Genomic DNA, 115,343 nt, shown 5'->3' with positions numbered 1-115,343 from the left:
TGCCAATGCAGAAACTACACAAGATTTAGAGACTGCTATCCGTTTTGGCGCAGCGGGGATTGGTTTAGCGCGAACAGAGCATATGTTTTTCGGTGAAGAGCGTGTCTTGGAAATGCGTCGCCTGATTTTAGCAGAGTCTGAAAAGGAAGCAACCTATGCGTTGGAGCAACTTCTTCATTTTCAACAGGAAGACTTTTATCAAATGCTGAAAGTAGTTCAAGACAAGCCCATGGTGGTCCGCTTGTTAGATCCGCCGATGCATGAGTTTTTGCCTCATGAAAAGAATGATATTCAATTATTGGCGAAGCAACTACAACGGTTCCCAGTGACCATCGCCAAACAAATTGAACGGTTACAAGAAACCAATCCAATGTTGGGCCATCGTGGTTGTCGCTTAGGTGTGACCCAACCACAAATATACAAAATGCAAGTTACAGCCTTATTTACTAGTGCCATTCGATTAGTCAAAGAAGGAATTACTGTTTATCCAGAAGTGATGATTCCTCTAATCGCCGAAAAAGAAGAACTTCTCTATCTCAAACGCATTTTAAAAGAAACGATTGACGGTCTCTTTGAAGAACATAAAATGACTCCTTTCCCTTACGAAATCGGGACAATGATTGAACTACCTAGAGCTTGTCTGATTGCGGATCAGTTAGCAGAAGAAGCAGACTTTTTCAGCTTTGGAACAAATGATTTAACACAAATGACCTATGGTTTTTCTCGTGATGATATCGGTAAATTCATTAATACGTATCGGGAAAAGAAAATCATTACCCAAGATCCGTTTCAATCACTAGATCAAACAGGTGTTGGTCAACTGATTCAATTAGCTGTAGAGAAAGCGCGTCGCACTAAACCAAACATGAGTATTGGCGTATGTGGAGAAGTCGGTGGTGATCCGCAATCCATCACGTTTTTCCAAACACTTGGCCTAAACTACATCTCTTGCTCACCTTATCGGGTACCTATTGCGAAACTCGCAGCTGCCCAAGCCAAAATTTTAACCGAACCGGCTGTGACTGAAGAACAAATGGTCCTTCTTTAATTTAACGTGTGTAACAAATGATTCATCCTTACAAGATAAAAAGTGCTAGGAACATCAGTCGAAACGGCTGATGTTCCTAGCACTAAATTTTAAGATCAATGATTGCACTCTGGTTATTTTCTTATAAACGCGGCATCTTTTGTCAAGGGGTCTGTTACATCTGATACATATCTTTCTACTTTCATATGCAAATCATATTTTTCTCTAAGTTCCGTAATACGGGTCATCATTGGAGAAGCGTGGTGTTTGTCTAATGCTTCCTGATCTGTCCAACTATCAATCAGCAGAACTGTTTCTTCATCGTCCATTGGAAAAAAGTATTCATAGCGACTATTCCCTTTTTCTGCACGAATCGCCTCTACAATTCCGCTAGCAATCATTTCTTTGGCAAATTCTCTTGCACCTCCATTTGTCCCACTATAATAAATATTTATAGTAATCGCCATCTGTCTTCCCCCCTAAATTTACTTGCCTTTTTACGTTCCCGACTGGAATTGAACCAGCGACCTACCGCTTAGGAGGCGGTTGCTCTATCCTACTGAGCTACGAGAACAATCTGTTTTAATTTTAGAAGTCTTCACTACATCTGTCAATAGACAAAAAGAAAGTATCACGCATAAACAATTATGCGTGATACTTTCTTTCAGTGAAACACGTCGTTCTTTTATCTATTATTTTTTTTGCCGCCGATCAAGAATCATTTTTCCTAAATAATAAAGTCCTGTCGCAATAGCTATATATTGCCCAATTTTATTATTGCGTGCAACTTTTTCTTGTTTCGTTTTCGCCATTGTCCCCATCACCTTTCTAAAATAATTCTTTTTACATTTTTATTATAGTAGGTTCTGTCATTTTTTGCGAATAAACACACTTTTAAAAATAATCTTCTAAAATTGGCATGCCTTTGACTAAACGTTGGCCTAAACGTTGAACTGTCGTTGCGTCTCCTTGCAAGCGTTCATAAAAAGATAACGTTTCTGCTGAACGATAGCCCAAGAATAGTTGTGTCCACGTTTGGATATCTGCTTTCAAAGCAGCAGTCCCTTCTTTTTCCACAGCACCTTTAGTCACTGTCGCTTTTCCTTGTTCGTCAATTGTGATTGTCCAAATACCTTCATTCCATGGCCCATAGGAATCTTCAATCTCTAAAGAATACGTTTCTTTTTCTCCTGATTGAAATGGATACTTTTCCAGAAATGTTTGTAACTCAACGATTCGTGCCATCATGTAAGGTAAAATTTTTACAGAAGCTGCTGGCGTTGGCATTAAATCATTTAAATCTTTTCCAGCAAAACCATTAATCCAATGGAACGATTGAACGGAACCACTATGTGAGCCAATAAACCCAGCTAAAGCTTTAAAAGCTGTATTAGTTAAATAGTTCCATTCTACGATTTCAAAGGTGCCAGCAGCTATCCGATAAATCACATAGCCTTCTGCTTTCCCTTCTGACGAATAATATATCGCTTGATTATTTGGTTTACTGGCACGATTCAGCGTATAATCCAGCCACCAAGTTTCACGGATCACACCACCAGAGTGCGCTCTTTGATTTTCAAGGTATACGTCTTTAATGACCTCTTTACCGTCAGCCCAAGAAACTCGTTTAATGGTACCTGGAACTCGTTTAACACGTGGCCAATCTTCCGTTTTAATTGTATACTCCGCTTGTTCAAATGTTTGTTCATAACCATATTGACGATAAAATGGATATGAAAACGGTGCTAAGTAAGAAAGGGCAACCTTTTGTTTCGCTAAATCAGCCAACATTTCTTTCATAATAGCAGAGATGCCGCCTTCACCACGATATTCTGGATAAGAAGCCACATAGCCAATTCCAGCCATGGGATAGCGGACACCATGGAAATTCACTTGAAAAGGTGTCGCCATCACTTGACTTGTTAATTGCTCATCAATTAGGAAGCCATAGCTTTGCGTATGTGACAACAATTTTTCAAAACGTTCTTGGCGTTCCGCCGTGGGTTCCTGATTAAAAGCATAGATGACAAGATCAAACATCTCTTTCATTTCTTCTTTGCCCATTTTTTTGACTCTTTTAGTTGTCATTTTCTTTCCTCCTCGCACATTGTATCAATTCATTTTATCACAGAAACGATTCTCTTTCTAAAAGCCGTTATTTGCTGTCATTTCTTTGAACCAACGACCGCTTTTCTTAATGGTCCGTTTCGCATCATCATCTAAATCCACAGCGATGAAGCCATAACGATTTTTATAGGCATTGAGCCAAGACCAGTTATCCATACACGTCCACATATGATATCCTTGAACATTACTACCTTCTTGAATCGCTTGGTGCACCCATTTCAAGTGATCCTGCACGAATTCAATCCGATAATCATCTTCAATGACTCCTAGTTCATTGACAAAGCGTTCTTCTCCTTCTACGCCCATGCCATTTTCTGAAATGTAGCAGCGAATGTTGCCATAATTTTCTTTTAAATTCATTAATGTATCATAAATGCCTTTTTCGTAGATTTCCCAGCCACGGTAAGGATTCATTTTTTTGCCAGGCATATCGTAGACATCATAAAAATCTTCTGGAAGTAAGCCTTCTGGTCGTGTTTCAACAGGTGTTTCTTTTGCTTTGGCACGACGTGGTTGATAGTAGTTTACTCCTAATAAGTCCACAGTATTTTCAGCAATTATTGCTAAATCTTCTGGTGTTGTTTCTGGCAACAAGTCATTTGCTTTCACCCAAGCAACCATATCTTCTGGAAAATGACCTTTAACAGCCGGGTCTAAAAACGAACGGTTAAAGAAACCATCGACAAATTTAGCCGCATTTACATCGGCTTCGTTGTGCTCATCACGAGGATAAGTCGGCGTTAAGTTTAAAATAATGCCAATTTCACCTGATAAGTTCATAGAATGATAGACGGCAATCGCTTTGGCACTAGCTAAAGCTTCATGATAGAGTACTTGAATCCCTTCTTTTAGATTCACTTTATCAGGATAATGCCAGCCATAGAGATAACCACCTTCAACTGGTACAATTGGTTCATTGTGCGTAAACCATTTTTTCACGCGATCGCCAAACAATTCAAAACAGGTTTTGGCAAAGTCAACATACAAATCAACCACTTCACGGCTTTCCCAACCACCTTTTTCTTGAAGTACCATCGGCATATCAAAATGATACAAGTTCATAAAGGGCTCAATCCCTTGTTCTAATAAATCATCAATCACTTGATTATAAAAATCAACTGCTGTTTGATTGACTTTTCCTGTTGTAGGATCTGGAATTAAACGGCTCCATTGAATGGATGTTCGAAAAGAGTTATGTCCCGTTTCTTTCATTAACTGAATATCTTCTTGGTATTTTTTATAAAATTGTGAGGTCTTATCTGGACCGACTTGTTGAAAAAATTTTTCTGGCGCTTCTTGATACCAAAAATCCCAAATATTTTGACCTTTACCATCACCTTCAAAAACGCCTTCTGTTTGAGGACCGCTGGCTGCAGAACCCCACCAAAAATTTTCTGGAAATTGATATTTCATGTTATTTGCTCCTTTACGATTTAATCATTAAAAAAAAGGATTGAACCCTCCGTAAGAGTCCGGACGATTCAATCCTTCGATTTTTTACTCAGCTGCTTCTGCGGCTGCTTCTTGTTTCAAGTATTGATCTGTTGCTACTTTTACGAAAGGCATGTAGATCAAAATAGAAATCAATAAGTTAACAGCTGCTAAAACTCCGCCGGCGATACTCTTCGTTGCTAAAAATCCGCCAATAATTGGTGGTGTTACCCAAGGTGGCATAAAGGTTGCAGCTGGTACTAAACCAGTTGCTGTCGCCACATACGCAACAGTTACAAGAACCATTGGGACTAAAATGAATGGGATAAACATAATTGGGTTTAAAACAATTGGTAAACCGAACATGACTGGTTCATTAATATTAAATAGTCCTGGTGCTAAACTTAAGTTTGTAATGACTTTGTATGGTTTGTTACGACGACCAACGATAAAGATAGCAATTAACAGACCTAATGTTGCTCCTGTTCCACCTAAGTTTACAAATGAATCAAAGAAAGGTTTGTTTACAATATAAGGAATTGCTTTACCTGCTTCTAAAGCTTTAATGTTCGCATCAATCGCTGGTACGTTGATTGTTTGCATTAATGGGTCAACCATGTTGGCACCATGTAAACCAAAGAACCATAAGAATGGTGTAATGAAAGCTAACAATAATGCTGATGGGTAGCTGTTTGCAAGTCCCATAAATGGTTGTTGAACTGCTTCATAGAATGAAATAACGATATTGTCAATTCCTAAAGCAAATAGAATTGATGTAATTAAACTAAATAAACTGATTGTAATCATTGCTGGTAATAATGCCGCAAATGATTTTGCTACTGCTGGTGGTACACCATCAGGCATTTTGATAACTAATTTAGGATTGCCAGATAAACGTTGGAATAGTTCTCCTGAAATAAGTGCAATAATCAAAGCAATAAATAATCCAGTTGCGCCCATGCCTTCTAAGCCGCCAACTGCGAAGAATGAAGCTACAGAAACTGTACCGGCTGCAATGCCGTCTTTTCCATAAGATTTAACTAAATTGTGTGCTACTAAAAAGGCTACTAAAACGGCAAAGATTGCGAATGTACCGTTCCAAATGTTGCCACCAAAGCTTTTCCAAATTGGTGCATCGTTATACATCATTGGGAAAATTTTGTTTAAAAAGTCCTCATATCCTGGAATTGGAATATTATTAATTAATACCGCCAAAGCCCCTAAAATCATTAATGGCATCGTTACGACAAACGCGTCACGAATTGCTACCAAGTGCCGTTGCGCTGCGATAACTGACGCTTTCGGCATAAAGTGTTTCTCCATCCATTGAACAAATCCGTCCATTGTTATTCCTCCTAATTAACGCTTTCTCAAGCGCGTTTTTCTTATAAGACGCATTGACAACGAGATTACTCGTTATCAATACGGCGATAAAGATCGATAATTTCTTTTGCTAAATCTGTAAATGCAATCGCAGTCATTAAATGATCTTGACTGTGCACTGTTAACAATGTTACTTGCATGTTATTGCCTTTTGCTTCTTCTGTTAACATTCCTGTTTGCGAATGATGTGCATGTACAAGTGATTCTTCTGCATCTGCAATTTTTTTGTCTGCTAATTCAAAATCCCCCGATTTTGCTGCGGCAATCGCTTCCATTGCATCGCTTTTAGCATTTCCGCCATACATGATTAAACCCATGATTGCTTCTAAGTTCTGTTGTCCGTCCATTACCTCTACCCCATTTTCTGCTCTAGTTTGATGATCCCATTAATGAAATTGCTTGATCTAAAACTTTTTCGCCATTCATCATGCCATAGTCCGCCATGTTAATTACATCTAAAGGAATCCCTTTTGGTTGTAATTTTTGTTCAAATTGCCCTTTCATGAAACGAACTTGTGGGCCTAATAATAAAACATTTACCTCTTTATTTTCCAAGTTTGTATCTGCTTCAGAAGCCGATACTGCAAAGATGTCTGCTTCCATGCCACGATCTTCTGCTGCTTTTTGCATTTTTGTTACTAATAAACTTGTGCTCATTCCTGCGGAACAAACTAACATAATTGTTTTTTTTGCCATTTTCCTTCATCTCCTAAATTCTCTTTGTTTTGCTTTACACCTTTATATAAGCAAGAAGCGTGCCAAGTTTTAACACATTAGAAACCTTGATATGACAACGTTTTTCAACATGGAAAGCGTGTACACACTAAAAATAAAACGATTACACACAGCTTTTTTGTGTGCGTTTCCAAAATAATAGGGCAACAAAAAAAAGTGAGCGATAAGTCGAAACGACTCATCGCTCACTTTCTAAAGCTGAAGAGAATCAACTGGACAAAAGCTACTTTTTCCCTTTAAGCAGTTTCCATCATTTTAAGCATTTTATAAAACTGTTTCTTTTTAAAATAACTTAAAAAGATACCTAATACTGCATCATTCAGTTTTTGTAACGCCCCATAAGAAACCATTGTTTCTGTATAACGCAGTTCACAGCTTTTTTCATCAATTGGCTGGAGCTCATACCGCACCGAGAAATCATTTTTAGTTGTGGATGTTCGAAATTGATAGGTCTTATTTTCTACAGCTTCTTCAATAACTATTTTCGCGCGACTATTTTTACTATATTCTTTGATATATTCAAACTTACGTAACTGCTTTCTTGTAAGAGTTTTGCCTGTTTGCTTACGGATATCAAAAATAACAGAATTCATTAATTGCGTGTAAAATTCATCTGCTGAAATAGTTAATGTTTTCGTAATTTCCATTACCGTTTCACCTCATCCTTTGTCGCCTCTTCTTCAGCAACTTTTTTTCCTTTAAAAAACAGGTAACCACCAAGTCCAATGAAAAAAATCCCGGTTGTCAGACTTAATAAATCATAGTTTAAGGAGCTCGGATTCAACGAATACAAAACAATCAAGAAGCCAATACTACATAAAAATAATCCATTTCTAATCATTTTCATCCATCCTATCTTTTTAGACTACCGTTGCTTGGAAATATAAAACGCCACCCCAAGGTTGTTCCTTAATCAGCTGTTTTGCAACTTGTGCAGCAGTTTCAGGGTCTCCTTCAACTTCAAAAAATAACTTAATACCATTCTTTTCTTTAAAAGTAAATGTTTCATTTTCCCCTTGATATGCCTCTAGTAAAGTAATAATTTCCTCTTGCTTCATTGCACTTGCAATCGAAATCATGCCGCTCGCTCCTTTCTATACAAGTAATTGCTGTTTTTATTGCCTATTGCTCACTTTCGCCTAATGCAGGATCCATTTTGTTAGCAGCGATAACAAACGGTGTCCAAATCAAGAAAGTGACTACCATACATACCAACGCTACGATTGGTGCGCGCCAGTCAGCACCTGTCGCCAAGAAAGATAATAGCAACGGCGGTGTCACCCATGCGACTTGTTGAGAAACTGGGGCGACTAGCCCAAGATACGTTGCAACCCAGCCAATTGTAGTAGCAACTAATGGCGCAATTACAAATGGAATAAACATAATTGGATTAAGAACAACTGGTAAACCAAACATAATCGGTTCATTGATATTAAAGATCCCAGGTCCTAATGATAATTTACCGACTGTTAAATAATCTGCTCGTTTGGAGAATAACAAGATTGCAATAATTAGGACAATTGTACCGCCTGAACCACCAAACCAAGCAAAAGCATCAAACGAACCACGGACCCACATGTAGGCTTTACCGTCGTCAATAGCGGCTAAAACCGCAGCTGTTCCTGTTTTTCCTTCATAACCTTTTTGGAAAATATCAATATTGATTAATTGTGCTTGTCCCCAAATTCCTTCAAGAACTGGTGCCAAAACGTTTGGCCCATGAATACCAAAGAACCAGAAAATTTGAACAAAAACTGTTACGATTAACACAGCGCCTAGTCCTTGTGATAACCCAAGGAACGGTTCCGCGATATATTTTTGAATTAAGTCAATTAATAATTGACCGCCTGAAAGTTTTGACACCGTAAAGTTAATAATTGCTACGACATACAATGCGATTGTTGCTGGTAAAATTGCCGCAAACGCTTTTGAAACTGCTGGTGGTACAGAATCAGGCATTTTTATTGTTAAATCCGCTTGCATTAATTTACAAAAAATAATGGTTGATAAAGCCCCCATAATCATCACTGTAAAGAAAGCGTTACCATTTAAATGATTGAGATTTAACCAACCCCATGGATTGACAGTCAATTGATTATTAGCAATTGACGCACCAATTTCTGCCCCATTAATTGCGTTGGCAATCTTTTCTGGCACTTTTACAGCTAATTCAGCTGTGTTATTTGGTGCAAAAGCAACACCTGAAATTAAGGTAGCTAAACTGACAATCCCACCAGCTAGCTCATTCACATTGTATGCTTTCGCTAAGTTATAGCCCCAAGAAAAAGCGAAAATCAAACCAGCGATAGCCAATGTACCATTCCAAACAAAACCATTAATCCCAATGATGACATTCAATACTGCAAAAATACCTTTGTCTGCTTCCAAACTTGCCGCATAAGTTGAGACAAACTCTTGGGGAAGATCTCGAATAATTGCGTTAATCATTACGGCGACTGATCCAGCCATTGTCGCAGGTAATGTACCAATAAAAGCATCCCTTAGTGCCACCAGATGTTTCTGTGCACCAATTTTTGCGGCAGTTGGTAAGATATATTTTTCCATCCATGCCATTAATCCGTTCATTTTTATTCCTCCTGTATCCATTTATATTTATTAAAAAGGCAGTACATTAAACGAATGAATCGAGCGTACAAAACAAAACCTTTGGTAACATGCACTATCCTTGTTTGCTATTCACTTTTCCTAAACGTTTTAATTCCTTATCCCATTAATGAGATTGCTTGATCTAAAACTTTTTCGCCATTCATCATGCCATAATCTGCCATGTTAATTACATCTAAAGGAATCCCTTTTGGTTGTAATTTTTGTTCAAATTGCCCTTTCATGAAACGAACTTGTGGACCTAAAAGTAAAACATTCACCTCTTTATTTTCCAAGTTTGTATCTGCTTCAGAAGCCGATACTGCAAAGATGTCTGCTTCCATGCCACGATCTTCTGCTGCTTTTTGCATTTTTGTTACTAATAAACTTGTGCTCATTCCTGCGGAACAAACTAACATAATTGTTTTTTTTGCCATTTTTTCTTCATCTCCTTAAAAGTTATGACGTTATACACTTTATTTATAGCAATAATTGTGCCAAGTTTTTTCCTCATTAAAATACTGATATAACAGCTTTTGTCATCGAAAAAAGCGTGCACACACTAGAAGAAAACGCTTACACACATGAAATTGTGTGTAACTTACAAAAAGAAAACATCAAGAAAAAAGAGAGCGTTTTCTCATTTCTTGATGTTTTTTTTATTTATTATTGTTTACTTTTAATTTCATTTTCTAAAAACATTTGGGTAACATGCGCAACTTCTGCTTCCGGGATCGTCACACGATACGCCCGTTCAATTAACATAAAATTCGTGCGTACGACATCGATTTCTAAACGATGTGTTTTAACATATTCCGCTAAGTTTGGAAAAGTTCTTGCTTCTTCTCCTTTAATTAAAGCATCTACCAGAAAAGCCAAATGAATCATGATTCCGGCATCCACCCCTGGTTCAACAATAATATGCATGTCTGTTTGTATTTGATGAACTGTTTTTTGTAACATGAGAATTAATTTTTGTAAGGAGTCCACAGAAGTAATGACGCCACTTAGTGAATGAACAATTGTATCAATTGCCACTTCATCACTAGCAATCCGTTTCAATACATTTAATTTTTCATCATCAAAAATATCATAGACGGAAAAGAAGGGAATATTTTGATATTCAACATCCACAGTTCCCGCAATGGCCTTAATTTCATATTCTTCCATCAAGTTGTCGATATGCTTTTTAAACGTTTCTCGTTCAATAAATTGCATTTGAATCAGTTCCACTTTTGTTTCATCAATAACGGGTAAGATTCGTTGGTATAGTTTTGCGGCAACCCCTTCTCCAGTAAAGCACGTCACGATTACTGCTTTTTTAACATTTTGACGTTTTTGCAGACTAGAGCGAAATTGTTCTCTCACAACGCTTTCAAAAGAAAGTTGAATATTTTGGTAAATGTCCTCTAAACTTCGTCCCACGCTTGCCATTCGAATAGCTTCTAAGACAATCATTGTGCTCGTCATTGTAATCGCCTTTGTTCGGATACCTGTTTCTTCAAACAACATATTTCCAAACGAATTTAATGAACCCATATCCGTCAGTAATAAAATCCCATTATTTAACGATTCTTTTTGCGTAATTACTTGGTTTCGTAATTGTTCATACATTGTTTGAACTTCCATCGTTAACGGCATATTCATCGCTGTTCCGATTGACGTTCCTAAAAGTTCTTGGGCGGTTTTCAACATACTTGAGGCAGTAGAATCCCCATGCATTAAGACGAACACACCAACATTATTTTCTGGAGTTCTTTCTTCTTTACCGACATTAATAGATAAAAACATACTAATAAAGCCAATTTCATCGAAAGGAATCTCTATGTTGTTCTCTTCTTCAATAATAGAAGATAAATCTAAGGCTACTTGAAATTCTTTTTTCATGTTTTTACGGACATTATTTAAATCAGGATGGACAATCACGTGACCTTCTTTGACACGTTCAATCGTACTTTGTAAATGAAGCGCAAAGGCAAAGCGTGCTGTTTCGTTGTACGTGTGTTCCAAACGCTCTTCTGCGATATCATAAAGACGATTCGTTAAGTCCCAAATAGCTTCTGGTAATAACTCCTTATGTAAAGAATGTTGGGTTAATTCTTCGACATAATTTTTAAAATACGCATTCATATCTTTGGAAATCAATTCTTCTAAATCAACATTTTCTAAGTCAGCTTCGGACAAGTCAGCGACTTTTTCTTCGATTTCATTGTAAACTTGCATGTCTCTAGCTGGATCTTGTGACCAAACAATTTTGTTGGTGCCTGGCTGGAAAGATAAATAATTACTTTTACTATCGACAAATTGATCCAAGCGCTCAGGTACTTCTTTAATTTTTAATAATCCTTTTTGGACAGGTAACGACAAATCCCGTTTACGGATAACCAAATGTTCTAAATTGTGCGTCCGATAATAAAGAAATGACTTAGCACAAACTAATTTTAAGTCCCGCTTCACCTGACCAATATTTCCTTCTGCATCGTATAACATGAACGCCAAAACTGCTTCGCGTTCGATATCAATTTGTTGGCCCAAACGTGTTGCCTCTTGCTGAATAAATAACGAAATGATGGCATAACGCTCATCTAGCGTCCGTGCATCTAAAGATGGTAATGTAATCGACATCGGAATCCGCCGATTAAAAGTGGTTAAAAAGTTTTCTGAGGATTCCGTTGTCGCACCAATAATTTGAACAGAGGCTTCATAGGTTTGACCACTTTCTCCTAATGGACGGTACACGCCTTTATCAATAAACGTAAAGAGCATTTCTTGACCTTCTGGCGGTAAGCGATGAATTTCATCTAAAAAGAGAATCCCGCCATCTGCTTTTGCCATTAAGCCTGGACTATCTTCATTCGCACCAGTATAGGCACCTTTTTTTACGCCAAAGATATGACCAAATAATAATTGTGGGTTTTGTGCATAATCAGCACAATTAAAAGAGACAAAAGGAGCATCTTCATCTAAGGTTTTTGAATCAATGGCAAAACGGTACATACATTCAGCAAAAAGAGATTTCCCTGTTCCTGTTTTCCCAAAAATAATCGTATGCAAACCTCTTGGTGGATATAAAATAGCCGCCTTGGCCTGCTGAATACTCACTTTTAAAGAATCATTGGCACCTACTAATGTGTCAAAACTAACAGAGGTGGACTCATCTACATGGACTTGTTCTCCTTCATTGATTGTTGGCACTGAATAGATAACAGGACGTCCAGTACTTCTAGTAATTTTCTTTTCTTTGAATAATTCATTTAAATAACGGCTGGCATTACTGCGATCAATCATTAACTGTTCTGCTACCGCTCCTGCCGTTAAGCCAGTTTCATTTTTTTGAAGTAACGCTAAGATTTCTTCCTTCCGAGATTTCATGGAATCCTCCTCGATACAACGTTCTGCTTGAAGCTCGTAAAGCGTTATTTCTTCGCTTTACGAGCTCCTTTGTTTTTCGTGTTTTTCTTTTTGTTTTTCTTCTTTTTGCGTGTTTCTTGTGGTTCTTTGACAACAGAATTTACTGTTTCTGGTTTTCTTTCTTTCGTACTCTTTTTTTCTGAATACGTATCTTTGGCTACATTCTTTTTTTCTAGTTCATCTTTGGCTTTTGGCTGCTCATGAAGTGCACCATCATATAAAAAGATTTCCTGATAAGGAATGGCCAATTGTTTCATCAAACGTTGATAATCTCTTTTGGTGCCGTCGTTGATAAACGTAATCACTGCCCCTTGTGCACCCATCCGGCCAACGCGACCAGAACGATGAATATAGCTCTCTTCGGTTAAAGGAACATCTACGTTTACGACGTAAGGGACCCCTGTGAAATCTAAGCCCCGTGCCGCAATATCCGTGGTTAATAACAACTTCACTCGTTCTGCTTTAAATTGATCGATCGCCAATTTACGCAACTGTTTACTTTGATCTGAAGCCAGACCAATAGCTGGCACATTCTCATAAACTAATTTTTCTTCTGCTGCACCTAAATCAGCAACTTGATTGAAAAAGACCATGCTTCTGAATGCTTCTGTATGGGCCAAACGACGTAAGTAATCAGCTTTTTTTCTTGGTGCTAACCGAATAAAGTAGTGGGCGACTTGACCTGCTGAAGTATCTTCTTCCGTCACATCAATCACCTGTAATTTTTGGCTTAAAGATTGCGCTTGATTCACGACACGATCAGCAGTCGCTGAATAAAAAACAAGTTGGTATTCGGTTGGTGTGTGTGTCAAAATTTGCTTGGTTAAACTTAGCTCTTCCTCTTGGAAAAGTTGATCAACTTCATCCATTACAATTGTTTTTACCAACTGAGCTTTGACTTTTTTATTCTTCATTAACTCTAAAATTCGACCTGGTGTTCCGATTAACACTTCGGGACGTTTTTTTAACTTGTCAATCTGGCGTGAAACATTTGCCCCGCCGATTAACGTTTGAACCGTTAATTGAAGTGGCTTAGCCCAAGTCCGAGCAACTTCAGCAATTTGCATAGCTAATTCTTGAGACGGAGCAATAATCAACAATTGATTTCCCTGTCCTTTTTCAACAGTTAAGAGTAAAGGCAGCATGTAAGCAAGTGTTTTTCCAGTTCCTGTCGGCGAAATTCCTAAAACATTTTCTCCTTCGCGAAGGGGCGTAAAACTTTTTTCTTGAATTGTTGATGGTTCGTTAAAGCCAGAAGCTTGCCACTGTTCTTGCCAAGCCTCTGGAAGTTGTTCTAAAAATCTCATATTGTTCCTTTCCTATCGCTTAATTCTTATTTATCAGCATCAAAAATAATGCCGGCACTATGACGTAAATCAGTGACTACTTTATTGACATTTCGAGCAAGCTCAACCCATTCTTCATACTTGGTGCCCCAATACTTATCTGTTGGGTTATTTAAAACTGCTGCAAAATCACGAGCTTCTTCAATCATTGGATTATCGGCTACTTGAATATCTAAGACATCACGTTCTTCATGTGCGCGATCATGGTACTCAGCCGAAGAAATAGCATTGACACTGTCTAAAATCAAGGTCCCGTTTTCAAAGTAAATTTCGGATGGCGCAAAAGAATCACTAATTTTCCCAGTATTTAACGTCACGTCAAACTGATCATAACGTAAAATAATTGTTCCTAAGCCATCGACACCTGTCGCAATTTTATTAGCAAAATAATGGCTTTCCTTTGGTACGCCAAACCAACCTAAGGCTGCATAAACTAAATAAACGCCTAAATCCGCTAAGGCTCCCCCAGAAAAATGAGGAGAAAAAATATTTGGCTCTTTGCCTTCTAATACTTGATCATAGCGAGAAGAATATTTCATATACGTAAAATTCGCACCTAAAATTTGGTTTTTTAATGGCAATAATTCAGCAATTTTTTGGAAACTTTGCTCATGAATATTACGGGCCGCTTCAAAGAAATACACACGATTTTTATTCGCTAATTCAATAATTTCTGCCATCTCATCAGGTGTTGAAAAAGCTGGTTTTTCAACAATTACATTTTTTTTCGCTAAAATTGCTTGTTTCGCTTGTTCAAAATGTAATGAATTTGGTGAGGCAATATAAACCGTATCCATATGTGCAATACCAAAAAACGTCTCTAAATCAATTGCATATTCCACATCCCCATAGCGAGAACCAAATTCTTGTGCCGTTGCTAGTTTCCGAGAATAAACAGCCGTTAAATCGTACGCACCCGTTTCTAAAGCTGCTGCAACAAATTGATGACTAATCCAATTGGTACCAATTACGCCTAAATGTATCATAATCAAAAACCTCCATTTTTTGTTTATTTACTCTCTTTATAATAGTAATCTCTCGTACAAAAGTCACGTAATTACCCTGCCTTAAAGCGCTAGGAGTTCTTCAAGTTATTTATTAGGATCATCAAATGCCTGTAATAAATCAAAGGTTACCTGTGACTTAAGTTCAATCGTTGCTGGTGTTACGTGGCAATTGTAAGCAAGGACTTGCACACCTTGATCAATTGCAGCACCCAGATTTTCAGCAAAGGCAGGTTGCATCTCTTGGTGAATCGTTGCTTGCTTAATTTCTTCAAATTGGACCACAAACAAAATGTAACAGCGGTAACCCGCTTTAGTTGCAGCCATTAGTTCAGTGACATGCTTCAAGCCACGAAGTGTTGGCGCGTCAGGAAAAGCACCGATGCCTTTATTTTCTAAAGTCATGCCTTTCACTTCGACAAAAGCTTGTTCGTCCGCATCCGTTTCCACTAGAAAATCAAATTTTGAATGTGCAAATCGTTGCTCACGTTTAACAGTTTGGATCGTACCAACTAAACCAGGAAGCACAATTTGACCATTTTTTAACGCTTCATTGACTAATGTATTCGGTACTTGGCTATCAATATTAATCCAAAAAGAACCTTTTTTTACTGCAATCAAATCGTAATCTGTTTTTCTTTTAGGCGATGGTTGATAACTAAGCGCCACAATAGCACCTGGTAAAAAAACTTCTTTCCCTCTGCCAGTATTTTTGACATGTGTGACCACTTCTTCATTCGTTTCCATTAAACGACAGTGTACAATAAACCGATTGGGTCGTTCGATAAAATAAGCAAGTTGGACATTCGGGTACTTCATACACAGACTTCCTTTCTTACACACTATACCATAAAAAAACAAGGAAAAGTATAGACCAAAACCAACAATTTTACTATCTTGTGTCAATCATTAAATATTTGTCAATTCTCAGCGATTTAATCGAATATTTTAGACAAGTTCTATATAATAAAGGTAACGAAGACGAATAAATGAAAATGAAGGTTAGGAGGAATTTCTTTGAAAAAACATTGGACTTTCTTGGTTGGTGCATCTTTACTTACTGGATTAGCAGGCTCTATCCTCTGGAAAAAAAATAAACAGCTCCCTTCCCCACAGGAGCTTCAACACAACTATACTGGGCATTGGTGGTTTGTGGACGTGAAGAAAGCCACGCAACACACCTTAGAAATCACCTCATCTTTCAATGTTTTCATTGATGGCAAACAAACGCATGCCTTGCTTGTTGAATTAACCCCTAAACGCTTAGTTATCTTAGACAAGTTAGGTTACCATTTAATCATTCAATGTGAAAATGGTGTCCCTGCGACGCTTTACGATGAAGCCGACGACGAAACCTACACACTAGAACGGGCCATTTACAATTAATAAATCACCCACGACACATAAAATGAAGTATGTGCGGTGGGTGATTTATTTTTTTACATCCCTTGCAAAAGCATTCAGAAAGTTTTCTTACAACTTGAATATTATTAAATAGTCAAATGCGCCTTTTTCTGATAAACTTAGGATGATGTTTTTTTGAAAGGATGAGCCCCTATGACACCAAATCGCGAAGACTATTTAAAATTAATTTTTGAATTAGGTGGCGACGAAGTTAAAGTGAATAATAAACAAATTGTTTCTGGACTCGATGTTTCGGCAGCTTCGGTTAGTGAGATGATTTCAAAGTTAGTAAAAGAAGATTTGGTTGAGCATTCTCCTTATCAAGGGGTACAATTAACTGAAAAAGGCTTAAAAAAAGCGAGTACGTTAATTCGCAAACACCGAATCTGGGAAGTCTTTTTAGTAGAGCACTTAAATTACACTTGGAATGATGTGCACGAAGAGGCAGAAGTTTTAGAACATGTTACTTCACAGACGCTTGTGAACCGTTTAGCGGATTATTTAAATCATCCAGAATTTTGTCCACACGGTGGTGTTATTCCCGAAGATAATCAACCCATTCATGAGGAGAAACGCCAAACGTTAACAGACTACCCTGTTGGCACAAAAATTCGGATTGCACGTGTCTTAGACGAAAAAGAATTACTGGATTATTTAGTTTCCATTGATTTAAATATTCAAGAAGAATATACGATTAAAGAAATTGCTGCATATGAAGGACCGATCACCATTTATAATGAAAACAAAGAATTATCCGTCAGCTTTAAAGCAGCAAACACAATTTTTGTTGAGCCGTTGATTAGAGAAAGTGAGGAAAACTAATGAATGAAAAAGTAGCATTATTTACTATTTTCGGGGGGACAGGTGATCTTGCCAAACGCAAATTGTATCCTTCCCTGTTCCGCTTATATAAAAAAGGATTATTAGCTGAGCGTTTTGCGGTGATTGGTACCGCACGTCGGGAATGGACAGACGAATACTATCGTGAAATCGTTCGTGAAACCATTCAAGACTTAAATCCCACGGCCGAAGAGGCGACTGAATTTTCTAGTCATTTCTATTACCAATCACATAATGTGAATGATACGGAACATTATAATACCTTAAAAGAATTATCTGATCGCCTAAATGAACAATACCACTTAGAAGGCAATCACGTTTACTATTTAGCTATGGCCCCTCAATTCTTTGGAACCATTGTTAATCACTTGAAATCACAACATATTATTTCGGAAGAAGGCTTTGATCGTCTAATTATCGAAAAGCCATTTGGTTCTGATTATGAATCTGCCTACGAATTAAATGAAGAAATTCGTGCTGCATTTCCTGAACAAGATATTTTCCGAATTGACCATTACTTAGGCAAAGAAATGATCCAAAATATTTCAGCCATTCGTTTTGCCAATAATATTTTTGAATCACAATGGAACAATCGTTACATTGATAATGTCCAAATCACCTTCGCTGAAAGCTTAGGTGTCGAGGATCGTGGCGGCTATTATGACCACAGTGGCGCACTAAAAGATATGGTTCAAAATCATATTTTACAAGTCGTTGCATTGCTTTCTATGGAGCCTCCTGTTGCCTTTTCTGAAAAAGAAATTCGGACTGAAAAAGTAAAAGCTTTACGTGCCATCCGCCTTTATTCTGAAGAAGAAGCCCTTCAAAATTTCGTGCGTGGACAATACGGCGAAGGTCAGCTAGCTGATCAAACATTTGCAGCCTATCGTGATGAACCGAATGTGGCAGAAACTTCATCCACTGAAACTTTTGTTGCTGGTAAATTTTTAATTGATAATTTCCGTTGGTCTGGCGTCCCTTTCTATGTTCGCACAGGTAAACGATTAACTGAAAAAGGTACACGCATTAACATCGTCTTTAAACAAGTACCTATTAATGTCTTCAAAGATGATACGTGTGAAGAATGCGATAAAACCGATTTACCACCGAATGTTTTAACTATCTATATCCAACCAACTGAAGGATTTTCATTAACCTTAAATGGAAAAGAAATCGGTCAAGGGTTTAATACAACTCCAGTGAAACTTGATTTCCGTCAAAGTGCTGAAATGACTGAAAATAGTCCAGAAGCATATGAAAAACTTCTATTAGACTGCCTAAATGGCGATAGTACAAACTTCTCTCATTGGGACGAAGTTGCCCAATCTTGGCGCATTGTTGACATTATTCGACATGCTTGGGATAAAACAGACGTTTCTTTCCCTAATTATGCCGCTGGCACAATGGGCCCGCAAGCTGCCTTCGACTTATTAGAAAAAGATGGCTTTACTTGGGAATGGCAACCAGATAACTGGTACCGTGACCGCGGGCAACTTGAGCAATAAATAAGCCAAAAAAGATCCGCTAGTTAACGACTAGCGGATCTTTTTTCTTGTTTATTCGAATCCTTCAGCAACCGCTTCTGGATAATTTTCTTCAACAATGTGTGCGCAACGGCCACAAAGTGTTGGTAATTTTTCATCTGAGCCGACATCTTGACGAACGGAACGACAACGGTCACACGTTTCGCCTTCTGCTTTTTCAACTAAAATAGCCATGTCTTCAAATTGAACAGCTTCACTAGGTGCTACTTCTTTTGATACTTCAAAGTCGGAAACAATTAGTAATTGAGCAATATCTGCATCAACAGCTGTCATTAATTGACGAATTTGTTCATTTGGATAAACGGTCACTTTAGCTTCTAACGATTTACCGATTAATTTAGAATGACGAGCTTCTTCCAACGCTTTTAAGACATTGTCACGGAAATCCATAAAGGCTGCCCATGTATCCATCAATTCTTCTTCATTAGTAAACGTTTCGTAACCTGGGAATTCAGCTAATTGCACATACTCTTCTTCTTCTTGTAAGAAACTCCAAATTTCTTCCGCTGTATGTGGAATAATTGGTGTCAATAATTTTGTTAATGAAACCAATGTTTGATAGAAAACAGTCTGCATACAACGACGTTGATAATCGTTTTCAGCTTCAATATAAACGACATCTTTCGCAAAGTCTAAATAGAAAGAAGATAAATCTACCGTTAAGAAGTTCATAACTGTCCGATAAATATGCATAAAATTATATTTTTCATAACCATTTTCACGGATTTCTTGAATGACTTGATTTAAACGAACCGTCATGTATTTATCTACAGAACGTAAATCAGCATAAGCTACAGTATGCTCAGCTGGATTAAAATCACTCGTATTCGCTAACAAGAAACGCATAGTATTACGGATTTTCCGGTACACTTCAGATACTTGGTTTAAGATATCCATTGAGACACGCACATCAGCTTCCGCGTCAACACTACTTACCCACAAGCGTAAGATATCTGCCCCCATTTGGTTAATAACTTTTTCAGGTAAGATGGTATTGCCTAACGATTTACTCATCTTACGTCCTTCGCCATCGAGAACCATCCCTTGAGAAATAATTGATTTATAAGGCGCTACTCCATTGATAGCGACACTTGTTGTAATACTTGAGTTAAACCAACCACGATATTGGTCAGAACCTTCTAAATACATATCTGCTGGGAAAGTTAACTCTTCTCTTTCTCGTAAAACTCCTTCATGTGAAGAACCTGAGTCAAACCAAACGTCCATGATATCTGTTTCTTTGGTAAACTCGCCATTTGGTGAACCTGGATGTGTAAAGCCTGCTGGTAGTAACTCTTTTGCTTCACGCATAAACCAGATATTTGATCCATGTTCTGCAAATAAATTCGCTACATGTTCAATTGTTTCTGGCGTAATGATGGCTTCCCCATTTTCAGCATAGAAGATCGGTAATGGTACACCCCACGCTCTTTGGCGAGAAATTACCCAATCACCACGGTCACGAATCATATTATACAAACGTGTTTTTCCCCAAGGAATTAGCCAGTCAACTTTCTCAACTTCATCTAAAATATCTTGACGGAATTTAGAGATTGAAGCAAACCATTGTGGCGTTGCACGGTAGATAACTGGTTTTTTGGTACGCCAGTCATGTGGATAACTATGCGTAAAGAAATCTAATTTTAATAACGCGCCTTTTTCTTCTAATAACTCAGTAATCATTGGATTCGCTTTGTCATAGAAAATTCCTTCAAAACCAGGTGCTTCATCTGTAAAGACCCCACGGCTGTCAACAGGAGAAATAACAGGTAAATCATATTTACGGCTAACAATATAGTCATCTTCCCCATGTCCTGGTGCGGTATGAACTAAGCCAGTCCCGGCATCTAGCGTCACGTGGTCGCCTAGCATAACAAGTGATGTTCGATCATAGAATGGATGTTGAGCTGTCATACGATCTAATTTTTCACCAGAAAATTCTCGCAAGACTTCTACTTCTTCCCAACCAATCGCTTCTTTAACTGTTGCTAATAAATCTTTAGCAATTACAAATTTACGACCGTCTGCCTTCACTTCAACATACGTAAAATCAGGATTAACTGAAATACCTAAGTTGGCTGGTAATGTCCAAGGAGTTGTCGTCCAGATTACAAAGGCTGTCTCGTTATCTAAAAGACCTTTACCATCGACCACATTAAAAGCTACGTAAATAGAAGGTGATTTTACATCTTTGTATTCAATTTCTGCTTCTGCTAAAGAAGATTCACTTGAAGGAGACCAATAAATTGGTTTTAAGCCTTTATAAATATAGCCTTTTTCTGCCATCTTACCAAAAACACGAATTTCTGCTGCTTCATACTCTGGATCTAACGTAATGTATGGATGTTCCCAATCGCCTGACACACCTAAACGTTTAAAATCGTTACGTTGTTTATCGACTTGTGATAAGGCATACTCTTTACATTTTTCGCGATACTCAGCGACAGTCATTTCTTTACGTTTAACCCCTTTATTGGTTAACACTTGCTCAATTGGTAAACCATGGGTATCCCAACCAGGCACATAAGGAGAACGGAAACCAGACATTGATTTTGAACGAATAATAATATCTTTACTGATTTTATTCAAAGAATGTCCTAAATGAATATTTCCGTTTGCATACGGAGGGCCATCATGTAAAACAAAGGTTGGTTTTCCTTCGTTTAATTTTTGACGTTGTTCATATAAGCCTTTTTCTTCCCAGTCTTTTTGCCATTCTGCTTCACGGTTTGGCAAGTTCCCACGCATTGGAAAAGCTGTTTTTCCTAATTGCAATGTTTCTTTCATTTTCATATGCATTTGCCTCGCTTTCATTTTATCGATTTAATTGTGTTAGTTCATACTAAAGATGAACGATAGCTGATAAAAGTAGATAAAAAAAGAGTACTCCATCCCAAGGGACGAAGTACTCGTGTTACCACCCAAATTCAAAGTAGAGTTGCCCCTACTTTCTCTGAAATTGATAACGGTAATTATCCGGCAGTTCCTACTCAAGTGTTCAGAACTGCATCTAGGATAGAGGATCTGTTTAATGCCAGTGTCTGTCAAACTTTCACTATCATTGACTCGCTGCTAAGAATAAACATTAAACGTTCTGTTCTATCTATTTTGATTCTTCTTCAATTGTTTCTTCAGTGACTTCAATTACAGGCTTTTTTTCTACTACAGCATCTGTGTTCTCTTCAGAGTTTACAACAGTTTCATTTTCGTTGTCAAGGTCTTGTTCATCAAGAATTTCCTTAACTGCTGTATGTTTGTCTCCGACATAACTAGAAAAAGGCTTTAAAATCTCTTCCCACTCTTCACTCTTTACTTGCTCTAATTGAGTTTCAAGCATTAAGCTTAAGCGTTGATGGAAGACACGTGTTTTCTTCTTCAAGTCTTCTGTTTCCCCAGCTAATTGACGGGCACGTTCAATTGCTTCTGCTAAGATTTGTGTTGATTTCGCTTCAGCATCTGCAATCATTGCATTTGATTTACGTTCAGCTTCTACCAAGGTTTCTTTGGCTTGGTTATCTGCCGAAGTGATAATCATTTCTGATTCTTTATTGGCACTTGATTTCACTTTATCAGCGGTATCTTGTGCAACAATAATTGATTGGTTCAATGCATCTTTTAATTCATTGAAGTATTGTAATTTTTCTTCTGCGTGTTTTAATGATTTCTCAAGTTCACGATTTTTTTGTAATGCATCTTCATAATCACGTGTGACTTGATCTAAAAAGTCATCTACATCGTCTTGGTTATAGCCTCTCATTTTTGTTGAGAAGTCTTTGTTTTGAATATCTAATGGAGTTAATGCCATATTCCTTCACCTCTTTGGATTATTTTTGTAAAACCCCTTATGAACACATTCTCATACTAATCCTGAAATAGCAAATATCTTACTTTTTTTATTATACACAACTTCGTCTGAATGAACAGCCAAAATGGTTTTCTTAAACAAAAGTTCGAGATTATTTTCTCAATACCCCTAAGAGGACACGAAATTTTTCTTTCTTTGTTTTTCCTTCTAATTCTTGAATCTGAAGGCGCCCAAATCCCCGTATCGAAACAATATCTAATAAGTCTAAAGCAAAATCTGGTCGTGTCGTTTCTGTCCAATTGACTTTTACTTTACCAGATTCGATCAATTGTTTTGATCGCTGCCTTGAAATATTAAATACGGCGGAAATCACACTATCCAGCCGCAAAGAGCTCATAGTCGTTCGCTCTTCCTGCCAACCATCCTTCGGTATCAAAATTTGTGTATAATCACGCTCTTCTAAACGAACAGTAATTTTACCAATTTTGTCGACTTGGTTAACAACGAAGCCAGCTACTTCTTGTGCTATAAAAACCTGCCACTTATCACCATCGGAAATAATATCTCCAAAGGCTTCCCTACGAACCCCAACATTCATCAAGGTGCCTAAAATTTTCCCATGAGATAATGTCGCAAATTTAGATGGATAAATAATTTCAAATAATACAACACCAAAATCTGTCTCTTCTGGTATGTAATACGCTGGATAAATCAAGCAGCGTTTTCGTTCTGCTTGCTCATAACCACCATAAAAAGTAAACGATAAATCACTGTTTTGTCGAATCAACGTTTCCAAAATATACGCCTGTCTAGGATCAAGAAAGTCTGTCAAATAAGGCGCGTATTGCATCTCCACTTGCTCTAGCCAATCCCCGACAGTGTCAATAAAAGGATGTTCATCTTTGCGGAAATGTTGATACACATTTGCGTTCATAGATAAATCATCCTTTCTAAAAGTTATTAATAAACAATAGCTCGTAAAATGACTGCTAAGCCACCCGCTGCTAGGTTAAGGACAATAATCCCTACCATTACGTTAAATCCAACCATTCCAATCCTTAAATTCAAACGGTCAAACAAACTTAAGTATGGTTCACAAATTCTAGAGAGCAAACGCCCGAAAGCAGAATCATATGCTCCTGGAAACCATGAAAGTAGCGCGTAAATCACTAGTAATCCTGAATAGATTTGAACGCCTTTGTATAATAGAGTAATCAGTGTTGCGATAATAACACCTCCCTAAGGCTTAGAAATCAAAGAATTGTTTGTTGGCTAAAGATTGTGCTGTCGCACTATCAATTTCCATATTCGCTGGTGTGCATAAGAAGATTTCATTGCCAACGCGCTGAATATCTCCGTCTAAAGCATACACAGTACCAGTTAAGAAATCAACGATGCGTCGTGCTTGGTCTTCTTCTACTAATGTAAAATTAACTAGCACAGCTTCTTCAGCAAATAAATGTTTCGCAATGCTCATTGCTTCTGAATACACACGTGGTTCAATAATAGTAATTTTATGTGTTTTTGCATTGGCGGTGCTTTCTTGTGCTCGTCTTGTATTCGTAGTCGCTGATTGATTAGAACTACGCATAGAAACCACTTTTTTCTCTGTGTAAGCAGCTTGTTGTGTGTCTCTTTCTTGATGCGCTTCAGCAGAACGATAGCGTGCAGAAGTTTTTTCAACTACAGGCTCACTTTGTTGTGTATAAGCTGGCTGACTGTAACTTTCCTGTTGTTGAACAGGGCGTTGTGGTTTAGGCCGAGCTGCACGACGCGGTGGTTCATTAACTGCTTTGCGCTCTTCATATTCTTCGTAGTTATCATAATAATCATCTTCTTCGCCAGATAAGCCAAAAAAGCTCGATAACGCATCCTTGTTAAAAATTGACATAAATTCCTCTCCTTTACGCATCTCTGAATAACGCTGTTCCGATTCGTATAAAAGTTGCACCTTCTTCAACTGCGATTGGGAAATCGTTACTCATTCCCATGCTAAGTTCTGTACAAGGAGCAAAAGATAAATGTTTCTCATTTACGGTCATTTGCAGCTCTTTTAATTCTCTAAATGTTGCATGTAATACTTCTTCACTTGCCCCAAAAGGTGCCATAGTCATTAGACCGACGATTTGAATTTTGTCCAAATCAGCAAGTTCTTGAATGAAAGGTAAGACGTCTTCTTTACGAAAGCCGTGCTTGCTTTCTTCCCCAGTTATATTCACTTCAACAAAACAACGAATAACTTTCGTTGCTCTTTTTTGAATTTCTTTGGCTAGACTCAGACTATCTAATGCATGAAAATAATCTATCTCATTAATAATTAATTTTACCTTCCTACGTTGTAAATTACCAATTAAATGCCACTGAATATCATTAAATTTTTCCAATCCAGCTTTCTTTTCTAGTAACTTATCTACTCGGTTTTCAGCTAAATTCTGGACACCAAGCTGAACAAGCTCTGCTGCTTCCTCAATTCCTACTGATTTAGTGACGCCAATCATTGTCACATCAGCAACAGAGCGCTGTGAGCTTTTGCATGCTAGCTGAAGTTGATTATTAATATTTGTTAAGTTTTCAGCTATCATTTCTAATCGATGCTCCTTATCGTTTTCTGCGGAAAAATGGTGGCGTACTTAATTCGTCATCATTGTGATTTGGTTCTTCACGGTGGAATGTGTCAAATTCTTTTTTGTCTACTTGTTCTAATGAAGATTCATCAACTTTTGGACGTGTATTTTGTTCTCTGCGAATATCCCAATCGCCAAAAGCACTTGCTTCTTCTTGTGATTTTGGTTGATCCATTTCCACAGATTGAGTTGTTTGTTGCATTGGTTGAACCGCTTGTCTTGTTTGACGGTGCGGTTTTCTATCCTTTTTTGATTCATCAATACCTGTAGCGATTACTGTTACACGAATTTCGTCGCCTAAATCTTCATTGATTGATGTACCTAGGATGATGTTCACATCACCTGAAGCAGCATTTGTAACGATATCTGAAGCATCTTGCGCTTCAAACAAGGTCATATCTAAGCCACCAGTAATGTTTAATAAGACTTGTTCCGCACCATCGATTGATGTTTCTAACAATGGTGAAGAAATAGCTTTTTTCGTTGCTTCAATTACGCGTTCTTCGCCGCTCGCTACACCAATTCCCATTAAAGCTGTTCCTTGGTTTTCCATCACTGTTTTCACGTCAGCAAAGTCCAAGTTTACGTAACCTGGCGCAGTGATTAAATCTGAAATTCCTTGAACACCTTGACGTAATACATTATCAGCTTCTCTAAATGCTTCAAGCATTGGCGTTTTCTTGTCAACGACTTCTAATAAGCGGTTGTTTGAGATAATTAGTAGTGTATCAACGTTTTCTTTTAATAAGGCAATTCCTTCAGCGGCAAAACGACCACGTTTTGGACCTTCAAAACTAAATGGACGAGTTACTACACCAACTGTTAAAGCGCCTAATTCTTTAGCGATTTTTGCAACTACTGGGGCAGCACCTGTACCAGTTCCGCCACCCATACCAGCAGTAATGAAAATCATATCCGCGCCTTGTAATGATTCTGAAATCACTTGTTCACTTTCTTCTGCAGCTTTTTGGCCAACTTCAGGTTGTGAACCGGCACCTAAACCACGAGTGTATTTAGGGCCTAATTGAATCACTGTTTCTGCTTTTGAATGTTTTAATGCTTGAACGTCTGTATTGGCTGTGATAAATTCCACGCCTTTAACGTTTTCTTCGATCATACGGTTTACAGCGTTTCCGCCGCCGCCACCTACACCGATAACTTTAATGACTGCACCGTTGTTAATGTTATTGTCTAATGAAAATTCCATGATATCGTATCCTCCTGTTTGTGTGATTAGTCGAAAATGTTCGAGAAGAAGTCTTTGATTTTGCCTGTCACTTTTTCACCAGACTCACGTTCGTTGAATTCTTCGTATTCTTCTTGAGGCTGTTCAGCATATGTGTCATAGCGAACTTCTTGTTGGACAGCGACTGATTGTGCTGGTTTCGATTTTTCACCAGGGATTGCATATTTGGCAATGTGATAAATATCGTTTAGTTGCGCTGAATATTCCACAATGCTAATGACATTAGCAAAGACTGGGTTACGTAAGCCCATGTGATTTGGTACGTATAGTTTTACGTTGGCTTCAAAAATTTCTTGCGCCAAATCGACAATACCTGGCATACTAGCGGCGCCACCAGTTAACACAACGCCTCCAGGTAATTCAAACGCATCAATTTCATCCAGAACTTCTTTTGATTTTCTCAAAATTTGTTCCACACGCGCTTCAATAATTTCTGAAAGGTAACGTTCGTCCACTCTTACAGGCTCTGACTTACCGATAACATCAACAGGAAACTCTTCGTTTGCTGAAGTTCTTTCTGGATAAGCATCCCCATAATTAATTTTTAAGGCTTCGGCGTTGTTAAAAGAAGTATTCAATACGATTGAGATATCTTTCGTGATGAACTCGCCGCCTTCTTGGTTAACATGAGTAAATTTCAATTGTTTGTCGTGGATAACAGATGTCGTTGTTTGACCGCCACCCATATCAATGACAATTGTTCCAAAGTCTTTTTCGCCATCTGTTAAAATTGTTTCCGTTAAAGCAAGCGGTGTAATCACTAATTCGTTAATTCCTAAGCCAGCTTTTTCAACACATTTACGGATGTTATGGATGATTGTTTTTGGTCCAGTATAGACAACGCCAAACATCTCCATGCGAACGCCAAGCATTCCACGTGGGTCTTTGATGCCTTCAAAGCCGTCGACGGTAAAGTCTTGCGGTAAGATTGCAACAATTTGACGTTCAGGAGGAGTTGAACGAACCAAAGCTGCAGATGCGACGTTGCGCACATCCTCATCTGTAATTTCTTTTGATTCACTGCTAACAGCTATCATTCCTTGACAGCTTTCTACTTCTAATAAATTCGCTGGTAATCCAACATTTACGCTTTTAATTTGAATGCCGGCTTTTTCTTCGGCTTGTCGAACGGCCCGTTGGATTGCTTGAACTGTTTGATCAATATCGACGACAATCCCTCGATTCAAACCGTCTGATTTTGCATTTCCAACGCCGATGATGTTCATTTGACCTTCAATATATTCAGCGACAACTACTTTGACAGAAGTTGTACCAATATCGAGGCCTACATACATTCCTGTTTTTGCCATGAACGGAATTCCTCCTCCTATTAATTCCAATATCTAAGCGGACAAAGGCGTCCGTTTAACTATCTCTTTTTTAGTATTATTCACTTCTTCCAATTTTACCATAAAAATGGGGGTTTTAGAAAGCAGATTATACGAATTTGTTCGTTAATTTTTGAAACATTTTTGTAAAAAACTTATTCTGCTTGTTGCACTTCTTGATTTTCTCCATTTGTAGGCGTACCGTTATTCGCTTCATCCGTTGCTACGCCTGCATTTTGGTCCTCAACTTCTTGATTTTCAACCGCTGAATCTTCGGAAACTTCACTGCCCGTTTCTTCACTTTCTTTTTCATACGGATAAGAAAAAATGCCGACTTCCATATCAACGATTCCAGGTTTGTCCATTTGCTCGGCTACTTGTGAATAATAAGCCATTTTTTCACTTAAATCAGAAATATTAACAATCACTCGATTTCCATCATTCATATAGACATTAATCAAGTCTTTATTAGTTTTTGATGGTGCATATTTAATTTCTGAAATTCCTTGTTTAATTTCTTGAGGTAATTTGTTGTAAGAGGCCATTAATTCAGGGATTAATTTATCCTCTTTGAAATTCTCAAAAATTGGTTTGCCACTTTCAGCAGCCTTGGTGGTTTCCGCCAAAGTTTTACCATTCTCTAAAATCGGATGATAGCCGCCTTTAGTCGCAGCAAGAGCGACAATTTGATACTCTTGAATATCAATTTTAAATGAATTAATACCATTTAACTTAATGTTCGCCTTTTTTATAATTGGAAACTTTTTCTGAATATTTGCAGAAAAATAATTTCTATTTGAATACTGCTCCCATAAGCCACTGCCCGTTTCAAGTTTTGACTGCTGAATAATTGCTTGGCTCTCCACACTTTTGTTACCTGAAACTGTTACTTCACTCAATCGACTAAGAGGCGAAACAAAATACAATGCCACTAAAATGGCTGTCCCTAAACAAGTTAAAATAAAGGCTAAACGCCTGTATAAGCGCTTGTTCCGTGTTTTCTTAACGTTCGGTAAACGATCTGCAAAATGCTCCTCTTCTTCCACTGTTTCTTGTGGAAGATGTTGTTGAGGCTCTTCTTGACTTTGTTCTTGTAAAGTGATGGTGACTTCTGCTTGTTCGTTTTCACCTTTTAAAGCAGCTTCTTCCGCTTGCTTCTTCAAATATTCTTGGTTTTGTTTTTGCCAAGGTGTCAGTTCAGGTTGAGACTCTTCCGATTTTTTTGGAGGTAATGGTTTTCTTTTTTTGAATATATCGTTCTCGTTACTAATCTTCCACACCTCCTATCTCAGACTAACGTTTTCACAACTTGATACAAACGATCACTTGCATCTGGGATGCCTTCCCCTTTGGACGCCGTTGCCATCTGTTGTCTTTTTTCATTGTTTAATAAAATATCATCTATTGCCGCAACTAAACGAGCGCCGGTCAATTCTGCATCTGGAATCATTTCAACAGCACCAACTTTTACTAAGCTTTGCGCGTTTTTCGTTTGATGATCATTCGTGACGTAAGGACTCGGAATTAAAATTGCTGGTAATCCTAATGCGGTGAACTCCGCAATTGAGGTTGCTCCTGCACGTCCCACCATTAAATCGGTATTAGCCATCACTTCAACCATTTTATCAATATACGGTTGCACACTTATGTTTGTCAATTTCTTTTCAGAAAGCTTTAGACTTTCTTGAAGTTCCTGATAATATCTTTCTCCTGAAGCGTATAAAACTTGATACTCTCTCTCTTCAAACAAAGGAAAGGCCTGTTCAAACGCTTGATTGATTTTCAAGGCACCACGACTTCCGCCAAATAAAACCACCGTTTTCTTTGCTGGATCCAAGCCAAACTCTGATAAAATAGCTGACTTTTCCACCGTTACGACTTCTTGTCCCCGCGGGTTCCCTGTTAAAATTGTTTTTTCTTTCGGGAAAAAACTAGCGACATCCGGAAAACAAATCGCAATTTTATCCACATAACGACTTAAAAATTTATTTGTCATTCCAGGGATACTATTTTGTTCATGAATAATTGTCGGTATTTTTAATTGGTGGGCCGCATAAACTACTGCACCAGAAACATAACCGCCTGTACCAATGACCACATCTGGTTGAAATTCACGAATAATTTTTTTTGCTTTATTAATGCTTGTTAAAAATAAATAAATTGTTTTAAAATTTTGAGGACTTAGCGAACGCTTGAATCCTTGAATTTTAATCGTTTTAAATGGAATTTTCGCCTTTGGCACAATTTGACTTTCTAGACCATTTTCTGTTCCCACATACAAGAATTCTGTTGCAGGTGCTTCTTTTTTGACGTGTTCGACGAAGGATAACGCAGGATAGATATGCCCACCTGTGCCACCACCAGTTACTAGTATCTTCATTTTCTCACATTTCACTTTCTTTTAATTGTTGAACAGCTTGCATAAAGGCTTCCCCGCGTACTTCGAAATTCGGGTATTGATCCCAACTTGCGCAAGCAGGTGATAGTAAAATAGTATCATCTTTTTCCGAATAATCAAAGGCAATGGTAACCGCCGTTTGAACATTTTCAGCAAATAAAATTGTTTCAATGTTCGCTTTTTTAGCAGCTTCCGCCAATTTTTCTTTGGTTTCTCCAAACAAAACAATTGCTTTGAGTCCCAACAGGGCAGGAACCAATTCATCAAATGAGTTACCGCGATCCAAGCCACCCGCAAGTAAAAGTAGCTTTTGGTTGTCAAACCCACTTAACGCCATCTCTGTAGCTAAAATATTGGTTGCTTTTGAATCGTTATAAAAACGTCTTTGCTGAACTTCGCCAACAAATTGCGTTCGATGGGGAACGCCTGAAAAGTTTGTCAAAGTTTGTCTAATCTGAGCATTCGATACATTTTTTAATTTAGCTACACAAATCGCTGCGAGTGCATTTTCAATATTGTGACTGCCAGGAATCCCTAGCTCATCGGCGGGCATAATATATTCTTCATTGAAATATAATTTCCCATCTAAAAGATAAGCCCCTTCTACTGCTTCTTTCGTTGAAAAAGGCAATACGTTGGCAGCTGTGGTTTTGGCTAACGTTTGAAGCTCTACTTGATTCCAATTTAAAATCAAGGTGTCCTCTGCGGTCATGTTTTTTTGAATGGCCCATTTTGCAGCAACATATTCTTTCCGCGAACCATGATAATCCAAGTGTGCTTCAAAAATATTTGTAATTACTGCAATTTGTGGGTGAAACGTCTCAATTCCCATTAACTGAAAACTAGAAAGTTCCATCACAAGATCATCCTTGGCTGTTACTTCTTGAGCCACCGTACTCGCTGGAAAACCAATATTTCCCGCCAAACGTGCCTCACCAGCCGTTCTGTCAGCGTTTAGCAATAAACCAATCATCGTGGTCGTGGTTGTTTTGCCATTGGTGCCCGTAATGCCGACAATTGGACATTCGGCAATTTGACCTGCTAATTCCACCTCAGTTATGATAGGAATTTTCCGAGTTAGTGCTTCTGCCACAAGTGGATTTGTATAAGGAATACCAGGATTTTTAACGATTAGTTCAAATTCTTCATCCAACAATTCAATTGGATGCCCCCCTGTAACAACACGAATACCCAAGGTTAATAAATCTTGGGCGTCAGGGTTTTGATCAAATTGTTTTGCGTCATTAACGGTAACGAGCGCACCTAACTCATGTAAGAGTTTCGCTGCGCTGACACCACTTTTAGCTAGTCCTAAAACCAACACTTTTTTGTTTTGATAGGTTGTTATTTTTTTCATTGTCAATTTCCCCTTTGATAGATTAGAAAAGAATCCATAATGTGATTCCTGAACAGATTAAACCGACAGACCAAAAGACAAAATCAATTTTCCATTCAGACCAACCACACATTTCAAAATGGTGATGAATTGGTGACATTTTAAAAATCCGTCGACCAAATAATTTAAATGAAGCAACTTGTAAAATAACACTTGCTGTTTCACAAACGTAGACAAGTCCAATTAAAAGTAGCGTCCATTCTTGATGCAAAATAATTGAAATTGCTGCTAACAATCCACCTAATGCTAATGAACCAACATCACCCATGAAGATTTTTGCTGGTTTTCTATTATAAGGGAAAAAGCCAATCAGCCCACCAATCACACTTAGGCAGATAATCACAACATCAAATTGTTGTTGTTTCCAGGCAATAATTGCATAAGTACCAAATGAAATTGTTCCTAAACCAGCAACTAAGCCATCAATCCCATCTGTCAAATTCACGGCATTAGAAAAACCGACTAACCAAAAAATAATAAACACGCCATAAAAAATACCTAACGGAACTTCTGCTACTCCAAACAAATCTAAGGTGTCTGAAAATCCTTCACTTCGATAAACAAAGTAGAAAACCAACCCACCAAAAATTTGGCCAATTAATTTTTGACGAGAATTCAAGCCCATGTTCCGTTTTTTAAAGACTTTAATGAAATCATCTAAATAACCTAGCAAACCGTATAATACTAAAATAAATAGAATAATTAGTAGAGACGGCGTAAATTGGTGGAAAAACAACCCCATTGCTAATGAAGTAATCAAGCTGGCTACAAGGAAAACGACTCCCCCCATTGTAGGGGTACCTGTTTTCACGCTATGCCAAGTCGGGCCATCTTCACGAGTAACCTGCCCTTGTTTTTTCATTTGAAAATAGCCAATGAATAGTGGCATTACGCTCACTGTAATGGCAAAACTCACCACTATGGGAATAAAAATCTGTGTCCACTCCATGTTATCTCTCCTAATTATTCTACGTTATTATTCTGTGCCTTCTAAAGTCACGGTTAATTTTTTCTCCGTAATTTCAGTTTCAGCAGCGATACTTTGTTTCGTCACATAGCCTTCACCTTTAAACTCGACAGTCAAACCTAATAGATCGCCAAACTTGGTAACATCGCTCTTCGACCAGCCGGTTAAATCAGGCATATAGTTCGTTCCATTTGTGATCAAAATCAATTTCTGATTAGGCATTAATGTTTGACCAGACGGTGTTGATTGTTTCTTGATTTTTTCACCATCACCGATAATCACAGGATCCACCCCGTTCACTTTGGCATTGGCCAACGCTTCCACTGGTGTCATGTTTTTATAATCAGCAACTGTGACTTTATCAGAAGCTACTTTCGTTGTTTCCGGATCTGTCTCTTTAATGTCTAACGCTAATTTCATTAATGGGTTTGCAATTGCCGCCATTGCTTCTGAAGGCGAACCTGATTTTGCTTGTCTAAGTGTAATATACAAAACATATTCAGGATTATCCGCTGGGACCATTTCCACTACAGAAGACAAGACTTGACTTGCTCCATCAACGTACCCTTTACCATCTGAAATCTGGGCAGTTCCTGTTTTGGCAGCAACATGATAGCCTGGTACTTTATAAATATCATACGCAATCCCGTAAGTCGGGTCTTCAACAGTATCAATCATGTACGTACGAATCTGTTGAGCTGTTTGCGCTTTGATTGGGGTTCCTACGATTTGTGGTTCCGTAATCGTTTCTTTTCCTGTATTTTTGTCAACAATTTTGCTGATGTAATGAGGTTGCAACATTGAACCGTCATTTGCAATAGCTGAGAAACCTTTCATCATTTGGAAATTAGTAACTGTAATCCCTTGACCAAAAGCTGAATTGGCCCGATCAACAATATTATTATCTGGAAGTTTCCCGGTATGTTCTGACGTTAAACCTGAATGCGTGCTTGAACCAAACCCAAATTTTTTCAAATATTCGACCCACTTGTCGCCACCCATTCGTTGTTCCAAGTTCACCATTCCGATATTACTAGACCAAGAAATAGCTTGACGATAAGTTAAAGACGTTTTGTCTTTTAAATTGCCGACATCATGGTCGTTAATTGGGATACCTCCAATAGTGATACCACCTACGCGGTTAAATGATTCATTTGGATTAAAGACCCCTTGCTCGATGGCCGCCGCCGACGTAAATAATTTAAGCGTTGAGCCAGGTTCATACGGACTTTCAACTAATAGGTTCTGCCACGTGCCATTATTGTCTAATCCTTGTTTCGTTTCAGGATTAAATGTTGGCCGTTGAGACATGGCAACAATTTCGCCTGTTTTTGCTTCCATTAACATGGCAGTCATAGAAACTGGTTCATATTTTTCATTAACTTGCGTCATTAAATCTTCTAAGGTATTTTGCAAGCGACTATCTAGCGTTGTGTAAATATCTTGACCATCCACTGCTTTTTTCTCTTCCGCCACAGTTCCTGGTAAGGCATTACCGTAAATATCTTTTTCAAAATACACACGGCCATCGGTTCCACTTAAAATATCATTATAGGCCTGTTCTAGTCCCATCGCGCCTACTAAGCCTTCTTTATCATCATCTGGATTGGCTGCTTTTGTATAGCCAATAAAGTGAGAAGCAAACTGCCCATTGGGATATAATCTGGCTGGATGTTCATTGAAATAAACGCCTGAGATTTTTTTCTTTTTCAAATCTGCTTCAATTTTTTGGCGTGTTTCCAAGGTAATATTTTGACCACCCGTACCAAACTCCACTTGATATTGTGTTGACCCATCTTCATGAATCCCATTATTCAAGTATTTCAATGCTGTTTTTTTGTCTAGTTTGGTATATTTCGCTAAAATTTCAGCAATATCATCGAAGTCTTTTTTCTCCGCATATAGCTTTTCATTATTTTGTCCCGTATATTTTTTTGATAATACGACATATAACGAATAGGAAGTAGCATCTTCTGCGATTGGATTACCATATCGATCTAAAATTGATCCTCGCTTAGCTTTTACCACTTGGCTTCCTTCATATAGAGAAGCTGTTTTTTCCTTTAGTGATACACCGGCTACTTTGCCTGTTGCCACAATGTATGTCGTTCTAAAGGCAAATAAAAAGAACAATCCAATACTCGTAGCGAATAAAATGATGCCTACTTTTTTACGATTGTTCATCGGATTTAAGTTTTTCTTTTTCATGAATTGTTTAAATTTATGTCTTTTACTCATTATTTAACAGTCCTAACATTGTCGCCGTTATTTTCTAGTCCTTGTTTTTTAGCGACATCTTTGATTCGATCTGATTTAGAAAGTTCGCTTCTTTCTTGTTCCAATTTCAAAGCGTTATCTTCCTTTTCTTTAATGACTGCTTGTGTTTCTGTAATATCGTTCATGGTTTGGACAATTGTCGTTCTTACTTGAATTGTCGCAATTGCAATACCAATCGTTGCACAAACTAATACAACACCGATTAATTTTTCTAGTAAAGAGACATTTTTTAGTTTCTTTTTGGGTAATAGAGTGGGGACAGGTAGTGTTTCCTCTTGCATTTTTCTGTCTTGCTCTGTTGCCACAGTTGGCTGATCCATTTCTGGTGCTTCATAATGGAAATCATTTACTTTCTTCAATTCAGCCATGTGTCTACCCCTCTCTATCTAGATTTTATTTTTTCGGCAATGCGTAACTTCGCACTTCGTGAACGATTATTCTCAGATAACTCACTGTCACTTGGTAAAATTGGTTTTCTGGTAATTACTTTTAATTCTGGTTGAAATTCTTCTGGTACCACTGGAATGCCTGGTGGCAAATCTTGTACCGTACTGTATTCTTTAAACATTGTTTTAACGATACGATCTTCTAACGAATGGAACGTAATCACACTGATTCTGCCATTTTTCGCTAGCAAATCAATTGCTTGTTCTAGCGACTCTTCAACTGCCCCTAATTCATCATTAACGGCAATGCGAATTGCTTGGAAAATTCGTTTTGCAGGATGTCCACCTTTGCGTCTTGCTGGAGCTGGAATCGCCGTCTTAATAATCTCAACAAGTTCACCTGTTGTTTCAATTGGCTGCTTTTCACGAACACGTTCAATTTCTCGAGCAATCTGTTTCGAAAATTTCTCTTCCCCATAACGAAAGAAAATTTTTACTAACTCACTATAGCTATACGTATTCACCACTTCGCGAGCCGTCAAGGGTGCGTCTTGATCCATGCGCATATCTAAGGGTGCGTCTTGATGATAGCTAAAACCACGTTCCGCTTCATCTAATTGTGGTGAAGAAACACCTAGATCGTATAGAATCCCATCAACATGGAACACCCCGTGTTCTGCCAATTCTTCTTTAATATTTCTAAAATTTGATTTGATGAAGGTCACTTGACCTTTGTCTACATATTTCTGCAAACGAGTCTTAGCATGTGCCAACGCTTTTTGGTCTTGATCAAAGGCATATAAATGACCGTGCTCATTCAATTGTGTCAGTAAGTATTCACTATGTCCGGCACCACCGAGTGTGCAATCTACGTATACGCCATCCGGCTTCACTTGTAATCCATCCACTGTTTCTTTTAAAAGAACAGTGTAATGGCGAAATTCTTCAGTCATCATTTGCCTCATTCCTAAAATCCAAAATCAATCATTGTTTCTGCTAATTCATCAAAGTTCTCTTCAGCTTCATCAGAGAATGCATGCCAACGTTCGTCGCTCCAAATTTCAATTCGGTTAGAGACGCCGATAACAACACAGCCTTTTTCTAAACTGGCATGTGTTCGTAAATTCGCCGGAATATTGATACGACCTTGCTTATCAATCTCACATTCTGTTGCAGCGGAATAAAAGAATCGTACAAAGGTACGTGCATCTTTCTTAGCTAAGGGCATTTCTTGAAGTTTCGCTTCAAGTTGTGACCATTCATTTAAAGGATAACCAAATAAACAGCCATCCATCCCTCTCGTTACCACAAATTTTTCACCAAGTTCCTCACGAAACTTTGATGGAACGATTAGGCGGCCTTTGGCATCGATATTATGTTGGTATTCACCCATAAGCATAGCCAATACACCCGCTTTTCCACTTGATAGAACAAGTCTACCACATCCCACCACTTTCTACCACTATAAATCTAAAAACTTCTATTTTTTAACTGTTATTTAAAATTTCTGTAATATTTACAGGGTTTTATGTAACAAGCATCACCCAACAAAAAACATTATTATAACAAGGTTTTTACTATGTTTTTTATCAAATAACCCCACAAATAACAAAAAAACCCCACGGAGTGGGGAGTTGTGGGGGACATTTTCCCACAGCGTATTTCCCCTATTGTCTCCACGCTTTATTACAGTAGATAATGACTGATATTTAGCAAGATAAGCAACACATACAACACAAACGTTAGTAAAAACGTCAACCGCCAAAACATCTTGAAATATCGTCTATATAAAATCTCTCCATAATAATAAGCTTGAAACAGGGCAACAGCGACTCCTAATAACAAAATAGAAATCACAAAATACGGCATAATCGATTCATCATAACTATCTTTGGATAACTCATGGATCCCTATGAATAAAAACGGAATGGCCAAATCCGGTGCTTTTATTTTCCAACGTTCCGTTAGGGAAAAAGTGGACACGAGAAAATTGCACGCAAAGAGCACAATTACCGGAAAAATATACCAAAATAACATTATTGCCGAAAACGACACCATTCTCTCAACAAATCCTTTCATTCCACCTGCTATAACTATACTTCATCAACGTTACACAGATGTTTCATTTCGTTTAAATATATGTGCTAAAAGCCCTTTTTGCTTGCTTTTTCATATAAAAAACGGATTACTTATCAAACCATTTTCAAAACGAGGCCTCACCTATCGCGGCCACTTATTTTTGAATGTTTTTTATAAGCTTTTCTTCTCGTATTGTGTCATACTTCTATTATAATGGATTTAGAACAAAAAATGTTGATTCGGGGTGAATCTTTTGATTAATTATTTATTATTGAAAAATGACTATTTTGAACCTTGTTCACCAGACGATGAATCCCTAAGTTGGATTTCGGTAGAATCTCCTACAGAAGAAGAAATCGAGCGTCTCGTCAATCAATACCACTTACCAACAGATTATCTTACCGGCGTTTTAGATGATGAAGAAAATGCTCGAGTGGAAGGTTTCCGCCACGAAAAATTACAAACGCCTACGTTACTTTTATTTCGTTATCCCAAAGCTAGTATCAGTCCTAGTGGCTATCTGCAAGTAGAAACGGTGCCGATTGCTTTAATCGCAACCATCGATAACAAACTAATTACTGTTAGCAAGGGGCCTAACGACATCGTTCATGGGATTCAAAAAGAGGCGTTCACCCATCAAGATCTTTCTATTGAGAAGGCCTTAATTTTAGCCCTTTCATGGAAGATGGCCCTTTCCTTCAATAAAAACTTACAAGCACTTATCCAACAAACCAACAAACTTGAAGGAGAGCTCCAAGTAGCCACAGAAAATAGTCAATTGTATCAGATTATGGACATTCAAAAAAGTCTAGTCTATTTTGAAGCAGCTTTAACGGATAATTTAAAAGTATTAAAACGTTTATATAGCGCTGAAATTTTTAATCATCCAGAAAAACATTTGCCATTTTTAAGGGATATTCTGATTGAACTAGAACAAGGACTGAATACGACTAAAATACAACTAAAATTAGTTGATAACATTAGTAATACCTTTTCAGCAATCGTTTCAAATAACTTAAATAATGTCATGAAAATTTTAACATCCTTAACAATTGTCTTGACCATTCCGACCATCATCGGAGGAATTTACGGCATGAATGTGAAACTCCCTTTTGCAGAGCATGAATATTCCTTTTGGATTATTTTTGCCATCACTACCTTAATCTGCGTAATTAGTATTCGAATTTTAAAGAAAAAGAATCTCTTATAACTTTAGGTTGCTGTTTTCAGGAAAAGGTTGTACACTATTAGCAGAAATTAAAAAGGACGTGTCATTTATGAACGACAAAGAACAAAGTCGCTTTTCAAAAATCACGAAAGTCGTGGTTTGGCTAATGCTGATCGCAATTGTAGGTTCAACTGTTTTAACAGCAATTCTTAGTCTTTAAACTGGAGAACTTTTTCACACATTAAAAGTAAAAAAACAGCCCCTTCAATTGATAGAAGGGGCTGTTTTTTTTACTTGCTCAAATAGAGCGGCTATTTTTTCGCCATCGCCAACAGCTCTTGTGCATGTTCAATGGTTAATTTCGTAATTTCACTTCCTGCGAGCATACGCGCAATTTCGTTTACTCGCTCTTTTTCAGATAAAATTCGGACGCTTGTTTCTGTCCGACCCGCCACGATTTCTTTTTCAATAAAATAATGTTCATCAGCAACGGCCGCCACTTGTGGTAAGTGCGTGATACACAACACCTGCGAATTTTCTGAAATTTGATAAATTTTATCGGCAATCGCCTGTGCTACTCGACCACTGACTCCTGTGTCCACTTCATCAAAAACAATACTAGTAATCCCTTGCGTTTGAGAAAAGATTGTTTTCATAGCCAGCATCACTCGCGAAAGTTCTCCGCCAGAAGCCACCCGAACTAACGGTTTTAATGGTTCCCCTGGGTTAGTAGTAATATAAAATTCTACTCCGTCTAAGCCATTTTCTTGTAAATGCTCAAGTTCTGTAAAGCGGACTTCAAATTCAGTTCGCTCCAAATATAGTTCTTTTAATTCGGTTAAAATTTGTTGTTCAAGCTCTTTGGCTAGGCGCTTTCGTTCTTTTCGTAAAGCTAATGCTTGTTGATGAGCGGCTTGTTGTTTCTTTGCAAGCAACGCTTCTAAGTCGCCTGTACCACCTTCCAAAAAATCAGCCTCTGCTAACTCTTTGGTGATTTCTTCATAGTAAGATAAAATCGTTTCAATCGAATCGCCATATTTACGCTTCATTTGACGGATTAATTCCAAACGATTTTCTACTTCATTCAAGCGACCTTCATCTAGTTCTAAGCCATCAATCAACCTAGAAAGATCTCCACTAGCTTCTTGTAGTAAGTAGTAGGCATTTTGAACAGTATCTGACAATGTTTTATATTCTGGATCAAGGGATTCAATCGAAGCGAGTTCATTCATACTTGTTCCGATTTTATCCAAACTACTATCGTCTTCACCATTTAGCGCGGCATAACTAATCGTCAGTGCATCAGCAATCTTTTGAAAATTGTTCAGTTTATTGCGTTCTTCTAGCAATTGTTCTTCTTCGCCAGCGACTAACTGTGCACTAGCAATTTCATCACTTTGAAAATGAAGCATGTCCATTCTTTGGGCAAATTCTTTTTCATTTTTTTGTCGCTTTCTGACTTTGGCTTCGAGTGCGCGATACTCTTGATACGCCTGTGTATATTTTTCTTTGACTGCTAAAAGTTTTTTCCCACCAAATTCATCTAACATATCAATATGGCGTTCACTTTGCATCAATTCTTGATGTTCGTTTTGGCCATGAATATCTACTAAATATTCCCCAATTCTTTTTAAATTAGTAATATTGACAATCCGTCCGTTGACACGGCAAACATTTTTACCAGAAGCGGAAATATCTCGTTGAATCACTAAAGAATCTTCTTCTGTTTCAATACCTAATTCTTCTAATAATTGCTTTAATTCTTGACTTTTCGGCATTGAAAAAAGTCCTTCTAAGGTGCATTTATTTGCTCCTTGACGAATATAATCACTGGAGCCGCGTCCGCCTGTGAGTAATCCCATTGCATCAATAATGATGGATTTCCCCGCACCCGTTTCTCCCGTTAAAACGGTCATACCCATTTGAAACTCTAATTGTAACGAAGAGATAATCGCAAAATTTTTCACGGAAAGTTCTTGTAACATCTTGTTCACCTCATTCTTTATAGATAGCTTAACAGCTCTTTATGAAGTTTTTCTGCCGCCTCCTCAGTTCGTGCAATCATGAGGACACTATCATCATCGTTGATGACGGCAAAAAGTTTCTCTTGGTAATTCTTTTCGATTAAACTACCACACGCCGCCGCATTGCCAGGAATGGTTCGTAATACGACATATTTTTCCATTTGTTCTGCAGCTACAAAGGCATCTTTTAAAAGCTTTGCAAGTTTAGCACTCGTATTAGCTTGTGTTTCTAATGGAAGGCTATATCGATAACCCCCTTCTGCAGAAGGAACTTTAATCAGTTTCATATCTTTAATGTCGCGAGAAATTGTTGCTTGTGTAACAGCTACGCCCTTTTCTTGTAAATAGTGGACAAAATCTTCTTGCTTTTGAATATTTTTTTCAGTCAATAAACGTGTAATTAAACGGTGTCTATCTTGCTTTCTCATGGCGCCGCTCTCCTTTTCAGTTTACTCTTGCCCTCATCATAGCTTATTTTTATGCATTTTAAAAGATGAATTACTAGATTTATACAAAAAAGAAGCTTTCACCTATAGGCGTCCACTTCTTTCTTCTAACTTTTCTCATCATTCCGCTAATTTTTGATGCGCATGCGCGACAACTTCTTCGATAGATTCTGTTGCTTGATAGGATCCTTCTCCCTCAACAGAAACTAAATGTGCCAAAAATTCAATGTTTCCTTCGCCACCAGTGATTGGTGAAAAATCCAAGTTTTTCACATCATAACCATTATTCATGGCAAAGCGCGTGATTTCCTCCACAACCATTTGATGGGTTTCTGGATCACGCACGATTCCTTTTTTCCCAACAAACTCTTTGCCAGCTTCGAATTGTGGCTTAATTAACGCCACCACACTACCACCTTTTTTCAAAATATCATGGAGAGGTGGCAAAATTAAGCGTAATGAAATAAAGGAAACATCAATCGTTGCAATATCCGGCACCCCTTCAGTGAAATCTTCAGGTTTACTATAGCGAAAATTGGTACGTTCCATTACCACCACGCGTTCATCTTGCCGAATTTTCCATGCTAGTTGGTTATAGCCAACATCTAAAGCGTAACTCAAACGAGCCCCATTTTGTAAAGCGACATCGGTAAAACCACCTGTGGAGGAACCAATATCTAGCATTGTTTTGCCTTGAACGTTGATTGCAAAAACATTTAGTGCCTTCTCTAGTTTTAAGCCCCCACGAGAAACATAAGGCATTATTTGGCCCTTAGTATGTAAGGGTGTCTCCACAGAAATTTTTTCCCCTGGTTTATCTAAACGTTCATTTTTATCATTGTAAACCAAACCAGCCATCACGCTGCGTTTTGCTTTTTCTCGTGTTTCAAATAGTCCTTGATTAAACGCTAAGACATCGACGCGTTCTTTTTTCATAAGTGCCTTCTTTCTATCTCAATTGTAACTGAGTTAACAAGTTTGCTAAATGTTCTTCTGAAAAGTTGGGAACATTTGCTTTGATTTTTTCTAAAACAGCGCTGCCCTCTGCTAATTGATGTGTTAGCGCATCTTTCGCACCGGCAATCCCTAAAAGAGCTGGATACGTACTTTTATTCAACGCTTCATCTCGGCCTACTTTTTTACCTAAATCTGCTTCTGTACTTGTGGCATCTAATAAGTCATCACGAATTTGAAAAGCCAAGCCATAGTGATGCGCAAACTGTGTCAGTAAACCAATGACTTCTTCTGTTTGATTGGCTAATACGCCCCCAGCAATTAAGGCGAATTCAATTAGCGCTCCGGTTTTCTTTTCATGAACAGCCGCTAACTCTTCTAAAGTCAAGCTGACTTTTTCTCCTTCAATATCACCCATTTGGCCGGCAACCATGCCTTGATTCCCCGCTGCCTTTGCCAGTTGTTGCATCAGTAAAACTTTTTCACTTAAGCCTAATTGGCTCAAAGAAAGTAACTGAAATGCGCCTGTTAATAAGCCATCCCCTGCTAAAATGGCAGTCGCTTCACCAAACACTTTGTGATTGGTTGGTTTGCCACGACGTAAATCATCATCATCCATTGCTGGTAAATCATCATGAATTAATGAATACGTATGAATCATCTCTAAAGAGGCAGCCACTTGATAGTCTTGTGTTTCCATCTCTTTTTGAAAAGCGGCCACTGTTGTTAGCACTAATAGCGGGCGTAATCGTTTGCCACCTGCGTGTATTGAGTAGAGCATTGCTTCTTTCAAACGCTCATTTTCAGTATATTCTGCGATAAAATCGACCATGACTTTTTCAACCAACGGTAAATGCTGTTGACTAAAATTCGTCATTACGCTTCCTCGCTCTCTTCAAAAACAATTTCTTCATTGTTTTCTGTCATCATTTTCGTTAAAGTTTTTTCCGCTTTTTCCAATGTATCTTGACATTGTTTACTTAATGCCATGCCCTCTTGAAAGGCAACTAAGGCTTCTTCCAAAGGAACATCTCCTCGTTCTAAGCGCTGAACGATTTCTTCTAAGGCATTTAATGATTCTTCAAACGTTTTTTCTTTTGCTGGCATGTTAAAACTCCTCTTTTTTCGCTGTTATTGTTTCGACGTTTGCTTGAACTGTACCGTCAGCATAATGAATCGTTAATTGATCTGCTGGCTGTAACTCGGTAACAGTTTTAACGACACGGTCCTCTTTTGTAGTATAACTATATCCTCGACCCATAATTTTGAGTGGGCTGAGTAAGTCTAATTGTTGAACAGCAGACGTGAATTGCTTTTGTTTGTTTAGGAACAATTGTGTCATTTGTGTTTGCAAGTTTCGTTGTAAAAATGCCAATTGTTGCTGACTTTCTCTTAATTGTCCCTTTGGTGTCTGTTGTTGCAATTGAGCGATAATTCCTTGGGCTTGACGTTGTTTTTGGTGATGAATTGTTGTCATTGCTTGGAAAAGACGTTGCGTCATTCGATCTAATTTAATCGTTTGACCTTCATAAAGCCGCTCAGGTTGCTTAAACACATAAGAATTTTGTAGTCGTTGGAAACGTTCTGTTCGTTGTTGTAAGAGATATAAAAAGCTTTGTTCTAAACGACTACGCCGTTCACTAATTCTTAATAGTTCTTCATTTAAAACTGGTACCGCTAGTTCCGCTGCTGCCGTTGGCGTTGCTGCACGAACATCTGCTACCATATCGGCAATTGTCACATCTGTTTCGTGACCAACCGATGAAATAATCGGTGTGGTGGCAGCATGAATGGCCCGAGCCACTTTTTCTTCATTAAATGGCCATAAATCCTCGATTGAACCACCGCCACGGCCGATGATCATCGTATCAAAATCGCCTTGCGCATCGGCTCGCTGAATGTTCCGCACAATGTCATCCGCCGCCTGCTCGCCTTGGACCAAGGTTGGAAAAAGGACCAGTTGTGCAATCGGATACCGTCTTTTGACTGTCGTAATGATATCCCGAATAACAGCACCACTAGGACTTGTAACCACAGCGATTCGTTTGGGATAACGAGGCAACTGTTGTTTAGGCCCTTCAAAAAGTCCTTCTTTTCCTAGTTTTTCTCTTAATTCTGCCAATGCTTGATAAAGTGCACCTACACCATCTGGTTCCATATGTTCAATATAAATTTGATAGGAGCCGCTGTTTTCATAAAGCGAAATCCGCCCCACCACCATGACTTTCATGCCTTCTTTTGGTTGAAACTTCAATTTTTGAAAGGCTGATTTAAACATAATTGCAGAAATCTTCGCATGATCATCTTTTAAACTGAAGTACTGATGCGCGTTCGCTCGGAAGCGAAAGTTCGAAATTTCACCTGTTAAATAGACACGTCCTAAGTAAGGGTCTGCATCAAATTTACGTTTTAAATACTTCGTTAAGGCTGTTACTGTTAAATACTGTTGCGTCATTTTTTCACCTTACTTTTGTTTTTTTGCTGCCTCGACTGTTTGATACATTAACATGGTAATCGTCATTGGGCCAACACCTTTGGGTACTGGTGTGATATAGCTTGCAATTTCAGAAACTTCATCGAATGCTACATCACCAATCAATTTTCCTTCTTGATTGCGATTCATACCCACATCAATCACTACCGCACCTGGTTTCACGAACTCTTTGGTGACAAAATGCCCGCGTCCAATTGCTACAACTAAAATATCCGCTTCTTTTGCAACTTCTGCTAAATGTTCAGTTTTAGAATGGGCAATCGTCACGGTCGCATTTTTCATTAACAATAATTGTGCCATTGGCTTGCCAACAATATTACTTCGACCAATAACCACCGCACGTTTACCTGTTAAATCAATATCATAGGCTTCAAACATCTTCATAATTCCATACGGTGTACAAGGAATCATTTCAGGTTTGCCTACAAACAAACGGCCTAAATTCATTGGATGGAACCCATCTACATCTTTTTTGGGATCAATTGCTAATAAAATCTTTTCTTCATCAATATGTTTTGGCAAAGGTAATTGTACAAGAATGCCATGAAAGCGTGAATCTTGATTATATTTGTCAATCTCAGCCAATAATTCTTCTTCTGAAATAGTTTCTGGCAGTTTTTCGACCTTTGACAGAATGCCAATTTTGGCTGCTGCACGTTCTTTATTTCTCACATACGTTTGGCTGGCAGGATTTTCCCCAACTAATAAAACAACTAATCCTGGTTGGATGCCTTGTTGTGTCATCTTTTCTACATCTTTTTGAATCTCTGCTTGCATTTGATCTGCTAATTCACGACCGTTAATTATTGTACTCATTCCTTCGCTCCCTCTATTGTTTCTTTACTTCTTTAATAGTATTTATTTTAGCATATAACCCAGTATCTTAACACCAGTTAGATAGTAAAAAAAGATTCAGAGCTTACGCCTCTGAATCAATTTCTTTCATTACATTTGATAACACACCATTAACAAATTTACGTGAACGGTCGTCGCTGTATTTTTTACTTAACTCAACGGCTTCATTTAATGCCACAATGTTTGGCACATCTGAAACGTATAGCATTTCAAAAATAGCTAAGCGTAAAATAACAATATCTATTTTGGCTAAGCGTTGCATAGACCAGTTATTACCTAAATGGTTCGTAATCACTTCGTCTAGTTCTGCTTTGCGGCTACACACACCGCCAACAAGTAAATCTAAATACGTAGGGACTAGGTCTTCGCCATCTTCACTAACGATTTCCCGATTATCATAAGCCAATGCATAATCAATGGCATCTTGTTTGGTTAAATCAGCATTAAAATCTAAAGGAAAAAGGGCTTGGAGCGCTTTTTCACGAATCTCGTGACGGGTTAATTCTGTTTTACTCATTCTCTTCTCCATCTTCATCTTCTGGGAATAATTCATTTAAGTCTGGTTGAGGGATTTTTTCAGGTACTACCGCTACAACATGAATATTCACTTCAACTAAATCAATATCTGTCATAAATAAGACTTGTTGTTTCACACGGTCTTGCATTTCTAATGCAACTTTTGGCACAGAAACACCGTAGTTCAAGTAACAATAGATATCGACTTTTAAGCCTTCTTCTTCTGTTCGTAAATATACACCTTTGCCGTGTGCTGCACGGCCTAATAATTCATTCACATTATTGGCGAACGTGCCACGCATCCCATAAACGCCCTCTACTTTTGAAGCAGCGATTCCGATAATTACTTCAATGACTTCAGGAGCGATCACGATTTCTCCTAAAGAATCGTTTGCATTGATTACAAGATTTTTTTCTTCTGACATTTGGTTGTCCTCCTTATCTATTACGCACAAAATCGTTAAATAAACGATTTATTTGATGAATCACTAAGTCTCTTAAGGATTCTCTTTTAAGCAACGGATGATTCTTAAAAATTAAAACAACACTGGTTTCTTCAGTTAGTTGTGAAAGAACGTCCAAATTTTGCTTATCAATACTCGTTCTTAGTTTATCATTAATTAGCCTATTTCGCTACCAGAAAAGCTAAGTTCTGACTAAAAGAACAGATAATTTCTTGTCATAAATTTCTAATTCAAGCCTTTAGACGTAAAAATAAGAAAGACCAAGTAATTTTGGCTTTCTTATTTTTACGTCTTTATTCTTCAGGATAACGTTCCATTAGTTTCGTCCGATGCTTTTGCATAATCATTTCTAAAGAGATGTCATATTTATCCGCTAAAATAAATAAATTATCCAACACATCGCCTAACTCTTCCGTTAAGTTTTCCAGATTCTCTTCATCCGCCAAAACTGTTTCATCCGGTCGATCACGGCCAATTTCAATTGTCCGAATGGCTCGACACACTTCGCCGACTTCTTCTGTTAAAAAGTTGGAACGAATAAACGGATCATATTGATACCAGTTACGTTTTTTATAAAACGCGCTAATAAACCGCTGATACTCTTGGATATCCATGTTCTCCCAACCTTTATAAAATGATTAATTCTTTTGGCGCGTGTGTCAATACACGATTACCTTCAGCAGTAATCAATAAATCGTCCTCAATACGCACGCCACCAATTCCTGGCAAATAAATTCCAGGTTCGTCCGTAATCACATTCCCTGGTACAAACTGTTTATCTGCTCGGAATGAAACATTTGGTCCTTCATGAATTTCTAACCCAATGCCATGACCAGTGCTGTGACCAAACGCATCGCCATAGCCATAGGAAGCAATATGATCCCGTGCAATCGCATCTAATTGAATGCCCGTCAACCCAGGTTTAGCTTCTGCTAACACTTTTAATTGTGCTTCTAAAACAATATCATAAATTTCTTTTAGTTTTGGCTGAATACTACCAATGGCAAATGTCCGTGTCATATCAGAAACATAGCCTTCATAATAACAGCCAAAATCCAAAGTGATTAAATCACCTTTTTCGATGACTTTATGGCTAGCAACGCCATGTGGCATCGCCGAACGTAGACCGCTGGCCACAATTGTCTCAAAAGAAACACCACTGGCTCCTTTTGAACGCATGAAGAAATCTAATTGATTAGCCACTTCAATCTCTGTCATTCCAGGTTTAATCATCTCTAAGACAAAGGCAAATCCTTGATCCGCGATGGCACACGCTTTTTCAATAATCGCTACTTCTTCTTCATCTTTCACTTCTCTTAATTCTTCAATCAAACCCATTACAGGAACTAATTCACATGGTAAAATTTCTTCCAATAAGCTATAATCAGCGAAACTAACTTGCGTTTCTTCAAAAGCTAAATTATCTAATTGCAAACGTTCAGCTAAATCTGCTACTTCGTCAAAAATATGTCCTGTGTTTTTAACGATAGTAAAACCAGTTGCTTGTTCCGCAGCTTGTTCCGTATAACGAAAATCCGTTACAAAAAAAGCTTTATCTAATGTAATCATTGCCAAGCCTGTTGTCCCAGTAAAATTGGTTAAATAACGTAAATTATACGGACTTGTCACTAAAAATCCTTGTAAATTATTTTCTTTCATTAACTCCCGTAGCTTTTCGACTCTTGCCATCATTGGTTCGACCTTCTTTCTTTTTTCTCATTTTTCATTATAGCAAATTTGCTTCAGAAAAGCATGAATCACCAAAAAACTTCATCGAGAAAGTTTACTGAAAATTTTACCTTTCCTTATTTTTTGCTTAACACTTTTGTAGTAAACTAATTTAGCGATTTCAAGGAGGAAATTATGAACGTTTATTTATTTCTGGCACTATTTTTCATTATTATCGGCATTTTAAGCTATAGTTTTTTTATTGAACCTAACTGCTTAGTCATACACAAAAATCAAATTAAAGTAACAGAATCAGGGAAAACCTTACGGATTGTTCAACTCTCTGATATTCATTTAAAAAAGAATTATTCTGTGAAAGCCTTAAAACAGATTGTTGAAAAAACAAATACATTACAACCAGACATAGTCGTTTTTACAGGAGACTTGTTCGACGATTATGCCCGTTTCGGTATCGAAATTCAGGATGAAGTGAGTCAACTTTTCCGTAAAATTAACGCCCCATATGGCAAATTCGCTATTTATGGCAACCACGAGTATAGCGGGTTAGATACCAATTTTTACGAAACAATCTTAGAAGCTGCTGACTTTACCGTACTAAAAAACACGGGCAAATTATTGCCTCTCTCACACCGTATCTCCTTGTACGTCGCTGGTTTAGAAGATTCGTTATATGGACAAACCGACTTAGCTGCGGCTTTGGTCAACCGCCCTACTGGAACGCCCACACTGCTACTAACCCATGAGCCAGATGTCGCAGACTCAGCAGTCAACAAAAACATTGACCTTATTTTAGCAGGACATAGTCACGGCGGACAGATTCGCTTGCCTTTTTTCACTTACAAAAATCAGCTTGCTAAAAAATATACACATGGGCTTTATCATTTAGAAGATGAAACGCCGCTAATTGTTCACCCAGGAATCGGAACCACTAAAATCAGCGCACGCTTTGGTGTCTTACCAACAATTGAACTGATTGAGTTAACTATTTAACTATGCATTAAAAAGACCGCCCCACGTTAGAGAAAAATTCTCACGTTGGACGGTCTTTGATTATGTTCGATTAATGATGAAAATCTTGCTCGTGATCTTCTTCTACTTTCGCTTTTCCTAGCGTATAAAATTTGCTGCCATTTAACCCGAGAATAAATAGCACAACCACTAGTAAAAGAATTGATAAAGATAACAATAAAGTCTGCAAGCCATCGCCATGTGCAACCATTAATTGACGTAAAATTGCGGTTAAACAAATTAAAATCAAATAACGAATCGGAATATGGTGTCCTTCTTGAATATAGCGAAGAATCATCATAATAAACTCAAATAACATAAAGAATGAAATAATTTCTTGCATGATAACTGAAAAATTATCCGGCGTCATTGGCTTCATGAGATATGTAGCGAGGTCAACTAAATAACTAGCCATAAATACTAATAAGAAAACTCCTAAAATCCCTAATACAATATCCAAAATCAAATTCACGTACTTCTTTACTACACTAAAATTCTTCTGCATAATACCCTTCTTTCTTTTGACTCAATTATTTTATAACAAGCTTGTTATTACATTAAATATATCATCAATTAACCTTGTCAGACAAGCAGTTAAACCCAATGTGAGATTTTTTTTATTTTGAGATGTTTCTTTATTTTCCGGCTAACCCTTTATGCAAGACAAAAAAAGCTGAATCCGGAGATTCAGCTTTTTAATCGTATTAGTTAGCTACTGGATAAACTGATACTTGTTTTTTGTCGCGGCCTTTACGTTCGAAACGTACCACACCGTCAACTTTTGCAAATAACGTATCGTCGCCACCGATTCCAACGTTCACACCTGGATAAATTTTAGTTCCGCGTTGACGGTATAAAATTGAACCACCTGTAACTGTTTGGCCATCAGCACTTTTAGCGCCTAATCGTTTAGATTCAGAGTCACGGCCGTTTGATGTAGAACCGCCACCTTTTTTATGGGCAAATAATTGTAAATTCATAGTCAATAACATAGTCTGCACCTCCTATTTCTCAGTGATTGTTTTTATTTGAATAAATTCAGTATTTTCGTTCTCTATTGATTGTAAACCTAATAAAAGATTTTCTAATAGAATTTGGGCAATATTTTTTTGTTCCTGATTGACAGTTGTTAACATCTCGACATAAAGGTAGCCACCTTCTACATCGTCAACTTCCACAATCGGTTCAAAACCTGCTAAGGCATCAATCCCATTGACTGTGCTAATTGCTAAGGCAGAAACTGCCGCGCAAACCACATCGCTGCCATAAGGACCTGCTTCAGCATGCCCGGTTAATTCGAATGAAACGATTCGGCCGGAGCCTGTTCGTTTAAAAGAACCTTTAATCATTGATAGGCCTTCTTTCCTGTCAACAAGAGAGATTAAGCGTTGATTGCTTCGATCATAACTTTTGTATACGGTTGACGGTGACCTTGTTTACGGTGAGAGTGTTTTTTAGGTTTGTATTGGAAAGTCACGACTTTCTTTTGTTTGCCGTGTTTTTCAACAGTTCCTTCAACAGTTGCGCCTGCAACAGTTGGCGCACCAACTTTTGTAGATTCGCCACCTACTAAGATAACTTCGTCAAAAACAACTTTCTCGCCAGCCTCAACGTTTAATTTTTCAACGTAGATTGCTTGACCTACTTCAACTTTCACTTGTTTACCACCAGTTTTGATAATTGCGTACATGCTATACAGCACCTCCTTCTTCTAGACTTAGACTCGCCATCCCAAGTGATGATTGCTCATGCTTAAAAACTTGTTCTGTGCGGTTGTAGCTGTGGAGACCACAATTACAACACTAACTATAATAACAGAACCAGAAAACCTCGTCAATATAAACTCTATATTTTCTTCACTTTCTCTCTCCAAAAAAACTTCTTCTGTTATTTAAATTTCCGATTGACTTTCTAACACTACTTCCATTATAATTAGCTTTGTTGTGTTACAACTATTGTCATAGTAGCTCAGCAGGATAGAGCATCCGCCTTCTAAGCGGACGGTCGGGGGTTCGAATCCCTCCTGTGACGTAACGATAACAAAAGCGCCTCTTAGAAACAAGGGTTTCTAAGAGGCGCTTTTGTTATTCCAAGTTCATCCTAACCTAGTTTAACTTTCTACCAACTTGAAGTACCTCCACCTCCACCAAAACTACCACCTCCGAAACTGTCACTGGAGCCATCATCAGAAGAACCCTCGTTGCTTGTAACCCACCAATCATGACGATTCGCATACATACTAGTCTTTTTTAGTTGCCTGTCAGAACGTGAACTTGCTAGAAATTTAGCAATAGACACATTTCCATAAGCAAAACGCATATCATAGTATTCAGGATACGTAGTCTTAATAAATCTTATCGGGTAGAAGGATTTTGAAGCTTTTTTGTTGGTAATCTTTTTTTCTCTAATTTTTTTCCGCAATAATTTTTTTTCAATTTTATATTGCTGGTTGTCTAAATCGTTTGCTAATTGTTTTAATGATTTTGATTTTTCTGAACTTACTTGCTGGATATCTTTTAAAAACCTACGGATTATAGAATCCAGGTGCAATCTATTTTGTAAGCCAACACCTATTGATTTTATATAACCAAATAAGAAAAAGACCGGAATCAAAAAATAGACCAGACTAACCATGGGTACTAAAGAGTCTTCGTCTTCTAAAAATGTCAGAATCTCTGTGATTAGTGTGAAAACTGTCGAAGGAAACGACTGCTCTGATAAACTAACTTGAACATAAATAATCAGAGTCACGGATACCAAAAAAGGATGTTTTAATAAAATCGAAAGAGGAAACAAAATAATTTTTAGGTAAGCAGATATTAAGTTATCATTAATTCCACTAATCCGACACGCAGGCAGTTTCGTTTCTGGAACTTTTTCCCAATATACTTCACCTATCCAAAAACACGGTAAGTAGATCCATGGTTGATTCACCTTCCAAAAACAAGCACACATAGAAGAGCTTCTTAAATCTTTCCACTGTGCAACATAATTATAAATAAATTTCTTTGGTGTCACCTCGCCAAATGCAAAATCCATATCATAGTATGCGGGAATTATTATCTCTTTTTTCGAATTTTCAGGATATAAAATATTTTTCTCCAAACGCGCCTTGGCAGCTTTAAATTCAACTGATTGTTCTCCTAAAACAATTGCCTTAGAGGAAATACCGCCATTATAAAACATAGCTACATCTTCCTTATAGCGATTTGCCATGTCAACTAGAGCCAAGCGGGCACTAAGTTCTTTCCCCGCATTACGTAATTCCCATAAAAAATACAACATAACAATAATAAAAACTATAATTAGCCAAGGCTTTAACGACCTTCCTATTCCTAATAAATATAACCAAATTTTCTGCAAAAAACTAATCTTAGGTAGCGAGGTCGTTTTAGACATAGTATCAGTAGTAAGTAGTTCCTTAATTCGAGTGGTGACAATATGTATTCCTGCATTAAAATCCTTTAATTTATAAAAATCTTTCACGGTACTATCTGTTATTTCGTCGGTTAAACTATCTGGGATTATCTCTTCAAGCCCATAGCCTACTTCAAGTCTTGCTTGCCTGTCTTTCACAGATACTAAGTAAATCACTCCATTATTATAAAGTTTATTTCCGATACCTAATTTATTACCTATTTGATTAGTAAAACTTTCAATCGTTTCATTTTCAGGAACTTGCTCAACTGTGATAACCATTAGTTGTGGTTTCGTTTCCGTCTTACTAAGTTCTTGATTAATTTTTTGTACATTATTAATGACTTCTTCGTTCAAAATTTGTGCATTATCTGAAACAAAAAGATGATTTTGATTAATTTTTACTACGACATCGTCTGTTGGAGCTGAATAAGTCCTTTCAAATCGTTTTAAGAAACTCATACCCAAATAGATCCCTATTAAAAGAACAGCTAGATAAACTAAATTCTTCATTACAATACTTTTTACTTTTATTTTTCGATACTCCCCCACGCTAATTTGTAATTCTATCCCTACTTTATTTTTCCCATACACTGATTTTTTCTCCCTTCCACTCCTACCGAATGTTCTAGCTCTGATTTTCCACAGAGCTAAATAAATTTTTTTGTATTAAAAATTTATTTTCTTAATAGTTAGTATACCGAATATAGACGTTCAAATCTCTATCTTTTTAACTAATTTCTGCTAACACACATAAAAAGAACGTAACGCTTAGTTGATAAGCGTTACGTTCTTTTCAGATAATTAGTTAAACAAACACAAGAATATTGATTTTTACAGCTCGTTTTCTAAAATCTCAATCCGCTCATCAAAACTCAACTCTTGATAGATTTGGTGGAGCATCCACATGTACCCATACGGATCAATAAACAATGAATTTTTGAGCGCTCCTTCCATCATTTCAGTAATAGGCTGTACTTCTTGACAACCGTTTTCCATTGCCAGTTGATGTGTCTCTTCAATATTTTCTACTGTTATATTAAACCAGATAGTATTGGGATGTTCTTGGGTTGGTGATTTTAAACCATATTCTTCATTGGCATCTAACATGTGAAACCTCGTGCCATAAAGTTGAAAAACCGCTTCATTCATTCCGACAGGATACTCAGTTGCTTCTACTACCTCTATTTCAAACACCTTTTTATATAAGGCAAGCGCCTTAAGGCTATCACTAACAATAAAATCGATTTCTGTCCCTTTAATCATTTGTTTTTCCTCCTTCAAAGCTACTAACTGTTGATTAATTTTTTTAATCTTTTGCTCCTCCATTTGAATTAAATGTCGCGATTGATCTCGTTTTCTTAACAAAATAGTTTCCAAAAAAGAAGCATCCTTAAGTTTTCTCAAAGTTTCTGCCATCTCTTCAACTTTAAACCCTGAATCTCTTAACAGTAAAATTTGTTTCAATAAAGGAATTTGATGTGCGCTATAATAGCGATATCCTGTTTTTTTATCAATTTCATTTGGAACAAAAATTCCTGCTTTTTCATAATGACGCAGCATCCGTGGGGAAATATCCATTAACTTGGCAAATTGCCCAATTTGATACATAGAGTCTCCTTTTCATTCAATTGATATTCTTATCATAAACCTTGACACCATGTGAAAGTCAATGAAAAAGTTTCTATTCATACATTTCTATTTTATTTGGATATTACCGTGATCTTTCTCTTGTTATTTTCTAAAAATCTCCTTTACATTTACCAAAACAGTTGATACGATTAGTATACCTTCTTAAAATTAGAGTTTTATAATCTTTAATTTACTAAAAAGCAATCGAAATGAAATCATCTAACCATTAACTTTATTCAGGTCATCAATCTCTTATTTTTAAAAAATAAAATACTCGACAGTTCATTCATTTTTTTCATATGCGTTGTTATGGAATCTAGTTCCTGTGTTAAACTCTGATGGTTATAAAGTTTTAATCACGTTATTCAGTGTAGATGAATTAGAAAATAAAAGAAAAAATCACTTGATTGTAAAGCTAATACAAGCAATTAGTTTGTTATTGGTCATTGAAACAGTCATTAGTTGGTTTGTGTGAGGTGACTAAGTTGTTAGAACTAAATGATTACACATTGAAAATAAATAATAAATTACTTTTAGAACATACAAAAGTTTCATTTAGAAAAGGGGTGATTAATCATATCTTAGGGAAAAACGGTGTAGGGAAATCACAATTTGCTAAGGATTTATTGTTAAACCGAAGTGGTTTAATCCCTTCTGAAATAAGTAAAAATGTTACGATTATTTCAAGCTTTTCTAATGTCCCTAACGATTTAAAAGTCTGCGAATTATTTATTCTTCTAGAGAAAAGATTTGGTTTAGATTCAGTCGCACACTTGGCTCATTCTTTGCACGCTACAAATATTTCTAAAACTTCCTTAATTGGACAATTAAGTGATGGACAAAAACAAAAACTAAAATTACTTTCTTTTTTTCTGGAAGATAAATCAATTATTGTATTAGATGAAATTACCAACGCCTTAGATAAACAGACAATTAATGAAATCTATCTATTTCTACTTGCATATATAAAAAATCATCCTAAAAAAATTATTCTAAACATCACACACAATTTATCAGATTTAAAAAATTTAAAAGGCAACTATTACTTAATTGAAGATTTCAAAATGATTCGTTTTACTAATCAAACTGAAGTTATTCAGAAGTATATTGAGGGGTGAAATTTTGGAATTAAAAAAAACGATTTCCAACAAAATAATGATTATTTTAATTGCAATTATCGTTGCAATCTTTGCAATGGGATGGATTCTACCTATTGGCATCGATAAAGTAACTAGGTTAAGTTACCGAGAATACTTATTTAGTACATATACTGTATTTACACAATTTGGCTTTCTAATGTTTTCGTTTCTAGTCTCTTTCTTTATTAATAAAGAGTACTCAGGAAAAACAATTTTATTTTATCGTATGATGAATACCAATAGCCTTACTTTTTATATAAAAAAAGTTTTGACACTTACGGTAGAGACCCTAGGCAGTATTCTAGTTCTGTTATTTATCGTTTCCTTTATTTTTATGGATTTTTCTGTAATTCTGCAAATGTTTTTTTTATTATCGATGATTTCAATTCAGTATATTTTAATTGTTGCGTTGATCAGTTTTTTATCTGCTAACGTTCTTTTATCTATCGGTTTTAGCATACTCTATTGGATTACAACAGTACTTTTTGTTGCAATTGGTGGATTTTTACGTTTTTTTGCAATATTTGATGCTTCAAACGAATTATATCTAAACGTCCAGAATTTTTTAGAAGGCTCAGAAAACTCAATTAGTTTTGACCACAATTTATTGATTATCTTGTATATTATAGTTCTAACAGTCATCGCGCTGGCTATTGCAAGGGTAAATAATAAACGTTGGCTAAGACTAGGAGTATAAACGACACCCACTTCGCAGATAGGATTCATCTACTTATTCGAGACAATAGATTAAATCAAATACAACTAGTTGAAACTAAAAAAGTATCAATTTTGATACGCCCCAAACTGATATTTTTCTAAACTTTGGGGCGTGTAATCAAAATACAAGCTTCTTAGTGTGGCACTGGATATTTCACCGCATTTTTCTTCAACTTTTCTTCGATAATTTCGTCCAAATCAAACCCTAAATTATCAGCCATCATGTAGGAGTAAATGAGAACATCAGCCAATTCTTCTTTGATTCGTTCTTCTTGTTTGATGCCTTCTTCTGCTGTTTTCCATTGAAAAAGTTCTAACAATTCTGCTGCTTCTAAACAAATTGAGAGCGCCAAATCTTTTTCATTATGGTGGGGGCGCCAATTTCTTTCATCACGAAATTGATTAATTTTTGCCATTGTATCCATCTGTTCTCCTGCTTTCTTATTCATTTGATGGCAACTGAAACCCATCGAACGTTTCACCATCATAGTATTTTAATAACTGTTCTGTAGACAATAACGAGGAAGTTATTTCTTCCTCTTCAACAACTGCTTGATTCTCTTCTCTATATAACAAATAAGCCTGTAAAAGCTGTTGGTAGAGTTTTTTTCGTGAAGAGGCTTCCGCTGAAAGAAACGTTAATTCTTTTAAGTGTCCGCGATAGACAGGCAAATCATCAACAAATTCGATTGGTAATTCTACTACAGTTAACTGGAATTCTTCAAAGACTTCTTCATACATCTGCCATTCCCTCTTTCTGTCGATATTGTTTTGGGGTCATGCCCATTTCTTCTTTAAAACGTTTATAAAAAAAGGCTTTGTCTTGATAGCCGATTCGTTCAACAATCGTTTGAATCGATAAATCTGTTTGCTTCAAGTAGTTTTTCGCCAATTGGATTCGGTAGGCTAAGACAATTTCCGTAAACGTTTTGTTTGTTTTTTCTTTTAAAAAATTCGATAAGTAATTCGGATGAAAATGAAATTTAGCGGCGACTTCTGCTAAAGTGACATGTGCAATCTGTTGCTCAATATACGCTAAAATCACCTCAACACGTTGATGATTCGACAAATAATTATCTTGCATCTTTAAAGCTTCTCTAGGCAGTTGACCTAGTTCCACCATCAGCAAAACAAAGGCCGCTTTGGTCACTTTATTATTAAAATATGCCATTTTCACAATTTGTTTCAGTAATAATAGCGAATAGACGTGAACATCCGAATTTGGCGGGCTGGCAAAAACGAAATATCGAGGAATGTTTTCAAATTCACTGCTAGCAATTTCTGTAAAAAAACGATACATGACTGGCTCTTCCGCCAGCTGATTTAAGAGCGTATCAAGAAAATAGTGCTTTTTAAAATAAAATATAATCATAGACATTCCTTGCCCCCGATAGCTAACCGAGGTGGCCTCATTGACAATCATGACTTGGCCAGCCGAAAACGAACACCTTTGTTGATCCAAATAAGCATTGCCATCTTGCTCTAAACAATAGAGCATCCGAATAAATCCTTTCGGAACGTCAATGGTTTCCGAAGATGCCAGCATAAAGCCCGCAATTTCTCGATGTGGATTTTCCTTAAATTGCGCTACTTCATTCTCAAGAGCATTGGTAGTGGTTAAATAACAATCTAAGGTCTCTAAAAACTGATAAAATGCTGCATATTGCTCTTCTTTGCTTGCCAATTAATCACCTCATAATCCAACACTTTTTACTTTACTTCCTCTATTTTTTTCTTTGGCGTTTCCTTCTATACTAGATACATGGTAACACGAAAAAAGAGATTCAACAGTTTTAGGAGGAATTTTTTATGAAAATTAGTTTTATCGGTGCTGGAAATATGGCATCCGCCATTGCCAAAGGTACGCTAAAAAAACAATTTATTTCCGCAGAAAACCTTTATTTTTATGATATTCAAGTCGAAAAAACCGCCGCTTTTGCACAAGAAATTGGTGCACACGCGGTTGCTTCACCACAAGAAGCTATTGCAGTAGCTGACTTAGTTATTTTAGCGGTGAAACCGCAATTCGTTCAAGCGGCTTTACTTGAAGCAAAAGAAGCAATTTTAGACAAGCAACCGCTAATTGTTTCCATTGCAGCAGGTACGACTATTGCAGAATTGTATCAACTGTTTGAGACTACCCAACCGCTTCGTCTTGTTCGTGTGATGCCCAATATGAATGCATTGATTGGCGCAGGTGCAGCCGCTGTTTGTGGCAATGCCTTTACATCCACTGAAGACATCCAGACTGTTTTATCGTTGTTTCGAGCAGTTGGCCAAGCCTGGGAATTAGAGGAACAGTATTTTTCGATTTTTACTGCTATTGCAGGTAGCACTCCTGCGTATGCTTTCTTATTTATTGATTCGATTGCCCGAGCAGCCGTTAAAAATGGTATGAAGAAAGATTTAGCCTTAGAAATTGCCACACAAGCTGTACTAGGCAGCGCTCAAACTTTGGCAAATAGTACAGAGAATCCTTGGACTTTAATCGACCAGGTCAGTTCTCCTGGTGGAACCACGGTTGCTGGGATTGTCGAATTAGAAAACAATGCGTTTATTTCAACAGTCATCAAAGGGATTGAGGCCACCATCCTTCGGGATCAAGAATTAGCCAAACAAGACTGAGAAGAATAGTTACATGAGCGAGTAAATAAGAAAAAGCGCTGAAAATTCAGCGCTTTTTCTTATTTTAATTGAATGAGTAAGCCAAAATGATCACTGACTATCGGTGTTTTCCTACCATCAAAAATTACTTCATATTTTCGTACGTGCCACTGTTTTGGAACAAATGCGTAGTCAATCCGCAAGGCTGCTTCATTTTCTTCCCAGCCATCTATTTTTTTCTCTACTGTCGCTTCACCGCTTGTCTCTTCCGCTACAACAAATGCATCTTGAATCGGCAAGTAACTATTTTCCACTAATTGATAGCCAGTTGTACCAGCTGGGTTGTTTAAATCGCCTAAAATGACTAACGGTTGTTGCCCCGTCGCTAAGTATTTCTCTAATTGTAGCCATTCATAGGCAAAACCTGTACAGGGTGTTTCCCACCAAGAAAAGTGACCAGAGACAACAGTAAGCGTACCTTTTGAACTCTCTGTCTCCGCTACTAAGATTTTTCTTGTTCGATAATTCGTTGGTTCTTGGCTTTCTGAAATAAGGAGAGCTTCACTAGTCAACGGACATTTCGAAAGTAGTGCGTTCCCTTCTTCATAAATAGCGTAACCAATGTGGCTCATTTCCCAACTCCAATAATAGTGTTGGCCTTTTTCAGCTAGATATTGAACGATTAGATATGCAAAATTATCTTCATGGACCGGTGTTTGGGTCGCCACGGGACAAAAAGTAGTTAACTGTTCTAACGGCACTTTCTTGTAAGCGACTTTCTGATTCACTTCTTGTAAGGCAATTATTTCACTTTCAGAAGATAAAATCACCTTGGCAATCTCCTCTAATTTTTTTAATGGTTCTTCTTCTAACCAGCTATGAGTATTGATTGTTAAAAGATTCATCTTTTCCCCTTCTCTTACATGTTATTAGGTCGGGCACAATTATTGATTGTGCCCGACCTAATCATTTAAATTTCAATCTGTCCGATCACAGTCTCCGCAGTGGTGGTTCCTAGTTGATTAATAACTACTTGTTCCACTTTGTCGCTGTTTGTAAAGGCGACAATAATCGTTGTTTCTTTGCCAGCTTGTTCAATCACATCCAAATTCATTTTAGCTAGTTTCGTCCCAGCTTTCAATGATTGTCCTTCTTTAACAAAAGATTCAAAAGCAGGAGTTGCCATTTCGACTGTATCAATCCCCATATGGACAAGTACTTCGATGCCTTCTTCTGTTTGTAGCCCAATCGCATGTTTGCTTGGGAAAACACTTAGGACTTTCCCCGAAATTGGTGCCACCACCTCTCCTTCTAGAGGCTTAACTGCAAATCCATCCCCCATCATTTTTTGTGAAAAGACAGGATCATTGACTTGCGCCATTGGAATAACTTCCCCTGTCGCCACAGCCACGAAATCTTTTTTCTTGCCTAAGAAATTCGTTGTTGGCACTCCTGCTGTACTTTCTGCTATAACTGGTTCTGGAATGTCAACGCCGGAAGCTAATAAATCTTCAATATCGGATTTTAAAACATCAGCTTTTGGTCCATAAACGGCTTGAACGCCATTATCTTTCACAATCAAGCCCATTGCGCCTGCCCGTTTCCACGCCTCTTCCGAACCGACTTTTTCTCGATCCTTTACACTGACACGTAAGCGTGTCATACACGCATCAACTTCTTTGATATTTTGTTTACCACCAAGTAAGTAGACAATTTGCGCGATTTGCTGATCGACGACACCTGAACCAGCCGCGCCAGATGCGATTTCTTCGCCGTTATCATTGTCGTAGTTTCCATTTCTTCCAGGTGTTGCGTAATTAAATTTTTTAATTAAGAAATTGGCTAAGAAATAAGTGACAACACCAAAAATGATGACCATTAAAACAAAATTGATTAAATCGCCACCTAAACCAGCTTTTATTGCTAGCGGTGTTCTTGTTAACAATTCAATATTTCCAAACGAATGCACACGCAATGGTAAAATATCAGCCATTGCAAAAGCAGCACCTTGGATCACGGCATAAATCACATAAAGCGGCACTGCAGCAAACATAAACATGAATTCTAACGGCTCTGTCACACCAGTTAAGAAAACAGCTAAAGCAGCAGAAAAATACATTGATTTATATTTAGCTTTTTTATCTGCATCGACATTACGATACATCGCCAAAGCCATCCCCATTAAAATCCCTGAAGAACCAATCATTTGGCCTACTTTGAATCGAGCTGGTGTCCAATTTTCTAAGACAAACTGATACTTGCTCATATCACCAGCGCCTTTAAGATTCACTAAGTCTGTTGCCCAAGCCAACCATAAAGGATCTTGACCAAAGACTTGGGTTCCAGCTTGTGCGCCAGATAAAATTTCATACGTTCCACCTAATTGTGTATAGTTGATTGGAATCGTCAACATATGATGTAACCCAAAAGGTAATAACAAACGTTCCAACGTTCCATATAAGAATGGCGCTAAAATAGGTGCACTGTCTTGAGATTGCGCAATCCATAACCCAAAATTATTAATTCCCGCTTGAATATTTGGCCAAATAAGTGCTAATGCAATTGAGACAATTGTTGACCACAAAATAACGACAAATGGGACAAACCGTTTACCATTAAAAAATGATAGCGCATCTGGTAATTTCCGATAATTGTAATACTTGTTGTAAGCCATCGCACCGACAAAACCAGCAATAATCCCTACAAAGACACCCATATTTAATGCCGGAGCTTCTAAGACACTTGTAAAGAATCCCTTCACCATAATCTTGGTGCCAAATAAGGTATGCGTGAAAGCTTGTTCATCTGCCAACATTTCATTTGTTACACCAAAAATGGCTCCAGTAATACGGTTGATTAAAACAAAAGAAATCCCCGCTGCAAATGCGCCACCTGCACGATCTTTGGCCCAACTGCCACCTATTGCTAACGCAAATAGTAAATGTAAGTTGCCAATAATTGCCCAACCGATACTCTCCAGAACTCCGCCTGTTGTTACTAACAAGCCTAAATTAGAATCGATTAAGGGAAGCGATTTCCCAATACTAATCATTAAACCCGCTGCGGGCATTACTGCCACAACGACCATTAAAGCTTTCCCGAATTTTTGCCAAAACTCAAAACTAAACATTTTTTTCATTCCTGCCACTCCTTACGCAATCGGTTTCGTTATGTTGCCATTATATACTCCTGTTTCCTTTTTGTAAATGCTTTAATTTCAAAAATATTGTGGAAAACAACTCCCTACTACTTAATCTTTTTTTATTTTGTCTTTTAATAAAGCAAATAAAGTTCCTTCTATCCTACCTTTGTTTCAGTTTTTATTCATAAGATTACACTTTTTAAGCATTGACTATTGACTAATGCAATCGGTTGCGTTTATGATAGACCTATCAATAAAATCACTGAGGGGGATTCTCATGAAACAAATCAAACGTTTATTCCAAATTGATCCTTGGAAAATCCGTACTACACACTTAGATAAAGAAAATTTACGGTTACAAGAATCATTAACAAGCATTGGCAACGGCTATATGGGGATGCGGGGAAATTTTGAAGAACACTATTCTGGCGACCATCATCAAGGAACCTATTTAGCAGGTGTTTGGTATCCAGACAAAACACGTGTTGGTTGGTGGAAAAATGGTTATCCTGAATATTTTGGCAAAGTGATTAACGCAATTAATTTCATCGCAATGGACTTACAAATTGATGGACAAACAATTGATTTAGCCACTACACCTTACGAAGATTTTTCTTTAGAATTAGACATGCAAAATGGGGTCCTTTCTCGGCAATTCACCATCCAAACACCGAAGAACAAAGTGCGCTTCTCTTTTGAACGTTTTTTAAGCTTAGAAAAAAAAGAAGCAGCTTACATCCACTTAACAATTGAAATGTTGGAAGGTACAGGCACAATCACTCTTCACTCAAAATTGGATGGCGATGTTCAAAATGAAGACAGCAATTATGAAGAACATTTTTGGGAAGAAATGGCTATTGAAACACAAGAAACACTTGGCTTTGTTACGACTAAGACCATTCCTAACAACTTTGAAATAGAGCGTTTTACAGTGACTGCAGGCATGCGCCATTTCATCGATGGAGCCTCTGTTGTGCCTACATATACACAACAGCCCTTGGCTTTAACCGCAGAATTGACAGTGTCTTTAAACGAAGGCGAAACGACCGCCATCACAAAAGAAGTGCTTGTCGTTACCAGTCGTGATGTGCCAGAAACGCAACAAATCACACGAGTAAACGAATTATTTGCAGAAATGACTACCTTGTACCCTGAAGCAAAAGCTGGGCAAGCTGCCGCTTGGGCAAAACGTTGGCAATTAGCTGATGTTGTTATTGAAGGAGATGACGAAGCCCAACAAGGCATCCGTTTTAATCTGTTCCAACTTTTCTCAACCTACTATGGTGAAGACGATCGTTTAAATATCGGACCAAAAGGCTTTACTGGCGAAAAATATGGCGGTGCCACATACTGGGATACCGAAGCATATGCTGTCCCACTTTACTTGGCGTTGGCTAAGCCCGAAGTTACTAAAAATCTACTGAAATATCGCCACAATCAATTGCCTCAAGCCATTCATAATGCCCAACAACAAGGGTTAAAGGGTGCGCTTTACCCAATGGTTACTTTTACTGGTGTCGAATGTCATAATGAGTGGGAAATCACTTTTGAAGAGATTCACAGAAATGGTGCGATTGCTTATGCGATTTATAATTATGTCAACTATACAGGAGACGAAGACTATCTCAAAGATGCTGGTCTAGAAGTGCTTGTGGCAATTGCTCGTTTTTGGGCGGATCGGGTCCACTTCTCCCAACGTCATAACCAATATATGATTCATGGCGTAACGGGGCCAAATGAATATGAAAATAATATCAACAATAACTGGTATACCAATACAATCGCTGCGTGGGTTCTACGTTACACCCGTGAGTCTTATTTAAAATTCCAAGAAGAAACAACGCTCAAAATTGCAGACGACGAATTAGCTAAATGGGCAGACATTGTAGAAAATATGTACTTCCCAGTGGATAACGAATTAGGCATTTTTGTACAACATGACACTTTCTTAGATAAAGATTTAATGCCTGTTTCTGATTTACCACTTAGTGAGCTGCCTTTAAATCAACATTGGTCATGGGATAAAATTTTACGGTCTTGTTTCATTAAACAAGCCGATGTTCTTCAAGGAATTTATTTCTTCAATGACGCCTTTTCTTTAGAAGAAAAACGCCGGAACTTTAACTTTTACGAACCAATGACTGTCCATGAATCTTCCCTTTCACCAAGCATTCATGCTGTGTTAGCTGCTGAATTAGGCATGGAAGAAAAAGCAGTGGAAATGTATCAACGAACAGCGCGCCTTGACTTAGATAATTACAATAATGATACAGAAGATGGCTTACACATTACCTCAATGACTGGTAGTTGGCTAGCGATTGTTCAAGGTTTTGCCCAAATGAAAACGGACCATCAACAACTAAAATTTGCACCCTTTTTACCAGCGACATGGACAGCCTACTCATTCCACATTAATTATCGGAATCGTTTACTATTTGTTGAAGTTGCAGCAGACCAAGTGGCCTTCACTTTACTCGACGGCCCTGCAATTCCATTAACTGTTTACGATCAAAAATACACATTAAAAGATCGATTAGTTTTACCGATCAGAAAGGAAGAAGTTCATGTTTAAAGGCGTTTTGTTTGATTTAGATGGCGTTATTACTGATACAGCAGAATTTCATTACCACGCTTGGAAAAAATTAGGGAACGAAATTGGAATTTCCATTGACCGTGTTTTCAACGAACAATTGAAAGGTGTAAGCCGTGAAGATTCTCTGCAGTTACTGTTAAAATACGGAAAAAAAGAAGGCACGTTTTCTTCTGAAGAATTTGCCCAGTTAGCGCAACGGAAAAACGATTATTACTTGGAAATGATCCAAGCAATTACGCCTGAAGATGTCTATCCAGGAATTCTTTCTTTATTAACGGAATTACGTGAAGCCAATATTAAAATCGCCTTGGCTTCTGCAAGTAAAAATGGGCCTTTTCTTTTAGAAAAAATGCAATTGACACCCCTTTTTGATGCCATTGCTAATCCAGCAGACGTCCAGGCAGGTAAACCCGCTCCAGATATTTTCATTTTAGCTGCGAAAGAAATTGATTTGACACCAGCAGAATGTCTTGGCATTGAAGATGCCAAAGCTGGGATTCAAGCGATTCTTGCTAGCGGAGCGCAACCTGTTGGCGTTGGCCGCAAAGAAGAGTTAGGCGAAGGGTTGCCCATCGTGCCAGAGACGAGCGCTTTAACGTTTGATTACTTAAAAAAAGTGTGGCTTGATCATGAAGGATAATCGTATCACCGTAACCGATATTCCAAACACAAACTTAAAAAAAATTACTTTGAAGAACGACTTTTTAGAAGTCGTTCTTCTCAATTATGGCGCGCGCCTCCATAAACTTTTGATGCCAAATAAAAATAATCATTGGGAAAATATCCTTTTATCGTATGATTCGTATCAAGATGTATTAAAGGATCAAAGCTTTTTTGGCGCCACTGTTGGACCAGTTGCTGGACGCATTCGTAATGGCCATTGGCAAAATGGAATATTAGAACAAAATAGCGACGGTCATCATATCCATGGTGGCTCAAAGGGATGGTCTTTTCAATATTGGACAGTCGAACCCTTTGAAAAAAAGGATATCATTGGCGTTACCTTTCATTTAACCGACACCACTTCTGGCTATCCTGGACCAATTGAGGCCACCATCACCTACCAGCTAGAGGATAATCATTTACGAATGATCAGTACTGGACGGAGTAAACAGGAAACACTTTTTAATCCTACAAACCACGCCTACTTTAATTTATCTGGCGATGGAAAGTTAGACATTCTGTCACATTTGCTATCTTTGAACTGTCAAGGTATGTTAGAATTAGACGATAATAAGCTGCCTACTGGACGAATCTTACCAGCTTCTGAACTATCCATACGTTTTAATGAACTGACACCTATCGAAACAATCCTCCAACGCTATCCAACTGGGTTAGATGATGTTTTCCCCTTAGTTGGCTCTGACTTAAGACAGTCACAATTATGCTTACAAGAGCCTACTTCTGGAAGAAAAATGACGATAGCAACAACGAACCAAAGTATGGTATTATTTTCTACGACTGGTTTTGAGGCTCCATTTTCTATTAATGGACAAGCGATGCATTCAAACTATGGCTTAGCAATTGAACCACAAGAGTATCCAGACATTGTTCATCATCCTCAGTGGGGCTCTATTTTATTACCAGCTAATAAAAAGCAAACCTACCAAACGGTTTATCAATTTAACCTTCTATAATTACTAAGAAAGGCGTGGCAAAAATGGCAATTACAGTAAAAGATGTCGCTAAGAAAGCGGGGGTTGCAACTTCAACCGTTTCGCGTGTCATTAACGATCATCCAAGTATTTCTGAATCGACAAAAAAGAAAGTTCGAAAAGTCATGGATGACTTAGGCTATGTGCCAAATATGACGGCACGGAATTTGGGTAAACGAATTTCAAGTGCCATTGGCGTAATTTTACCTCCTTTAGATTCGAAAGAACGGTTAGGGAATCCATTTTATTTAGAAATTATGGAAGCCATCAACGAGGAAGCCCGTCTTTACGATATGACTACTGCTATTGCAACTGCCAAAAGTTTTGATGTACTATTGGAAAACGTTAAAAGAATGCATCTTCAAAAACAAGTGGACGGTTTTATTCTTGTGTATTCAGATAGTAAGGACCCCGTCATTGATTACTTATATGAAAACAACATTCCCTTTACTTTAATTGGTCAACCTTACCAACATGAAACGGAAATAGTTTACGTGGATAATGATAATCAATTATTAGGGAAACAAGCGACGGAATTTTTAATTGAAAACGGTCATAAAAATATTTTATTTGTGACCAATACAACGCATGAAAGTTTGTACTTTGAACGTTACTTTGGTTATCAAAAAGCAATTATGATGCAAGGATTAACTGTTTTACCAAGCGTTGCGTTAGAAAAACCTGAAGATTACATGGCTTTCGATGACATTCTTCATCAAAATAATGCCACGGCGTTGGTGGTGATTGATGATATCTTTGCTTTGCGGACGATGCAACTTGCGCAAATCTATGGTTATCAAGTTCCTGAAACGTTATCCATTATTAGTTTTAACAACTCAATCTTTTCAACATTGACACATCCTTATCTAACAAGCATTGACATCGACACGTCAGAATTAGGTCGAATGGCGATGAAAAAATTATATGAATTAATCCACGAAGAATTGACGAATGGTGTCCGTCTCGTTATTCCTCACAAATTAATTAAGCGTGAAACAGTTATTCCTATTCATTAAAAAAGAAGCGTAAGCAGTTTAACACTGCTTACGCTTCTTTCTATGTGTACGCTCTTATTCGTATGTATTACTTTTATAAAATAACTTTTTGCGAAATTTTTTTCCAAAACGTTTCTTCTTTTGCATCAAATTGAGCTGGTTCCCCGTCAGACAATTTTTCATTTAATAATGATAATTTTTCTTGATGTTTTGCATACTCATCTTTTTTTATTAGCTCTAAACGATACGCACGATCCAAGATCGACTCTCGATAGTTAACATTCATTTTCGTTGCCTTCGCCATTTCTTACATTCCTTCCCAAAATAAATTTTCATTTTTTCGTTAAATTCTTCTATAATTATAACAAAAATATCAGAAAAATAAATATGAAACAAACGATAATTGCGAAAATTTTGTTTTTTCATGCAATTATCGTTCGATTATTTAAGAAATTAAAATTATTAACCAATAATTAATCAATCAGCAAACGCATTAAATGAACATCTAAAAATTCACCTTGGTCTGTTTTGGCACCCCGAGGCATAATTGCCTCTGTTTCAAACCCTAATTTTTTATAGACATGAATCGCTCGTTGATTGCGATCCTGTACCGTTAATTCCAAGCGACGAATAACATGACTTTCATGCGCCCAGCGAATAAGTTCTTCCATTAGGATACTGCCTAGTCCATAGCCCCAGTATTCTTTTAAAATACTAATGCCAATTTCACCAATATGCTCCATCCGCTTTTTAGAAGAAGCAGACACAGAAGCGGTGCCAATGATCGCTTCTCCCGCTAATGCCACCAATAAAACATTATTTGGCGATTCATAGAGTGTTGCTAGATTTTCAGCCAATTCTGTTGTCGACATGGCCATTCCTCGCTCATCCATCACCAAATAGGGCGTTTCACTCCCAATTTTTGACATCACAGATAGTAATTGATCCGCATCAGTAGGCACTGCTTCTCGAATAGAAAATGTTTGTTCAGTCATATTCGCGAGCCTCCCACGTTTTCAGAATCTCTGCTATTCTTTCTTCTGCCAATGGACCAGTTCCGCGGAATTCAAGAACTCTCTTGTCCGCTTCTTGAGAATCTTTATTTAAAATAATTTCTAAATAATCTTCTGGCAATTCTTCTTCAATCAAGCTGCCCCATTCTACAACGGATAGCCCATCTCCTTCAAAATACTCATCTAACCCTAATTCATCCGCACCCTCTTCAACACGATAGACATCCATATGGTATAACGGAAGTCGTCCTTGTGGATATTCGCGGATAATCGTATAGGTGGGACTTTTAATCATTTGGGAAATGCCTAATCCTAAAGCAATCCCTTTCGTCATTGTCGTCTTACCGGCCCCTAAATCACCAGTCAGGACAATTACATCACCAGCTTGTGCCTTTTGTCCAATGATTTTAGCAATCGCTTCTGTTTCCAATGGATTGTTCAGGACAATGTTCATTTTTTTGCCTCCCATCTGCAAGAATCTATGTATGAAAGTATACCGAAAATTCAATAAGTTGACTAGTGGCAGCTTCAAAAAAATAAAGTTGAGGCCCAAGTGTCCTGGGAACCTCAACTTCTACTTTGCTTATTTATCATGCTTCGACATAGTTAATTAGTCGTTCATTAATGTTTGAGCAGCTGTAATGATTGATAATTTATAAACATCTTCTTCGTTTGCACCACGTGATAAGTCAGAAACTGGTTTGTTCAATCCTTGTAAGATTGGGCCAATTGCTTCAAAGTTACCTAAACGTTGAGCAATTTTGTAGCCAATATTTCCTGATTGTAAATCTGGGAATACAAAGACTGTTGCTTCTCCAGCAACTTTTGAGTTGGGCGCTTTTAATTGTGCAACAGAAGATACATAAGAAGCATCAAATTGTAATTCACCATCAATCGCATATTCAGGTGCTAATTCTTGCGCAATTTTTGTAGCTTCAGCAACTTTTGTTACTTCTGGTGCTTTTGCAGAACCTTTTGTTGAAAAACTTAACAATGAAACTTTTGGTTCAATGTCAAATAATTCAGCTGTTTTGGCACTATCAACAGCAATTTCAGCTAATTCTTGTGCAGTTGGGTTCACGTTAATCGCGCAGTCTGAGAATAAATATCTTTCTTGGTCACGACCACGAATCATTAAGAAGGCACCACTTGTACGGCTTACGCCTGGTTTTGTTTTAATGATTTGTAACGCAGGACGAACTGTATCACCTGTTGAGTGGATAGCACCACTAACCATACCATCAGCAATACCCATGTAAGTTAACATAGTACCGAAATAGTTGACATCTTTTAAGATTTTTTCAGCATCTTCTTTAGTAGCTTTTCCATTACGGCGTTCAACAAATGCTTCGACCATTTCATCCCATTTTTCATAATCATTTGGGTTGATAATAATAAAGTTTGATGTGTTGATTCCACGAGCCATAGCAGCATTTGCGATATCTGTTGGATCACCAATTAAGATTGGTTCTACTAATTCATCAGATTTTAAGCGGGCAGCAGCACCTAAGATTCTAGGATCTGTTGCTTCAGGGAAAACAATTTTGATATTACGGCGTACGACTTTAAATTTTAAGCTATCGAATAATTCCACGATAAACCCTCCAGTTTTATATTTACAAAATCCATCATACACTATTCTCAAAGAAAATAACAGTTTTTTCTAGCTGTATTAGTCAAAAAAACCAATAATCCGATAAACTTTTCACAAACTAACTCTTCTACACTATAACAGCATACACTGTTACATTACACTGTTTCAGGAAGTTGCCAATCAATCGGCGTTTCCCCTAAACGTTCTAGAGCGGCATTCGCTTGAGAAAACGGACGTGAGCCAAAAAAACCACGATGTGCTGACAATGGACTTGGGTGTGGCGATTTGATAATCACATGCCGAGTCGTATCAATCATTTTAATTTTTTCTTGAGCAGGACGTCCCCATAAAATGAAAACAACGGGTTTTTCACGCTCATTCAACTTTTCGATAATGACATCTGTCAGTTGCTCCCACCCTTTACCTCGATGGGAATAGGCTTGACCTGCCCGAACGGTCAACACAGTATTTAATAATAACACGCCTTGTTTGGCCCAGCTTTCTAAAAAGCCATGGTTGACGGGTTGGTACCCTAAATCAGCTTGTAATTCTTTGTAAATATTCGCAAGAGATGGCGGCACTTTCACACCTGGCTGGACAGAGAAACTTAGTCCGTGTGCTTGATTGGGTCCATGATATGGATCTTGTCCCAAAATTACTACTTTTACTTCTTCAAAAGGGGTTAGTTCTAACGCTGAAAATAAATGATACATATCTGGATAAATCGTTTGTGTCTGATATTCTTTTTTCAAAAATTCCCGCAATTCTTGATAATACGGTTTTTCAAATTCAGCAGATAAAACGGTTTGCCAACTATTGTGAATAATTTCTTTCATAATGCTCACTCCTTCGCTCTCTAAGCATAACGAATTTCTCCAAACCTGACAAGAAATTTCTGGGTACTTTCTCTTGGAAAAACGTGGTAAACTATAGGTAAGCTTTAAATAGATAATGAGGTGTAGAGAATCGATGATTAAATTAATTGCTTCAGATATGGATGGAACACTTTTAGATGCAAAAATGAGCATCACAAATGATAACGCTTCAGCAATTCGCGAAGCGGAACGTTTAGGAATCGAATTTATGGTTGCTACTGGCCGCGCATATACCGAAGCGAAACCCGCGTTAGAAGAAGCTGGAATTGACTGCGCCATGATTACTTTAAACGGCGCCCAAGTGTTCGACAAAGATGGACACTCACTTTTCACGGCTGGGATCGAAAAAGAAACAGTAACAGAAGTACTAACTATTTTGAGTCAACACAATGTTTACTATGAAATCTCTACAAATAAAGGTATTTTTTCTGAACATCAAGAAAAAAGAATTGAAAACTTTGCCGCTCATATTGCAGAATCCATGCCCCATTTAACTTATAAAGTGGCGATTGCCATGGCTTCAGCACACCTATCTTTATTGCATATTACCTATGTTGATCGTTTAGACGACATTTTAAAAGATGATTCGATTGAAGTCCTTAAAATTATTGGCTTCAGTATGGATGGGCCGAAAGTATTAGGTCCTGCTGGGATGGAAGTAGAAGAACTAGATGATTTGGTTGTTACTTCTTCTGCGCTTAATAATATTGAAATTAACCACCGCCTAGCACAAAAAGGGATTGCGGTTGCGCGCGTCGCTAAAGAACGTGGGATTCCCGCTGAACAAGTCATGACTATTGGTGATAATTTAAATGATGTCAGCATGATTCAATGGGCCGGAGTAAGTTTTGCAATGGGCAATGCCGAACTGGAATTAAAAGAATACGCTAAATATGAAACAGCCACTAATTTAGAAAATGGTGTTGGCGAAGCCATCCTGCGTGCAATAAGAGAAGATTTGTAATAAGCACTACCAGTTACAGCACTCATTTATATATAGAAAGGAGATTGTGTCGTGTCTGAATTTTTTATTCAAGAACAACAGTTAGGAAAAGTTACGCGAACCATCGTGAAAGACCAAGCAGGCCGTTCACTTTTTCTATTGGTGGGGCGCTGGGGTACACGAGGAGATGCGCTTTCTTTATATGCAATGAACGGAGAAATTTTAGCCAGTATTAAACAAGTTTCTTGGACTTTTGGTACACGATTTGAGTTATATCAGCGTTTTGAAAAAGTGGGTACTCTACGAAAACTGTTCAATTTGAATGCTGATTTCTATTATGTTCAAGGCCTTCACTGGGCAGTTGTTGGTGATATCAAAGCGCATCAATATTCAATTTATCAAGTCCATAAAAAAATTATGTCAATGGATAAAACCATGCTTTGTACAGGCGACTATTTTGTTTTAACTGTTGCCAATGATGAGGACGCACCGTTGTGCATCTGTATAGCAGCTGTCCTTGACTACTGGTTATATAATAAGAAAAAACAAAAAACTTCCGATGATTTTGGATTAGATTTTGATCCTTTAACGGATTAATGAAAAATAACGAAGCTAAAGTGATTGACTTTAGCTTCGTTATTTTTACACTTCTTTTTGCATATGATTGTATAAGTGACCACTAATAGTCATTGTTGTGACATCTTTAAAGCCTTTACTTGCGTATAACTTTCTCGCCCCTGGATTGTCAAAATCAACATTTAGACCCAAGGCTTGCTTCCCGCTAGCTTTGGCTACTTCAGGTAAAGCATCTAATAACTTAGAACCAATTCCCATTCCACGGAAACGTTCATCCACAGAGATCGTGTCTAAATACCATTCATTAGGCAAGGTTTCTTCTTCAATAAATAGCCGAACATCTTCTGCTAAGCCATGTTTTTTAAAGACTTCTCTTAAAGGTTCATCAATAATCTTTTCATCTTCTGCAGGATAGCCGACAGCAATCCCTGCAACTTCACCTGCATGTTCATAAACTAAAATTCGTTGATAGCCATAGCGATAGGTTGGATACGCCGTTGCCTCTGCTAATAGGTCAATCATTTGTTCTTCTGAGACTTCTTCTAAAATTGGTAACTCCATATCTTTTAAAATAACTAAGACCAGCCGAGCAATCGCTTGACCGTCTTCTTTTGTTGCCGAGCGAATCATTGTAATTCTCCTTTACATTTAACTAAAAAAGAACTGGCTACTATCATTACTGACTTAGCCAATTCCTTTTATCTTGTCTTTAGTATAACAAATTTATTATTGAATTTCTACTGTAACCTGACGTCGTCCCCAAAGACGGCATTGGTCTACTGAATCAAAATGAACATCAATAATATTTCCTTGAATAGCGCCACCTGTATCCCCAGCAATAGCAAAGCCATAACCAGAGACTTTCACTAATGAACCTAGAGGAATTACACTTGGATCGACTGCAACTACATTGCTTTGTTTACTTAAGTCAATACCAGTAGCACTTAGATTACTCGCACCAGCTTCGCGCCAAGAATAAGCAGTCGATTCCATCTGAAGCACACGACCAGAGCCAGTTCCTGGTGTTGATGATTCACCTGTCGATGATTCTGGCGTTGATGACGATTCGGATGAACTAGCAGAACTTGAAGATTCAGTGCTACTGCTTTCCGTACTTGTAGAAGAGCTTGATGCTTGACTGCTTGACTTTTCAGCAGCTTCGGCTTCTAGTTTAGCCGCCGCATCTGCTTGCGCTTGTTTGTCGGCAGCTGCTTGTTTCTTCGCTGCTTCTGCTTTGGCAGTTTCTGCCGCACGTTTTTTCTGTGCCTCAGCTGCTGCTTTTTCGCTGACTAAGCGTTGTTGCTCTTTTTGTTTGTCTGTCGAAATTTGAGCCAATAATTCTTCATTATTCGCCATTTTTTCTTTTAACTCAGAGACTTTATTATTCATTGAAGAAGCTTCAACTTGTAATTTCTCTTCATTTTGTTTTAAAGTTGTTTGCGTATTTTCAACTTTTTCTTGTAATGCAGCTAATTTTTCTTTTTCGCTAGTTAAGCTTTCAATCTTTTCCCGTTCAAAGTTTTGTAAAACGGTCATGGCGTAGGCCCGATTAAAGAAATCTGATAAATTTTCTGCATCTAATAAGGCTTGCCAAGTACGTTGGTCGCCATTTAATTGAATATCCTTCATACGATCGCCAACAGCTTCTTTACGACGAGAAATATTTTTTTCTGTTTTTTCTATTTCCTCTTTCGAAGTTTTCAACGTATCTTCCGCTTTTGAAATTTGCGTTTTTAAACGTTCGATTTCCGCATATTTAGCATTTACATCGTCTAAGGCTGAATTGATTTCTTTACTAATTAACTCCCCAGATTGTTTCGCTTGCGCTTCTTTTTCTTGCAACGAATCAAGTGATTCTGCTGCCGCAGCGACTGGAAGTCCAAAATTGATAAGCATCATTGTTGTTAAAAATGGTATCAACTTTTTAACCTTCACTAAATCCAACACCTTTCCTAACTTATCTAAAACACCTACTCATTATACTAGTCAGGAGGGCTTGTTTTATTTCAATCATGTTACAATTTGTTACAATTTAAATGCAACTCTTTTTTTATCCTGCGTTTATTCATTAGTCCATTTCTATCTCAATTCTTTAAGAATTTCTTAAGACGCCTTAAAAACTAGCTTTTGACGATTTTTCTTTTTTTCATCCCATTAGACCATTGATTGAAATATTTTGTAATATTTTTTGTTAATTATTGGCCCTTTTTCTTCAAATCTTCTAAGAGATGCCGAACTTCTTTGGAATTTTTAATGTTTTTTAAAGTTAGTTTTGGGTAATTGTTAATAAAACGACGTTGTTGGAAATTTAACCGATTTTGGAAATGCTCTTTTTTGGTTCGTTCTTTTAACTTCTGCCAATCAGCTGTAGCGATTTCCATTTTTGTGTTCAACCGTTGCTTAAATTCTTGTTGGTTCGTTTCCAACGTTTGGCCCATCTCGGTAATAAGTTTTTTGAAACCTTGCATGTTCAGCAACGTATAAATTAAGTCAAGCCCCATTACAATCACTATGCAAAGTGCTAAGTAGTTGCCAAAGGTTGCTTGTAAAAAGCTGACAACTTTGGCGATTTCTGGTTGAATAACTTTGACAATCAAGACACACCCCAATCCCCAAAAAAGAGAAACTGGTAAAGCCACGCGACCGTTTAAATTAAAAGGTACATCATGATAATCCCACCAAGAGGCATGGAACAGTTTTTCCAAGCCATAACTAGTGACATATTCTAAAATCGTCACTAAAACAGCCGATCCGACATACAATACCAAGAGATTGTTCTCAAAGGGTTCCACAAAATAGAGAACGCTTAAGACCCCAAATCCATAAATAGGACAATAGGGCCCTACCAAAAATCCTCGATAAACAAATTTTTTAGCTTTTAATGAACAATACACCGTTTCCCATAACCAACCGATAAAGGAATAAATAAAAAATAACAAAATAACCTGACTCATTTTTTCCACGTTTCTGTCACACTCCACTTCTTTGCGCTTTTCTTCTATTTTACCAGAAGTTGAGAAAATGTAGCGAACAACTTTCTTTCATTGAAAGATTAGGCTACAATGAGAGCAGCAAAGGGAGGAATCTTATGTTTGGTTTATTGAAATACGCAAAAAATTATCGAAAACAAATTATCCTCGGTCCAGTCTTCAAATTTTTAGAAGCTTGTTTCGAGTTAGTCTTGCCCTTATTCATGGCTCACTTAGTCGATGTCGGTATTCGTCAAAACGACCGACAGACTGTCATAGAAATGGCCCTCTGGATGCTTGTTATGTCGTTAGTTGGTTTATTTTTTGTCATGATTTGTCAATATTATGCTTCAGTCGCTTCGCAAGGTTTTGGGACGGAGCTAAGAAATCAATTAATGAAGAAAATTAATCAGCTTTCACACAAAGAATTGAATAGTTTTGGTACAGATACCCTCATCACCCGGATCACAAACGATATCAATCAGCTTCAATTGGCTTTAGCGATGTTTATTCGGTTGGTCATTCGGACACCTTTTTTAAGTATCGGTTCTGTGGTCATGGCTTTTTACATTGACGTGCAGATGGGCTTTCTTTTCCTATTACTTTTACCAATTTTTAGCCTTATTCTCTTTATTATCATTAAAGTGACTGTGCCTTTATATCAAAAAGTCCAAGAATATTTGGATCGGTTAAACCGTCAAATTAGTCAAAATTTAAGCGGTGTCCGTGTAATCCGTGCGTTTGCTAGAAAGGAAACAGAGCAACGACATGTTGATAAGGCTTCCGATGATTTAGGCGATATTTACATTCGCGTATCGAATGTCTCTGCTTTATTAACACCTTTAACCACTTTGATTATGAATGTTGGAATTTTATTTTTACTTTATTTTAGTGGCTTAAAAGTTTCTTTCGGTTCCCTGCAACAAGGGGAAGTTTTAGCATTGATCAATTATATGAATCAAATGATGCTCGCTTTAATTGTTGCTTCTAATCTCGTGGTAATTTTTACGCGAGCCGCCGCTTCCGCAAACCGTGTCAATGAGGTTTTAACTGTAGAAAGCCAGTTAACAGATACACCAGAATCAGCAAAAACATCTCCACAATTTGGTGATATTACCTTTGACCATGTAGATTTTCGCTATGAACCAGAGGCCGGTTTGGCTTTGGAAAATATCAATTTCACGATTCCTAAAGGCTCAATTCTCGGCATCACAGGACCTACCGGCAGCGGGAAAAGTACCTTAACCCAACTCATTCCCAGATTTTATGATGTGAGTGCAGGAAACCTTTTTATTAATGGTATAAATGTGCGCGATTGGCCGCTCTTTACTTTACGCCAACAAGTGGCAAGTGTCCCACAAACTGCCGTCTTATTTACAGGGACTATTCGAGAAAACTTACAATGGGGCAAACCAAATGCAACTGATGAAGACTGTTGGGAAGCATTAGCTATCGCCCAATGTAAAGAATTTGTTGAACAATTAGACCAAGGGTTAGACACGCCTGTTAACGAAGGCGGAAAAAACTTTTCTGGTGGACAAAGACAACGGTTGACCATTGCCCGTGCCTTGATTAGGAAACCGCATTTACTTATTTTAGATGATTCCTTGAGTGCCCTCGACTATCAAACAGATTTGAATCTGCGCCGTGCTTTACAAAAAGAACGAGCAGAGACAACCGTTATTTTAATTTCACAACGCGTGAGCTCGATTGCTACGGCGAATCAAATTTTAGTCCTAGATAGTGGAAAAGTCGCTGGCCTTGGCACCCACGAAGAATTACTTACTTCTTCTAAAGAGTATCAAGAAATCGTTGCGTCACAGGAGGAGGATACCCATGCAAACTAAAAAAATTCATTTTGGCGCCTTCTCACGTTTTAAGCCGTACTTACTACACTATCCAAAAGAAATTATCGGCGCCTTAATCCTAGGAATTCTCAGTGGTTTTTCGACTGTCCTCATGACTTATTATATAGGTAAATCCGTTGATACAATGGTTGGTAAAGGACAAGTCAATGCTGCGCAACTCATCAAAATTTTAGGTTTATTAGCAGGAATTTTACTCGTAACCGTTCTAAGTCAATGGCTGATTCAACGTCTCGGTAATCGCGTGTCTTATTTATCGACCACACAGCTGAGAAAAGATGCCTTTGCCCATTTAAATCAATTACCGTTAAGTTATTATGACCAAACGTCACACGGAAATATCGTCAGTCGCTTTACCAACGATATTGACAATATTTCAATGGCTTGCTCGGCTGTCTTCAACCAATTATTTTCTGGCATGGCCACCGTCGTTGTTGCTTTGCTCTTTATGATTCGGCTAAGTCCCCTGCTCACATTAGTGGTTCTTATCAGTACGCCGATTATTTTTATTGTAAACTGGCTTGTTGCAAAAGCTTCACAAAAAAACTTTGCTGCACAACAAACGATTGTTGGTGAAATTTCCGGCTTCGTTTCAGAAATGGTTGGCAACCAAAAAATTGTTAAAGCCTTTCAACAAGAACAAGCTACACAAGAAACATTTGAAGCATTGAATCAAACGTTGTATGAAAAAGGACAGAAGGCTCAGTTTTCTTCCTCCTTAACCAACCCACTTTCTCGATTTATCGACCATTTATCTTACTTATCGATTGGATTAGTCGGTGGCTTGTTAGTTTTAAGTGGCAATCCTTTAGTCACAGTTGGTGTTATTTCCAGTTTCACCATTTACTCTAGTCAGTTTTCTAAACCTTTTATTGAACTCTCAGGAATCACCAACCAAATCCAAGCAGCCTTAGCTGGATTGGAACGTACTTTTGATATGATGGATCAACCAGTTGAACGTCCTGATGCCCCGAACGCAATTGTTTTGAAAGAAGCGCGAGGCCGTGTTGAATTTAAAGACGTTGATTTTTCTTACACGCCGACGCGACCTTTAATCGAAAACTTTAATTTAATTGCTGAACCAGGAGAAACAATTGCCATTGTTGGGCGAACCGGTGCGGGTAAATCAACATTAGTGAATTTGTTAATGCGCTTTTACGAGGTCGACCATGGTCAAATTACGGTTGATACTCACGACATTACTCAAATTACTCGGGACAGCTTGCGAAAAAGTTTTGGTATGGTTCTCCAAGATACTTGGCTATTCGATAGCTCCATTCGGGAAAATTTAACGTACGGAAATCCTGAAGCCTCTGACGAAGAAATTATAGAAGCCATGAAAAAAGCCCATATTTTTGATTTCGTCATGCGTTTACCTCAAGGACTAGATACCGAGATTGGTTCCCAAGGCGTTAAAATTTCTGAAGGACAACGACAATTAATGACTATTGCACGCACGATGATTAGTAATCCGCCAATGCTTATTTTAGATGAAGCGACCAGTTCAGTTGATACGTTGACCGAGCAAAAAATTCAGGATGCTTTTTTACAAATGATGACTGGCCGGACCAGTTTTGTTATTGCCCATCGCTTAGCAACAATCAAAAGTGCTGAAAAAATTCTAGTTATGGACAATGGTCAAGTAGTTGAAATTGGCACCCATGACGAATTATTGCAAAAAGAACAGGGTTATTATCGTGACCTTTACGAAGCACAGTTTAATCAAAAAGCACAATAAAAAAGAGTCACTTTTCTGGGATGATGAAAAGTGACTCTTTTAATTTTAAATTTATTGATCTAATTCAGATAATGGCTTTCCAAATAAACGTTTAAAGGGAATTTTATTGCCTAAATAATAAGTGGCAATTACTTGAATAGGAAAGAAAATAACTGTTTTAATTAAGCGTGGCACCCACCAAGCAAAATTTGCTAGATTGACGCCATACATTAAACTTAACCACAAAGGAGTTAAAATGATATTAATTAAAACGGTGACCAACAATGTCGCCAAAATCACTCGTTGCCATGTCATTTCTTTCTTATAATAGAAATAACCATAAATAGCACCAGCCAAAAAGGCATTTAAAGTAAACCCAGGAAAATAGCCTGCCTTTGGAAAAAGCAACATTCCTACCACATCAGCCACCGCCGTGCCGATTCCAGCCCAAAAAGGTCCGAAAATCATCCCAATCAATGATTCTGGGATAAACGTGAAACTGATTTTTAAAAACGTTGTTTCATACGCAAAAAAGCGTGAAAAGACAACGACCACCGCAATGAGTACGCCCATTAACGCAATGGATTTTGTGCCAAATTTTTTCTTTGTCATTTTTAGCATCTCCTCTAAGAGCTGCTACATGACGAACCATGCAGCGAATGCGAAAACAAAACCGCGAACATTAAAAAGCTGAACGTGTTGTTCTGATGATAAGCAAAGTAAGAACCTTTACTTTCTAGCAACACACTGTTTATGTTCTTCGTCCAAAAGGCAACATCCCATCCTTTTAGCACTTAACGCTTTGTCTCCTACTCTGTTATTTTATTTGGACAAAAGTCCTCATAAAATATACCACAAAATAGTCAAAATAACCATTAAGGTTCTCTAAAAAGCTAACGGTCGACGATCCCCTTCATGGATGACCTCACGGAAGTCCGCAAACCCCGCCTCGACACCTCTCAAAAGAATTTCAGCACTGCCGATATTGGTCGCTAAAGGAATTTCATAGACATCACTTAGACGAATCAAAGCCGTCACGTCTGGTTCATGCGGTTGCGCGGAAAGAGGATCTCTTAAAAAAATAACTAAATCAATGTTGTCTTCTGATATCATTGCGCCAATCTGTTGATCCCCACCTAATGGCCCCGATTTAAAGCAATGCACGGGTAAGCCAGTTGCTTCCATCACTTTCATGCCTGTCGTCCCTGTTGCATACAATTCATGTTTTTCTAAAATATGTTTATAAGCGGTTGCTAGTTTGATCATTAATGTTTTTTTACGATCATGAGCGATTAAAGCGATTTTCATGTTATCCAACTCCTGTCTTTGTTATATTATAACAAAAGTTTATCGATAAATCCGCTGAGAGTGTTTGCCCTTTGTCACCTTGACGAAAAAGTCTTCTTTTTCTTGTGCAACTCTCCCTTGCTGAAAGATAGCGTTTTCATTTAAACTATGAGTAACAAATCAAAAAGAAAAGAGTGACTTATCAAATGGTGGAAATGGCGCTTAGAAATGTGTATAAAAAATATGACAATGCAGAACATTATTCTGTTACAGATTTTAACTTAGAAATTACAGACCGTGAATTTATCGTCTTTGTCGGACCTTCTGGTTGCGGTAAATCAACAACATTGCGCATGATTGCTGGCTTAGAAGATATTACTGAAGGTGAATTATCAATTGGGGACAAAGTCATGAATGACGTTGCACCGAAAGATCGTGATATTGCCATGGTTTTCCAAAACTATGCGCTTTATCCGCATATGACTGTTTTTGATAACATGGCTTTTGGTTTAAAACTAAGAAAATATGATAAAGCTGAAATTAAAAAACGGGTGGAAAATGCTGCGGATATTCTGGGCTTAACAGAGTACTTACAGCGTAAACCTGCGGCGCTTTCTGGTGGACAACGCCAACGTGTTGCACTTGGCCGGGCAATTGTCCGTGATGCCAAAGTCTTTTTAATGGATGAACCTTTATCAAACTTGGATGCAAAATTACGTGTAGCCATGCGTGCTGAAATCGCTAAACTACACCAACGTTTAGAAACTACGACAATTTATGTGACACATGACCAAACCGAAGCGATGACCATGGCTGACCGAATCGTAATTATGAAAGATGGCTTTATTCAACAAATTGGTTCACCAAAAGAAGTTTACAATACACCTAAAAATATGTTCGTAGCTGGGTTCATCGGCTCACCTGCCATGAATTTCTTCAAAGTTACCTTAAACAATGGGGTTATTTCTAACCAACATGGCTTAAAACTAGCAATTCCTGAAGGAAGAAACAAAGAGCTTGTTGAACATGGTTATGAAGGCAAAGAATTAATTTTCGGTATTCGTCCAGAAGATATTCATAGCGAACAAGTGGCTTTAACGGCAATGAAAGATGCGGTGATTAAATCTGAAGTCGTTGTTTCTGAATTATTAGGGGCTGAATCCATGCTTTATACAAAAATTGGTGATACAGAGTTTATCTCAAAAGTAGATGCTCGTGACTTCCACCATCCTGGTGAAATGATTGACTTAGCTTTTGATATTAACAAAGGACATTTCTTCGACCCTCAAACAGAAGAAGTCATTAAATAAAAAATCTCGAGGCATCCGTCACAATGACGGATGCCTCGATTGTTTCTCTTTATGCTAATTTAACCTTCTTCTTTATCACTTTGGGTTGTTTCGCTTCTGTAAAAGTTGGAATATCTACATGTTTACTTAAGGTACTTGCTAAAAAGTAGGCAATACTGAAATCCACCAAACTATGAATTAATCCACCAACGCCCATCAAAAGAAAAATAGAATACATGAAGCCAGCTGTATAATAGGTTCCTGGCAAGTTGCCCATTGTGTAAAATACAGAAACAACCACTAGCTCGGCAGCGGAATGAATCACTCCAATTCCCACGTTAAACAACTGTAATTTCCCATTTAATAAAGTGAATTTCCCCTCTTTATTGATTAAAATTTCTGGATGCTTTTGTAAAATCACTGCGCCAATGACTGCAAAAATCAAATGAGATAAGGCCCGCAAAGCAATAATCGGTGTTGCGGATAAGAAAAAACCAAAACCTGTTCCTAGACTAACCGCAATTGCCACCACTGGAGAAATAAACATGGCAATAAAAACTGGGACGTGACTTGCTAACGTAAAACTGGCTGGACCAATGGTAATTCTTGGCATAACCATTGGAATGATAATCCCCATTGCAATTAAAAGTGCTGAAATTGTTAAACGTTTTACTGAGTTTGTTTTCATTAAAACTGCCTCCTAAAGGTGTCATGACACCTTTTGTTTTTCTCAAGTGTAGCTGAACAGCCGCAATGTGTCAAGACACATAAAAGAACTTTCTGTTATTTCTCATAAATAACAGAAAGTTCTTTTTTATACTGGTTTATTTTTTTCTAAAGCATTACTTAAACGAGCGAATTCTTCTAAAGACAATGTTTCACCACGTCTAGAAGGATCAATTTCTGCTTCAGCTAGGCTCTCTTTTAGCCAAGCCACCGTTTGTTCATCTTTCCCATAAAAATGCGTTAAGTTATTCCACAATGTTTTACGTCTTAATTGGAAACTGGCTTTGGTTAATTTGAAAAATTCTTTTTCATTGGTCACTGTCACTGCTGGTGTAGCACGGCGCGTCAATTTAATAATCGCCGAGTCAACATTGGGCTGCGGCACAAAAACTGTTTTTGGCACAATAAAGGCGACACTTGCTTCCATAAAATATTGGACAGCAATTGATAATGAGCCATAAGCTTTCGTTCCTGGTTTAGCAGCAATTCGATCAGCGACCTCTTTTTGCATCATCACAACCATTTCAGCTACATCTAAAGAAGATTCTAAAAAATGCATCATAATTGGCGTAGTAATATAGTAAGGTAGGTTAGCCACCACTTTAATCGGATACTTCTCTTGAAAAACTTGGTTGGTTGTCTCGACCAAATCAGCTTTTAAAACATCTTGATGCACCACTGTTACATTATCATAGCGACTTAAGGTATCTGCTAAGACAGGAATCAAGCGATCATCAATCTCAAAAGCCACAACTTGTGCCGCGTTCATCGCTAATTGCTCTGTTAATGCACCAATTCCAGGCCCGACTTCGACAACATTTGTCTGCTGATTAATTCCCGCTGTTTCTACAATTTTTCTTAAAATATTAGGCTCTGTCAAAAAATTTTGACCTAAACTCTTTTTAAATGAAAATCCATGCTTTTTTAGTATTTCTTTGGTTCTGGATGGTGTGGCAATTTCTTTATAGTCCGTCACGCTTGTTCCTCCATGTAGTTATTCTTCGTTTGCAAGTTCTTTTAAAATACGTGTCATGCTTTCTTTCAATTCTGCTTCTGTAATCCGAAACATGCTTAACCGTTTGACTAACTGTTTGCTATTTGTATAGCCAATTCTTAGGTCATCTCCTAATAATTCACGGTATTTTTTTGCATTTGCTCCCGCTATTAAACCATATTCAACTAGTGTTTGTCTAGGAATTTCTTGATAGTCCTCACCAGCTTGAACAGGTGTTACGACTTTTTTTAAGGCTTCAATAATTGCTTCATCACTAGCATGTTCAACCCCTAGGCTACCGCCATTTTTTTTAGGCACTGCAACTTTTCTTGATAGAAAAGCATGCTTTGCATCAGGAACGACTTCCATTATTGTTTTACGAATTTTTTCGCCCGAATAATCTGGATCTGTAAAAATAATCACGCCTCTCGTTTCTTGTGCGTGTTCAATTTGTGTCAAAATTTCATCATTGATAGCAGAACCAATCGTTTCAATCGTATCCGCTTCAACTACCTCTTGAATGTGGCGTGTGTCGTCTTTCCCTTCAACGACAATGATTTCTGCAACTTTCATTTTTTCTTTCATTTATCTATCCGAAACAAGCGATGAGCGTTGACTCTCGTTTGTTCTGCCACTTCTTCAAAGGTTAGTTGTCGTAATTCAGCAATTTTTTCCACTACGTATCGTGTATAGCCTGGTTCATTCCGTTTACCACGATAAGGAACCGGGGCTAAATAGGGTGCATCTGTTTCCACCAACATTCGTTCAAGTGGTACCGCCATCGCCGCTTCTTGAACATCCAACGCTTTTTTAAACGTCACGACCCCACTAAAAGAAATATGCAGACCTAAATCTAAAAATTTCTTCATCCACTCGGCATCACCACTGAAACTATGCATGATTCCACCAATATCTGAAATTTTTTCATCTTTTAAAATTCGATAGGTATCTTCTAATGCCTCTCTCGTATGCACACTAAACGGTAAATTCATTTCCCGAGCAATCGCAATTTGACGGCGAAAGACTTTTTCTTGCACCTCTTTAGGATCCTCCATCCAGTAATAATCAAGACCGATTTCACCTAATGCGACAATTTTTGGCAACGTTAATTGTTCTTGTAATCGTCGTTCAACCTCTGGCGTATAGCTACCCGCTTCTGTTGGATGCCAACCAATGATACTATAAATATTGGCATATTCCTGACTAAGTAAAAGAGATTTTTCAATCGTTGGTTCATCAAAACCGACCACGGCCATCTCTGTAACACCCAATTCTTGGGCATGTGCAATCGTTTCTGGAATATCATCATTAAATTGTTCTGCATTCAAATGTGTATGTGTATCAAAAATCATTATGATTGCCTCCTTTATCTCCTCTCTACTTTATCATATTTCTTGAAAAATCTGAATGACTAGGCGACAAGATTCGCCATTTCCTCATAAACAGCGCTTGCATTTATGCTAAAAGTAACGTATACTATTCAGTCATGTTATTAAAAGGAGGAATCTCCATGACCGATGAAAAAATTTATGAACAACAGCATTTAACAACGGTTTATCATGAGCTGCAAGCGGCTAAAAAAGTTTACGAAGAGCAATTGGCGAACACAATGAAAGATGGCAAACATATGCTAGAGGAATTTGGTCGCGATTCTAAGCTGAATTTTGATAGTTATGCCGATAATCTAGAAACGTTTGCCATGTTGGAAATGAAGAACCGTGAAATTGATCAGTGGAACTTAAAAAATGAAGCAACGGCTAAAAATTTAGACAAAGTGAAACGCCTATTACAAGTTCCTTATTTTGGCAAAATTGGCGTGACTTTTGAAGACAGCCCTGAAGAGCCAGAAAACTTTTATATTGGCGTAAACGATTTTACTTCTTTAGAAGAAGAAACGCGCATTCACGATTGGCGCTCACCGATTGCTTCGTTATTTTATGATAATGTTTTAGGGAAAACAGCCTACACGGCACATCAACAAACCATTCCTGTACAACTTGATTTGAAAAGACAGTTAATTATTGAAAAAGATCAATTAATCAACTATTTTGACACAACCATTGCGATTCAAGATGATGTGTTATTGCATTCTTTAGAAGAAGATGCTTCTCCTTATATGAAGGACATTACGACAACCATTCAACAAGAACAAAATCAAATAATTCGTGACGAAACGCAGCCACTCCTACTAGTCAACGGGATTGCTGGTAGTGGGAAAACGTCTGCGATTATGCAACGGATTGCTTATTTACTTTATCAACATCGAGCAGAAATTACAGCGGATAATATTTTATTACTTTCACCAAATTCAACATTTATTGATTATATTTCTCAAGTTTTACCGAATTTAGGCGAACGAAATCCCTTGAATTTGACTCTTTTACAATTTTTACGCTTCACTACCAAAGAAGCATGGCCAATGGAAGAAGAAACGGACTATTTCGAACGCATTACTCGCTCTGAGGCAACGGAGCAAGAGCACGTTATTCGTTCAAAAGAATTTGCAACGTTTCTTTTAAGCAATCCTGAAAAAGCGGTTGTGCAGCCACATTTTTTCCGTCCTTTAACTTTTAAAAAGCAGACCTTATTTACTTCAGAAACAATTTTTAAACTTTATCAAGAAACACCAGCTGACTTGAGTATTCGCCAACGAATTTCAGCCACAAAAGAAAAATTAACCAGTCTTTGGACACGGTACTTATTAAAACAAGCCCATTCTAAAAAAATGTTGGATCAATTCCAAGATTTAACAGAAGCTGAACAAGTTCGTTATTTTGGCACAGTGATTACCGAAGATAATGAAAAACATCTGGCTGATTTTGCTTTAAAACGTTTGAAGAAAAAATATCGCTCTATCACTGCCGCTATTAAAAATGATGCTTGGCTAGATCAATGGGCCTTTTTTGAAACGTTTTATTCTTTATTCACTGAAAAATCGTATCAAAAAGAGACAGCTGTTTTCACAGCCGATGAAATTGTGGCCCTTATTTTGGTGAAACATGCATTTATTGAAAACCTCGCCAACCAGCAAATGGCTTTTATCCTAGTCGATGAAGTCCAAGATTATACAGAAGCCCAATTATTATTACTGCTGACACTTTTCCCTAAAGCTAGTTTTACTTTAGCTGGTGATGAAAATCAAGCCATTTTTAATACAGCCATTGAATTTTCTGAAGCCCATGATTTATTGGTTAACGAAACCAGCCGTTCTGTTGGAACCTATCAATTATTAAACAGCTATCGTTCAAGTAAAGAAATTACACGACTCTTCCAAACCTTAGGCACTCAACCAGAGCAATTAACCATTGTGCCCATCCGGCATGATGGAGAAAAGCCGACATTTATTCCTTGTGACTCTGCGTCTGACTATCTTAAAGCAATCGTCACTTCCATTGCAACTTTTGATCCGAAAGAAAGCACCGCCATTATTACTAAAACTTTTGCAGAAAAAGAACAATTAACAAAAGAACTTAGTGCTTCTCTTTCATTGGAAGAACATCCGTCACTGCAAGTTTTATCAATTGATATGGCAAAAGGTCTAGAATTTGATAATGTAATTCTTCATAACCCAAATGTTAATCGTTATTCCGACAATAAACGAGATAAAAAAATCCTGTATACTGCTATTTCTCGTGGAATGAAACGGGTCGTTTTACCTTATACCGGCACACTTTCTGAATGGTTTACACCTTACTTGGCAGCCCAGTAACTGAGACTTAAGGCGGATTTTATTTTTAGAAAAACCACTTATAATAGACGAGTAGGCACTGCTTTTTAATTAGCAGACCTACTCGTTTGTTGTCTCTTAAGTTGAGAGGAGCGTGAGAAGGTGAAACAATCACCTGATTTAGAAAATTTTTTAAAAACCTCTATCCAAAAAAATGTAACTATTGAGCGAAAACAACAAAACCAAACCATTTGGCACTGGCTACTGCTTATTTTATTTGGCTTACTAACTTTTGGCTCACTGACACAGCAGTTACTCCTAATTGGCTTGTTTACACTTATTGCCGCTATTGTTAAAGGTCCCTTAATGCTCGTCTGGGGAACCATCTATTCGGCGTTAGTGGCTTTGTTTCCACCTTTTGCTTTAGTCCTATCTTTACTTTTTTTTATAATTAATTTAGGCACCGTTATGAAAAGTTGGCGGATTACTTTAACAAGTGCTTACTTTTATCTAATTCCTTTAGGTTTTAGTCTCTTGAAAACGACCGACTGGGTATCAACGCCTTATTTCCTGACAGGCTTGGCTTTGTTAAGTATTTTAGGACTGCATTTTATATTAGAGTGGCTCTATAAAAATAATAGCTTAGGCCGTTTACTCACGTGGCAAATTATTAGTGTCCCTTTTTCACTCTTACTGATTATTTTACCAAGTCGCCTAACGAAAGGCCGTTTTGGTAAAAAACGAATACCTAAAAAAGTGAAACTCTAAAATAGAAAAGCCTAGGAAAAATCGCAAATGATTTTTTCTAGGCTTTTCTTCGATTCTTTTAATTTAAAAATTCGTTGATTTTCGATTTTAGGACGTCGATAAAACTGGAGAAAGAGAGTTCATTTGTTTGTGAATATGTCCAATGAGCCAATAACAGAAAAACTAAAATAACCAGTATCGCAACCACTAAAAAGGTTCTAATTCTTGCCCTTCTTTTTCTACGTTGAACTGTTAGCCGTGCTTGTTCCCTTACTCTCATAGCTTCTAAATAATACGGACGCCATTTAGGATCATTTTTTCGTTGCTCATAAAACTTAAATTTATGATAAGCCATCAAACTTCCCCCACATCAAATCACTTTTCTTCTAGTATACAAAAAAAGTAGTAAAGATAAAAGGTTACAATTTACCTTTTATCTTTACTACTTATGCTTTTATGCGATTCCTGCACCATTTGGCATTTCTTTTGGTGCTTCAACAATTTGAAGTTTCCCTTCTGGTGATTCAGCTGAAAGAATCATTCCTTGGCTAATTTGACCACGCATTTTTCTTGGTTTTAAGTTAGCCACAATGACTACTTTTTTGCCAATTAGCGCAGCTGGATCTGGATAAAATTCAGCAATACCTGAAAGAATTTGACGATGGTTTTCATCTCCAGCATCTAAACGGAATTGCAATAATTTATCTGCTCCTTTGACTTTTTTACAGTCAATAACTTCGGCAACTTTTAATTCCACTTTATCGAAATCATCGTACTTAATTTGTTTTTCTTTCGTTGAAACCAAAGTTGTTTCTTCTGGATTCCATTTAATATCCTCTTCTGTAGCACTTTCGCTTTGGGACATTTTCTTTTGAATATACGTTACTTCTGTTTCAATTTCTAAACGTGGGAAAATAGGTGTTCCTTTACTTGTTACTGTTACGTCTGTTGGGAACTCACCAAAATGAATATTTTCCATGTTCATTGTTTCTGGATCTAAGCCTAATTGTTCGAAAATTTTCCCTGGTGTTTCTGTCATGACTGGTTGCAATAAGATTGCCACAATTCGTAAGCTTTCCGCTAAATGGATCATGACACTTTCTAATTCGTTGCGTTTCTCTTCTTCTTTAGCTAATACCCAAGGCGCTGTTTCATCAATATATTTATTGGCACGAGAAACTAGCGTCCAGATTTCTGCAATGGCCGTGTTAAATTCCATTTTTTCCATTGCTTCATGATATTTTCCAATAACATTCGCCGCAGTTGTCGATAGTTCACTATCAAATGGGGTAACTTTTGAAGCATAGGCTGGTACTTTGCCATCACAATATTTATTAATCATCGCAATTGTTCGATTCAACAAGTTTCCTAAGTCATTAGCTAAATCATAATTTAAGCGAGAAACGAAATCTTCTGGTGTAAAGACGCCGTCACTACCAAATGGAATTGCTCGTAATAAATAGTAACGTAACGCATCTAGACCGTAGCGTTCTACTAACATTTCAGGGTAAACAACATTTCCTTTAGATTTAGACATTTTTCCGTCTTTCATCAATAACCAACCATGTCCAAAGACTTTTTTCGGTAATGGTAAATCCAAGGCCATTAACATAATTGGCCAATAAATCGTATGGAAACGCACGATTTCTTTCCCAACCATTTGCACGTTCGCAGGCCAATATTTTTGGAATAATGAATCATCTTCTGAGCCATAACCTAGTGCTGTAATATAGTTTGATAACGCATCAATCCATACGTAAACCACATGTTTTGGATCATTTTTTAATGGAATTCCCCAAGAGAAAGTCGTTCTTGAAACGGCTAAATCTTCCAATCCTGGTTTGATGAAGTTATTTAGCATCTCATTTTTACGAGATTCTGGTTGAATAAATTCTGGATGTTCTTCGTAATATTGTACCAAGCGATCCGCATATTTACTCATGCGGAAGAAATAGGATTCTTCTTTAACTAATTCGACTTCGTGACCACTTGGTGCTTTCCCACCAATGACATTGCCTTCATCGTCACGATATACTTCAGCTAATTGTGTTTCAGTGAAAAATTCTTCATCAGAAACTGAATACCAACCTTCATATTCTCCAAGGTAGATATCTCCTTGTTCTACTAAACGATCAAAAATTTGTTGCACGGCTGCCATGTGATAATCATCCGTTGTCCGAATAAATTTATCATAGCTGATATCTAATGTTTTCCATAATTTTTGAACATCTGCTGCCATTTTATCAACGTACTCTTTTGGTGTCACATTTAACTCAGCAGCTTTTTTTTCAATTTTTTGGCCATGTTCATCCACACCTGTTAAATAAAATACATCAAAACCCATTAAACGCTTGTAACGCGCCATTGCATCGCAGGCGATTGTTGTATATGAATTCCCAATATGTAACTTCCCACTTGGGTAATAAATTGGGGTGGTAATATAAAATGTTTCTTTCTGTGACATACAGAAAAAACCTCCTTTAGTCATTTTCCTAAACCCTCAGGATTTACTCCTAAACAGTATACCATAATTAGACATTATTAAACTATATTTCTTGTCGGTTTTCTCTTGAAAATGAAGAAAATGCCAGAAAGAAAAGAGAGAAAGACCTGTCTAATTGACAAGTATTCCTCTCTTTTTTTGTTCATTTTTATTCTTTTGTCTCGAAACGAACGATACTATGGTGTCGTCCATAAAAGAAATAAATAGCCAAACCAATCACTACGGCTATGCCAAATACTTGCCAAGTAGCTAAAGACAATTGGAACATCAGAGCCGCACAAACCACGATTGAAATTAATGGTAGAACCGGCACAAGAGGCACTTTAAATTCACCTGCTTGCGGTTCTCCTTTCATTGTCCGTAATTTGATAATTCCTAAAGCGAGAAACATCAGATAAAAGAGTGTCACGATATTTGTAAGTTCAGCCAACATCTCCATTGGAACAATCCCAGCAAAAACCATTGCTAAAAATCCAGCTACATAGGTTGCATTCTTAGGTGTGTGCCGCTTCTCATCGATTTTGCTCATAAACTGCGGCAATAATCCATCTTTACTAATCGCATAAATCACACGGGCTAAACTGTACATCATCGCAATCGTCACTGTTAATAAGGTTAAAATAGCACCAACTGAAATGATTGTCGCAATTGCGCCATGATTAATGAAGCGCATCGCAAAAGCCACCGGATCCTTGACCCCTAAATCCGTAAATGGAACAATCCCAGTTAAAACTAACGTAACAACAATATATAATAATGTTGAAATAATAATGGAACCAATAATCCCTTTTGGAATATCTTTTTTCGGATTCTTCACTTCCTCCGCGGCCATGCTAACCGCATCAAACCCTAGAAAGGCAAAGAAAACTAAAGCAGCACCACTGAAAACGCCTGAAAAACCATAAGGAATAAATGGTTGCCAGTTCATTGGTTTCACATAAAAGATCCCAACGAGAACAAATAATAAAATAATCCCAAACTTCACGAAAACCATTAAGTTATTTAAACGTAACGCTGTTTTCGCTTCTAAGGATACCCAAAAAGTTACAGCTACAACGACCAACATGGCAATCAAATCAATATATGTACCATTTGTTGGATTATAAGCGCCACTTAACGCTTGCGGCAAAGAAAAACCTAAGCTATCCAAAAAGCCATGGACATAGCCTGACCAACCTGAAGCAACGGATGAAACCGCCAAGAAAAACTCACAAATAATCATCCAACCAGTCATCCAAGCCACAATTTCTCCAAAGACCACATACATGTAGGCATACGGCCCGCCAATGACCGGAATACGTGATGCAAATTCTGCATAGCATAAACCAGATAAAATAATCGCGGCTGCTGCTACCAGAAATGATAAGACGAGCCCTGGACCTGCATAGCGTTCCGCTGCGACACCTGTCACAACAAAAATCCCTGTTCCTACTACAGCCCCAATTCCTAGAAAAATTAAGTCCATCGTCTTAAGATTTTTTTTCATCCCACCACTGTCATTGACAGGCACAGTGATTTCTTTTTTTCTGAAAATAGACATGTGTTTACCCCCGTAAAAAAAATAAGCGTAAATAAACTATTTACGCTTTCATATACCCTAAAAGAATACCACCTAGAATAACAAAAATGCAACCAAAAATAACATAAAACATTTCTTTTTTTGATTTTCTTTCCCCTAAAAGGAAGATGCCCCCAAGAGTCGAAATAATAATCCCCATTTGTGATAAAGAGAAGCTAATAGCTAAGCCAATTTCACGCATGGTTAATAACATACAAATATTTCCTAAGCCCCAAAGCAGACCCGTCGTCATATTCATCCAAACAAAACGATCAACCTTGACTTTTTTGAAGGCAAAGAAACTAGCCCCCACTAACATACCAATACTTTGTGGCAAAATAATTCCCCACGGATCTAAACCAGTGGCATTAATAATGATGGTATAGACACCATACCCAACTGTTGAGAAAATCAACGCCCGAATCCCTTTATTAAAATCTAACATACTGTTTGAGGTTTTCGGTTGACTATCATCATCTTGTCGAGCTGTTAAATACACCCCAAAAACTAAAAAGGCTAAAGCGATAAAGCCCACAACAAAGTCTTTTGTTTTTGTCCATTCATGGAAAAAAACAGCCCCTGCAACGGTATTAACAACTAACTGCATCCCAGTTGAAATTGGTAAGCCAACTGAAACGCCCATATATTTCATGCTATGAAATTGTTGATTCTGTCCCAAACTCCAGAATAAACCAGATATAAATCCAACAATTAATGTGGCTGTCGTCAACGTAGGCTGGATGACAAAAAAGACAACAATTGAAAATAGTAATGCGCCGATTGTCATACCTAACGTTTGTTGATTGGCGCTTCCACCAATTTTACCGCTGACTAAACCAATACTGCCCCACGCAATCATGGGCACTAAAGCGATAAGTAAACTCATAATATTCTCCTAACAAATTTATTTCATTTCATTCTAACAATAAAAACGTTTTCTAAACAACTAAGAAGAGTAAGAGAAGTTAGCAAGAAAGTTTTAATAAATAAAAAAAGGCCTATCACCTCTTTAGTTTGCTGATAGACCTACTTTTTATTTCACTTCATTATAATAACTGAGGGAAGGGAAAAACAATGTCATCGTCGTACCTTGCCCTTCTGTCGATTCGACTGTTAAATCATGACCTAACTTTTTCGCTAAGCTATGGGCCAAATACAGGCCAAGACCAGTCGAATGCTGTTCACTTTTCCGCCCGTTTTCACCAGTAAATCCTTTATCGAAAATGCGTCGTTGATCTTGCATCGGAATGCCAATCCCAGAATCTTTTAAAGATAAATAAATACCTTGTTTATTTTTGGAAATTAGAACCGTAATCGTGCCGCCTTCTGGCGTATACTTGACTGCATTACTTAATAATTGGCGGAAAATAAAAATGACCCATTTTCGGTCGGTTAAAACCGCTTCATCTTCTCCTTCAATTGAGAATTGCAATCTTTTTTGGATAAAATAATTTGCTTGCGTACGAACAACAGATTGCACAATTTCTTTTAAAGAATATTCTTGAAGTAAATAATCTCGAGAAAAGCTGTCCAATCTAGCATAATATAGGACTTGCTCGACATATTCATCAATTTTACCTAACTCATTTTCCAATAGATAATATTTTTTCTCTGGAATATCATCTTCGACAGATTGTACCAGTAACGTGATAGCCGCTAGGGGGACTTTGATTTCATGAACCCAAGAGTCAATGTAATCTTTTTGGTCCTGTTGGTTGTTAATTGCTTGCTGCATGGTTTGTTGGTGCTCTTGCAATAAACCGTTAATATACGTTTGGACAAGTAGTTCTTCTTCTTTTTCTGCTGTATTCAAATATTCTTGTAAAGAAGGCGGCTCTTTTTCCGTTGCCAACGAAAGCCACCACTTACGTTTTAAATAATAATCAATTGTTAAAAATAGCGATAAAAAAACACTTTGCAGTAAAAAGATATAGCCAACCACTGTCCAATCTAAGCGGACATTAGGAGCCAACCATAAAATAAAACAAGTTAAGAACAGAAAAAATAACCAACCAATTAGTAATAACCAGCGATCTTTTAAATACTTTAGAATGGTCATTGTCTACTCCTATCTAGGGCACCATATAACCGACGCCCACTTTGGTTTCAATATAGCCAGCAATCCCTGCTTGCTCAATTTTTTTTCGTAAACGATTGATATTTACCGTCAACGTATTGTCATCCACAAAACGTTCATCGTCCCATAAAGCGCGCAATAGTTTTTCACGTGTTAAAATTTTTCCGTGCTTTTTCATTAAAAGATACAGTAATCGGTATTCATTTTTACTTAAATCGATCATTTCGCCTTTGATTTCCATTCGTCCATTGTCCACATTTAAAGTAATGCCATTATGTGAAAGCACTTCACTATCCGTATCGGAATAGTTATAAGAGCGGCGCAACAAAGCATTGATTTTAGCAATTAAAACATCTATCTGGAACGGTTTTGTAACAAAATCATCCGCGCCCATGTTCATCGCCATAATCATATCCATATTGGTACTACGACTCGAAATAAAAATAATTGGTACTTTAGAAACTTCACGAATTTTTTGACACCAATAGTACCCATCGTAAACAGGTAAATTAATATCCATCAAGACTAATTGGGGATTCTCCTCTTGAAAATCATCCAATACATCATTAAAATCGGTTGTTCCAATCGTTTCAAATTGCCATTTTTGTAATTCCTCGCTAATTAATTCTCGAATGGTTGTTTCATCTTCGACAATCATGATTTTAGCCATGCAATCCCACCTCTTTTATTTCTAAATTTTCATCTTTCTTATCCTAACAAACTTCATTCTTTTTGGATATAGGACTTTATGATGATTTTTACACTATTTCAAAAATAGGCGCTAATAATTCCCATTCTGATAACATGATGAATTTACCAACAAAAGCAAAAATACCATCTAATAATAACACAGACATATTAATTCCTAATACAATAGAAGCTTTTTCGACAATTGGCATGGACTTTTTATTTTTCAAAATAAGATATAAAACAAAGTTCGTTCCATAAGTAAAAACTGTTAACAACACAATTAACTCAATCATTTTACCACTTCCTATTTTGGACTTTTCATTTTTCCTTCAATAATTTACTACTCTTAATTATAGCATAATCTTATAAAAAAATCGGCAGAGTCCTAACCATTAAGTAAACAACAAAATAGAAGTAGCCTCTTTGGAACTCGCAAGAATCGAGCCTTTTTTAAGAGTTGAAGGTCTTGATCCTTAAAAGACAAGTCCTTCAACTCTAGTATGTTCCATGTATTGGAATTGATACCAACGTAACGAAGTGTAGTCGATCAGACAACCTCAGTTTTTCTAATGATTATATTTGTCATACACTTCTTTTAACTGGTTTAAATCTATTTTTTTCATTTGGTACAATTTTTTGGTCACTTCATTTGCTCTAGCTGGATTTGAGTCAGATAAATAACGTTTCAGTTCAGGATTGCCTGTTTGCCAACTGACCCCAAATTGATCTTCCATCCAGCCACACGGCCATTCTTTCCCTTTAGCAGTCACTTGTTGCCATAGCCGATCTATTTCCTCCTGATTTTCACAATCAATATAAATGGAGAAGGCCATGGTAAAATCAAAATCATGTTTATCTCGTGCATCCATTACTCGAAACGGTTGCTCCTGTAATGTGAAAAGTGCTTGCGCAATGTTCCCATCTTCATATTCAACTTTTTCAATTATTTCGCCTGGACCGAAAATCGCCAACCATTCTGATAGAGCTTTGGCTGCTTCGCCATATTTTTCATTAGCAAACATAAAGGTTGGTACAATTGTTTGTTCTTTTCCTGAAAAAGACACTTGCCAAGAGACACCAAATTTGTCCACTACCCAACCATATAAAGGACTAAAAGTATATTCCCCAAAAGGCATCAAAATCTGTCCGTCTGCTGTTAAATTTTTCCACAACGTTTCTGTTTGTGATAATGTTTTACATTCAACAAAAAATGAACTAGCTGGCGTAAAGGAAAATTCTGGTCCGCCATTTAAACCAATGATTGTTTGGTTCGCCAAGGTAAATTCAATGGTCATTAATGATGTTCCTTGAGGTTGATGCTCCTCATTAACGTAGTTCGTTTTACTTAGAATCGCACCTTTTTCAAAGATTGTTGTATAGAAGTTAGCAGCTTCTTCCGCTTGTGTGTCAAACCATAAACAAGGTGAAAATTTAGGCATTGTGGTTCCCTCCTTCGTTTTCTTTAGTGTAGTCAAAGATTGATAAATAAACAAAGAGAACGTTTTAGTATTTATTCATTTCCGTCTGATAGAATCGATAAATTGCTTGTTTTACTTCTTGAAGCAAGGAGGATTTTAAATGTCCCCGTGTCAAAAAATAAAAGGAACGCCAGTACTTTTCACCTAACGTTTGGAAGGGGATTTTTTCAGTAATCGCCTTTCTTGAAAGCAACGATTGCCCCATGCCCAATTCCAACATTTTAACAATCATTTCATTGTTTTTAACCGTCATGAGTGTTGGGCTTTGATTACTTTCTTCTAAATACTGTTGGGTATAATGAAAGACCCCAGAATCCTTTTCACGTACCAACCAATTCTGATTGGCAGGGTCCCCAGCTAAAACCAATTGATCCTGAATAATTTCTTCACGAGAGGCGCCTTTCGTAATTAATGGTTTTTCGATAAAGCCAAAATCAACTTGATGTTTCTCAACTTTTTCCACTACTTCTTCTGAATTGTTCATTTCTAAAACAAAATTGATCGTTGCATACTGTGTCTGTAAATGCTGCATCAGTTGCGGCAAATAATAAACTGCAAAAGTATTAGACGCAGCAATTCGGCAAGTTTCTTTAGGTAATCTCGCCTGATGAAGAGCTGTTAATGTTTCTTGCCAATCATCAGCTAAATTTAGCAAACGATTATACAAGACTTCCGCTTGCCTAGTAGGGACTACATCTTGTCGACCATTTCTTAAAAACAATGAACAGCCTAATTCTTCTTCTAATTGTTTGATTTGATTAGAAACGGCTGGTTGTGAGATATATAGGCAGGTAGCTGCTTTGGAAAAGTTCATTTGCTCATACACAATTTGAAAAGTCTTTAATAATTTAAACATAGGTATCCTTTCGATAACTTTCTATTATAAATATTATTTTAACTATTTATTTCTCAAATGTAAAAAATTTCGTTATACTGGAAGTAATGAACAAGAAAGAGAGATTTTTTCAATGAAAAATTCAGAAAATGATTATATCCAATCTTTATTCCAAATTCTTCCCGGCTTGCTAACAGCTTTCCTTGTCGCCTGCCTTAGCAAGTTTCTTGCCATCTGGTTACCTAGCTTAGGCGCCGCAACGATAGCTATTTTACTAGGAATCTTTTTGGGAAATACCTTTGTTCGCGGTGCCAATTTAAATCGCGGAACCAAAGTAGCCGAAAGTAAATTACTAGAATTTTCTGTTGTTTTATTGGGAACCACCGTGACCTTTCAAACGATTGCCCAAATTGGCTTACAAGGTGTCGCATTTATTCTCATTCAAATGTCGCTGACCATTATTTTTGCCTATTTGATCGGTAAAAAACTGGCTTTTTCTGATAATATGTCTTTATTGATGGCTGGTGGTAATGCCGTTTGTGGGTCTTCTGCCATTGCTTCGATTGCTCCAGCAATTCAAGCAGATGAGGAAGAAAAAGGCCAAATCATTACTTTAGTAAACTTATTAGGTACCGTTTTAATGTTGACCTTACCCATTTTAAGTGGGATTCTCTATGGTACCAATTTGTTGGCTCGTAGCGCACTAATCGGAGGGACTTTACAATCAGTTGGTCAGGTTGTCGCCAGTGCCAATATGGTCAATGAGAACGCAGTTCAACTTGCGATGCTCTTTAAAATTATGCGAATTGTCCTACTCGTAGCAGTTGTCTATTTATTTGGACGTTTCAAGCAAAGTAAGACGGTAGAATCTGAGGCTGAGTTGGTAGAAGTCACCAAAAAAAGTAGCGCCCTACCTTGGTATGTAGTTGGCTTTTTCATTGCCTGTGTCTTTAATAGTTTGATTCATTTCCCCGTCGTGATCAGTGAGACTGCTCATTTCTTTAGTTCTTGGTTTGAAATTACTGCCTTGGCAGCAATCGGGTTACGACTCGATTTTAAAAAGTTTTTCCAAGAAGGCAAACGTTTCTTAATCTATGGTTTATCAGTAGGAACTGTTCAAGTCGTCCTAGCCATTTTGTTGTTGGCACTGCTACAGTTCTAATAAAAAAGTTTGACGTTAACACGTCAAACTTTTTTATTTCAGCTTATTCATGCTATTATGAATAAGGTTTTATTAACTTAAAGGAGTTTTTCGATGTTATTTAGTTTTAAAAAAAACGAATGGTTAGGCAATGAACGAAATGATCTATTTGCCGGTCTCGTTTCTTCTGTCGCCATTTTACCAGAAGTAATCGGGTTTGCGATTATTGCTGGTGTTCACCCGCTTTCTGCAGTGTTTGCTTCAGCAGTTACTTTACTTGTGATTACTTTTACGGGCGGCCGTCCGGCAATGGTCTCGGCGTCTGCTGGTTCAATGGCCTTAGTCCTTGCAGGCTTAATTCAAGCACACGGTTTGTCATACATGCTTGCTGCGACTATTTTAACAGGCTTTCTACAATTTATTTTAGGTTATTTAGGTATCCATAAATTAATGCGCTTTATTCCCAAGACAGTGATGTACGGATTCGTCAATGCGTTAGCCATTTTAATTTTCATGGCGCAAGTACAACAATTGCCCCATCAAACACTGTGGTCCTACGGTATGATTATCTGTAGTATCTTACTTATTTATCTATTACCTAAGTTTATTACAATTGTGCCTCCTGCTTTAATTGTTATTTTATTCATGACTATCCTTTCCTATTTTTTAAAAGGTCATTTGCAAACGGTAGGTGATCTTGGTGAAATGAGTCAGTTTCATCCAGCGATCCGTTGGCCTAATGTACCCGTCAACTTAGAAACGTTGTGGATTATTTTACCTAGCTCTGTTGCCTTAGCAATGGTCGGGTTAATTGAATCTTTATTGACGATCCCCATTGTGGACAAAATGACAGCGAGCCAAAGTGATAGCCAACGAGAAGTTAAGGCGCAAGGATTCGCTAATATAATTACCGGCTTTTTTGGTGGCCAAGCTGGCTGTGCGATGATCGGGCAAGCGGTCATTAATGTTAAATCTGGAGGACGAAAACGGCTTTCTACTTTGATTTCAGGTATTACCCTCCTTCTATTCATTTTTGTTTTTAAATCCGTGATGGTAGTCATTCCTACAGCTGCATTGATTGGGATTATGATGACAGTGGCAGTCGACACCTTTGATTGGGAAAGTTTGCAGCTTTTCCGAACTTTTGAAATTACTGAAATTGTTATTTTACTCGTGACAGTGAGTGTGATCGTCTACACGCATAATTTAGCGATTGGAATTATTCTAGGTGTTCTTTTAAGTGGTCTTCTTTATCATTTTTTCAAAAAAGAACCAAAAAAAAGTTGCTAGCTTTAGCAACTTTTTTTATTTTTCCCAATATTTCTTCAACGCTTCTTTTTCTATTTTCTTAATAAACGCATCTTTGCCATCCATATATTTATCAATGCTATCGGGGTGTGCTTGGGCCAATTGCTTTTTTAATGTACCATAGGTTGTAGCAATTGCCGGATTTTCTCGTAAATAATTTCGAAAAGCAAGATGGCGCAAAATTTCTTGCGTATTGTTAAACTGATAAATATGCACATGATGTGTTCTTTTTATCGGGCCTTTTCGTAAATAACGACGTCCTGATAGTCCAAATTCCCCCATATATTCATAACCGATTCTTTCAAATTCCCCTTGTAACAGGTCTACTTTTTCAATTTCTTCAACAATGACCAAAAAATCAATAATTGGTTTGGCTGCTAAATTAGGCACAGATGTGCTACCGATATGTTCAACTTTAAGACAATTTTCCTTTAGAATCTGTTTCAACGCTTGGGCTTCTTCTTCAAACTGTTCCACCCAGGCTGGTTGGTATTCAGTAACGATTACCCGCATGAATTCTTCCCTCTTTTCTATATCCGTTTCATATGTAAAATAGGAAACGGATTTCCTTGAGGATCTTCCTTTGATTCACCAATTACTTGAAACCCTTGAGATTGATAGAACTTCACAGCCCCTTCATTTTGTTTATTGGCATCAACAAAGACAATTGATTCTTGCTCTATTAATTTTTTGATAATTTCTCCACCATAGCCTTTACGAAAATGGACTGGGTCAATAAATAACATTTCCAATGTTTGTTGGTTTGTTCCACTAAAGCCCACGCATTTCTGTTCTTCATTTAACCACATACTTAATTGAACTTGTTGAAAATAATCAGGTAAAACTACTTCGATTTTATCAATATCTACCTGACTCAAAAACAAATGGGTAGCTTCTACTGAAGAACGCCATAGAGAAATTAATTGAGGATAATCGGTTTTTTTTACTTCTTTTTGGTTCAGCATTTTTAATTCCTCCCTATCTAATAAACAAAGTATACCACATTTTGTCTCTCTCAATTCCATAAAAAATAGTCAAATCAACCGTGTTTTTTCTGTCGATTTGACTGTCTCTCTCTATTAACTCTGATGGCTAAACGAGTAAACTAATCAAAGCCACGATAGCTAAACCGCCTTGTGTTAAAATAATTTTTTTATCACTACTTAAGCTACCGTACGCCGCCACTAAAATAATATAAATCAATAAAAATTTTGTCATCTCCATCGTTGCTTGCGCAAAATAGACACTATAAATAAGTCCTGCACCGATTAGTCCATTATAGATTCCTTGATTTTTAAACAATGTAGTCACTGATTTTCTTTGTAACTCTTGCTTATCCATTTTAAAAACACGGCTTGTTGTCTCAGATGTTGGTACAATCGTTTCTAAATACATAATGTAGAAAAATTCTACAGCCACCAAGGTTACTAAAATTGTTGAAATTAATGTCATCTGCTCCCTCCTCCCATTCCTTTGAACGAAGTAATTTTATGTAATTTTTGCTATGATGTAAATAGATATGCCTAGCCTTAACGAAAGGAAGAAACCTATGACTTTTCAAGAAACTATTAGCGCCTATATCCAAGAACGTTATCAGATAACGCCCGATTTCCCTTTTGAAAAACACCCAGACTATCTCGTCTTTCGTCATCCTAGAAATGCAAAATGGTTTGCTTTAATTATGCCACTGGATGCACAACTGCTCGGCGCTACCGAGAATAAGCAGCTCACTATTTTAACCGTTAAACTTGCGCCTGAATTGATTGCCTTATTAAAGAACCAACCTGGCTATTTTCCTGCCTATCATATGAATAAAGAGCATTGGTTAAGTCTTTCTGAAGAAATTCCGCTCTCACAAATTTTTTCATTTATAGATGAAAGTTACCAACGGAGTTATTAAAAAAAACACCCTACTCAAGGAGTAGGGTGTGAAAGATTGTTTAAGCTTATTTGCTTAAAGCGTCTTTTGCTTGTTCAGCTAACGCTGTAAATGCTGCTGCATCGTTAACGGCTAAGTCAGCTAACATTTTGCGGTTGATATCAATCTCTGCCAATTTCAAACCGTGCATTAATTTAGAATAGCTTAAGCCATTCATGCGAGCTGCCGCGTTGATACGTGCAATCCATAATTTACGGAAGTCACGTTTCTTTTGACGACGGTCTCTGAATGCATAGTAATAAGAGTTCATTACTTGTTCTTTTGCTGATTTAAATAAAGTATGTTTTGATCCGTAGTAGCCTTTCGCTAACTTAAGGACTTTTTTACGACGTTTACGGGTTACTGTTCCACCTTTAACACGTGCCATGTTGAATTCCTCCTAATATCTTGTTTCTCTTGACGGTAATCTAAAAGTCACCGAGTTGTTTTATTTCATTCTTGCTAATTGTTGGCGGATACGTTTGTAATCGCCTTTTGCAACCATGCTTGCTTTACGCAATTGACGGCGTTGTTTTTTAGTTTTACCGTGGAAACGGTGAGATGTAAAGGCACGGCCACGTTTTAAGCCGCCTCCACCAGTACGTTTTACACGTTTTGCTAATCCGCGGTGTGTTTTTTGTTTTGGCATGACTAATTTTCCTCCTCAAAATCTTTGCTTCAAGTGAAAGACTCTAACAGTCACAACTGTCGAATATCCTTCTTGTAGAAATTACCAAAAGTCCGAATGCTCGGTCTCTTCGTTTACTTGTCGTTTTTCGGTGCCAGCGTTAGAAACATGCTGCGTCCGTCCATTTTCGCTTTTTGTTCCACTGTGGCGATGTCCGCAGTTTCTTCAGCTAAGCGATCAAGAACTTTCTGACCAATCTCTTTATGGGTAATGGCACGGCCTTTGAAACGGATAGAAGCTTTCACTTTGTCTCCTTTTTCTAAGAACTTACGCGCATTACGAAGTTTTGTATTGAAGTCATTTACGTCAATTGTTGGACTTAAACGAACTTCTTTGACGTTGATCACTTTTTGTTTCTTGCGAGCTTCACGCTCTTTCTTTTGTTGTTCGAAACGGAATTTTCCATAATCCATAATTCGCGCAACTGGTGGTTTCGCTCCTGGCGCTACAAGTACTAAATCCAAGTTTGCAGATTCAGCGATTTGTAATGCTTCTGCTTTGGTTTTTACACCTAATTGTTCACCATCTTGTCCGATCAAACGTAACTCGCGTGCACGAATGCCGTCGTTAACCATCATATCCTTTGCTATGGTCATTCACCTCCAAAATTTTTAAGAGAAAATCCTAACGGAAGTCTGCTTTGTTTGCTAAATGCAATAAAAAAACAGGTTCCTATCCAGAACCCGCCAACAGTCTGCCTTACTTAAAAAAATAAGGAATACTTTATCTAGCCCAGCGATATACTCAACTAAGGCGAGAAGCGGGTGCTTCTGCTTTCATTTCTCAACTTCACTAGTTTACCTTAGTTTATCCTAGTTGTCAATATATTTCCTCAAAAAAAACGAATCTAGCACTAGATTCGTTTGAACTCGTATTTTGATTATTAATAATTAGTGGACTGTCCCAATGTGACTTCCTAGAAACAAATGGTTCAACACATGGTGTACATTTTCTATCCCCTAGGCGATCCCTGTAGTCCCTACAGTTCTTCTATTTATAAGGTTTCTCGTTTAGACAAGCCACGTTCTAAGATTTTTTGGCTTCTAAGATACTCTGAATTTTCTGTACTTTCAGAAAAAGACAACTCTGTTTCGATCTCCTCTGACTCAATACAAATGAGTTCTTTGCCATACCATTGTGCTTTATACAACAGTTTAGCTAAAAATAAAGACCAAGCCAGTTCAGAACGATCATGTTTTGGCGGCCGCTCATTACTGTGATGGGCTTTTTCAATACAAATAACATCGTAACTTGAAACCAATTCCGTTGTAATTTTGTTTAAAATATCCGTTCGTTGGTTGGCTATTTTTTCGCGAATTTTTGCGACTTTTATTTTTTGTTTTTGATAATTTTTTGCTTGCGAAAGATCGACACCTTTTTCTAAAGCAATCATTTTACGCTTGTTTAATTTTCGTTCTTCTTGACGTAGTTTTTGCTTTAAATGCTTTGAACAATAGCTTTTTTCGAAGCTTTCACCATTCGAAAGCAGCGCAAATTTTTCCCTACTGCTACAAATTCCCACCATTTTTTGTTGCTTTGTTTTCGTTTCAATCGGCGCTTCACACAAAATGGAAACATAATAATTGTGACTCGCACTCATAGAAATAGTTACAGATTTTATCTCCCCCAGCGGTTGGCGGTGTACCTTCATTTTAATTAAAGATTTCAATTTAGGTACTTTCAAATAACGATTATCCAAAATTTTGACCGTGCCATGTTGATTGTTCGTAGTGTAGGAATGCACGGTTTCTTTCTTTTTCTTTTTTGGAAAGCCCATCCCTTTTTCCCGATAAAAATTTTTAAAGGCTCGATCCAAATAAACTTGTGCATTTGCCAAGGCTAAACTATCAACTTCTCTGAGGACAGGGTAATGTTTCTTATATTTAGCTGGCGTTGGCATTTTAAACGTTTGTTGAGGATTTTTTCGCATCTCTTTGTAGATATCAATCCGGTCTTGTAACATTAAATTATACACCAAGCGAACACAAGAAAATGTTTTTTGAATAAACTCTTCTTGTTTTGAGGTTGGATAAAGTCTGTATTTATAAGCTTTCAGAGCCTTCATCTCATAACCACCCTACCAAGATAGTTAGAAAAGAAGCTGGTTATAAACCAGCTTTTCTTTTCTTCTCTTCAATTTTTTCACGGTACATTGCAACTTCGTCTTCAGCACAATAAACATAGTGTCCATTGAGAATTTCACGGAGCTCACGATCTTTCCCATCTGCCGCTGCAGGCTGGTAAACGATCCGTTTACGTGTGCGTTCATAGTCTGGATCTGGTAATGGAATCGCAGAAAGTAAACTTTCTGTATAAGGATGAACGCCGAAATTATAGACATCATCACTTGTGCCCATTTCCAATAATTTCCCACTGTGCATTACGCCAATTCGGTCACTAATATGTTTTACCATCGATAAGTCATGTGCGATAAACAAGTAAGTTAAGCCTTGTTCTTTTTGTAAATCTTGTAATAAGTTTACTACTTGGGCTTGAATCGACACATCCAAAGCCGAAATTGGCTCATCACAGATAATGAAACGTGGATTAACCGCTAAAGCACGAGCAATCCCGATCCGTTGACGTTGCCCACCAGAAAACTCATGAGGATAACGCGTACTGTGACTTGGATTTAATCCCACCGTTTTTAAAAGTTCATTGACTTTTTCTTCCCGCTCTTTTGGTGTTTTAGCTAATCCATTGACATCGATTCCTTCAGCAATAATATCATTGACTTTCATTCTTGGATTCAATGAAGCATATGGATCTTGGAAGATCATTTGAACATCGCGGCGGAATGCTTGCATGTCCGCTTTTGATTTAATTTTGCTAATGTCTTTTCCATCGAAAAGAATTTCACCAGCAGTTGGATCATATAAACGAATGACACTGCGACCAGTTGTTGATTTTCCACTTCCTGATTCGCCAACTAATCCAAAGGTTTCGCCTTCAAAAATATGAAAACTAATGTCATCAATGGCTTTTACTTCGTCTTTACGACCAACATTGAAATACTGTTTCAAACCAGTGACTTCTAATAGGACTTTTTTCTCTTCTGCCATTAATTACTACCTCCTGGATTTTTTTGACGCTCTGCATAAATTGCCCAACGACGAACAATCTCTGCTGGAGGCGTAACTTTTGGTGCTTGTGGTGCTAATAACCACGTTGCTGCTTTGTGTGTCGGTGATACTTCAAAATAAGGTGGTTCTTTTTCTGTATCAATTTTTAAAGCAAACTCATTCCGTGGATAGAAGGCATCTCCAGTTGGTGGATCTAATAAATCTGGAGGTGAACCTGGAATCGCATAAAGTTTGTCTTCTGTTCCTTCCATCGTTGGCATTGACCCTAAAAGTCCCCAAGTATATGGATGTTGTGGATTATAGAAAATTTCTTCTGCTGTTCCCACTTCAACCAGACGTCCACCGTACATGACAGCGACACGGTCAGCCACGTTCGCTACTACCCCTAAATCATGGGTAATGAAAATAATCGAAGTGCTAATTTTTTCTTGTAAGTCTTTTAATAACTCTAAAATTTGTGCTTGGATGGTTACATCCAACGCTGTAGTTGGTTCATCTGCAATTAGAACTTCTGGATAACAAATTAAAGCAATTGCAATGACAATCCGTTGACGTTGTCCACCAGAAAATTGGTGCGGATAGTTTTTCAAACGTTTTTCAGCATTAGGAATGCCGACTAATTTTAGTAATTCTAATGCTTGCGCTAAGCCTTCTTTTTTTGAGACTTTATTATGTTTGATTAATGATTCCGCCACTTGTTTGCCAATTGGCATCGTTGGGTCTAATGAAGTCATCGGATCTTGGAAAATCATTGCGATTTCTTTACCACGAATGGCTTGCATTTGTTTTTCTGTTTTATGAACAATATCTTGCCCTTTAAACAAAATTTCCCCGTTATCAATATTGGCATTACTGCTCAACAAACGCATAATACTGCGAGTTGTAACAGATTTACCACTCCCTGATTCACCTACGATGGCTAACGTTTCACCTTTATAAAGATCAAAACTCACACCACGAATGGCGTTGACTTTACCTGCAAACGTATCAAAGGAGATTCTTAAGTCTTTAACTTCTAATACTTTTTCCATAGTCATTCACCACTCTTACTCTTTCATCTTAGGATCAAATGCGTCACGTAAACCATCAGCTAACAAGTTGAAACAAATCATGATAACTGAAAGTGTTGCCGCTGGAATCCACATTAAATATGGAAGGAAACGGAAAGTTTTGTATCCTTCGTTTAACAAGGTTCCTAAAGATGCGGTTGGTGGACGTAAGCCTAACCCAATAAAACTTAGGAACGCTTCAAAGAAAATTGCCGATGGGATACTGAACATCATTTGGACAATAATGACACTTGAGATATTCGGTAAAATATGTTTAATAGCAATTTTCCAACGAGATTCGCCCAATGTTTCTGCTGCCATGACAAACTCTTGGTCTTTTAGTTTCATGGTCTGGGCTCGCACAATCCTGGCCATTGATATCCAGTTTGTAATAACCATGGCTAAAACAATCGAAACAATCCCTGGATCAAAGACTGTTAGCATCAAGATCATAACAACTAAGTTAGGAATACCAGAAAGAACTTCTAAAATACGTTGCATCACTGTATCGACACGACCGCCGACTAACCCGGAAATCAGTCCATACGTTACCCCAATCGTAATATCTAGAATCGCCGCGATAAACGCAATTAATAAGGAAATACGTGTTCCCATAAATAAACGACTTAGGACATCACGACCTAAACCATCTGTTCCTAGATAAAAGTTTACGTTATCTGGAACGTTTGCTTGTGCATATTTATCAACTAATTGACCAGCAACTGTTGTTTTACCATTTAAACCATTCACGCTTTCCAAGCCAGGAATTCGTGGTGGTAAGTTAATGTAAGAAACATTTTGTTTCGTTGGGTTATGTGGTGAAACCCAAATGGTAATAATAGAGATAAAGATAATAACTGCTAAGAAACTCATTGAGATAACTGCAGCTTTATTCTTTTTCAAACGACGCCATGAGTCTTGTAAGAAACTTAAAGACGGTGTGGCAATACGCTCTCTTTCTTTTAGAGTTGAAGTGTTTAGAGGCTGAAACTCATCTGCCGGAATATCTTTAATCGCTTGTGGTAGATTATTTTTATTGACTGTTTCCATTAGCCTTTTGCACCTCCTGATACGCGAATTCTTGGATCAATTAAACCATAAAGTAAGTCAACAATCAGAATTACAACAACTAACATTGTTGAATACAAAATAGTTACTGCCATAATTGTTGGATAGTCGTTTGTCATAATTGATTTTACAAACTGTTCCCCAATTCCAGGGATGGCAAAAATATTTTCTACTACTAAAGAACCTGTCATTAAACCAACGGCTAAAGGTCCTAATAAGGTAATCAATGGAATTAAACTGTTTCTTAACCCGTGGCGGAATGCAACTTGCCAGCGACTCAAGCCTTTTGCTTTGGCTAATTCGACATAATCACTATGCAAGACCTCTACCATCTCGGTTCGAATAAACCTAGCCGAATCGGCCATTGGACTCATTGCCAAGGCAATAGTTGGCAAGATTGTGTATGCAAAACCATTCCACATAGCAATTGGTAAGATTCTTAATTTCATTGCAAAAATGTATTGTAATAATACCGCGAAAACAAAGTTTGGAATAGAACGACCTAAAATGGCTAACAATGTTGCCAACGTATCTACCCAAGTATTTTGACGCATCGCTGCGATAATCCCCAATAAAATACCGACTAACGTACCAAAGATAATCGCTTGTCCTCCCAGTTGAAGGGACGGCCCAATTCGACCAGCTAATAACTTAGCAACAGGTTGGTTTTTAAATTGGAATGAAATACCAAAGTCTCCTGTTACCAGGTTCTTTAAGTAAATTCCGTATTGAACAATCACTGGTTTATCTAAGCCAGATTGTTTATTCAACATAGCGATTGTTTCTGGACTAAGTTTTTCTTGGTTGGTATAAGGCGTACCTGGTAATAATTGCATTAAGAAAAACGTAATCGTTGCGATTAACCACAAAGTGATAATCATGAAAAAGATCCGTTTAAGAAAATATTTTCCAAAACTATTCAATAATGACACCTCCGAGATTTTTTTGACTTCCTCAGTTATTTTCGTTAAAGTAATGACTAGATAGACCACAATAATAGATAGGGTGAACACATGAAAACTTTTAAATGGCCAATTATTACAGCCGTTATTTCCAGTATCGGCATTTTTCTTTACTTATTAATAAGTAAAGAACCTATCACTACCTCCTCATTATCAGATACCTTCTTTATCGTTTCGCTTTTCTTTTTAATTATCGGCATTGCTTTATGGATTATGTCCTCTGGCTTTTTCGATAACTTTCAGCGCTCAATGAAAAACGTGTTTCGTTTTAAAAAGAAAAATGAACCGAAAGAGTTTATCCCGCTTTCAGTCATTGGCGATGCACATCGCTCTTTCTGGCTAAAAACTGGGGGCATCTTACTGATTCTGTCTTTAGGCTTTCTACTATTTTACTTGGTCTAAGACAAGATAGCAAGAGGACCGTTGCCTTTTATTCCATGGCAAAGGTCCTTTTTTGTTTGCTATCGATCTTTTGTCAGGTTATTCTGAAATGTATGCCCATTTGTAGTCATACGTTGCGCCAGCAGGATGAACTGCGACATCTTTGACTTTTTCAGCACGTAAATGCGCTTCTGATTTTTGGAATAATGGTACCACACCCATGTCTCCCATAATCGTTTTCTCTGCATTTAACATATCATCCCAACGTTTTTCAGGATTTGTCGCATCTGCGCTACTTGCTGCTTTCACTAACTTGTCAAACTCTGGATTGTTATAACGTCCACGGTTATATGAGTTATCTGAAGCAAATAAGTCTAAGAAACTACTTGGATCAGCATAGTCAGCACTCCAACCACCGATTACTGCATCAAAGTCGCCTTTGTTTGAACGATCTAAACGAACAGAGAATGGAACCGGACTAACCGTTACCTTCACACCATCTAAAGCATCTTGAATTGACCCTTGAACAAATTCAACTGTTTTCTTAGAAGAATCTGCATCTGAAGAAAGAATATCCATTGTTAAGGTTGAAATCCCCAATTCTTTTTTCGCTTTTTCCCAGTATTCTTTAGCTTTTTTCGTATCATATTCAATTTGACTACCTGCTTCTTTAGCAAAGTCTTTGCCGCCACTTGGGTCTTTTGCCATATCTGCTGGTACTAAACCGTTTGGCTCGATAGAACCATCCCCTAAGATTGATTCAACTAACGCTTTACGGTCGATTGAGTAAGAAATTGCTTTACGTAAGTTTGCATTTCTAAATGGTGATTTTTCATCACGTTGATTTAGTTCCATATATTGTGTTGATGCTTCTTTTTGACTAACAAAAGCTGGGTCATTGGCCATTTGTTGGGCTAATTCACCAGAAAGAACGACATCGTCTGTTTGTCCATCTTGGAACAAGTTCAACGCGGTTGGTGATTCTTTCACGACATTCACATCTACTGAGTCCAGTTTCACTGTGTCTTTATCCCAATATTGATCGTTTTTCTTGAATGACCATTTTGTATCTGTACCAGGACCATCAAAGCCGTCTAAGACGAATGGACCATTGTAGACAGCACTTTCGCTGTTTGATGCATAATTTTTACCATATTTTTCCACAATATCTTGACGTTGTGGGAAGAACGATGGGAAAGCTAATAAGTAATCAAAGTATGGTGTTGCTTTTTCTAAAGTGATTTCTAATTCTGTATCACTGACTGCTTTAATTCCTAATTCTGATTTATCTTTTTCCCCTTTAGCAATGGCATCACCATTTTTTACAGAGGCATACAGATAAGCATATTCAGAAGCTGTCGCTGGATCAACTGTTCGTTGCCATCCGTAAACATAGTCATTAGCAGTCACTGGTTTACCGTCTGACCATTTTGCATCTTTATTTAATTTAATTTTGTATGTTAGTCCATCTTCAGAAACTTCTGCTTTTTCCGCTGCACCTGCAGGTTGGACTTTGTTATCTTTGTCTAAACGATAAATTCCTTCATATACATTATTTAATGCAATAAAACTAATTCTGTCTGTTGCTAGTGATAAATCAGCTGTTGGCATTTCTTGTTGTTCTGTGACACGTAAAACTTGTTCGCCACTTGCCTTACCGCCACCAGACGCGCTTGAGCTATCTGACGTTCCGCCGCCTCCACAAGCCGCTAAAGTTGTTACGCTAAATAATGTAATCACACCGAATGTTAATGACTTTTTCAATTTCATAGTGTTGCCTCCTAAAATAATACAATCTGTATTTTCTGAAAAATCAGAATTTAATAATTATTTATTGCTATGGAATATATCTTACATTTTTCATATTAAAATTGCAAGTCAAAATGTTAACTTTTTTTAATTTTTCTTCTCTTCCTATCAGAAACCACTCTTTTTCTTCCTGTCTTTTATTGCAATTCTTTTGTCAGTTTTCTAAACATTATGGTAAATTAGGAAGTAAAGGAGTGACAAAATATGAAAAATTCTACGTTTTTAAAGGATTTGTTTGCTATTGATAAAGCAAATGACGAATTATTTCGGTTAGTTGGTGTCGCAATTTGTATGGCAATTCCATTATTAATTGGTTATTTTTCCAATAATTTACTCATTGGGACCTTTGGCTCGATGGGCATTTATACGTTTATTTATTATCAGCCGCTTCCTTTGCCCCAATTATTGCGCAGACTGAATATTGTTGGCTTTTTTATTGTTCTGGGCAACAGCTTAGGAATGCTAAGTCACCATGTACCTTGGTTGATTCCCATTACAATTGCCATCGTCGCTTTTCTTGCACGCTTACTTTTTAGATTGTATGGCATTGAGAAGCCTGGTGCTTTGTTAGTTATCATGTCAACCGCAATGGGAACAAGCAACAATTTTCCTTTACATAAGATTCCTATCATGGCCAGTTTTGTTCTTTTAGGAGTAGTGACCGGCATTATCATGGGCATTGTGCTTCATTTCATCGACAAGCGCCCCTACGTTTTTCAAAAACGGATGTCTCTTCAAGAACGACTTTATATCGATCCCGCTTCTTTATTAGATGCTTTGCATTATGCGGCCATTTTATTTTTAGCGGCTTATTTAAGTCAATCGCTTCATTTAGTCAACGCCTATTGGATGACGTTTACTTGCGCAGCCATTTTACAAGGGGAAAATTTACATTCTGTGATGCAGCGAAATGTGCAACGGATTCTAGGTACGAGTCTTGGTTTGTTGCTTTCTGCAATTTTATTAATGATTCCCTTTACACCTTTACAAACAATCGGTATCATTAGTATTCTATATGCAGCTTTTGAAGGATTCATTAACAGAAACTATGCGATTGCCAGCTTTTTTATTACCCCGATGTCCTTATTATTATCAAATCTTGCACGACAGCAAGTCATTAGCAATCTTTTAAACTATCGATTAGTCGGGATTGTGTTAGGTAGTTTACTTGGTTTTGCTGGCGCTTATGTTTTCACAACTGCGCTACGTTTCTATAATCGGGCCTACTCAATTGATGAAACCTTTGAAAATCAACAAGAAGAAAGAGGCGTTTTATGAAAATAACTTATCCCTTGCCACCAAATCTACCAGAACAACTTCCTCTATTAACGAACTGTCAATTAGAAGATGAGGCAATCTTAGAAAATCATTTGTATCAGCAGATTGATTTACCGAATCAAGAAGTTCGTAACTTAGTCTTTCGGGATGCTGTTTTCGATCATCTTTCATTAGCAAATGGCCAGTTTGCTTCTTTTGATTGTAGTAATGTGCGTTTTGAAGCTTGCGATTTTTCTAACATCGAATGGCTGTCTGGCAGTTTTCATCGAGTGACTTTCCTTCGTTGTAATTTGACAGGAACGAATTTTGCAGATAGCTATTTAAAAGATTGTCTATTTGAGGATTGCAAAGCCGATTATGCTTCTTTTCGTTTTGCAAATTTTAATCTTGTTCACTTTAATCAGACTCGTTTAGTCGAAAGTGAATTTTTCGAGGTCACCTGGAAGAAACTCCTTCTAGAAGCTTGCGATTTAACCGAAAGTAATTGGCTAAATACTTCTTTAAAAGGATTGGATTTTTCCCAAAACACCTTTGAACGCTTGACTTTCTCACCAAACTATTTATCAGGTCTTAAAGTCACCCCTGAACAAGCCATTTATTTAGCAAGTGCCCTTGGTTTGGTGATTACCTAAGAAAATTTTAAAAAAATAGCCGAATAACTGGTTCTGTCGGTTCTTTCTTATTAAATTGTTATTAATTTTTTGGAAAAACCAACGGAACCATTTTACTTGTGCCTTATTTTTAGGTAAACTATCTTAGGTTAAGCAATCTCTTTTTTTGGAACAAGAGAAACTTTTGGAATCATTTCCTATAAATCATGAAGAGATTATGACAAACGTTCTTCTAATCCAAGAACGTCTTTTGTCCTATACTCGATTCTACTCAAAAGGAATGTCAGTGAATGAATATAAAAAAACAAGGCCTCGGTCAAGCGACGGGAAAAATCATTTTAATGGGGGAACACGCCGTTGTTTACGGCGAACCAGCAATCGCCTTTCCTTTTCAAGCGACAGAAATCACAGCCGTCTTTACCCCGGCAAAAAATATGCAGATTGATTGTGCATATTTTACAGGATTGCTTGAAGACGTGCCCCAAGAGCTAGCAAATATCAAGGAAGTTGTTCAGCAAACCTTACATTTTTTAAAGGAAGATACGTTTAAAGGCACTTTGACCTTAACAAGTACGATTCCCGCTGAACGAGGAATGGGCTCAAGCGCAGCAACCGCTGTGGCCATCGTTCGAAGCCTTTTTGATTATTTTGATTACGCTTATACATATCAAGAATTGTTTGAGCTTGTTTCCTTAAGTGAGAAAATTGCTCATGGCAATCCTAGTGGTATCGATGCCGCAGCAACAAGCGGCGCTGATCCCTTATTTTTTACTAGAGGATTTCCGCCCACACATTTCTCGATGAATTTATCTAATGCCTACTTAGTAGTAGCTGATACGGGAATTAAAGGTCAAACACGTGAAGCAGTGAAAGACATTGCGCAGCTAGCTCAAAATAATCCCACAGCAATCGCTGAAACAATGAAACAATTAGGTTCTTTTACTAAAGAAGCGAAGCAGGCAATTTTACAAGATGATAAACAAAAATTAGGTCAGCTAATGACGTTAGCGCAAGAGCAACTCCAGCAATTAACCGTCAGCAACGATATGCTGGATCGACTAGTGGCTCTCTCTCTAGAACATGGCGCTCTAGGAGCAAAATTAACCGGCGGCGGTCGCGGTGGCTGTATGATTGCCTTAACAGATAATAAAAAGACCGCACAAACCATTGCACAGAATTTAGAAGAAAATGGAGCTGTTGCTACATGGATTCAATCATTAGAGGTGAAAAAGTAATGCTTTCAGGAAAAGCACGAGCGCATACAAATATTGCTCTGATTAAATATTGGGGAAAAGCCAATGAAGAATACATTTTACCAATGAATAGTAGTTTATCATTAACATTAGATGCCTTTTACACAGAAACAACTGTGACATTTGATGCCCATTATTCAGAAGATGTATTTATTTTAGATGGTATCTTGCAAAACGAAAAACAAACAAAAAAAGTCAAAGAATTTTTGAACCTTGTTCGTCAACAAGCCGATTGTACTTGGTTTGCAAAAGTAGAAAGTCAAAATTTTGTGCCTACTGCAGCTGGTTTGGCTTCTTCAGCGAGTGGTCTAGCTGCTTTAGCAGGGGCCTGTAACGTAGCCTTAGGATTAAATCTTTCAGCAAAAGACTTATCACGTTTAGCGCGACGTGGTTCAGGTTCTGCTTGTCGTAGTATTTTTGGTGGTTTTGCTCAATGGAACAAAGGCCACTCTGATGAAACGTCGTTTGCTGAAAATATTCCAGCCAATAATTGGGAAAACGAATTGGCCATGCTCTTTATCTTAATTAATGATGGAGAAAAAGATGTTTCCAGCCGTGATGGAATGAAACGAACAGTAGAAACTTCTAGCTTTTATCAAGGTTGGTTGGACAATGTGGAAAAAGATTTATCCCAAGTTCATGAAGCAATTAAAACAAAAGACTTCCCTCGTTTAGGAGAAATCATTGAAGCCAATGGGTTAAGGATGCATGGAACCACCTTAGGCGCTGTCCCTCCATTTACTTACTGGTCCCCAGGCAGCTTACAAGCGATGGCTTTAGTTCGCCAAGCACGGGCCAAAGGAATTCCTTGCTACTTTACAATGGATGCAGGTCCGAATGTCAAGGTCTTAGTCGAAAAGAAAAACTTAGAAGCATTAAAAACATTTTTAAGTGAACATTTTTCAAAAGAGCAGTTAGTCCCAGCTTTTGCTGGTCCCGGAATTGAATTGTTTGAAACGAAAGGAATGGATAAATAAGCATGATTGAAGTTACTACGCCAGGAAAGTTATTTATTGCAGGAGAATATGCCGTTGTTGAACCTGGCCACCCTGCCATTATCGTTGCTGTGGATCAATTCGTAACTGTAACTGTCGAAGAAACAACAGATGAAGGCAGTATTCAATCTGCACAATACAGCTCTTTACCTATTCGCTGGACACGCCGAAATGGTGAGCTTGTATTAGATATTCGCGAAAATCCCTTCCATTATGTTCTAGCGGCGATCCATCTAACTGAAAAATATGCGCAAGAGCAAAACAAAGAATTGTCATTTTATCATTTAAAAGTGACGAGTGAATTAGATAGTTCAAATGGACGAAAATACGGTCTTGGTTCAAGCGGTGCAGTAACCGTTGGAACTGTCAAAGCCTTGAATATTTTTTATGACTTAGGTTTGGAAAATGAGGAAATTTTTAAATTATCAGCATTAGCTCACTTAGCCGTTCAAGGAAATGGTTCTTGCGGAGATATCGCCGCCAGCTGTTACGGGGGCTGGATTGCCTTTTCAACCTTCGATCATGATTGGGTCAATCAAAAAGCAGCCACTGAAACATTAACTGATTTGTTAGCAATGGACTGGCCTGAATTAATGATTTTTCCGTTAAAAGTACCGAAACAACTACGTTTACTAATTGGTTGGACAGGTAGCCCTGCGTCCACTTCAGACTTAGTTGATCGAGTCCATCAATCAAAAGAAGAAAAACAAGCAGCTTATGAGCAGTTCTTAATGAAAAGTCGGCTTTGTGTCGAAACAATGATTAATGGCTTTAATACAGGAAAAATTTCTGTTATTCAAAAACAAATTACTAAAAATCGCCAATTGCTCGCCGAATTATCTTCACTGACTGGTGTGGTAATCGAAACAGAAGCCTTGAAAAATCTTTGTGATTTGGCTGAATCTTATACAGGAGCTGCGAAATCTTCTGGCGCTGGCGGGGGCGATTGTGGGATTGTAATTTTCCGCCAAAAATCTGGGATTTTACCATTAATGACTGCTTGGGAAAAAGACGGAATTACCCCACTGCCACTTCACGTCTATACCTATGGTCAAAGGGAGTGTAAGGAGAAGCATGAATCGAAAAGATGAACATCTATCATTAGCTAAAGCGTTCCACAAAGAAAAAAGTAATGACTTTGATCGTGTGCGTTTTGTTCACCAATCGTTTGCTGAATCCGCTGTTAACGAAGTGGATATTTCCACTTCGTTTCTTTCTTTTCAGCTTCCCCAACCTTTTTATGTCAATGCAATGACAGGTGGTAGTCAGCGTGCAAAAGAAATTAATCAGCAATTAGGCATTATTGCCAAAGAAACTGGCCTATTAGTTGCGACAGGATCTGTCTCGGCAGCGTTAAAAGATGCTAGTTTAGCGGATACGTATCAAATTATGCGAAAAGAAAACCCAGATGGACTCATTTTTGCCAATATTGGTGCAGGCTTGGGTGTGGAAGAAGCAAAGCGAGCGCTTGATTTATTTCAAGCGAATGCCTTACAAATCCATGTAAATGTGCCCCAAGAAT

Annotated in this window: 121 protein-coding genes, 2 tRNA genes, 1 pseudogene, 1 riboswitch and 2 other annotated features (2 of these 127 running past the window's edge); of the genes and pseudogenes, 33 read left to right on the top strand and 91 right to left on the bottom strand. The window is 37.6% G+C overall.

Annotated elements, in window-relative coordinates; all coding sequences use genetic code 11:
* Positions 1-1,048, top strand: partial view of a pyruvate, phosphate dikinase gene (gene ppdK, locus IGL23_RS04045; protein ID WP_033595350.1) — the final stretch only. 1,598 nt of this gene lie to the left of the window's left edge; the window shows 1,048 of its 2,646 coding nt (coding positions 1,599-2,646); its start codon lies off the left edge, out of view; its stop codon occupies positions 1,046-1,048.
* 113 nt (positions 1,049-1,161) lie between these two features.
* Here ppdK and IGL23_RS04040 read toward each other — a convergent pair whose 3' ends face one another.
* The 16 genes from IGL23_RS04040 to sfsA all read right to left on the bottom strand — a co-directional run bounded on the left by IGL23_RS04040 (position 1,162) and on the right by sfsA (position 15,887).
* Complete coding sequence (locus IGL23_RS04040) at positions 1,162-1,494, bottom strand: putative quinol monooxygenase (RefSeq protein ID WP_002355924.1); 333 nt, start codon at positions 1,492-1,494, stop codon at positions 1,162-1,164.
* Positions 1,495-1,527: 33 nt separating this feature from the next.
* A tRNA-Arg gene (locus IGL23_RS04035) sits at positions 1,528-1,601 on the bottom strand.
* A gap of 320 nt (positions 1,602-1,921) precedes the next feature.
* Positions 1,922-3,115, bottom strand: a complete 1,194-nt coding sequence (locus IGL23_RS04030; RefSeq protein ID WP_002378142.1) for a GNAT family N-acetyltransferase — start codon at positions 3,113-3,115, stop codon at positions 1,922-1,924.
* A gap of 57 nt (positions 3,116-3,172) precedes the next feature.
* Positions 3,173-4,567: a glycoside hydrolase family 1 protein gene (locus tag IGL23_RS04025; protein ID WP_010822641.1), complete on the bottom strand. Its 1,395-nt coding sequence runs from the start codon at positions 4,565-4,567 to the stop codon at positions 3,173-3,175.
* 84 nt (positions 4,568-4,651) lie between these two features.
* Entirely contained in the window at positions 4,652-5,929 is a 1,278-nt protein-coding gene (locus tag IGL23_RS04020) for a PTS sugar transporter subunit IIC (RefSeq protein WP_002355920.1), read from the bottom strand.
* A 65-nt stretch (positions 5,930-5,994) separates the two neighbouring features.
* On the bottom strand, positions 5,995-6,315 hold the full coding sequence (locus IGL23_RS04015) for a PTS lactose/cellobiose transporter subunit IIA (RefSeq protein ID WP_002355919.1): 321 nt from the start codon (positions 6,313-6,315) through the stop codon (positions 5,995-5,997).
* Between the two features lie 22 nt (positions 6,316-6,337).
* The gene (locus tag IGL23_RS04010) at positions 6,338-6,664 is read right to left on the bottom strand and encodes a PTS sugar transporter subunit IIB (protein ID WP_002355918.1); all 327 of its coding nucleotides are present in this window, start codon (positions 6,662-6,664) and stop codon (positions 6,338-6,340) included.
* Positions 6,665-6,939: 275 nt separating this feature from the next.
* Positions 6,940-7,350 carry a DUF3284 domain-containing protein gene (locus IGL23_RS04005; protein WP_002355917.1) on the bottom strand — a complete coding sequence of 137 codons (411 nt, stop codon included), beginning with the start codon at positions 7,348-7,350 and terminating at the stop codon, positions 6,940-6,942.
* Positions 7,350-7,550, bottom strand: coding sequence for a DUF3188 domain-containing protein (locus IGL23_RS04000; RefSeq protein ID WP_002355916.1), 201 nt, complete (start codon positions 7,548-7,550; stop codon positions 7,350-7,352). The genes IGL23_RS04005 and IGL23_RS04000 overlap by 1 nt, the downstream gene beginning before the upstream one ends.
* A gap of 13 nt (positions 7,551-7,563) precedes the next feature.
* Positions 7,564-7,782, bottom strand: a complete 219-nt coding sequence (locus IGL23_RS03995; RefSeq protein ID WP_002355915.1) for a hypothetical protein — start codon at positions 7,780-7,782, stop codon at positions 7,564-7,566.
* A 43-nt stretch (positions 7,783-7,825) separates the two neighbouring features.
* Positions 7,826-9,289 carry a PTS sugar transporter subunit IIC gene (locus IGL23_RS03990; protein WP_002364646.1) on the bottom strand — a complete coding sequence of 488 codons (1,464 nt, stop codon included), beginning with the start codon at positions 9,287-9,289 and terminating at the stop codon, positions 7,826-7,828.
* Positions 9,290-9,426: 137 nt separating this feature from the next.
* On the bottom strand, positions 9,427-9,744 hold the full coding sequence (locus IGL23_RS03985) for a PTS sugar transporter subunit IIB (protein WP_002355913.1): 318 nt from the start codon (positions 9,742-9,744) through the stop codon (positions 9,427-9,429).
* A gap of 229 nt (positions 9,745-9,973) precedes the next feature.
* A complete protein-coding gene (locus IGL23_RS03980) occupies positions 9,974-12,679 on the bottom strand; it encodes a sigma 54-interacting transcriptional regulator (protein WP_002355912.1) in 2,706 nt (901 codons plus the stop codon).
* 44 nt (positions 12,680-12,723) lie between these two features.
* On the bottom strand, positions 12,724-14,025 hold the full coding sequence (locus IGL23_RS03975) for a DEAD/DEAH box helicase (RefSeq protein WP_002413956.1): 1,302 nt from the start codon (positions 14,023-14,025) through the stop codon (positions 12,724-12,726).
* Positions 14,026-14,051: 26 nt separating this feature from the next.
* Positions 14,052-15,050, bottom strand: coding sequence for a Gfo/Idh/MocA family protein (locus IGL23_RS03970; RefSeq protein WP_430619674.1), 999 nt, complete (start codon positions 15,048-15,050; stop codon positions 14,052-14,054).
* Positions 15,051-15,155: 105 nt separating this feature from the next.
* A complete protein-coding gene (gene sfsA / locus IGL23_RS03965) occupies positions 15,156-15,887 on the bottom strand; it encodes a DNA/RNA nuclease SfsA (protein ID WP_033595185.1) in 732 nt (243 codons plus the stop codon).
* A 198-nt stretch (positions 15,888-16,085) separates the two neighbouring features.
* Here sfsA and IGL23_RS03960 point away from each other — a divergent pair, with 198 nt between their 5' ends.
* The 3 genes from IGL23_RS03960 (at position 16,086) to zwf (ending at position 18,817) form a co-directional block, all read left to right on the top strand.
* Positions 16,086-16,454: a DUF4828 domain-containing protein gene (locus IGL23_RS03960; protein WP_002355908.1), complete on the top strand. Its 369-nt coding sequence runs from the start codon at positions 16,086-16,088 to the stop codon at positions 16,452-16,454.
* Positions 16,455-16,625: 171 nt separating this feature from the next.
* A complete protein-coding gene (locus IGL23_RS03955; RefSeq protein WP_002358896.1) occupies positions 16,626-17,294 on the top strand; it encodes a metal-dependent transcriptional regulator in 669 nt (222 codons plus the stop codon).
* Positions 17,294-18,817, top strand: coding sequence for a glucose-6-phosphate dehydrogenase (gene zwf, locus IGL23_RS03950; protein WP_002358895.1), 1,524 nt, complete (start codon positions 17,294-17,296; stop codon positions 18,815-18,817). Before IGL23_RS03955 ends, zwf begins: the two co-directional genes overlap by 1 nt.
* 51 nt (positions 18,818-18,868) lie before the next feature.
* On the opposite strand, the gene ileS is transcribed toward zwf, so the two are convergent.
* The 17 genes from ileS to IGL23_RS03865 form a co-directional block, all read right to left on the bottom strand.
* Entirely contained in the window at positions 18,869-21,649 is a 2,781-nt protein-coding gene (gene ileS / locus IGL23_RS03945; RefSeq protein WP_010713806.1) for an isoleucine--tRNA ligase, read from the bottom strand.
* 310 nt (positions 21,650-21,959) lie between these two features.
* A complete protein-coding gene (divIVA, locus tag IGL23_RS03940; protein WP_002355904.1) occupies positions 21,960-22,661 on the bottom strand; it encodes a cell division protein DivIVA in 702 nt (233 codons plus the stop codon).
* A 151-nt stretch (positions 22,662-22,812) separates the two neighbouring features.
* Entirely contained in the window at positions 22,813-23,595 is a 783-nt protein-coding gene (locus IGL23_RS03935; protein WP_002355903.1) for an RNA-binding protein, read from the bottom strand.
* A 26-nt stretch (positions 23,596-23,621) separates the two neighbouring features.
* A complete protein-coding gene (locus IGL23_RS03930; RefSeq protein WP_002355902.1) occupies positions 23,622-23,879 on the bottom strand; it encodes a YggT family protein in 258 nt (85 codons plus the stop codon).
* Positions 23,880-23,907: 28 nt separating this feature from the next.
* Positions 23,908-24,552, bottom strand: a complete 645-nt coding sequence (locus tag IGL23_RS03925) for a cell division protein SepF (protein WP_033595184.1) — start codon at positions 24,550-24,552, stop codon at positions 23,908-23,910.
* Between the two features lie 13 nt (positions 24,553-24,565).
* Complete coding sequence (locus IGL23_RS03920; protein WP_002358890.1) at positions 24,566-25,243, bottom strand: YggS family pyridoxal phosphate-dependent enzyme; 678 nt, start codon at positions 25,241-25,243, stop codon at positions 24,566-24,568.
* Between the two features lie 16 nt (positions 25,244-25,259).
* Positions 25,260-26,492 (bottom strand): cell division protein FtsZ, encoded by a 1,233-nt coding sequence (gene ftsZ / locus IGL23_RS03915; protein ID WP_002355899.1) that lies wholly within the window; start codon positions 26,490-26,492, stop codon positions 25,260-25,262.
* A gap of 26 nt (positions 26,493-26,518) precedes the next feature.
* Positions 26,519-27,841 carry a cell division protein FtsA gene (gene ftsA / locus IGL23_RS03910; protein WP_002355898.1) on the bottom strand — a complete coding sequence of 441 codons (1,323 nt, stop codon included), beginning with the start codon at positions 27,839-27,841 and terminating at the stop codon, positions 26,519-26,521.
* Positions 27,842-28,014: 173 nt separating this feature from the next.
* Positions 28,015-29,139, bottom strand: a complete 1,125-nt coding sequence (locus IGL23_RS03905) for a cell division protein FtsQ/DivIB (RefSeq protein WP_033595182.1) — start codon at positions 29,137-29,139, stop codon at positions 28,015-28,017.
* 8 nt (positions 29,140-29,147) lie between these two features.
* Positions 29,148-30,239, bottom strand: a complete 1,092-nt coding sequence (gene murG, locus IGL23_RS03900) for an undecaprenyldiphospho-muramoylpentapeptide beta-N-acetylglucosaminyltransferase (RefSeq protein WP_002355896.1) — start codon at positions 30,237-30,239, stop codon at positions 29,148-29,150.
* A 4-nt stretch (positions 30,240-30,243) separates the two neighbouring features.
* On the bottom strand, positions 30,244-31,614 hold the full coding sequence (murD, locus tag IGL23_RS03895; RefSeq protein WP_033595180.1) for a UDP-N-acetylmuramoyl-L-alanine--D-glutamate ligase: 1,371 nt from the start codon (positions 31,612-31,614) through the stop codon (positions 30,244-30,246).
* 22 nt (positions 31,615-31,636) lie between these two features.
* Complete coding sequence (mraY, locus tag IGL23_RS03890; RefSeq protein WP_002355894.1) at positions 31,637-32,602, bottom strand: phospho-N-acetylmuramoyl-pentapeptide-transferase; 966 nt, start codon at positions 32,600-32,602, stop codon at positions 31,637-31,639.
* 27 nt (positions 32,603-32,629) lie between these two features.
* Positions 32,630-34,858, bottom strand: coding sequence for a penicillin-binding protein (locus IGL23_RS03885; RefSeq protein WP_033595178.1), 2,229 nt, complete (start codon positions 34,856-34,858; stop codon positions 32,630-32,632).
* Positions 34,858-35,265, bottom strand: a complete 408-nt coding sequence (gene ftsL / locus IGL23_RS03880) for a cell division protein FtsL (RefSeq protein WP_002358883.1) — start codon at positions 35,263-35,265, stop codon at positions 34,858-34,860. The genes IGL23_RS03885 and ftsL overlap by 1 nt, the downstream gene beginning before the upstream one ends.
* Positions 35,266-35,279: 14 nt before the next feature.
* On the bottom strand, positions 35,280-36,236 hold the full coding sequence (gene rsmH / locus IGL23_RS03875) for a 16S rRNA (cytosine(1402)-N(4))-methyltransferase RsmH (protein WP_002355891.1): 957 nt from the start codon (positions 36,234-36,236) through the stop codon (positions 35,280-35,282).
* A 14-nt stretch (positions 36,237-36,250) separates the two neighbouring features.
* Positions 36,251-36,736 (bottom strand): division/cell wall cluster transcriptional repressor MraZ, encoded by a 486-nt coding sequence (gene mraZ / locus IGL23_RS03870; protein WP_002383402.1) that lies wholly within the window; start codon positions 36,734-36,736, stop codon positions 36,251-36,253.
* Between the two features lie 233 nt (positions 36,737-36,969).
* Positions 36,970-37,362: a DUF3397 domain-containing protein gene (locus IGL23_RS03865; protein ID WP_002383401.1), complete on the bottom strand. Its 393-nt coding sequence runs from the start codon at positions 37,360-37,362 to the stop codon at positions 36,970-36,972.
* A gap of 244 nt (positions 37,363-37,606) precedes the next feature.
* On the opposite strand from IGL23_RS03865, the gene IGL23_RS03860 reads away from it, so the two are divergent.
* Together IGL23_RS03860 and IGL23_RS03855 are read left to right on the top strand one after the other, a co-directional pair.
* Entirely contained in the window at positions 37,607-38,572 is a 966-nt protein-coding gene (locus tag IGL23_RS03860; RefSeq protein ID WP_080279899.1) for a magnesium transporter CorA family protein, read from the top strand.
* A 67-nt stretch (positions 38,573-38,639) separates the two neighbouring features.
* A complete protein-coding gene (locus IGL23_RS03855) occupies positions 38,640-38,750 on the top strand; it encodes a DUF4044 domain-containing protein (RefSeq protein ID WP_002383399.1) in 111 nt (36 codons plus the stop codon).
* A gap of 91 nt (positions 38,751-38,841) precedes the next feature.
* On the opposite strand, the gene recN is transcribed toward IGL23_RS03855, so the two are convergent.
* From recN to IGL23_RS03800, 11 genes are all read right to left on the bottom strand, one after another.
* A complete protein-coding gene (gene recN / locus IGL23_RS03850; RefSeq protein ID WP_033595174.1) occupies positions 38,842-40,515 on the bottom strand; it encodes a DNA repair protein RecN in 1,674 nt (557 codons plus the stop codon).
* Between the two features lie 17 nt (positions 40,516-40,532).
* A complete protein-coding gene (locus tag IGL23_RS03845) occupies positions 40,533-40,982 on the bottom strand; it encodes an arginine repressor (RefSeq protein ID WP_002355883.1) in 450 nt (149 codons plus the stop codon).
* A gap of 138 nt (positions 40,983-41,120) precedes the next feature.
* Positions 41,121-41,936 carry a TlyA family RNA methyltransferase gene (locus tag IGL23_RS03840; RefSeq protein ID WP_033595172.1) on the bottom strand — a complete coding sequence of 272 codons (816 nt, stop codon included), beginning with the start codon at positions 41,934-41,936 and terminating at the stop codon, positions 41,121-41,123.
* A 13-nt stretch (positions 41,937-41,949) separates the two neighbouring features.
* The gene (locus tag IGL23_RS03835; RefSeq protein ID WP_002355879.1) at positions 41,950-42,831 is read right to left on the bottom strand and encodes a polyprenyl synthetase family protein; all 882 of its coding nucleotides are present in this window, start codon (positions 42,829-42,831) and stop codon (positions 41,950-41,952) included.
* Positions 42,831-43,061, bottom strand: a complete 231-nt coding sequence (locus IGL23_RS03830) for an exodeoxyribonuclease VII small subunit (RefSeq protein WP_002383396.1) — start codon at positions 43,059-43,061, stop codon at positions 42,831-42,833. Before IGL23_RS03830 ends, IGL23_RS03835 begins: the two co-directional genes overlap by 1 nt.
* A 1-nt stretch (position 43,062) precedes the next feature.
* Positions 43,063-44,409, bottom strand: coding sequence for an exodeoxyribonuclease VII large subunit (gene xseA / locus IGL23_RS03825; RefSeq protein ID WP_002355877.1), 1,347 nt, complete (start codon positions 44,407-44,409; stop codon positions 43,063-43,065).
* Between the two features lie 9 nt (positions 44,410-44,418).
* Positions 44,419-45,264, bottom strand: a complete 846-nt coding sequence (locus IGL23_RS03820) for a bifunctional methylenetetrahydrofolate dehydrogenase/methenyltetrahydrofolate cyclohydrolase (RefSeq protein WP_010821558.1) — start codon at positions 45,262-45,264, stop codon at positions 44,419-44,421.
* Between the two features lie 103 nt (positions 45,265-45,367).
* Positions 45,368-45,820, bottom strand: coding sequence for a transcription antitermination factor NusB (gene nusB, locus IGL23_RS03815; RefSeq protein ID WP_002355875.1), 453 nt, complete (start codon positions 45,818-45,820; stop codon positions 45,368-45,370).
* Positions 45,813-46,244: an Asp23/Gls24 family envelope stress response protein gene (locus tag IGL23_RS03810; protein WP_002355874.1), complete on the bottom strand. Its 432-nt coding sequence runs from the start codon at positions 46,242-46,244 to the stop codon at positions 45,813-45,815. The genes nusB and IGL23_RS03810 overlap by 8 nt, the downstream gene beginning before the upstream one ends.
* Positions 46,245-46,576: 332 nt before the next feature.
* Entirely contained in the window at positions 46,577-46,897 is a 321-nt protein-coding gene (locus IGL23_RS03805; protein ID WP_002355872.1) for a MazG nucleotide pyrophosphohydrolase domain-containing protein, read from the bottom strand.
* A gap of 13 nt (positions 46,898-46,910) precedes the next feature.
* Positions 46,911-47,975 (bottom strand): M24 family metallopeptidase, encoded by a 1,065-nt coding sequence (locus tag IGL23_RS03800; RefSeq protein WP_002390179.1) that lies wholly within the window; start codon positions 47,973-47,975, stop codon positions 46,911-46,913.
* Between the two features lie 171 nt (positions 47,976-48,146).
* Here IGL23_RS03800 and IGL23_RS03795 point away from each other — a divergent pair, with 171 nt between their 5' ends.
* Positions 48,147-48,962 (top strand): metallophosphoesterase, encoded by an 816-nt coding sequence (locus IGL23_RS03795; protein WP_033595170.1) that lies wholly within the window; start codon positions 48,147-48,149, stop codon positions 48,960-48,962.
* Positions 48,963-49,032: 70 nt separating this feature from the next.
* Here the strand turns inward: IGL23_RS03795 and psiE are convergent, their stop codons facing one another.
* From psiE to rplU, 4 genes are all read right to left on the bottom strand, one after another.
* Positions 49,033-49,485, bottom strand: a complete 453-nt coding sequence (gene psiE / locus IGL23_RS03790; protein ID WP_002355869.1) for a phosphate-starvation-inducible protein PsiE — start codon at positions 49,483-49,485, stop codon at positions 49,033-49,035.
* Between the two features lie 199 nt (positions 49,486-49,684).
* The gene (rpmA, locus tag IGL23_RS03785; RefSeq protein ID WP_002355868.1) at positions 49,685-49,972 is read right to left on the bottom strand and encodes a 50S ribosomal protein L27; all 288 of its coding nucleotides are present in this window, start codon (positions 49,970-49,972) and stop codon (positions 49,685-49,687) included.
* 12 nt (positions 49,973-49,984) lie between these two features.
* Positions 49,985-50,329, bottom strand: a complete 345-nt coding sequence (locus IGL23_RS03780; protein ID WP_002355867.1) for a ribosomal-processing cysteine protease Prp — start codon at positions 50,327-50,329, stop codon at positions 49,985-49,987.
* A gap of 32 nt (positions 50,330-50,361) precedes the next feature.
* Positions 50,362-50,670 carry a 50S ribosomal protein L21 gene (gene rplU / locus IGL23_RS03775; RefSeq protein WP_002355866.1) on the bottom strand — a complete coding sequence of 103 codons (309 nt, stop codon included), beginning with the start codon at positions 50,668-50,670 and terminating at the stop codon, positions 50,362-50,364.
* A 19-nt stretch (positions 50,671-50,689) separates the two neighbouring features.
* Positions 50,690-50,765 (bottom strand) — a sequence feature (ribosomal protein L21 leader region).
* A gap of 172 nt (positions 50,766-50,937) precedes the next feature.
* On the opposite strand from rplU, the gene IGL23_RS03770 reads away from it, so the two are divergent.
* Positions 50,938-51,011, top strand: a tRNA-Arg gene (locus IGL23_RS03770).
* Positions 51,012-51,098: 87 nt separating this feature from the next.
* Here the strand turns inward: IGL23_RS03770 and IGL23_RS03765 are convergent.
* From IGL23_RS03765 to IGL23_RS03755, 3 genes and pseudogenes are all read right to left on the bottom strand, one after another.
* A complete protein-coding gene (locus tag IGL23_RS03765; RefSeq protein ID WP_033595168.1) occupies positions 51,099-52,991 on the bottom strand; it encodes a TPM domain-containing protein in 1,893 nt (630 codons plus the stop codon).
* A 240-nt stretch (positions 52,992-53,231) separates the two neighbouring features.
* Positions 53,232-53,663, bottom strand: a complete 432-nt coding sequence (locus tag IGL23_RS03760; protein ID WP_002368197.1) for a VOC family protein — start codon at positions 53,661-53,663, stop codon at positions 53,232-53,234.
* A 144-nt stretch (positions 53,664-53,807) separates the two neighbouring features.
* Positions 53,808-54,008: pseudogene (locus IGL23_RS03755) on the bottom strand (MerR family transcriptional regulator); the annotation flags it as partial.
* 346 nt (positions 54,009-54,354) lie between these two features.
* On the opposite strand from IGL23_RS03755, the gene IGL23_RS03750 reads away from it, so the two are divergent.
* From IGL23_RS03750 to IGL23_RS03740, 3 genes are read left to right on the top strand one after another with little or no spacing between them, the layout of a single operon-like run.
* Positions 54,355-54,504, top strand: coding sequence for a hypothetical protein (locus IGL23_RS03750; RefSeq protein WP_002383384.1), 150 nt, complete (start codon positions 54,355-54,357; stop codon positions 54,502-54,504).
* A 1-nt stretch (position 54,505) separates the two neighbouring features.
* On the top strand, positions 54,506-55,147 hold the full coding sequence (locus IGL23_RS03745) for an ATP-binding cassette domain-containing protein (protein ID WP_002385078.1): 642 nt from the start codon (positions 54,506-54,508) through the stop codon (positions 55,145-55,147).
* A 37-nt stretch (positions 55,148-55,184) separates the two neighbouring features.
* On the top strand, positions 55,185-55,865 hold the full coding sequence (locus IGL23_RS03740) for a peptide ABC transporter permease (protein WP_002401553.1): 681 nt from the start codon (positions 55,185-55,187) through the stop codon (positions 55,863-55,865).
* A gap of 154 nt (positions 55,866-56,019) precedes the next feature.
* On the opposite strand, the gene IGL23_RS03735 is transcribed toward IGL23_RS03740, so the two are convergent.
* From IGL23_RS03735 to IGL23_RS03725, 3 genes are read right to left on the bottom strand one after another with little or no spacing between them, the layout of a single operon-like run.
* Positions 56,020-56,334: a nucleotide pyrophosphohydrolase gene (locus IGL23_RS03735; protein WP_002363321.1), complete on the bottom strand. Its 315-nt coding sequence runs from the start codon at positions 56,332-56,334 to the stop codon at positions 56,020-56,022.
* Positions 56,327-56,626 carry a hypothetical protein gene (locus IGL23_RS03730; protein WP_002358867.1) on the bottom strand — a complete coding sequence of 100 codons (300 nt, stop codon included), beginning with the start codon at positions 56,624-56,626 and terminating at the stop codon, positions 56,327-56,329. The genes IGL23_RS03735 and IGL23_RS03730 overlap by 8 nt, the downstream gene beginning before the upstream one ends.
* The gene (locus IGL23_RS03725) at positions 56,619-57,569 is read right to left on the bottom strand and encodes a helix-turn-helix domain-containing protein (RefSeq protein ID WP_033595166.1); all 951 of its coding nucleotides are present in this window, start codon (positions 57,567-57,569) and stop codon (positions 56,619-56,621) included. The genes IGL23_RS03730 and IGL23_RS03725 overlap by 8 nt, the downstream gene beginning before the upstream one ends.
* A 125-nt stretch (positions 57,570-57,694) precedes the next feature.
* Here IGL23_RS03725 and proC point away from each other — a divergent pair, with 125 nt between their 5' ends.
* Positions 57,695-58,510 (top strand): pyrroline-5-carboxylate reductase, encoded by an 816-nt coding sequence (gene proC, locus IGL23_RS03720; protein WP_033595164.1) that lies wholly within the window; start codon positions 57,695-57,697, stop codon positions 58,508-58,510.
* Between the two features lie 59 nt (positions 58,511-58,569).
* Here the strand turns inward: proC and mapP are convergent, their stop codons facing one another.
* The gene (mapP, locus tag IGL23_RS03715) at positions 58,570-59,394 is read right to left on the bottom strand and encodes a maltose 6'-phosphate phosphatase (RefSeq protein ID WP_033595162.1); all 825 of its coding nucleotides are present in this window, start codon (positions 59,392-59,394) and stop codon (positions 58,570-58,572) included.
* Between the two features lie 65 nt (positions 59,395-59,459).
* On the bottom strand, positions 59,460-61,628 hold the full coding sequence (locus IGL23_RS03710) for a PTS transporter subunit IIBC (RefSeq protein WP_033595160.1): 2,169 nt from the start codon (positions 61,626-61,628) through the stop codon (positions 59,460-59,462).
* 280 nt (positions 61,629-61,908) lie between these two features.
* Here IGL23_RS03710 and IGL23_RS03705 point away from each other — a divergent pair, with 280 nt between their 5' ends.
* The 4 genes from IGL23_RS03705 to bopD are packed head-to-tail and all read left to right on the top strand — an operon-like array spanning position 61,909 to position 66,895.
* Positions 61,909-64,203: a glycoside hydrolase family 65 protein gene (locus IGL23_RS03705; protein WP_033595158.1), complete on the top strand. Its 2,295-nt coding sequence runs from the start codon at positions 61,909-61,911 to the stop codon at positions 64,201-64,203.
* Positions 64,196-64,864, top strand: coding sequence for a beta-phosphoglucomutase (gene pgmB / locus IGL23_RS03700; RefSeq protein ID WP_002355844.1), 669 nt, complete (start codon positions 64,196-64,198; stop codon positions 64,862-64,864). The genes IGL23_RS03705 and pgmB overlap by 8 nt, the downstream gene beginning before the upstream one ends.
* The gene (locus IGL23_RS03695; RefSeq protein ID WP_033595156.1) at positions 64,854-65,861 is read left to right on the top strand and encodes an aldose epimerase family protein; all 1,008 of its coding nucleotides are present in this window, start codon (positions 64,854-64,856) and stop codon (positions 65,859-65,861) included. Before pgmB ends, IGL23_RS03695 begins: the two co-directional genes overlap by 11 nt.
* Positions 65,862-65,884: 23 nt before the next feature.
* Positions 65,885-66,895 (top strand): LacI family transcriptional regulator BopD, encoded by a 1,011-nt coding sequence (gene bopD, locus IGL23_RS03690; protein ID WP_033595154.1) that lies wholly within the window; start codon positions 65,885-65,887, stop codon positions 66,893-66,895.
* Positions 66,896-66,968: 73 nt separating this feature from the next.
* Here the strand turns inward: bopD and IGL23_RS03685 are convergent, their stop codons facing one another.
* From IGL23_RS03685 to IGL23_RS03665, 5 genes are all read right to left on the bottom strand, one after another.
* Positions 66,969-67,178, bottom strand: a complete 210-nt coding sequence (locus tag IGL23_RS03685; protein WP_002355840.1) for a hypothetical protein — start codon at positions 67,176-67,178, stop codon at positions 66,969-66,971.
* 169 nt (positions 67,179-67,347) lie between these two features.
* Positions 67,348-67,869, bottom strand: coding sequence for a GNAT family N-acetyltransferase (locus tag IGL23_RS03680; protein ID WP_002366315.1), 522 nt, complete (start codon positions 67,867-67,869; stop codon positions 67,348-67,350).
* The gene (gene tsaE, locus IGL23_RS03675) at positions 67,862-68,356 is read right to left on the bottom strand and encodes a tRNA (adenosine(37)-N6)-threonylcarbamoyltransferase complex ATPase subunit type 1 TsaE (protein ID WP_002387026.1); all 495 of its coding nucleotides are present in this window, start codon (positions 68,354-68,356) and stop codon (positions 67,862-67,864) included. The genes IGL23_RS03680 and tsaE overlap by 8 nt, the downstream gene beginning before the upstream one ends.
* 141 nt (positions 68,357-68,497) lie before the next feature.
* Positions 68,498-69,481, bottom strand: a complete 984-nt coding sequence (pta, locus tag IGL23_RS03670) for a phosphate acetyltransferase (protein WP_002355836.1) — start codon at positions 69,479-69,481, stop codon at positions 68,498-68,500.
* A 155-nt stretch (positions 69,482-69,636) separates the two neighbouring features.
* Complete coding sequence (locus IGL23_RS03665; RefSeq protein WP_002363309.1) at positions 69,637-70,317, bottom strand: uracil-DNA glycosylase; 681 nt, start codon at positions 70,315-70,317, stop codon at positions 69,637-69,639.
* Between the two features lie 133 nt (positions 70,318-70,450).
* Between IGL23_RS03665 and IGL23_RS03660 the strand changes: the two genes are divergently transcribed.
* Both IGL23_RS03660 and IGL23_RS03655 read left to right on the top strand, forming a co-directional pair.
* Positions 70,451-71,320, top strand: coding sequence for a Cof-type HAD-IIB family hydrolase (locus IGL23_RS03660; protein WP_002383369.1), 870 nt, complete (start codon positions 70,451-70,453; stop codon positions 71,318-71,320).
* Positions 71,321-71,371: 51 nt separating this feature from the next.
* Positions 71,372-71,896: an LURP-one-related/scramblase family protein gene (locus IGL23_RS03655; protein WP_002355833.1), complete on the top strand. Its 525-nt coding sequence runs from the start codon at positions 71,372-71,374 to the stop codon at positions 71,894-71,896.
* A gap of 45 nt (positions 71,897-71,941) precedes the next feature.
* On the opposite strand, the gene IGL23_RS03650 is transcribed toward IGL23_RS03655, so the two are convergent.
* From IGL23_RS03650 to IGL23_RS03640, 3 genes are all read right to left on the bottom strand, one after another.
* Positions 71,942-72,505, bottom strand: coding sequence for a GNAT family N-acetyltransferase (locus IGL23_RS03650; RefSeq protein WP_002355832.1), 564 nt, complete (start codon positions 72,503-72,505; stop codon positions 71,942-71,944).
* Between the two features lie 96 nt (positions 72,506-72,601).
* Positions 72,602-73,822, bottom strand: a complete 1,221-nt coding sequence (locus IGL23_RS03645; protein ID WP_002390388.1) for a 3D domain-containing protein — start codon at positions 73,820-73,822, stop codon at positions 72,602-72,604.
* Positions 73,823-74,070: 248 nt separating this feature from the next.
* A complete protein-coding gene (locus IGL23_RS03640; protein WP_002387023.1) occupies positions 74,071-74,838 on the bottom strand; it encodes a putative ABC transporter permease in 768 nt (255 codons plus the stop codon).
* 125 nt (positions 74,839-74,963) lie between these two features.
* On the opposite strand from IGL23_RS03640, the gene IGL23_RS03635 reads away from it, so the two are divergent.
* Together IGL23_RS03635 and IGL23_RS03630 are read left to right on the top strand one after the other, a co-directional pair.
* Entirely contained in the window at positions 74,964-76,691 is a 1,728-nt protein-coding gene (locus tag IGL23_RS03635; protein WP_002363303.1) for an ABC transporter ATP-binding protein, read from the top strand.
* Complete coding sequence (locus IGL23_RS03630; protein ID WP_010707764.1) at positions 76,681-78,447, top strand: ABC transporter ATP-binding protein; 1,767 nt, start codon at positions 76,681-76,683, stop codon at positions 78,445-78,447. Before IGL23_RS03635 ends, IGL23_RS03630 begins: the two co-directional genes overlap by 11 nt.
* A gap of 51 nt (positions 78,448-78,498) precedes the next feature.
* On the opposite strand, the gene IGL23_RS03625 is transcribed toward IGL23_RS03630, so the two are convergent.
* Both IGL23_RS03625 and mgsA read right to left on the bottom strand, forming a co-directional pair.
* Positions 78,499-79,047 (bottom strand): folate family ECF transporter S component, encoded by a 549-nt coding sequence (locus IGL23_RS03625; protein WP_002385065.1) that lies wholly within the window; start codon positions 79,045-79,047, stop codon positions 78,499-78,501.
* A 30-nt stretch (positions 79,048-79,077) separates the two neighbouring features.
* Positions 79,078-79,245: riboswitch (THF riboswitch) on the bottom strand.
* A 66-nt stretch (positions 79,246-79,311) separates the two neighbouring features.
* The gene (mgsA, locus tag IGL23_RS03620) at positions 79,312-79,734 is read right to left on the bottom strand and encodes a methylglyoxal synthase (RefSeq protein WP_002355823.1); all 423 of its coding nucleotides are present in this window, start codon (positions 79,732-79,734) and stop codon (positions 79,312-79,314) included.
* A 185-nt stretch (positions 79,735-79,919) separates the two neighbouring features.
* On the opposite strand from mgsA, the gene IGL23_RS03615 reads away from it, so the two are divergent.
* On the top strand, positions 79,920-81,023 hold the full coding sequence (locus tag IGL23_RS03615) for an ABC transporter ATP-binding protein (protein ID WP_002355822.1): 1,104 nt from the start codon (positions 79,920-79,922) through the stop codon (positions 81,021-81,023).
* 49 nt (positions 81,024-81,072) lie between these two features.
* On the opposite strand, the gene IGL23_RS03610 is transcribed toward IGL23_RS03615, so the two are convergent.
* The 4 genes from IGL23_RS03610 to IGL23_RS03595 all read right to left on the bottom strand — a co-directional run bounded on the left by IGL23_RS03610 (position 81,073) and on the right by IGL23_RS03595 (position 84,074).
* The gene (locus IGL23_RS03610; protein ID WP_002355821.1) at positions 81,073-81,690 is read right to left on the bottom strand and encodes a hypothetical protein; all 618 of its coding nucleotides are present in this window, start codon (positions 81,688-81,690) and stop codon (positions 81,073-81,075) included.
* A gap of 126 nt (positions 81,691-81,816) precedes the next feature.
* Positions 81,817-82,704 (bottom strand): 16S rRNA (adenine(1518)-N(6)/adenine(1519)-N(6))-dimethyltransferase RsmA, encoded by an 888-nt coding sequence (gene rsmA, locus IGL23_RS03605; RefSeq protein ID WP_002358849.1) that lies wholly within the window; start codon positions 82,702-82,704, stop codon positions 81,817-81,819.
* Positions 82,705-82,722: 18 nt separating this feature from the next.
* Positions 82,723-83,307, bottom strand: a complete 585-nt coding sequence (gene rnmV / locus IGL23_RS03600; protein ID WP_033595152.1) for a ribonuclease M5 — start codon at positions 83,305-83,307, stop codon at positions 82,723-82,725.
* Positions 83,304-84,074, bottom strand: a complete 771-nt coding sequence (locus IGL23_RS03595) for a TatD family hydrolase (RefSeq protein ID WP_002358846.1) — start codon at positions 84,072-84,074, stop codon at positions 83,304-83,306. The genes rnmV and IGL23_RS03595 overlap by 4 nt, the downstream gene beginning before the upstream one ends.
* Positions 84,075-84,208: 134 nt before the next feature.
* Between IGL23_RS03595 and IGL23_RS03590 the strand changes: the two genes are divergently transcribed.
* Together IGL23_RS03590 and IGL23_RS03585 are read left to right on the top strand one after the other, a co-directional pair.
* Complete coding sequence (locus IGL23_RS03590) at positions 84,209-86,431, top strand: HelD family protein (protein WP_016630153.1); 2,223 nt, start codon at positions 84,209-84,211, stop codon at positions 86,429-86,431.
* Between the two features lie 120 nt (positions 86,432-86,551).
* Complete coding sequence (locus IGL23_RS03585) at positions 86,552-87,157, top strand: hypothetical protein (protein ID WP_002383359.1); 606 nt, start codon at positions 86,552-86,554, stop codon at positions 87,155-87,157.
* Between the two features lie 58 nt (positions 87,158-87,215).
* On the opposite strand, the gene IGL23_RS03580 is transcribed toward IGL23_RS03585, so the two are convergent.
* The 9 genes from IGL23_RS03580 to IGL23_RS03540 form a co-directional block, all read right to left on the bottom strand.
* Positions 87,216-87,491 (bottom strand): hypothetical protein, encoded by a 276-nt coding sequence (locus tag IGL23_RS03580; protein WP_002361374.1) that lies wholly within the window; start codon positions 87,489-87,491, stop codon positions 87,216-87,218.
* 99 nt (positions 87,492-87,590) lie between these two features.
* The gene (metG, locus tag IGL23_RS03575; RefSeq protein WP_002355813.1) at positions 87,591-89,600 is read right to left on the bottom strand and encodes a methionine--tRNA ligase; all 2,010 of its coding nucleotides are present in this window, start codon (positions 89,598-89,600) and stop codon (positions 87,591-87,593) included.
* Positions 89,601-89,787: 187 nt separating this feature from the next.
* Positions 89,788-91,179, bottom strand: a complete 1,392-nt coding sequence (locus IGL23_RS03570; protein ID WP_016615620.1) for an amino acid permease — start codon at positions 91,177-91,179, stop codon at positions 89,788-89,790.
* Between the two features lie 40 nt (positions 91,180-91,219).
* Positions 91,220-92,083, bottom strand: coding sequence for a GRP family sugar transporter (locus tag IGL23_RS03565; protein ID WP_002355811.1), 864 nt, complete (start codon positions 92,081-92,083; stop codon positions 91,220-91,222).
* A 147-nt stretch (positions 92,084-92,230) separates the two neighbouring features.
* Positions 92,231-93,256 carry a two-component system sensor histidine kinase SapS gene (gene sapS, locus IGL23_RS03560; protein WP_002358842.1) on the bottom strand — a complete coding sequence of 342 codons (1,026 nt, stop codon included), beginning with the start codon at positions 93,254-93,256 and terminating at the stop codon, positions 92,231-92,233.
* Between the two features lie 13 nt (positions 93,257-93,269).
* Positions 93,270-93,944, bottom strand: coding sequence for a two-component system response regulator SapR (gene sapR, locus IGL23_RS03555; RefSeq protein WP_002355809.1), 675 nt, complete (start codon positions 93,942-93,944; stop codon positions 93,270-93,272).
* An 88-nt stretch (positions 93,945-94,032) separates the two neighbouring features.
* Positions 94,033-94,257, bottom strand: coding sequence for a hypothetical protein (locus IGL23_RS03550; protein WP_002355808.1), 225 nt, complete (start codon positions 94,255-94,257; stop codon positions 94,033-94,035).
* Between the two features lie 273 nt (positions 94,258-94,530).
* On the bottom strand, positions 94,531-95,403 hold the full coding sequence (locus IGL23_RS03545; protein WP_033595148.1) for a VOC family protein: 873 nt from the start codon (positions 95,401-95,403) through the stop codon (positions 94,531-94,533).
* Between the two features lie 64 nt (positions 95,404-95,467).
* Entirely contained in the window at positions 95,468-96,298 is an 831-nt protein-coding gene (locus tag IGL23_RS03540) for a LysR family transcriptional regulator (protein WP_002358839.1), read from the bottom strand.
* 112 nt (positions 96,299-96,410) lie between these two features.
* On the opposite strand from IGL23_RS03540, the gene IGL23_RS03535 reads away from it, so the two are divergent.
* Positions 96,411-97,439, top strand: a complete 1,029-nt coding sequence (locus IGL23_RS03535; protein ID WP_033595146.1) for a YeiH family protein — start codon at positions 96,411-96,413, stop codon at positions 97,437-97,439.
* A 93-nt stretch (positions 97,440-97,532) separates the two neighbouring features.
* Entirely contained in the window at positions 97,533-98,708 is a 1,176-nt protein-coding gene (locus IGL23_RS03530) for a SulP family inorganic anion transporter (RefSeq protein WP_033595144.1), read from the top strand.
* Between the two features lie 15 nt (positions 98,709-98,723).
* On the opposite strand, the gene IGL23_RS03525 is transcribed toward IGL23_RS03530, so the two are convergent.
* From IGL23_RS03525 to IGL23_RS03515, 3 genes are all read right to left on the bottom strand, one after another.
* Complete coding sequence (locus IGL23_RS03525; protein WP_010822615.1) at positions 98,724-99,239, bottom strand: GrpB family protein; 516 nt, start codon at positions 99,237-99,239, stop codon at positions 98,724-98,726.
* A 17-nt stretch (positions 99,240-99,256) separates the two neighbouring features.
* A complete protein-coding gene (locus IGL23_RS03520; protein WP_050443329.1) occupies positions 99,257-99,751 on the bottom strand; it encodes a GNAT family N-acetyltransferase in 495 nt (164 codons plus the stop codon).
* A 67-nt stretch (positions 99,752-99,818) separates the two neighbouring features.
* Complete coding sequence (locus tag IGL23_RS03515) at positions 99,819-100,178, bottom strand: DUF1304 domain-containing protein (RefSeq protein ID WP_002355801.1); 360 nt, start codon at positions 100,176-100,178, stop codon at positions 99,819-99,821.
* A 67-nt stretch (positions 100,179-100,245) separates the two neighbouring features.
* On the opposite strand from IGL23_RS03515, the gene IGL23_RS03510 reads away from it, so the two are divergent.
* Positions 100,246-100,626: an MmcQ/YjbR family DNA-binding protein gene (locus IGL23_RS03510; RefSeq protein ID WP_002397944.1), complete on the top strand. Its 381-nt coding sequence runs from the start codon at positions 100,246-100,248 to the stop codon at positions 100,624-100,626.
* Between the two features lie 46 nt (positions 100,627-100,672).
* On the opposite strand, the gene rplT is transcribed toward IGL23_RS03510, so the two are convergent.
* The 8 genes from rplT to opp1B form a co-directional block, all read right to left on the bottom strand.
* Positions 100,673-101,032: a 50S ribosomal protein L20 gene (gene rplT / locus IGL23_RS03505; RefSeq protein ID WP_002355799.1), complete on the bottom strand. Its 360-nt coding sequence runs from the start codon at positions 101,030-101,032 to the stop codon at positions 100,673-100,675.
* 60 nt (positions 101,033-101,092) lie between these two features.
* Positions 101,093-101,293: a 50S ribosomal protein L35 gene (gene rpmI, locus IGL23_RS03500; protein ID WP_002355798.1), complete on the bottom strand. Its 201-nt coding sequence runs from the start codon at positions 101,291-101,293 to the stop codon at positions 101,093-101,095.
* A gap of 113 nt (positions 101,294-101,406) precedes the next feature.
* Entirely contained in the window at positions 101,407-101,928 is a 522-nt protein-coding gene (gene infC, locus IGL23_RS03495) for a translation initiation factor IF-3 (protein ID WP_002355797.1), read from the bottom strand.
* A 54-nt stretch (positions 101,929-101,982) separates the two neighbouring features.
* Positions 101,983-102,114: a sequence feature (ribosomal protein L20 leader region), on the bottom strand.
* Between the two features lie 212 nt (positions 102,115-102,326).
* Complete coding sequence (locus IGL23_RS03490) at positions 102,327-103,397, bottom strand: RNA-guided endonuclease TnpB family protein (RefSeq protein WP_033595140.1); 1,071 nt, start codon at positions 103,395-103,397, stop codon at positions 102,327-102,329.
* 40 nt (positions 103,398-103,437) lie between these two features.
* Complete coding sequence (gene opp1F / locus IGL23_RS03485; protein WP_002361357.1) at positions 103,438-104,394, bottom strand: oligopeptide ABC transporter ATP-binding protein Opp1F; 957 nt, start codon at positions 104,392-104,394, stop codon at positions 103,438-103,440.
* On the bottom strand, positions 104,394-105,452 hold the full coding sequence (gene opp1D / locus IGL23_RS03480; RefSeq protein WP_002355794.1) for an oligopeptide ABC transporter ATP-binding protein Opp1D: 1,059 nt from the start codon (positions 105,450-105,452) through the stop codon (positions 104,394-104,396). The genes opp1F and opp1D overlap by 1 nt, the downstream gene beginning before the upstream one ends.
* Before the next feature lie 9 nt (positions 105,453-105,461).
* Positions 105,462-106,514, bottom strand: a complete 1,053-nt coding sequence (gene opp1C, locus IGL23_RS03475) for an oligopeptide ABC transporter permease Opp1C (RefSeq protein WP_002355787.1) — start codon at positions 106,512-106,514, stop codon at positions 105,462-105,464.
* Positions 106,514-107,455, bottom strand: a complete 942-nt coding sequence (gene opp1B, locus IGL23_RS03470; RefSeq protein WP_002381304.1) for an oligopeptide ABC transporter permease Opp1B — start codon at positions 107,453-107,455, stop codon at positions 106,514-106,516. Before opp1B ends, opp1C begins: the two co-directional genes overlap by 1 nt.
* Positions 107,456-107,545: 90 nt before the next feature.
* On the opposite strand from opp1B, the gene IGL23_RS03465 reads away from it, so the two are divergent.
* The gene (locus IGL23_RS03465) at positions 107,546-107,896 is read left to right on the top strand and encodes a DUF3899 domain-containing protein (RefSeq protein WP_033595138.1); all 351 of its coding nucleotides are present in this window, start codon (positions 107,546-107,548) and stop codon (positions 107,894-107,896) included.
* A gap of 78 nt (positions 107,897-107,974) precedes the next feature.
* Here the strand turns inward: IGL23_RS03465 and opp1A are convergent, their stop codons facing one another.
* Positions 107,975-109,645 (bottom strand): oligopeptide ABC transporter substrate-binding protein Opp1A, encoded by a 1,671-nt coding sequence (opp1A, locus tag IGL23_RS03460; protein WP_010816372.1) that lies wholly within the window; start codon positions 109,643-109,645, stop codon positions 107,975-107,977.
* Positions 109,646-109,888: 243 nt separating this feature from the next.
* Between opp1A and IGL23_RS03455 the strand changes: the two genes are divergently transcribed.
* From IGL23_RS03455 to fni, 6 genes are all read left to right on the top strand, one after another.
* The gene (locus IGL23_RS03455) at positions 109,889-110,962 is read left to right on the top strand and encodes an FUSC family protein (RefSeq protein WP_002355782.1); all 1,074 of its coding nucleotides are present in this window, start codon (positions 109,889-109,891) and stop codon (positions 110,960-110,962) included.
* Positions 110,959-111,594 carry a pentapeptide repeat-containing protein gene (locus tag IGL23_RS03450; RefSeq protein ID WP_002397946.1) on the top strand — a complete coding sequence of 212 codons (636 nt, stop codon included), beginning with the start codon at positions 110,959-110,961 and terminating at the stop codon, positions 111,592-111,594. The genes IGL23_RS03455 and IGL23_RS03450 overlap by 4 nt, the downstream gene beginning before the upstream one ends.
* Positions 111,595-111,863: 269 nt before the next feature.
* A complete protein-coding gene (gene mvk / locus IGL23_RS03445) occupies positions 111,864-112,808 on the top strand; it encodes a mevalonate kinase (protein ID WP_033595136.1) in 945 nt (314 codons plus the stop codon).
* Positions 112,808-113,803, top strand: a complete 996-nt coding sequence (gene mvaD, locus IGL23_RS03440) for a diphosphomevalonate decarboxylase (RefSeq protein WP_002355778.1) — start codon at positions 112,808-112,810, stop codon at positions 113,801-113,803. The genes mvk and mvaD overlap by 1 nt, the downstream gene beginning before the upstream one ends.
* Before the next feature lie 2 nt (positions 113,804-113,805).
* On the top strand, positions 113,806-114,912 hold the full coding sequence (locus IGL23_RS03435; protein ID WP_033595134.1) for a phosphomevalonate kinase: 1,107 nt from the start codon (positions 113,806-113,808) through the stop codon (positions 114,910-114,912).
* Positions 114,896-115,343, top strand: partial view of a type 2 isopentenyl-diphosphate Delta-isomerase gene (gene fni / locus IGL23_RS03430; protein WP_002381302.1) — the 5' portion only. Its footprint extends 596 nt past the window's final position; 448 of the gene's 1,044 nt are visible here — the first part of the coding sequence; it begins with the start codon at positions 114,896-114,898; its stop codon lies beyond the right edge, outside the window. The genes IGL23_RS03435 and fni overlap by 17 nt, the downstream gene beginning before the upstream one ends.

This window comes from Enterococcus sp. MSG3299, assembly GCF_050555765.1.
Taxonomy (GTDB): Bacteria; Bacillota; Bacilli; order Lactobacillales; family Enterococcaceae; genus Enterococcus; species Enterococcus faecalis.
This window is presented reverse-complemented; position numbering and strand designations above follow the sequence as displayed.

What these genes read in the sequence shown, in the direction of transcription:
- IGL23_RS03830 (WP_002383396.1), bottom strand. Translation starts at nt 43,061, where the DNA reads ATGCCAGCAAAAGAAAAAACGTTTGAAGAATCATTAAATGCCTTAGAA.
- IGL23_RS03760 (WP_002368197.1), bottom strand. Translation starts at nt 53,663, where the DNA reads ATGATTAAAGGGACAGAAATCGATTTTATTGTTAGTGATAGCCTTAAG.
- mvaD (WP_002355778.1), top strand. Translation starts at nt 112,808, where the DNA reads ATGCTTTCAGGAAAAGCACGAGCGCATACAAATATTGCTCTGATTAAA.
- IGL23_RS03805 (WP_002355872.1), bottom strand. Translation starts at nt 46,897, where the DNA reads ATGGATATCCAAGAGTATCAGCGGTTTATTAGCGCGTTTTATAAAAAA.
- murD (WP_033595180.1), bottom strand. Translation starts at nt 31,614, where the DNA reads ATGAAAAAAATAACAACCTATCAAAACAAAAAAGTGTTGGTTTTAGGA.
- IGL23_RS03780 (WP_002355867.1), bottom strand. Translation starts at nt 50,329, where the DNA reads ATGATTAAAGGTTCTTTTAAACGAACAGGCTCCGGCCGAATCGTTTCA.
- opp1F (WP_002361357.1), bottom strand. Translation starts at nt 104,394, where the DNA reads ATGGCAGAAGAGAAAAAAGTCCTATTAGAAGTCACTGGTTTGAAACAG.
- IGL23_RS03540 (WP_002358839.1), bottom strand. Translation starts at nt 96,298, where the DNA reads ATGTTTAAATTATTAAAGACTTTTCAAATTGTGTATGAGCAAATGAAC.
- IGL23_RS03735 (WP_002363321.1), bottom strand. Translation starts at nt 56,334, where the DNA reads ATGAATAAGAAAGCAGGAGAACAGATGGATACAATGGCAAAAATTAAT.
- IGL23_RS03925 (WP_033595184.1), bottom strand. Translation starts at nt 24,552, where the DNA reads ATGTCAATTTTTAACAAGGATGCGTTATCGAGCTTTTTTGGCTTATCT.
- IGL23_RS03650 (WP_002355832.1), bottom strand. Translation starts at nt 72,505, where the DNA reads ATGATTCGCTCGGCAACAAAAGAAGACGGTCAAGCGATTGCTCGGCTG.
- IGL23_RS03535 (WP_033595146.1), top strand. Translation starts at nt 96,411, where the DNA reads ATGAAAAATTCAGAAAATGATTATATCCAATCTTTATTCCAAATTCTT.
- rnmV (WP_033595152.1), bottom strand. Translation starts at nt 83,307, where the DNA reads ATGAAAGAAAAAATGAAAGTTGCAGAAATCATTGTCGTTGAAGGGAAA.
- IGL23_RS03435 (WP_033595134.1), top strand. Translation starts at nt 113,806, where the DNA reads ATGATTGAAGTTACTACGCCAGGAAAGTTATTTATTGCAGGAGAATAT.
- IGL23_RS03920 (WP_002358890.1), bottom strand. Translation starts at nt 25,243, where the DNA reads ATGATAGCTGAAAACTTAACAAATATTAATAATCAACTTCAGCTAGCA.
- proC (WP_033595164.1), top strand. Translation starts at nt 57,695, where the DNA reads ATGAAAATTAGTTTTATCGGTGCTGGAAATATGGCATCCGCCATTGCC.
- mapP (WP_033595162.1), bottom strand. Translation starts at nt 59,394, where the DNA reads ATGAATCTTTTAACAATCAATACTCATAGCTGGTTAGAAGAAGAACCA.
- IGL23_RS03455 (WP_002355782.1), top strand. Translation starts at nt 109,889, where the DNA reads ATGAAAAATTCTACGTTTTTAAAGGATTTGTTTGCTATTGATAAAGCA.
- pgmB (WP_002355844.1), top strand. Translation starts at nt 64,196, where the DNA reads ATGTTTAAAGGCGTTTTGTTTGATTTAGATGGCGTTATTACTGATACA.
- rsmH (WP_002355891.1), bottom strand. Translation starts at nt 36,236, where the DNA reads ATGACTGAAGAATTTCGCCATTACACTGTTCTTTTAAAAGAAACAGTG.
- rpmA (WP_002355868.1), bottom strand. Translation starts at nt 49,972, where the DNA reads ATGTTATTGACTATGAATTTACAATTATTTGCCCATAAAAAAGGTGGC.
- IGL23_RS03710 (WP_033595160.1), bottom strand. Translation starts at nt 61,628, where the DNA reads ATGAAAAAAATGTTTAGTTTTGAGTTTTGGCAAAAATTCGGGAAAGCT.
- IGL23_RS03680 (WP_002366315.1), bottom strand. Translation starts at nt 67,869, where the DNA reads ATGACTGAACAAACATTTTCTATTCGAGAAGCAGTGCCTACTGATGCG.
- IGL23_RS03615 (WP_002355822.1), top strand. Translation starts at nt 79,920, where the DNA reads ATGGTGGAAATGGCGCTTAGAAATGTGTATAAAAAATATGACAATGCA.
- IGL23_RS03625 (WP_002385065.1), bottom strand. Translation starts at nt 79,047, where the DNA reads ATGCTAAAAATGACAAAGAAAAAATTTGGCACAAAATCCATTGCGTTA.
- IGL23_RS04010 (WP_002355918.1), bottom strand. Translation starts at nt 6,664, where the DNA reads ATGGCAAAAAAAACAATTATGTTAGTTTGTTCCGCAGGAATGAGCACA.
- mraY (WP_002355894.1), bottom strand. Translation starts at nt 32,602, where the DNA reads ATGGAGTGGACACAGATTTTTATTCCCATAGTGGTGAGTTTTGCCATT.
- IGL23_RS03685 (WP_002355840.1), bottom strand. Translation starts at nt 67,178, where the DNA reads ATGGCGAAGGCAACGAAAATGAATGTTAACTATCGAGAGTCGATCTTG.
- tsaE (WP_002387026.1), bottom strand. Translation starts at nt 68,356, where the DNA reads ATGGGAGGCAAAAAAATGAACATTGTCCTGAACAATCCATTGGAAACA.
- IGL23_RS03565 (WP_002355811.1), bottom strand. Translation starts at nt 92,083, where the DNA reads ATGAGTTTACTTATCGCTTTAGTGCCCATGATTGCGTGGGGCAGTATT.
- IGL23_RS03545 (WP_033595148.1), bottom strand. Translation starts at nt 95,403, where the DNA reads ATGCCTAAATTTTCACCTTGTTTATGGTTTGACACACAAGCGGAAGAA.
- IGL23_RS03490 (WP_033595140.1), bottom strand. Translation starts at nt 103,397, where the DNA reads ATGAAGGCTCTGAAAGCTTATAAATACAGACTTTATCCAACCTCAAAA.
- IGL23_RS03450 (WP_002397946.1), top strand. Translation starts at nt 110,959, where the DNA reads ATGAAAATAACTTATCCCTTGCCACCAAATCTACCAGAACAACTTCCT.
- IGL23_RS03885 (WP_033595178.1), bottom strand. Translation starts at nt 34,858, where the DNA reads ATGAGTAAAAGACATAAATTTAAACAATTCATGAAAAAGAAAAACTTA.
- IGL23_RS04040 (WP_002355924.1), bottom strand. Translation starts at nt 1,494, where the DNA reads ATGGCGATTACTATAAATATTTATTATAGTGGGACAAATGGAGGTGCA.
- IGL23_RS03630 (WP_010707764.1), top strand. Translation starts at nt 76,681, where the DNA reads ATGCAAACTAAAAAAATTCATTTTGGCGCCTTCTCACGTTTTAAGCCG.
- murG (WP_002355896.1), bottom strand. Translation starts at nt 30,239, where the DNA reads ATGAAGATACTAGTAACTGGTGGTGGCACAGGTGGGCATATCTATCCT.
- IGL23_RS03530 (WP_033595144.1), top strand. Translation starts at nt 97,533, where the DNA reads ATGTTATTTAGTTTTAAAAAAAACGAATGGTTAGGCAATGAACGAAAT.
- IGL23_RS03465 (WP_033595138.1), top strand. Translation starts at nt 107,546, where the DNA reads ATGAAAACTTTTAAATGGCCAATTATTACAGCCGTTATTTCCAGTATC.
- IGL23_RS04020 (WP_002355920.1), bottom strand. Translation starts at nt 5,929, where the DNA reads ATGGACGGATTTGTTCAATGGATGGAGAAACACTTTATGCCGAAAGCG.
- zwf (WP_002358895.1), top strand. Translation starts at nt 17,294, where the DNA reads ATGAATGAAAAAGTAGCATTATTTACTATTTTCGGGGGGACAGGTGAT.
- rplT (WP_002355799.1), bottom strand. Translation starts at nt 101,032, where the DNA reads ATGGCACGTGTTAAAGGTGGAACAGTAACCCGTAAACGTCGTAAAAAA.
- ileS (WP_010713806.1), bottom strand. Translation starts at nt 21,649, where the DNA reads ATGAAAATGAAAGAAACATTGCAATTAGGAAAAACAGCTTTTCCAATG.
- IGL23_RS03855 (WP_002383399.1), top strand. Translation starts at nt 38,640, where the DNA reads ATGAACGACAAAGAACAAAGTCGCTTTTCAAAAATCACGAAAGTCGTG.
- sapR (WP_002355809.1), bottom strand. Translation starts at nt 93,944, where the DNA reads ATGGCTAAAATCATGATTGTCGAAGATGAAACAACCATTCGAGAATTA.
- IGL23_RS03635 (WP_002363303.1), top strand. Translation starts at nt 74,964, where the DNA reads ATGTTTGGTTTATTGAAATACGCAAAAAATTATCGAAAACAAATTATC.
- psiE (WP_002355869.1), bottom strand. Translation starts at nt 49,485, where the DNA reads ATGCAGAAGAATTTTAGTGTAGTAAAGAAGTACGTGAATTTGATTTTG.
- opp1A (WP_010816372.1), bottom strand. Translation starts at nt 109,645, where the DNA reads ATGAAATTGAAAAAGTCATTAACATTCGGTGTGATTACATTATTTAGC.
- mgsA (WP_002355823.1), bottom strand. Translation starts at nt 79,734, where the DNA reads ATGAAAATCGCTTTAATCGCTCATGATCGTAAAAAAACATTAATGATC.
- IGL23_RS03800 (WP_002390179.1), bottom strand. Translation starts at nt 47,975, where the DNA reads ATGATGGCAAGAGTCGAAAAGCTACGGGAGTTAATGAAAGAAAATAAT.
- IGL23_RS03740 (WP_002401553.1), top strand. Translation starts at nt 55,185, where the DNA reads ATGATTATTTTAATTGCAATTATCGTTGCAATCTTTGCAATGGGATGG.
- IGL23_RS03570 (WP_016615620.1), bottom strand. Translation starts at nt 91,179, where the DNA reads ATGTCTATTTTCAGAAAAAAAGAAATCACTGTGCCTGTCAATGACAGT.
- infC (WP_002355797.1), bottom strand. Translation starts at nt 101,928, where the DNA reads ATGACCATAGCAAAGGATATGATGGTTAACGACGGCATTCGTGCACGC.
- IGL23_RS03820 (WP_010821558.1), bottom strand. Translation starts at nt 45,264, where the DNA reads ATGAGTACAATAATTAACGGTCGTGAATTAGCAGATCAAATGCAAGCA.
- IGL23_RS03935 (WP_002355903.1), bottom strand. Translation starts at nt 23,595, where the DNA reads ATGAACGCAAATGTGTATCAACATTTCCGCAAAGATGAACATCCTTTT.
- IGL23_RS04025 (WP_010822641.1), bottom strand. Translation starts at nt 4,567, where the DNA reads ATGAAATATCAATTTCCAGAAAATTTTTGGTGGGGTTCTGCAGCCAGC.
- IGL23_RS04000 (WP_002355916.1), bottom strand. Translation starts at nt 7,550, where the DNA reads ATGAAAATGATTAGAAATGGATTATTTTTATGTAGTATTGGCTTCTTG.
- IGL23_RS04030 (WP_002378142.1), bottom strand. Translation starts at nt 3,115, where the DNA reads ATGACAACTAAAAGAGTCAAAAAAATGGGCAAAGAAGAAATGAAAGAG.
- metG (WP_002355813.1), bottom strand. Translation starts at nt 89,600, where the DNA reads ATGTCACAGAAAGAAACATTTTATATTACCACCCCAATTTATTACCCA.
- IGL23_RS03795 (WP_033595170.1), top strand. Translation starts at nt 48,147, where the DNA reads ATGAACGTTTATTTATTTCTGGCACTATTTTTCATTATTATCGGCATT.
- IGL23_RS03610 (WP_002355821.1), bottom strand. Translation starts at nt 81,690, where the DNA reads ATGAAAACAAACTCAGTAAAACGTTTAACAATTTCAGCACTTTTAATT.
- sapS (WP_002358842.1), bottom strand. Translation starts at nt 93,256, where the DNA reads ATGACCATTCTAAAGTATTTAAAAGATCGCTGGTTATTACTAATTGGT.
- IGL23_RS03975 (WP_002413956.1), bottom strand. Translation starts at nt 14,025, where the DNA reads ATGAGATTTTTAGAACAACTTCCAGAGGCTTGGCAAGAACAGTGGCAA.
- xseA (WP_002355877.1), bottom strand. Translation starts at nt 44,409, where the DNA reads ATGACGCAACAGTATTTAACAGTAACAGCCTTAACGAAGTATTTAAAA.
- ftsA (WP_002355898.1), bottom strand. Translation starts at nt 27,841, where the DNA reads ATGGCAAAAACAGGAATGTATGTAGGCCTCGATATTGGTACAACTTCT.
- ftsZ (WP_002355899.1), bottom strand. Translation starts at nt 26,492, where the DNA reads ATGGAATTTTCATTAGACAATAACATTAACAACGGTGCAGTCATTAAA.
- IGL23_RS03695 (WP_033595156.1), top strand. Translation starts at nt 64,854, where the DNA reads ATGAAGGATAATCGTATCACCGTAACCGATATTCCAAACACAAACTTA.
- IGL23_RS03590 (WP_016630153.1), top strand. Translation starts at nt 84,209, where the DNA reads ATGTTATTAAAAGGAGGAATCTCCATGACCGATGAAAAAATTTATGAA.
- IGL23_RS03730 (WP_002358867.1), bottom strand. Translation starts at nt 56,626, where the DNA reads ATGTATGAAGAAGTCTTTGAAGAATTCCAGTTAACTGTAGTAGAATTA.
- IGL23_RS03990 (WP_002364646.1), bottom strand. Translation starts at nt 9,289, where the DNA reads ATGAACGGATTAATGGCATGGATGGAAAAATATATCTTACCAACTGCC.
- IGL23_RS04015 (WP_002355919.1), bottom strand. Translation starts at nt 6,315, where the DNA reads ATGGACGGACAACAGAACTTAGAAGCAATCATGGGTTTAATCATGTAT.
- opp1D (WP_002355794.1), bottom strand. Translation starts at nt 105,452, where the DNA reads ATGACTATGGAAAAAGTATTAGAAGTTAAAGACTTAAGAATCTCCTTT.
- ftsL (WP_002358883.1), bottom strand. Translation starts at nt 35,265, where the DNA reads ATGGCTGAATTGAAGAAAGTAAATGATTTCCATTATGAAGCACCAGAA.
- IGL23_RS03970 (WP_430619674.1), bottom strand. Translation starts at nt 15,050, where the DNA reads ATGATACATTTAGGCGTAATTGGTACCAATTGGATTAGTCATCAATTT.
- IGL23_RS03510 (WP_002397944.1), top strand. Translation starts at nt 100,246, where the DNA reads ATGCCTAGCCTTAACGAAAGGAAGAAACCTATGACTTTTCAAGAAACT.
- IGL23_RS03595 (WP_002358846.1), bottom strand. Translation starts at nt 84,074, where the DNA reads ATGATTTTTGATACACATACACATTTGAATGCAGAACAATTTAATGAT.
- IGL23_RS04005 (WP_002355917.1), bottom strand. Translation starts at nt 7,350, where the DNA reads ATGGAAATTACGAAAACATTAACTATTTCAGCAGATGAATTTTACACG.
- IGL23_RS03955 (WP_002358896.1), top strand. Translation starts at nt 16,626, where the DNA reads ATGACACCAAATCGCGAAGACTATTTAAAATTAATTTTTGAATTAGGT.
- IGL23_RS03845 (WP_002355883.1), bottom strand. Translation starts at nt 40,982, where the DNA reads ATGAGAAAGCAAGATAGACACCGTTTAATTACACGTTTATTGACTGAA.
- IGL23_RS03525 (WP_010822615.1), bottom strand. Translation starts at nt 99,239, where the DNA reads ATGCGGGTAATCGTTACTGAATACCAACCAGCCTGGGTGGAACAGTTT.
- IGL23_RS03550 (WP_002355808.1), bottom strand. Translation starts at nt 94,257, where the DNA reads ATGATTGAGTTAATTGTGTTGTTAACAGTTTTTACTTATGGAACGAAC.
- nusB (WP_002355875.1), bottom strand. Translation starts at nt 45,820, where the DNA reads ATGAGTAAAACAGAATTAACCCGTCACGAGATTCGTGAAAAAGCGCTC.
- IGL23_RS03995 (WP_002355915.1), bottom strand. Translation starts at nt 7,782, where the DNA reads ATGATTTCGATTGCAAGTGCAATGAAGCAAGAGGAAATTATTACTTTA.
- bopD (WP_033595154.1), top strand. Translation starts at nt 65,885, where the DNA reads ATGGCAATTACAGTAAAAGATGTCGCTAAGAAAGCGGGGGTTGCAACT.
- IGL23_RS03985 (WP_002355913.1), bottom strand. Translation starts at nt 9,744, where the DNA reads ATGGCAAAAAAAACAATTATGTTAGTTTGTTCCGCAGGAATGAGCACA.
- divIVA (WP_002355904.1), bottom strand. Translation starts at nt 22,661, where the DNA reads ATGGCATTAACTCCATTAGATATTCAAAACAAAGACTTCTCAACAAAA.
- IGL23_RS03705 (WP_033595158.1), top strand. Translation starts at nt 61,909, where the DNA reads ATGAAACAAATCAAACGTTTATTCCAAATTGATCCTTGGAAAATCCGT.
- IGL23_RS03660 (WP_002383369.1), top strand. Translation starts at nt 70,451, where the DNA reads ATGATTAAATTAATTGCTTCAGATATGGATGGAACACTTTTAGATGCA.
- IGL23_RS03665 (WP_002363309.1), bottom strand. Translation starts at nt 70,317, where the DNA reads ATGAAAGAAATTATTCACAATAGTTGGCAAACCGTTTTATCTGCTGAA.
- IGL23_RS03840 (WP_033595172.1), bottom strand. Translation starts at nt 41,936, where the DNA reads ATGAAAAAAGAACGCGTCGATGTCTTAGCGTTTAATCAAGGACTATTT.
- IGL23_RS03865 (WP_002383401.1), bottom strand. Translation starts at nt 37,362, where the DNA reads ATGAAAGGATTTGTTGAGAGAATGGTGTCGTTTTCGGCAATAATGTTA.
- IGL23_RS03515 (WP_002355801.1), bottom strand. Translation starts at nt 100,178, where the DNA reads ATGACATTAATTTCAACAATTTTAGTAACCTTGGTGGCTGTAGAATTT.
- rpmI (WP_002355798.1), bottom strand. Translation starts at nt 101,293, where the DNA reads ATGCCAAAACAAAAAACACACCGCGGATTAGCAAAACGTGTAAAACGT.
- rplU (WP_002355866.1), bottom strand. Translation starts at nt 50,670, where the DNA reads ATGTACGCAATTATCAAAACTGGTGGTAAACAAGTGAAAGTTGAAGTA.
- IGL23_RS03980 (WP_002355912.1), bottom strand. Translation starts at nt 12,679, where the DNA reads ATGAAATCTCGGAAGGAAGAAATCTTAGCGTTACTTCAAAAAAATGAA.
- opp1C (WP_002355787.1), bottom strand. Translation starts at nt 106,514, where the DNA reads ATGGAAACAGTCAATAAAAATAATCTACCACAAGCGATTAAAGATATT.
- sfsA (WP_033595185.1), bottom strand. Translation starts at nt 15,887, where the DNA reads ATGAAGTACCCGAATGTCCAACTTGCTTATTTTATCGAACGACCCAAT.
- IGL23_RS03520 (WP_050443329.1), bottom strand. Translation starts at nt 99,751, where the DNA reads ATGGAATTGAGAGAGACAAAATGTGGTATACTTTGTTTATTAGATAGG.
- IGL23_RS03810 (WP_002355874.1), bottom strand. Translation starts at nt 46,244, where the DNA reads ATGTCAGAAGAAAAAAATCTTGTAATCAATGCAAACGATTCTTTAGGA.
- IGL23_RS03580 (WP_002361374.1), bottom strand. Translation starts at nt 87,491, where the DNA reads ATGGCTTATCATAAATTTAAGTTTTATGAGCAACGAAAAAATGATCCT.
- mvk (WP_033595136.1), top strand. Translation starts at nt 111,864, where the DNA reads ATGAATATAAAAAAACAAGGCCTCGGTCAAGCGACGGGAAAAATCATT.
- IGL23_RS03835 (WP_002355879.1), bottom strand. Translation starts at nt 42,831, where the DNA reads ATGACGAATTTTAGTCAACAGCATTTACCGTTGGTTGAAAAAGTCATG.
- recN (WP_033595174.1), bottom strand. Translation starts at nt 40,515, where the DNA reads ATGTTACAAGAACTTTCCGTGAAAAATTTTGCGATTATCTCTTCGTTA.